Origin of the sequence: Flavobacterium aquatile LMG 4008 = ATCC 11947 (assembly GCF_000757385.1) — a bacterium.
Taxonomy (GTDB): domain Bacteria; phylum Bacteroidota; class Bacteroidia; order Flavobacteriales; family Flavobacteriaceae; genus Flavobacterium; species Flavobacterium aquatile.
Genome location: NZ_JRHH01000004.1, coordinates 115,344 through 230,686, shown reverse-complemented (window position 1 = coordinate 230,686; position 115,343 = coordinate 115,344). Strand labels below are relative to the sequence as shown.

At 30.9% G+C, this 115,343-nt stretch carries 103 protein-coding genes, 1 other RNA gene and 2 pseudogenes (1 of these 106 only partly in view); 53 read left to right on the top strand and 53 right to left on the bottom strand.

Going from position 1 to position 115,343, the window contains the following annotated elements; translation table 11 throughout:
* The first annotated feature begins 24 nt into the window (after window positions 1-24).
* The 4 genes from LG45_RS10885 (at window position 25) to LG45_RS10870 (ending at window position 3,891) form a co-directional block, all read left to right on the top strand.
* A complete protein-coding gene (locus LG45_RS10885) occupies window positions 25-1,134 on the top strand; it encodes a carboxylate-amine ligase (protein ID WP_035127089.1) in 1,110 nt (369 codons plus the stop codon).
* A 93-nt stretch (window positions 1,135-1,227) separates the two neighbouring features.
* Window positions 1,228-2,058, top strand: a complete 831-nt coding sequence (locus tag LG45_RS10880; RefSeq protein WP_035127087.1) for a type 1 glutamine amidotransferase — start codon at window positions 1,228-1,230, stop codon at window positions 2,056-2,058.
* A 231-nt stretch (window positions 2,059-2,289) separates the two neighbouring features.
* Entirely contained in the window at window positions 2,290-2,655 is a 366-nt protein-coding gene (locus LG45_RS10875; RefSeq protein WP_035127085.1) for a four helix bundle protein, read from the top strand.
* Between the two features lie 45 nt (window positions 2,656-2,700).
* A complete protein-coding gene (locus LG45_RS10870; RefSeq protein ID WP_035127083.1) occupies window positions 2,701-3,891 on the top strand; it encodes a hypothetical protein in 1,191 nt (396 codons plus the stop codon).
* A 38-nt stretch (window positions 3,892-3,929) separates the two neighbouring features.
* Here LG45_RS10870 and LG45_RS10865 read toward each other — a convergent pair whose 3' ends face one another.
* The 3 genes from LG45_RS10865 to LG45_RS10855 are packed head-to-tail and all read right to left on the bottom strand — an operon-like array spanning window position 3,930 to window position 7,719.
* Window positions 3,930-5,147, bottom strand: a complete 1,218-nt coding sequence (locus LG45_RS10865; RefSeq protein ID WP_035127082.1) for an ATP-grasp domain-containing protein — start codon at window positions 5,145-5,147, stop codon at window positions 3,930-3,932.
* A gap of 3 nt (window positions 5,148-5,150) precedes the next feature.
* Window positions 5,151-6,572 carry a leucyl aminopeptidase family protein gene (locus LG45_RS10860; protein ID WP_035127489.1) on the bottom strand — a complete coding sequence of 474 codons (1,422 nt, stop codon included), beginning with the start codon at window positions 6,570-6,572 and terminating at the stop codon, window positions 5,151-5,153.
* 7 nt (window positions 6,573-6,579) lie between these two features.
* A complete protein-coding gene (locus tag LG45_RS10855; protein WP_081932074.1) occupies window positions 6,580-7,719 on the bottom strand; it encodes an alpha/beta hydrolase in 1,140 nt (379 codons plus the stop codon).
* A gap of 208 nt (window positions 7,720-7,927) precedes the next feature.
* On the opposite strand from LG45_RS10855, the gene gcvT reads away from it, so the two are divergent.
* The 5 genes from gcvT (at window position 7,928) to LG45_RS10830 (ending at window position 15,391) form a co-directional block, all read left to right on the top strand.
* Complete coding sequence (gene gcvT / locus LG45_RS10850; protein WP_035127080.1) at window positions 7,928-9,010, top strand: glycine cleavage system aminomethyltransferase GcvT; 1,083 nt, start codon at window positions 7,928-7,930, stop codon at window positions 9,008-9,010.
* A 248-nt stretch (window positions 9,011-9,258) separates the two neighbouring features.
* Window positions 9,259-11,277: a S41 family peptidase gene (locus LG45_RS10845; protein ID WP_035127078.1), complete on the top strand. Its 2,019-nt coding sequence runs from the start codon at window positions 9,259-9,261 to the stop codon at window positions 11,275-11,277.
* A 7-nt stretch (window positions 11,278-11,284) separates the two neighbouring features.
* A complete protein-coding gene (locus tag LG45_RS10840; RefSeq protein WP_035127076.1) occupies window positions 11,285-12,316 on the top strand; it encodes a hypothetical protein in 1,032 nt (343 codons plus the stop codon).
* 111 nt (window positions 12,317-12,427) lie between these two features.
* Window positions 12,428-13,144, top strand: coding sequence for a YebC/PmpR family DNA-binding transcriptional regulator (locus LG45_RS10835; protein WP_035127075.1), 717 nt, complete (start codon window positions 12,428-12,430; stop codon window positions 13,142-13,144).
* 336 nt (window positions 13,145-13,480) lie between these two features.
* Window positions 13,481-15,391, top strand: a complete 1,911-nt coding sequence (locus tag LG45_RS10830) for an SPFH domain-containing protein (RefSeq protein WP_035127073.1) — start codon at window positions 13,481-13,483, stop codon at window positions 15,389-15,391.
* 68 nt (window positions 15,392-15,459) lie between these two features.
* Here LG45_RS10830 and capA read toward each other — a convergent pair whose 3' ends face one another.
* Window positions 15,460-16,500: a cysteate synthase gene (gene capA, locus LG45_RS10825; protein WP_035127071.1), complete on the bottom strand. Its 1,041-nt coding sequence runs from the start codon at window positions 16,498-16,500 to the stop codon at window positions 15,460-15,462.
* Between the two features lie 79 nt (window positions 16,501-16,579).
* A complete protein-coding gene (locus tag LG45_RS10820) occupies window positions 16,580-18,640 on the bottom strand; it encodes a S9 family peptidase (RefSeq protein WP_035127069.1) in 2,061 nt (686 codons plus the stop codon).
* Between the two features lie 162 nt (window positions 18,641-18,802).
* Between LG45_RS10820 and LG45_RS10815 the strand changes: the two genes are divergently transcribed.
* The gene (locus tag LG45_RS10815; protein WP_035127066.1) at window positions 18,803-19,123 is read left to right on the top strand and encodes a YbaB/EbfC family nucleoid-associated protein; all 321 of its coding nucleotides are present in this window, start codon (window positions 18,803-18,805) and stop codon (window positions 19,121-19,123) included.
* Between the two features lie 79 nt (window positions 19,124-19,202).
* On the opposite strand, the gene LG45_RS10810 is transcribed toward LG45_RS10815, so the two are convergent.
* Window positions 19,203-20,228: a threonine aldolase family protein gene (locus LG45_RS10810; RefSeq protein ID WP_035127064.1), complete on the bottom strand. Its 1,026-nt coding sequence runs from the start codon at window positions 20,226-20,228 to the stop codon at window positions 19,203-19,205.
* A 236-nt stretch (window positions 20,229-20,464) separates the two neighbouring features.
* Here LG45_RS10810 and prfB point away from each other — a divergent pair.
* Both prfB and LG45_RS10800 read left to right on the top strand, forming a co-directional pair.
* A protein-coding gene (gene prfB / locus LG45_RS10805; RefSeq protein WP_131494656.1) for a peptide chain release factor 2 occupies window positions 20,465-21,560 on the top strand; the annotation gives its coding sequence in 2 pieces (ribosomal slippage) (window positions 20,465-20,527 and window positions 20,529-21,560; 1,095 coding nt in all).
* A gap of 26 nt (window positions 21,561-21,586) precedes the next feature.
* Window positions 21,587-22,786: a porin family protein gene (locus LG45_RS10800; protein WP_035127062.1), complete on the top strand. Its 1,200-nt coding sequence runs from the start codon at window positions 21,587-21,589 to the stop codon at window positions 22,784-22,786.
* Window positions 22,787-22,966: 180 nt separating this feature from the next.
* Here the strand turns inward: LG45_RS10800 and LG45_RS10795 are convergent, their stop codons facing one another.
* The 5 genes from LG45_RS10795 to LG45_RS10775 all read right to left on the bottom strand — a co-directional run bounded on the left by LG45_RS10795 (window position 22,967) and on the right by LG45_RS10775 (window position 27,901).
* Entirely contained in the window at window positions 22,967-23,737 is a 771-nt protein-coding gene (locus tag LG45_RS10795) for a dienelactone hydrolase family protein (RefSeq protein ID WP_052087566.1), read from the bottom strand.
* Between the two features lie 95 nt (window positions 23,738-23,832).
* The gene (locus LG45_RS16375) at window positions 23,833-24,342 is read right to left on the bottom strand and encodes a hypothetical protein (RefSeq protein WP_052087565.1); all 510 of its coding nucleotides are present in this window, start codon (window positions 24,340-24,342) and stop codon (window positions 23,833-23,835) included.
* Window positions 24,343-24,493: 151 nt separating this feature from the next.
* Entirely contained in the window at window positions 24,494-25,717 is a 1,224-nt protein-coding gene (locus LG45_RS10785) for a porin (RefSeq protein WP_035127060.1), read from the bottom strand.
* A gap of 185 nt (window positions 25,718-25,902) precedes the next feature.
* Window positions 25,903-27,234, bottom strand: coding sequence for an inorganic phosphate transporter (locus LG45_RS10780; RefSeq protein WP_035127058.1), 1,332 nt, complete (start codon window positions 27,232-27,234; stop codon window positions 25,903-25,905).
* A 25-nt stretch (window positions 27,235-27,259) separates the two neighbouring features.
* Complete coding sequence (locus tag LG45_RS10775) at window positions 27,260-27,901, bottom strand: DUF47 domain-containing protein (protein ID WP_035127056.1); 642 nt, start codon at window positions 27,899-27,901, stop codon at window positions 27,260-27,262.
* Between the two features lie 171 nt (window positions 27,902-28,072).
* Between LG45_RS10775 and LG45_RS10770 the strand changes: the two genes are divergently transcribed.
* Both LG45_RS10770 and LG45_RS10765 read left to right on the top strand, forming a co-directional pair.
* Entirely contained in the window at window positions 28,073-29,701 is a 1,629-nt protein-coding gene (locus tag LG45_RS10770) for an acyl-CoA carboxylase subunit beta (RefSeq protein WP_035127054.1), read from the top strand.
* Window positions 29,702-30,103: 402 nt separating this feature from the next.
* Entirely contained in the window at window positions 30,104-31,723 is a 1,620-nt protein-coding gene (locus LG45_RS10765) for a M1 family metallopeptidase (RefSeq protein ID WP_035127053.1), read from the top strand.
* A gap of 134 nt (window positions 31,724-31,857) precedes the next feature.
* Here the strand turns inward: LG45_RS10765 and LG45_RS10760 are convergent, their stop codons facing one another.
* Together LG45_RS10760 and LG45_RS10755 are read right to left on the bottom strand one after the other, a co-directional pair.
* On the bottom strand, window positions 31,858-32,898 hold the full coding sequence (locus tag LG45_RS10760) for an AMP-binding protein (RefSeq protein ID WP_035127051.1): 1,041 nt from the start codon (window positions 32,896-32,898) through the stop codon (window positions 31,858-31,860).
* Window positions 32,891-33,832, bottom strand: a complete 942-nt coding sequence (locus tag LG45_RS10755) for a CPBP family intramembrane glutamic endopeptidase (RefSeq protein WP_035127049.1) — start codon at window positions 33,830-33,832, stop codon at window positions 32,891-32,893. Before LG45_RS10755 ends, LG45_RS10760 begins: the two co-directional genes overlap by 8 nt.
* 103 nt (window positions 33,833-33,935) lie before the next feature.
* Here LG45_RS10755 and arsC point away from each other — a divergent pair, with 103 nt between their 5' ends.
* Both arsC and LG45_RS10745 read left to right on the top strand, forming a co-directional pair.
* The gene (gene arsC / locus LG45_RS10750) at window positions 33,936-34,277 is read left to right on the top strand and encodes an arsenate reductase (glutaredoxin) (RefSeq protein ID WP_035127047.1); all 342 of its coding nucleotides are present in this window, start codon (window positions 33,936-33,938) and stop codon (window positions 34,275-34,277) included.
* Between the two features lie 106 nt (window positions 34,278-34,383).
* Entirely contained in the window at window positions 34,384-36,843 is a 2,460-nt protein-coding gene (locus tag LG45_RS10745; RefSeq protein ID WP_035127045.1) for a TonB-dependent receptor, read from the top strand.
* Window positions 36,844-36,900: 57 nt separating this feature from the next.
* On the opposite strand, the gene LG45_RS16475 is transcribed toward LG45_RS10745, so the two are convergent.
* Window positions 36,901-37,068, bottom strand: coding sequence for a hypothetical protein (locus LG45_RS16475; protein ID WP_035127043.1), 168 nt, complete (start codon window positions 37,066-37,068; stop codon window positions 36,901-36,903).
* A gap of 154 nt (window positions 37,069-37,222) precedes the next feature.
* Between LG45_RS16475 and nhaA the strand changes: the two genes are divergently transcribed.
* Window positions 37,223-38,365 (top strand): Na+/H+ antiporter NhaA, encoded by a 1,143-nt coding sequence (nhaA, locus tag LG45_RS10735; RefSeq protein WP_035127042.1) that lies wholly within the window; start codon window positions 37,223-37,225, stop codon window positions 38,363-38,365.
* Here the strand turns inward: nhaA and corA are convergent.
* Window positions 38,362-39,432, bottom strand: a complete 1,071-nt coding sequence (corA, locus tag LG45_RS10730) for a magnesium/cobalt transporter CorA (protein WP_035127040.1) — start codon at window positions 39,430-39,432, stop codon at window positions 38,362-38,364. The two genes, nhaA and corA, sit on opposite strands and share 4 nt — an antisense overlap.
* 69 nt (window positions 39,433-39,501) lie before the next feature.
* On the opposite strand from corA, the gene hutI reads away from it, so the two are divergent.
* The 5 genes from hutI to LG45_RS10705 all read left to right on the top strand — a co-directional run bounded on the left by hutI (window position 39,502) and on the right by LG45_RS10705 (window position 44,293).
* Complete coding sequence (gene hutI / locus LG45_RS10725; RefSeq protein ID WP_035127038.1) at window positions 39,502-40,740, top strand: imidazolonepropionase; 1,239 nt, start codon at window positions 39,502-39,504, stop codon at window positions 40,738-40,740.
* A 113-nt stretch (window positions 40,741-40,853) separates the two neighbouring features.
* The gene (locus LG45_RS10720; RefSeq protein ID WP_240471872.1) at window positions 40,854-41,693 is read left to right on the top strand and encodes an alpha/beta hydrolase-fold protein; all 840 of its coding nucleotides are present in this window, start codon (window positions 40,854-40,856) and stop codon (window positions 41,691-41,693) included.
* Window positions 41,694-41,933: 240 nt separating this feature from the next.
* Complete coding sequence (locus tag LG45_RS10715; protein ID WP_035127034.1) at window positions 41,934-42,458, top strand: superoxide dismutase family protein; 525 nt, start codon at window positions 41,934-41,936, stop codon at window positions 42,456-42,458.
* 6 nt (window positions 42,459-42,464) lie between these two features.
* Window positions 42,465-43,034, top strand: a complete 570-nt coding sequence (locus LG45_RS10710) for a YdeI/OmpD-associated family protein (RefSeq protein WP_035127032.1) — start codon at window positions 42,465-42,467, stop codon at window positions 43,032-43,034.
* 65 nt (window positions 43,035-43,099) lie between these two features.
* Window positions 43,100-44,293: an LETM1-related biofilm-associated protein gene (locus LG45_RS10705; protein ID WP_035127030.1), complete on the top strand. Its 1,194-nt coding sequence runs from the start codon at window positions 43,100-43,102 to the stop codon at window positions 44,291-44,293.
* Here LG45_RS10705 and can read toward each other — a convergent pair.
* The 5 genes from can to LG45_RS10680 form a co-directional block, all read right to left on the bottom strand.
* Window positions 44,290-44,931, bottom strand: a complete 642-nt coding sequence (gene can / locus LG45_RS10700) for a carbonate dehydratase (protein WP_035127028.1) — start codon at window positions 44,929-44,931, stop codon at window positions 44,290-44,292. The genes LG45_RS10705 and can overlap by 4 nt on opposite strands.
* Before the next feature lie 63 nt (window positions 44,932-44,994).
* Window positions 44,995-45,678 carry a carbonic anhydrase family protein gene (locus LG45_RS10695; protein WP_035127026.1) on the bottom strand — a complete coding sequence of 228 codons (684 nt, stop codon included), beginning with the start codon at window positions 45,676-45,678 and terminating at the stop codon, window positions 44,995-44,997.
* 13 nt (window positions 45,679-45,691) lie between these two features.
* Window positions 45,692-47,488 (bottom strand): SulP family inorganic anion transporter, encoded by a 1,797-nt coding sequence (locus LG45_RS16650; RefSeq protein ID WP_035127025.1) that lies wholly within the window; start codon window positions 47,486-47,488, stop codon window positions 45,692-45,694.
* A 59-nt stretch (window positions 47,489-47,547) separates the two neighbouring features.
* Window positions 47,548-47,826, bottom strand: coding sequence for a hypothetical protein (locus LG45_RS10685; protein WP_373862627.1), 279 nt, complete (start codon window positions 47,824-47,826; stop codon window positions 47,548-47,550).
* A gap of 73 nt (window positions 47,827-47,899) precedes the next feature.
* Complete coding sequence (locus tag LG45_RS10680; RefSeq protein ID WP_035127022.1) at window positions 47,900-48,379, bottom strand: Dps family protein; 480 nt, start codon at window positions 48,377-48,379, stop codon at window positions 47,900-47,902.
* A gap of 94 nt (window positions 48,380-48,473) precedes the next feature.
* Between LG45_RS10680 and LG45_RS10675 the strand changes: the two genes are divergently transcribed.
* Window positions 48,474-49,418, top strand: coding sequence for a hydrogen peroxide-inducible genes activator (locus LG45_RS10675; protein WP_035127020.1), 945 nt, complete (start codon window positions 48,474-48,476; stop codon window positions 49,416-49,418).
* Window positions 49,419-49,432: 14 nt separating this feature from the next.
* Here the strand turns inward: LG45_RS10675 and LG45_RS10670 are convergent, their stop codons facing one another.
* From LG45_RS10670 to LG45_RS10650, 5 genes are all read right to left on the bottom strand, one after another.
* The gene (locus tag LG45_RS10670; protein WP_035127018.1) at window positions 49,433-49,651 is read right to left on the bottom strand and encodes a hypothetical protein; all 219 of its coding nucleotides are present in this window, start codon (window positions 49,649-49,651) and stop codon (window positions 49,433-49,435) included.
* Between the two features lie 205 nt (window positions 49,652-49,856).
* Window positions 49,857-50,054, bottom strand: coding sequence for a hypothetical protein (locus tag LG45_RS10665; protein ID WP_035127016.1), 198 nt, complete (start codon window positions 50,052-50,054; stop codon window positions 49,857-49,859).
* A gap of 110 nt (window positions 50,055-50,164) precedes the next feature.
* Complete coding sequence (gene mnmC2, locus LG45_RS10660) at window positions 50,165-50,833, bottom strand: tRNA (5-methylaminomethyl-2-thiouridine)(34)-methyltransferase MnmC2 (protein ID WP_035127015.1); 669 nt, start codon at window positions 50,831-50,833, stop codon at window positions 50,165-50,167.
* A gap of 2 nt (window positions 50,834-50,835) precedes the next feature.
* Window positions 50,836-51,297 carry a hypothetical protein gene (locus tag LG45_RS10655; RefSeq protein WP_035127013.1) on the bottom strand — a complete coding sequence of 154 codons (462 nt, stop codon included), beginning with the start codon at window positions 51,295-51,297 and terminating at the stop codon, window positions 50,836-50,838.
* An 11-nt stretch (window positions 51,298-51,308) separates the two neighbouring features.
* Window positions 51,309-51,815 (bottom strand): DUF4920 domain-containing protein, encoded by a 507-nt coding sequence (locus LG45_RS10650; protein WP_035127011.1) that lies wholly within the window; start codon window positions 51,813-51,815, stop codon window positions 51,309-51,311.
* Window positions 51,816-52,102: 287 nt separating this feature from the next.
* On the opposite strand from LG45_RS10650, the gene LG45_RS10645 reads away from it, so the two are divergent.
* Window positions 52,103-53,170, top strand: a complete 1,068-nt coding sequence (locus LG45_RS10645; protein ID WP_035127009.1) for a branched-chain amino acid aminotransferase — start codon at window positions 52,103-52,105, stop codon at window positions 53,168-53,170.
* 110 nt (window positions 53,171-53,280) lie between these two features.
* Here LG45_RS10645 and LG45_RS10640 read toward each other — a convergent pair whose 3' ends face one another.
* The gene (locus tag LG45_RS10640) at window positions 53,281-53,664 is read right to left on the bottom strand and encodes a pyrophosphohydrolase domain-containing protein (protein ID WP_035127007.1); all 384 of its coding nucleotides are present in this window, start codon (window positions 53,662-53,664) and stop codon (window positions 53,281-53,283) included.
* Between the two features lie 148 nt (window positions 53,665-53,812).
* Here LG45_RS10640 and LG45_RS10635 point away from each other — a divergent pair, with 148 nt between their 5' ends.
* The 5 genes from LG45_RS10635 to LG45_RS10615 all read left to right on the top strand — a co-directional run bounded on the left by LG45_RS10635 (window position 53,813) and on the right by LG45_RS10615 (window position 56,721).
* Window positions 53,813-54,001: a hypothetical protein gene (locus LG45_RS10635; RefSeq protein WP_035127005.1), complete on the top strand. Its 189-nt coding sequence runs from the start codon at window positions 53,813-53,815 to the stop codon at window positions 53,999-54,001.
* 90 nt (window positions 54,002-54,091) lie between these two features.
* Window positions 54,092-55,201, top strand: coding sequence for an SRPBCC family protein (locus tag LG45_RS10630; protein WP_035127003.1), 1,110 nt, complete (start codon window positions 54,092-54,094; stop codon window positions 55,199-55,201).
* 60 nt (window positions 55,202-55,261) lie between these two features.
* Window positions 55,262-55,804, top strand: a complete 543-nt coding sequence (locus LG45_RS10625) for an RNA polymerase sigma factor (RefSeq protein WP_035127001.1) — start codon at window positions 55,262-55,264, stop codon at window positions 55,802-55,804.
* 30 nt (window positions 55,805-55,834) lie between these two features.
* Window positions 55,835-56,257: a hypothetical protein gene (locus tag LG45_RS10620; protein WP_035126999.1), complete on the top strand. Its 423-nt coding sequence runs from the start codon at window positions 55,835-55,837 to the stop codon at window positions 56,255-56,257.
* Between the two features lie 11 nt (window positions 56,258-56,268).
* Entirely contained in the window at window positions 56,269-56,721 is a 453-nt protein-coding gene (locus LG45_RS10615) for a sensor of ECF-type sigma factor (RefSeq protein WP_035126997.1), read from the top strand.
* Window positions 56,722-56,847: 126 nt separating this feature from the next.
* Here the strand turns inward: LG45_RS10615 and LG45_RS10610 are convergent, their stop codons facing one another.
* On the bottom strand, window positions 56,848-57,897 hold the full coding sequence (locus tag LG45_RS10610; RefSeq protein ID WP_035126996.1) for a WD40/YVTN/BNR-like repeat-containing protein: 1,050 nt from the start codon (window positions 57,895-57,897) through the stop codon (window positions 56,848-56,850).
* A gap of 126 nt (window positions 57,898-58,023) precedes the next feature.
* On the opposite strand from LG45_RS10610, the gene LG45_RS10605 reads away from it, so the two are divergent.
* The 4 genes from LG45_RS10605 to LG45_RS10590 all read left to right on the top strand — a co-directional run bounded on the left by LG45_RS10605 (window position 58,024) and on the right by LG45_RS10590 (window position 63,784).
* A complete protein-coding gene (locus LG45_RS10605; RefSeq protein ID WP_035126994.1) occupies window positions 58,024-59,244 on the top strand; it encodes a hypothetical protein in 1,221 nt (406 codons plus the stop codon).
* A gap of 102 nt (window positions 59,245-59,346) precedes the next feature.
* The gene (locus LG45_RS10600; RefSeq protein ID WP_035126992.1) at window positions 59,347-61,320 is read left to right on the top strand and encodes a KUP/HAK/KT family potassium transporter; all 1,974 of its coding nucleotides are present in this window, start codon (window positions 59,347-59,349) and stop codon (window positions 61,318-61,320) included.
* A gap of 110 nt (window positions 61,321-61,430) precedes the next feature.
* Window positions 61,431-62,645: an RsmB/NOP family class I SAM-dependent RNA methyltransferase gene (locus tag LG45_RS10595; protein WP_035126990.1), complete on the top strand. Its 1,215-nt coding sequence runs from the start codon at window positions 61,431-61,433 to the stop codon at window positions 62,643-62,645.
* 5 nt (window positions 62,646-62,650) lie between these two features.
* On the top strand, window positions 62,651-63,784 hold the full coding sequence (locus tag LG45_RS10590; protein ID WP_035127484.1) for an endonuclease: 1,134 nt from the start codon (window positions 62,651-62,653) through the stop codon (window positions 63,782-63,784).
* A gap of 37 nt (window positions 63,785-63,821) precedes the next feature.
* Here LG45_RS10590 and LG45_RS10585 read toward each other — a convergent pair whose 3' ends face one another.
* On the bottom strand, window positions 63,822-64,553 hold the full coding sequence (locus LG45_RS10585; protein ID WP_035127483.1) for a biotin--[acetyl-CoA-carboxylase] ligase: 732 nt from the start codon (window positions 64,551-64,553) through the stop codon (window positions 63,822-63,824).
* Window positions 64,554-64,648: 95 nt separating this feature from the next.
* Here LG45_RS10585 and rsfS point away from each other — a divergent pair, with 95 nt between their 5' ends.
* The 7 genes from rsfS (at window position 64,649) to LG45_RS10550 (ending at window position 70,283) form a co-directional block, all read left to right on the top strand.
* Window positions 64,649-65,020, top strand: coding sequence for a ribosome silencing factor (gene rsfS / locus LG45_RS10580; RefSeq protein WP_035126988.1), 372 nt, complete (start codon window positions 64,649-64,651; stop codon window positions 65,018-65,020).
* A gap of 15 nt (window positions 65,021-65,035) precedes the next feature.
* Window positions 65,036-66,964 (top strand): ATP-dependent zinc metalloprotease FtsH, encoded by a 1,929-nt coding sequence (ftsH, locus tag LG45_RS10575; RefSeq protein ID WP_035126986.1) that lies wholly within the window; start codon window positions 65,036-65,038, stop codon window positions 66,962-66,964.
* Window positions 66,965-67,077: 113 nt separating this feature from the next.
* Window positions 67,078-67,677, top strand: coding sequence for an LUD domain-containing protein (locus tag LG45_RS10570; RefSeq protein ID WP_035126984.1), 600 nt, complete (start codon window positions 67,078-67,080; stop codon window positions 67,675-67,677).
* Window positions 67,678-67,679: 2 nt separating this feature from the next.
* The gene (locus tag LG45_RS10565) at window positions 67,680-68,570 is read left to right on the top strand and encodes a phosphatidate cytidylyltransferase (RefSeq protein ID WP_035126982.1); all 891 of its coding nucleotides are present in this window, start codon (window positions 67,680-67,682) and stop codon (window positions 68,568-68,570) included.
* Window positions 68,560-69,210 carry a phosphatidylserine decarboxylase family protein gene (locus tag LG45_RS10560; RefSeq protein ID WP_035126980.1) on the top strand — a complete coding sequence of 217 codons (651 nt, stop codon included), beginning with the start codon at window positions 68,560-68,562 and terminating at the stop codon, window positions 69,208-69,210. Before LG45_RS10565 ends, LG45_RS10560 begins: the two co-directional genes overlap by 11 nt.
* Window positions 69,211-69,486 carry an acyl-CoA-binding protein gene (locus LG45_RS10555; protein ID WP_035126978.1) on the top strand — a complete coding sequence of 92 codons (276 nt, stop codon included), beginning with the start codon at window positions 69,211-69,213 and terminating at the stop codon, window positions 69,484-69,486. It begins immediately after the preceding gene.
* A 14-nt stretch (window positions 69,487-69,500) separates the two neighbouring features.
* Window positions 69,501-70,283, top strand: coding sequence for a superoxide dismutase (locus LG45_RS10550; RefSeq protein ID WP_035126976.1), 783 nt, complete (start codon window positions 69,501-69,503; stop codon window positions 70,281-70,283).
* Window positions 70,284-70,428: 145 nt separating this feature from the next.
* Here the strand turns inward: LG45_RS10550 and LG45_RS10545 are convergent, their stop codons facing one another.
* Window positions 70,429-71,472: an RluA family pseudouridine synthase gene (locus tag LG45_RS10545; RefSeq protein ID WP_035126974.1), complete on the bottom strand. Its 1,044-nt coding sequence runs from the start codon at window positions 71,470-71,472 to the stop codon at window positions 70,429-70,431.
* Complete coding sequence (locus tag LG45_RS10540; protein WP_035126972.1) at window positions 71,462-72,085, bottom strand: PASTA domain-containing protein; 624 nt, start codon at window positions 72,083-72,085, stop codon at window positions 71,462-71,464. The genes LG45_RS10545 and LG45_RS10540 overlap by 11 nt, the downstream gene beginning before the upstream one ends.
* Window positions 72,086-72,186: 101 nt before the next feature.
* On the opposite strand from LG45_RS10540, the gene LG45_RS10535 reads away from it, so the two are divergent.
* Genes LG45_RS10535 through LG45_RS10520 form a run of 4 tightly spaced genes read left to right on the top strand, consistent with a single transcriptional unit; the run spans window position 72,187 to window position 75,779 of the window.
* A complete protein-coding gene (locus tag LG45_RS10535) occupies window positions 72,187-73,158 on the top strand; it encodes a D-alanine--D-alanine ligase (RefSeq protein ID WP_035126970.1) in 972 nt (323 codons plus the stop codon).
* A gap of 5 nt (window positions 73,159-73,163) precedes the next feature.
* Complete coding sequence (locus tag LG45_RS10530) at window positions 73,164-73,772, top strand: hypothetical protein (RefSeq protein WP_035126968.1); 609 nt, start codon at window positions 73,164-73,166, stop codon at window positions 73,770-73,772.
* Complete coding sequence (gene coaD, locus LG45_RS10525; protein ID WP_035126966.1) at window positions 73,769-74,221, top strand: pantetheine-phosphate adenylyltransferase; 453 nt, start codon at window positions 73,769-73,771, stop codon at window positions 74,219-74,221. Before LG45_RS10530 ends, coaD begins: the two co-directional genes overlap by 4 nt.
* A 40-nt stretch (window positions 74,222-74,261) precedes the next feature.
* On the top strand, window positions 74,262-75,779 hold the full coding sequence (locus LG45_RS10520) for a carboxypeptidase-like regulatory domain-containing protein (RefSeq protein ID WP_035126964.1): 1,518 nt from the start codon (window positions 74,262-74,264) through the stop codon (window positions 75,777-75,779).
* On the opposite strand, the gene LG45_RS10515 is transcribed toward LG45_RS10520, so the two are convergent.
* A complete protein-coding gene (locus LG45_RS10515; RefSeq protein ID WP_035126962.1) occupies window positions 75,776-77,119 on the bottom strand; it encodes a DEAD/DEAH box helicase in 1,344 nt (447 codons plus the stop codon). The genes LG45_RS10520 and LG45_RS10515 overlap by 4 nt on opposite strands.
* A 93-nt stretch (window positions 77,120-77,212) precedes the next feature.
* Here LG45_RS10515 and LG45_RS10510 point away from each other — a divergent pair, with 93 nt between their 5' ends.
* The gene (locus LG45_RS10510) at window positions 77,213-78,931 is read left to right on the top strand and encodes a M14 family zinc carboxypeptidase (RefSeq protein WP_035126960.1); all 1,719 of its coding nucleotides are present in this window, start codon (window positions 77,213-77,215) and stop codon (window positions 78,929-78,931) included.
* On the opposite strand, the gene LG45_RS10505 is transcribed toward LG45_RS10510, so the two are convergent.
* Window positions 78,932-79,534, bottom strand: coding sequence for an NUDIX hydrolase (locus LG45_RS10505; RefSeq protein WP_035126959.1), 603 nt, complete (start codon window positions 79,532-79,534; stop codon window positions 78,932-78,934).
* 7 nt (window positions 79,535-79,541) lie between these two features.
* On the opposite strand from LG45_RS10505, the gene pyrE reads away from it, so the two are divergent.
* From pyrE to LG45_RS10470, 8 genes are all read left to right on the top strand, one after another.
* Entirely contained in the window at window positions 79,542-80,183 is a 642-nt protein-coding gene (pyrE, locus tag LG45_RS10500) for an orotate phosphoribosyltransferase (protein WP_035126957.1), read from the top strand.
* A gap of 52 nt (window positions 80,184-80,235) precedes the next feature.
* The gene (locus tag LG45_RS10495) at window positions 80,236-80,628 is read left to right on the top strand and encodes an SRPBCC family protein (protein ID WP_035126955.1); all 393 of its coding nucleotides are present in this window, start codon (window positions 80,236-80,238) and stop codon (window positions 80,626-80,628) included.
* An 86-nt stretch (window positions 80,629-80,714) separates the two neighbouring features.
* Entirely contained in the window at window positions 80,715-81,194 is a 480-nt protein-coding gene (locus tag LG45_RS10490; protein WP_035126954.1) for a hypothetical protein, read from the top strand.
* A gap of 276 nt (window positions 81,195-81,470) precedes the next feature.
* Window positions 81,471-82,817: a DEAD/DEAH box helicase gene (locus tag LG45_RS10485; protein ID WP_035126952.1), complete on the top strand. Its 1,347-nt coding sequence runs from the start codon at window positions 81,471-81,473 to the stop codon at window positions 82,815-82,817.
* A gap of 134 nt (window positions 82,818-82,951) precedes the next feature.
* Window positions 82,952-83,350, top strand: a transfer-messenger RNA (tmRNA) gene (ssrA, locus tag LG45_RS16290).
* 460 nt (window positions 83,351-83,810) lie between these two features.
* The gene (locus LG45_RS16575; protein ID WP_174799567.1) at window positions 83,811-84,128 is read left to right on the top strand and encodes a hypothetical protein; all 318 of its coding nucleotides are present in this window, start codon (window positions 83,811-83,813) and stop codon (window positions 84,126-84,128) included.
* Between the two features lie 522 nt (window positions 84,129-84,650).
* Window positions 84,651-85,418: a polysaccharide biosynthesis/export family protein gene (locus LG45_RS10475; protein ID WP_035126950.1), complete on the top strand. Its 768-nt coding sequence runs from the start codon at window positions 84,651-84,653 to the stop codon at window positions 85,416-85,418.
* Window positions 85,419-87,785 carry a GumC family protein gene (locus LG45_RS10470; RefSeq protein WP_035126949.1) on the top strand — a complete coding sequence of 789 codons (2,367 nt, stop codon included), beginning with the start codon at window positions 85,419-85,421 and terminating at the stop codon, window positions 87,783-87,785.
* A gap of 219 nt (window positions 87,786-88,004) precedes the next feature.
* On the opposite strand, the gene LG45_RS16470 is transcribed toward LG45_RS10470, so the two are convergent.
* The 21 genes and pseudogenes from LG45_RS16470 to LG45_RS16125 all read right to left on the bottom strand — a co-directional run.
* The gene (locus LG45_RS16470; RefSeq protein WP_165570805.1) at window positions 88,005-88,160 is read right to left on the bottom strand and encodes a hypothetical protein; all 156 of its coding nucleotides are present in this window, start codon (window positions 88,158-88,160) and stop codon (window positions 88,005-88,007) included.
* A gap of 352 nt (window positions 88,161-88,512) precedes the next feature.
* A complete protein-coding gene (locus LG45_RS10465; RefSeq protein ID WP_165570804.1) occupies window positions 88,513-90,450 on the bottom strand; it encodes a polysaccharide biosynthesis protein in 1,938 nt (645 codons plus the stop codon).
* A 120-nt stretch (window positions 90,451-90,570) separates the two neighbouring features.
* A pseudogene (locus tag LG45_RS10460) lies at window positions 90,571-91,661 on the bottom strand (DegT/DnrJ/EryC1/StrS family aminotransferase).
* Between the two features lie 28 nt (window positions 91,662-91,689).
* Complete coding sequence (locus LG45_RS10455; protein WP_035126947.1) at window positions 91,690-92,307, bottom strand: acetyltransferase; 618 nt, start codon at window positions 92,305-92,307, stop codon at window positions 91,690-91,692.
* Window positions 92,297-92,713 carry a sugar transferase gene (locus LG45_RS10450; protein WP_307725778.1) on the bottom strand — a complete coding sequence of 139 codons (417 nt, stop codon included), beginning with the start codon at window positions 92,711-92,713 and terminating at the stop codon, window positions 92,297-92,299. Before LG45_RS10450 ends, LG45_RS10455 begins: the two co-directional genes overlap by 11 nt.
* A gap of 17 nt (window positions 92,714-92,730) precedes the next feature.
* Window positions 92,731-92,961, bottom strand: coding sequence for a hypothetical protein (locus tag LG45_RS10445; protein WP_035126945.1), 231 nt, complete (start codon window positions 92,959-92,961; stop codon window positions 92,731-92,733).
* Window positions 92,962-93,098: 137 nt separating this feature from the next.
* Window positions 93,099-94,334 (bottom strand): glycosyltransferase family 4 protein, encoded by a 1,236-nt coding sequence (locus LG45_RS10440; RefSeq protein ID WP_081932071.1) that lies wholly within the window; start codon window positions 94,332-94,334, stop codon window positions 93,099-93,101.
* A gap of 249 nt (window positions 94,335-94,583) precedes the next feature.
* Entirely contained in the window at window positions 94,584-95,738 is a 1,155-nt protein-coding gene (locus LG45_RS10435) for a Bax inhibitor 1 family protein (protein WP_131494655.1), read from the bottom strand.
* Between the two features lie 6 nt (window positions 95,739-95,744).
* The gene (locus LG45_RS16135) at window positions 95,745-96,791 is read right to left on the bottom strand and encodes an acyltransferase family protein (RefSeq protein ID WP_052087563.1); all 1,047 of its coding nucleotides are present in this window, start codon (window positions 96,789-96,791) and stop codon (window positions 95,745-95,747) included.
* On the bottom strand, window positions 96,775-97,842 hold the full coding sequence (locus LG45_RS10425) for a glycosyltransferase family 4 protein (protein ID WP_035126941.1): 1,068 nt from the start codon (window positions 97,840-97,842) through the stop codon (window positions 96,775-96,777). The genes LG45_RS16135 and LG45_RS10425 overlap by 17 nt, the downstream gene beginning before the upstream one ends.
* Window positions 97,839-99,029, bottom strand: a complete 1,191-nt coding sequence (locus LG45_RS10420) for a glycosyltransferase (RefSeq protein WP_131494654.1) — start codon at window positions 99,027-99,029, stop codon at window positions 97,839-97,841. Before LG45_RS10420 ends, LG45_RS10425 begins: the two co-directional genes overlap by 4 nt.
* Before the next feature lies 1 nt (window position 99,030).
* Complete coding sequence (locus LG45_RS10415) at window positions 99,031-100,140, bottom strand: acyltransferase family protein (protein WP_035126939.1); 1,110 nt, start codon at window positions 100,138-100,140, stop codon at window positions 99,031-99,033.
* A 258-nt stretch (window positions 100,141-100,398) separates the two neighbouring features.
* Window positions 100,399-101,511 (bottom strand): glycosyltransferase, encoded by a 1,113-nt coding sequence (locus tag LG45_RS10410; RefSeq protein ID WP_035126937.1) that lies wholly within the window; start codon window positions 101,509-101,511, stop codon window positions 100,399-100,401.
* Window positions 101,508-102,578 (bottom strand): glycosyltransferase, encoded by a 1,071-nt coding sequence (locus LG45_RS10405; protein ID WP_035126935.1) that lies wholly within the window; start codon window positions 102,576-102,578, stop codon window positions 101,508-101,510. Before LG45_RS10405 ends, LG45_RS10410 begins: the two co-directional genes overlap by 4 nt.
* Entirely contained in the window at window positions 102,575-103,522 is a 948-nt protein-coding gene (locus tag LG45_RS16130) for a glycosyltransferase family 2 protein (protein ID WP_052087560.1), read from the bottom strand. The genes LG45_RS10405 and LG45_RS16130 overlap by 4 nt, the downstream gene beginning before the upstream one ends.
* Before the next feature lie 39 nt (window positions 103,523-103,561).
* Window positions 103,562-103,711, bottom strand: a pseudogene (locus LG45_RS16735) (DapH/DapD/GlmU-related protein); the annotation flags it as partial.
* A gap of 486 nt (window positions 103,712-104,197) precedes the next feature.
* Window positions 104,198-105,625: an MOP flippase family protein gene (locus LG45_RS10390; RefSeq protein WP_035126934.1), complete on the bottom strand. Its 1,428-nt coding sequence runs from the start codon at window positions 105,623-105,625 to the stop codon at window positions 104,198-104,200.
* Between the two features lies 1 nt (window position 105,626).
* Window positions 105,627-106,844 (bottom strand): glycosyltransferase family protein, encoded by a 1,218-nt coding sequence (locus LG45_RS10385; protein ID WP_131494653.1) that lies wholly within the window; start codon window positions 106,842-106,844, stop codon window positions 105,627-105,629.
* Between the two features lie 128 nt (window positions 106,845-106,972).
* Complete coding sequence (locus LG45_RS10380; RefSeq protein WP_035126930.1) at window positions 106,973-108,064, bottom strand: acyltransferase family protein; 1,092 nt, start codon at window positions 108,062-108,064, stop codon at window positions 106,973-106,975.
* A gap of 38 nt (window positions 108,065-108,102) precedes the next feature.
* Window positions 108,103-110,865, bottom strand: coding sequence for a DUF7619 domain-containing protein (locus LG45_RS10375; protein ID WP_035126928.1), 2,763 nt, complete (start codon window positions 110,863-110,865; stop codon window positions 108,103-108,105).
* 275 nt (window positions 110,866-111,140) lie between these two features.
* On the bottom strand, window positions 111,141-115,343 hold the 3' portion of the coding sequence (locus tag LG45_RS16125; protein WP_052087557.1) for a T9SS type A sorting domain-containing protein. Its footprint extends 417 nt past the window's final position; only the last 4,203 of its 4,620 coding nucleotides appear in the window; the start codon falls outside the window, past its right edge — the gene reads right to left on this strand; its stop codon occupies window positions 111,141-111,143.

Below are 115,343 nucleotides of genomic sequence, written 5' to 3'. Positions count from 1 at the left end.
TTAACACAGAATACTAAAAAATATATGTCGAAAAAATTACCAATATTCACACTTGGAGTTGAAGAGGAATATCAAATTATAGATCCGCAAACTCGCGATTTACGTTCGCATTTGTCTAAAATTGTAGATGGCGCCAAAATCATTTTGAACGAGCAAGTAAAAGCCGAAATGCACCAATCTGTTGTAGAAGTAGGCACTAATATTTGTCAAAGTGTTGATGATGCTAGCAAAGAGATTCGTTTTCTGCGAAGCAAAATTGTAGAACTAGCCGATAAACAAGGTTTGGTTGTTGGTGGCGCAGGAACACATCCGTTTTCTCGTTGGCAAGATCAACCTATCACAGATGATCCAAGATATCATACCATTGTAAATGAATTGCAAGATGCAGCACGTTCCAATTTAATTTTCGGAATGCATTGCCACGTTGGAATTGAAAACCGCGAACAAGGATTACAATTGATGAATCAGGCGTGTTATTTTCTACCGCATATTTTTGCGCTTTCGTCAAACTCTCCTTTTTGGGAAGGACGAAATACGGGTTACAAATCCTTCCGAACTAAAGTATTTGATAAATTTCCAAGAACTGGATTGCCAGAATATTTTGACTGTGTTTCATCGTATGACAATTATTTAGAAACGTTGGTGAAAACAAATTGTATAGATAATCCGAAGAAAATTTGGTGGGATTTACGTTTGCATCCATTTTACGATACTATTGAATTTCGTATTTGTGACATGAGTTTGACCGTTGATGAAGCCATGTGTATTGTTGCTTTAATTCAAGCGATTGTAGCTAAATTATACAAATTGAATACTTCAAATACCAGTTTCAATATGTATCGAATTGCATTAATTAAAGAAAATAAATTTCGTGCAGCACGCTACGGAATTGAAGGCAATATGATTGATTTTGGTTTGCAAAAAGAAGTTGAAACGAAAGGATTAATCTTAGAACTACTTGATTTTGTGGATGATGTGGTTGATGAATTAGGAAGTCGTGAGCAAATTAATTACGTTCATACCATTTTAAGAGAAGGAACTGGAGCCGATAAACAATTAGCCGTTTTTGAACAAACTCAAGATTTAACCAAAGTTGTAGATTTGATAACAAGCGAATTTACTAAAGGATTATAACGTTTTTGTTAATGAAATGTTTGATAACTGAATGTTAATGTAGATTTAACTCTTTTTTAAATACTTTATCTTTGCAGCATTAAATAATAAAAAATGAGTAACCAAATACGAATTGCAATTTTAGACATGTACGATGGCGAACCTAATCAAGGTATGCGCTGTATCATTGATATTATCAATCGATTGAATCAAATAGTTTCGTTTCAAGTATTTGATGTGCGTGGAAAATGTGAATTTCCTAACATTGAAAAATTTGATATTTATATTTCAACTGGCGGACCAGGAAATCCGTTAGAAGGTGATGGAAAATGGGATGCAAAATACTATAATTTCATTGACGAATTGTCTAAATGGAACGAAGAAAACAAAATTAAAAAACATGTTTTGTTCATCTGTCATTCGTTTCAAATGGCTTGCAATCACTTTGGATTGGCAAAAATCACTAAGCGAAAATCAACTTCTTTCGGTGTTATGACAATGCACAAAACCGAAGAAGGAACAAACGATCCAATCTTTGATGGTTTACAAAATCCGTTTTTTGCAATTGACAGTCGTGATTACCAAGTAGTTCAGCCTAAATTGAGTGTTTTCAAGAAAAAAGGTGCTGAAATTCTTTCTTTAGAAAAAATCAGAAACCACCGAGGCGATTATGAACGCGCTATTATGGCAGTTCGTTTTTCACAATATTTTGTAGGAACGCAATTTCACCCAGAAGCCGATGCGATGAGTTTTATCGCCAACATGAAAAATAAAGAAAAGCGCGAGAAAATTATTGCGATGAAAGGCAGAACAAAATTCAGAAATATGCTTGAAGATTTATTAGATGAAGATAAAATCTTTAAAACCAACGAAACAATTATACCTAATTTCTTGCGAATTGCAATTAATGATTTAATGCAACATAAGAAAGCTTTGTCAAATTAGTGATAAGTAATTAGTGATAAGTAATTAGTGATAAGTAATTAGTGATAAGTAATTAGTGATAAGTAATTAGTGATAAGTAATTAGTGATAAGTAATTAGTGATAAGTAATTAGTGATAAGTAATTAGTGATAAGTAATTAGTGATTAGTGATTAGTGATTAGTGATTAGTGATTAGTGATTAGTGATTAGTGATTAGTGATTAGTGATTAGTGATTAGTGAAAATTTAAAAAATGAATAATATTAAATCATACAAAGATTTACTAATTTGGCAAAAGGGAATTAAAATTGTAATTTTAGTTTATAAATTAGTAAAACTTTTTCCACAAGAGGAATTATATGCCCTAACAAGTCAATTGAAAAGAGCTGCAGTTTCAGTTCCTTCTAATATTGCTGAAGGTTATGGAAGAAATACTGACAAATCTTTTAGTCATTTTTTAGATATTTCAAGAGGATCTTTATTTGAAATTGAAACTCAACTTATAATTGCAAATGAACTAGGATTTATTTTGGATGAAGTTTTATTTAAAGAAGTATTAAGTCAAATTGAAGAAGAATCAAAAATGATAAATTCATTTTCAAAAACTCTAAAATCTTAATTCAGATGACTAATCACTAATTACTAATCACTAGTTACTAAAATAATGAACCCAAAATACAGACAACAATTCAACGATAATTTTACTACTGAAAAATACGATAATTTCATTGATGACATCACGTCTGATTTTGATTATAAAGTAACTTTCCGAATTGGTGAAACACCTTTTTTTATTCCGAGTGATTTAAAAAAACAATTGTTGGAAGCGAGTCAAGAAGTTATATCTTTTATTCAAAAGGAAGGTTTTAATGAATTAACTAATAAAGCATTAGAATTAAATAGGAAAGTTCCAAACGAAGATAGCCATACTACTTTTTTAGCTATTGATTTCGGAATTTGTGAAGAAGACGGAAAGATTATTCCGAAGTTAATTGAGGTACAAGGATTTCCTTCTTTGTACAATTTTCAATATAATTTAGCTGAAAAATTTCAAAATCATTATCCTTTTTTATCTAATTTAACTCCGTTTTTTAATGGACTTTCCAAAGAAGAATATCTTCAAATTGTAGAAGAAGCGATTTGTAATAATCATCCAAAAGAAAATGTAGTTTTATTAGAAATCGAACCCGAAAAACAAAATACCAAAATTGATTTTTATTATTGTCAACGTGATTTTGGAGTTCCAACAGTTTGCATAACCGATATCATCAAAAAAGGAAATCAATTATTTTATAATAATTCTAAAGGAAAAGAAATTTTAATAAAACGTATTTACAATCGTGTCATTTTTGATGAATTGGATTTGCGAACCGATTTAAAACTAAACTTCAATTTCTCAGATGAATTGGATGTAGAATGGGCTGGACATCCAAATTGGTTTTTTAGAATTAGTAAATTTATTTTACCGTATTTAAAAGGAAAATATTTTATAGAAACTACTTTGTTATCAGATTTAAAAGAAATTCCAACCGATTTAGAAAATTATGTTTTAAAACCATTGTTTTCATTTTCTGGAACTGGTGTGATTTTCCATGTAAAACCTGGAGATATAGAATCGGTAAAAGAAAAAGATTTATATATTTTACAGAAAAAAGTAAACTACAAACCTATAATTCAATCGCCAGACGGAAAAGTAAAAGCCGAAGTTCGCTTACTTGCCGTTTGGAAAAAAGATGCGCCATCACCTACTCTAGTTACAAACTTAGTACGATTAAGTCGTGGCGAAATGATTGGCGTAAAATTTAATAAAGACAAAGATTGGGTTGGCGGAACTGTTGGGATGTTTGAAAAATAAAAAAATGCTGTTAGTTAAAATCTAACAGCATTTTAATTTTAATGCAACTTCTTAACCGCTTCTTGCTGTGCCGAAGTCGCGTAATCCTTGATTAATCTTTCGGCATAAACATCAAGTAATTCTCTTATTCTTGCATGTTTATCACTTTTAACAATTAATCCAGCATGATAATCTAACGGAACTCTGAAACAAACTTCTCCATCATTAAATTCTGATAAATCAGGATGTTGAAATTTGGATAAGGTTAATACGATTCCAGCGAATTCCTTTTTAACTTTTGGTAATTTGTATTTTTTGTTTTTAGCTAATGCGTCTTCAATTGCTGCCCATTCTGCCCATAAATTAATATCAGAAGCAGCATGAACCATTTCGGCTAAATGTGCGCCGCCAACTCTTGAGGCAGTTTCTAGAAAATAAATTTTTCCGTCTTCATCACATTTTATGAATTCTGCATGAGAAGCACCGTGTTTCAATCCGAAACCTTTAATAACTTGCTCGTTTACTCGTTTTATCTCTTTATCATCAGCAGAATTATATTCGATATTGGCACTTCTAAAAATTCCTCCACCTTGCGAAATTTCCATTGGTGTTGCCAAATATTGTGAGGTTAAACTAAACAAAATCTTTCCTTCAAAAACCAAACTATCACAATGAAAAACAGCACCAAGACGAAACTGCTCCACCAAATATTTTGCGCGATTTGTGCCCAGTTCATGTATATTTTTCCACAACGAATCTTTATCATACACCTTAATAATCCCAGATGCAGAAGCTTCCGATCTTGGTTTTAAAACCCATGGCGGAGCTACAGTATCCGCAAAAGCATTAATCTCGTAGTCATTAAAAAGCGAACTAAATTGCGGATTAGAAATCCCCTTACTTTTCGCTTGGATGCGCATAGCTAATTTATCTCTGAAATAACGTCCAGTAGTTTGCCCCATTCCGTCAATTCGCAGATTTTCACGCAAATAGGTAGCTTTTTCAACATCAAAATCATCCAATGCAACAATAGCATCAATTTTTTTATGACGCATCAAATCGGAAACGCCAGCCAATAAATCGTTCAAATTCCAATCAACATCTTGACCAGGCATAAAGAAAATATCATCAATATATTCTGTAGCCCAAGGTTTATCGCGCAGTTTTTCAGAAGTTATTAAATAAACACGATTACCTAACTTTTTCAAATTAATTAAGAAATCATTTCCTTTAAAATAATTAGAAATACAGATGTAGTTTTTGATTTGACTTTCCATAAGCTATAGATTTTCAATAAATTTAGTTATTAAATGTACTCCAAATGCAGTTGCGTGTTTTGTTTTTGCAAATTCATCATCGCCAAAAGCCACTCCAGCAACATCAAGATGCGCCCACGATTTATGTTCGTACGTAAAATGTTCTAGAAATTTTGCTGCAGAAATTGCTCCAGCAACAGGTTTTCCCGAATAGTTTTTTACATCGGCAATTTCGCTATCAATATCTGATTTATAGGCGTCCCACAATGGTAATTGCCATAAACGCTCGCCTATTTCATCTCCAGATTGCTGTAGTTTTTTGGATAGGTTGTCATCGTTTGTGAACAATGCTCCACATTCGTAACCAAAAGTTCCAACAGAACTTCCTGTTAAAGTGGCAATATCAATTACGGTTTCGGGTTTGTAATTTTTAATCAAATACGATAATCCGTCGGCGAGAATCAATCTACCTTCGGCATCGGTATCAATAATTTCAATAGTACTTCCTTTATAACTATTAATAACGTCACTTGGTAAGAATGATTTAGCATCTACTGAATTTTCACATGCTGGTACAATTGCAGTTACCCGATAAGGTAATTTCAAATCGGCAATTAATTGCATTGCGCCAAGAACTGCTCCGCCGCCAGCCATATCACATTTCATATGAACCATTCCAGCCGTTTTAATATTCAATCCGCCAGTATCAAATGTGATTCCTTTTCCAACTAAACCAATGTGTTTTTTGGATTTTTCTGGCTTATAATCCATGATTATAAATTGTGGCTCGCGCTCACTTCCTTGCCCAACGGCTAAAAATGAATGCAATCCAATTTCTGCTGATTTTTCTCTACCAAAAACTTCTACTGAAAATCCGAATTTCTTTCCAGCCTCAATTGCCCAATCGGCAAGATATTTTGGAGTTACAGTATTTGATGGTAAATCAACTAAATTAAAAGTTTCCAATTGTGCATTCGCGATTTTTATTCCTTTCGAAACTGCTTCATCAAAATCCTTTTTTGAAAAAATCTGCATTTCGAAATTTTCATTTAAAAACGGATGAATTTCTTTTTTCTTAAAATGTCCAAGATTGTAAGTTCCTAAAACTAATCCAGATAATGCAGCTTCTACATCCTCATTTGAAAATTGCTCAGGAATAACTAGAGCCGAATTTAAACTAAAACTATCCTTTTGCTTGGAAGCAATTCTTCTAAATATAGTTTTTATGGATTTGTAATCTATATCTTTTCCTAACCCAATAAATATATGGGTACAATCGTATTTTTCTACAAGATAATGCGTGTCTTTTTTTCCATAAAAAACTTGCGAATAGACTGATAATCCGTGAAATTCAATTGGAACAATACTTTTTACATTCGTTTCAAAAACTGGAATAAGAATGGTGCCTTTGTAACCGTCGAGAGATTCTATTTTACTTGTTTTCATATTTCTTTTAATTGTCTTTTGTGCTAAAAAATAGCCATTCAATTGCCTTCGGAAATTCGTCACTCCAATACCTTTCGTTATGCTTTCCTTCCATATTGATGCTCAACCTAATCTTCATTTTATCTGATAACGAATCTTTTTTTAGTAATCGCTTTTTAAAATTCTTTACGTGATCAATCATTGTAGCACTTTCATCGCCACCAGCATACAAATAAATTCGAGTATCTTGAGGTTCATCCATATCCAAAAAAGATAATTTTATTTTAGGAACCACCCAAAGTGATGGCGAAAAAATCATCAATTTCCCAAACACTTCGGGATACATAATGCCTGAAAAAATGCTCACCAATCCGCCCATCGAACTTCCACCGATTCCTGTAAATTCTCGCTCTGGTTTGGTTCTAAAATTGTCATCAACAAATGGCTTTAATGTATCTGTTAAAAAACGGATGTACTTTTTCCCTTGACCGTTTCCTAAAACTGTATTTCCAACATTATACTCTAAAATTCGTTCTTTTTCGGCGTGTTCAACGGCAATAATTATGATCTTCCCAATATTGTATTCTGACATTACAGCCAACTTTTTATCTATTTCCCAATTGCCGTATTTTGCTTTTTCATTAAACAAATTTTGAGCATCTTGAAGATACAAAACTGGATAAGCTTCATTTGAAGTTTCATAATCATAAGGTAACAAAGCCCAAACACGTCTAGTTTTATTCAATTGCGGAATTTCAAATTCTTCTGAAATCAAATGTACTTTTGGAAGAAAATTAGGTTTAAACGGCAACCAATTTCTTCTCCATTTATCAACATGTTCTTTGTGAACACCATTTTGTTTTTTGCATGAACGATTTTCGGTACGATTTCCATACTTATCAATTTCAACTTCACTCCAATCGCCACGAGTAAATTTGTATAACAATTCCTCTGGATATTCAAAGTTAGAAGCAAACTTAAAATGATAAATTCCTTGTCCCACTTTCTCCATTTCGAAAGCTTTATCTTGTGTAATCCAATCGTTAAAATTTCCAGAAATATAAACTGGTCTTTCATCATCTTCATCCGTTGTAAGGATAATATTTAATTGTGGTTCTATTATTTCTGTTGGAATTTCTGATTGTAATATGGTATTGTCAACACTCATGGTCTCTTCTAATCTAATATGTGTAAAATGTAAATATACTTTTTTGCAGTATGTTAAAAAAATTTTTTGAAATCAAATTGTAACTTTTATTGAATAGTAATTTTAGAAACCTTTTTATTAAAATAAATCCATATATAATTGATTTTTTAGGCACTATTTTAATAAATTTTAAATAAATTAGCGACTTAAAATAATTCTATAAAAAACAATGAAAAATACAGCATTATCGCACATTCACGAAAGTTTAGGAGCTAAAATGGTTCCATTTGCAGGTTTTAACATGCCTGTTTCCTATGAAGGAGTTAACGCAGAACACGAAACTGTAAGAAACGCTGTGGGTGTTTTTGACGTTTCGCATATGGGTGAATTTCTTTTATCGGGTGAAAATGCTTTGGCTTTAATACAAAAAGTTACCTCTAACGACGCATCAACATTAGAAATTGGAAAAGCACAATATTCTTGTTTACCTAACAATGATGGTGGAATTGTTGATGATTTAATCGTTTATAAAATAAAAGAAGAGCAATATTTATTGGTTGTAAATGCTTCTAATATTGATAAAGATTGGGATTGGATTTCGTCTTTTAATGATTTAGGAGTTGAAATGAAAAATCTTTCTGAAGATTATTCATTACTTGCTATTCAAGGTCCAAAAGCAGTTGAAGCCATGCAATCGTTGACTTCTATTGATTTATCTGCTATAAAATACTATAATTTTGAAGTGGCTGATTTTGCTGGCATTGAAAATGTAATCATTTCAGCCACAGGTTATACTGGATCTGGTGGATTTGAAATTTACTGTAAAAATTCGGAAGTGGAACAAATTTGGAATAAAGTATTTGAAGCTGGCGCTGATTTTGGAATTAAACCTGTTGGATTAGCTGCACGTGATACATTACGTCTTGAAATGGGATTCTGCTTGTATGGTAATGATATCAATGATTTGACTTCACCATTAGAAGCTGGATTGGGATGGATTACAAAATTCACAAAAGAATTTACTAATTCAGAAAATTTGAAGAAACAAAAAGAAGCTGGAGTAACTAAAAAATTAGTTGGTTTTGAATTAATCGAAAGAGGAATTCCGCGTCATGACTATGAAATTGTTGATGCTGATGGAAATAATATTGGTATTGTAACTTCGGGAACGCAATCGCCAAGTTTAGGAAAAGCAATTGGAATGGGTTATGTAAAAACCGAGTTTTCTGCTGTAGATTCTGAAATTTATATTTTAATTAGAGATAAAAAAATTGCTACCAAAGTGGTTAAATTGCCATTTTATAAAAAATAATTGCAAAAACAATTACAAAAGTCAACTTCAAAAATCAATTACAAAATTCAATTTCAAAAATCAAATTGAAAAGTCAACATCGAATTTTTAGATTTTATAACTTCTTAAAATATGATGAAAAATATGGTATTGAAATTGATTTTTGAAGTTGAAATTGATTTTTGAAGTTGAAATTGATTTTTGAAGTTGAAATTGATTTTTGAAGTTGAAATTGATTTTTGAAATTGAAATCGAAATTGCTATTGAATTTGAAAAAGATACTATTCATTTTACTTCCCATTATAGGTTTTGCGCAAAGCGAAAAGAATCCTTGCGGAACTTTGGCAACTATCAATACAATTATTCAAGATAAACATTACAAACCAAAACCTGTTGATGATAGTCTCTCGGTTTATGTATTTAATGAATTTCTTAAAAATATTGATGAAGACAATCGTTTGTTTACAGAAATTGAAATTAAAAATCTAAAAAAGCATCAGTATAAAATTGATAATTACATTATTGAAAATAATTGTGATTTCCTTACTGATTTTTACAAAGCCTACAGCATTGCTATTGAACGCTATAAAAATACTATTGAATCAATTAAATCGGAACCTTTTGCTTTAAAAAGTTCTGAATATATTGAGTTTTCAAAGAATTCTTTTCCTTATTCAAAGGATGAAAAAGAACTTAAAAACCGTTATAAAAAGCGAATTTTATTCCATGTTTTAAGGGAAATTGCTGAAATAAGTACTAATAAAGATTCTATAGTTACCAATTTTTCTAAAATCTCTTTAACTGCTAAAGAAAAGGTTTTCGAAAGTTATTTATGTAAATATTCTAGTTTGCAATTGAGTGTCAAAGATTTTAATTCAAAATTCTTTTCGGTTTTCTGCTCCTATTTTGATCCACACACAATGTACCTTTCAGAAAGTGATAAATCGAGTTTCTTTTCTGCTGTAAGCGCAGACAATTTATCGTTTGGAATGTCCGTTTCTATGAATGAAAAAGATGAAATTATTGTTGATGAAGTTGTCCCAGGAAGTTCGGCTTATTTTACTGAAAAAATAGAAAGTGGTGATCAAATTATAAAAATCAAACATAAAAACGAAGAATACGAAATTGCTTGTTCTTCAATGAATAAAATAGAATCAATATTTAGCTCCAGTGAATACAAAAATGCTGATTTTACTCTCAGAAAAAAAACTGGAGAAGTTTATACTGTGAATCTTACCAAAAAAGTTCTCAAAAATTACGAAAATAACGTTTACAGTTACATTTTAGAAAAAGACAATAATCGAACAGGATATATAAGAATTCCGAGTTTTTATGGCAAGTTTGAAAACGGAAAAACCAATGTGAGTGATGATGTTGCTAAAGAAATCTACAAGCTAAAAGAAGATAAAATAGATGGCTTAATCATTGATTTAGAAAACAATGGCGGCGGTTCTATGGAAGAAGCAATAAAACTTACTGGTTCTTTTATTGACATTGGTCCGATTGCAATAATGAATGATAAAAATGGTAAGAAAGAAACCATAAAAGATCCAAATAGAGGAAGTCTATATTTAGGTCCGATGGTTGTTTTAATAAATGGTTTTTCAGCATCGGCAAGTGAGTTTTTCACCAATACCATGCAAGATTATGACCGCGCAATAGTTATTGGAAATCAATCACATGGAAAAGCGACAATGCAAACGGTTGTTCCTTTGTCTGAAGGTAAAAATCCTGACGAGTTCATTAAAATCACTATAGAAGAATTTTACAGAATATCAGGCAAAAGCAATCAAACTATTGGTATTACTCCAGATGTTGTAATACCTACATTATTTGATAAGCAAATGCCGAGAGAAAGTGAAAATGAAACTGCAATTAAAAATGATGTTATAAAAGGTGTTTTACGATATAGTGCTTTTGTTAATCCGTTCAAATTGGAAGTAGTCGAAGAAAGCAAAAAAAGAGTTAGTAGTAATGAAATTTTAAAATCGGTTAGCGAATTAAATTCAAAAATCGATACAATATATGAATACGACTTAGCTCCTATTTTATTGGAATTTAACGCTGTTTATGATGAAGTTTCTAAAATGAATTCGTTTTGGAAAGAATTAAAAGATGTGGCATCGAAAGAATATCCTATCGAAGTAAAACGAAATTCGATTGACGTTGCCTACCAACAATTTGATGATTATCTGAAAAGTAGTAATACCGAAAAGATAAAAGCTATAAAAAGTAATCTACACATTATTGAAGCCGTAAATATTATCAACGATTTAAAAAGCAAATAAAATTTATATGAAAAAAAAACTACTTCTTTTGATACTGTTTGTTAACGTATCTGCCATTGCACAAAATTTTAAAACACCTTTAGATTATTTGATGTTCATCAACAAAGAGCAAGTAATTATTTCTAAAAGTACTTGGAAATATACATCTGCTGTAGCACATTCTAAAAGTGCAAGACGCATTGATAGTAATAGAAAGCAATTAGTTAAAACGATTCAGAATGCAAAAACTAAAATTGGCTCGATAAAAGATGGTTACAAAGGTGATGTTGAATACAAAAATCAGGTAATTCAGTATTTTGACTTTTGCGAAAAAAATCTGAATGAAGAATACGACAAAATCATCAACATGCAAGAAGTTGCAGAACAATCTTATGATGCCATGGAAGCTTACCTATTGGCCAGAGATTTAGTAAATGAAAAGTTAGATAGTGAAAGTGAAAAAGCGCAAAATTCATACCGAGCATTTGCTGCAAAATACAATATTACTTTATCTGAAGAAGAATCGGATTTGTCTAAAAAAATAAAAATTTCAAACGAAGTTTTTGATTATCACACCGCTTTGTATCTAATATTTTTCAAAGTAAATTTCACAGATGCCAATCTTTCTAAAGCCATTGAAAATAAAGATTTGGCTGCCATAGAACAAAATAAGAATGCTCTAATTCAATATGCCGACGAAGGTTTATTGAAAATTAAATTAATCCAACCTTATAATAATGATTCATCGTTGACTACTACAACAAAAAAAGCATTAGAATATTATAAAAATCAAGCTGAAAAATATGTTCCAAAAACGGTTGATTTTATTATGTTCAATGACAAATTTGAAACGGCACAAAAAACACTCGAAAGTAAATCTGAAAAAGAACGTACTAAAGAGGAAGTTGATAATTACAATGGTTTGGTTAAACAAGTGAATAAAGAAATTGACACTTATAATAAATTAAGTAAGCAAAATTTTCAAGATAAATCAGCAACAATAAATAATTGGAATGTTAGTGGTGACACTTTTATTTCAAGACATGTGCCACAAGATTAAATTTGTATAAAAATTAGATTTGAAAAAATAGAATATTACACTATTTTTGCAAACTGAAATTAAAACTAACTGAAACAGAATCTGAAACAAATCCAGATTAAAAAATAAGAAATGGGAAGAGCGTTCGAATTTAGAAAAGGTAGAAAAATGAAACGTTGGTCAGCGATGGCTAAAGCGTTTACTCGTATTGGAAAAGATATTGTAATGGCTGTAAAAGAAGGCGGACCAAATCCGGAAGCCAACTCACGTTTGCGTGCCGTTATTCAAAATGCTAAGGCGGCAAATATGCCTAAAGAAAACGTTGAACGTGCAATAAAAAAAGCAACTGACAAAGATACCGCTAACTACAAAGAACAACTTTTTGAAGGTTACGCACCACACGGAATTGCACTTTTAATTGAAACAGCTACCGACAATAACAACAGAACTGTTGCTAACATTAGAAGTTATTTCAACAAATGTAATGGAACAATGGGAACACAAGGTTCGGTAGAATTTATGTTTGATCACACATGTAATTTTAGAATTCCTAACAACAATGTAGATATTGAAGAAATGGAATTGGAATTCATTGATTTTGGAGCAGAAGAAATATTTGCTGACGAAGACGGAATTTTAATCTATGCACCTTTCGGAAGTTTTGGTGCCATTCAAAAAGAATTAGAAGCTCGCGGAATTGAAATTTTATCTTCTGGATTTGAAAGAATTCCACAAATAACAAAAAAACTTTCTGCTTCTGAAATTGCTGATGTAGAAAAATTAATAGAAAAAATTGAAGAAGACGATGATGTGATGAACGTTTATCACACGATGGATGAATCGGAATAAATTTCAGAAATCAAATTTTAGATATTAAATTTAAACTTCAAGGAAACTTGGAGTTTTTTTTTATTTTATAAAATACTGATTTATAAATCATTATTAAATATATAAAAATAATTGTATGAAAAATTTGTAACTTTTTAACAAGTACTTCGTATAATAAAAGATTTTAAAATAGAACTAATTCTAAAATGACACAACGACGTGTTGTATTTCAAAAACTAAACTCAAAACCAACTAGTACTATGAGTTTGTGGTAAGTGAATTACCTGATTTACGATTTATAATCTTATACTTCTATCAAAAATCAAAAACCCTTTTTTTATTTTTAAAATTTATAACATGACAACATTTTTTACATTATGGTGGGTAATTCCTATTGTTTTATCTGTAATTCTTTACAAATTTGTTTTAAGATTTTTCTTCGGAATGGTAATCGTTCCCGAAGATAAAATTGGTTTAGTTACCAAAAAATTCGTTCTTTTTGGAGCTGATAAATCACTTCCTGATAGCAGAATCATTGCAACTAAAGGCGAAGCAGGATTTCAAGCTCAAACACTTGCTCCTGGATTATATTGGGGAATGTGGATTTGGCAATACTCTGTTGATATGACTGCGTTTACTATAATTCCCGAAGGAAAAATTGGTTTAGTATTAAGCAAGGACGGACAAGAAATTCCCACAGGTAGAATTTTAGCCCGAAAAGTAGAAAGCGACAATTTTCAAGATGCAACAGCTTTCTTAAATAATGGTGGACAAAAAGGTCGCCAATCGGCATTTATTACAACAGGTTCCTATCGTATCAATACGTTTTTATTTGAAATTGTTATGGCAGAACAAATCAAAATTTTTGAAAATATGGTTGGTATCGTTACAGCTCTAGATGGAGATCCGATTCCGCAAGGACAAATTGCTGGTAAATTTGTAGATGGACACAATAACTTTCAAGACTTTGATTATTTCTTAGAGAAAGGCGGAAATCGTGGATTGCAACCACAAGTGATGTTAGCCGGTTCCTATTATATCAATACTTGGGCTATTCAAATTGAACAAAACCCAATGACAGATGTGCCAATTGGTTACGTAGGAGTAGTTATTTCTTACATTGGTGAAGACGGAAAAGACGTCACTGGAGATACCTTTAAACACGGAAATATAGTTTCTAAAGGACAACGTGGTGTATGGATGGAACCTTTTGGACCTGGAAAATATGCTTTGAATAAATATACAACAAAACTTGAACCTGTTCCAACAACGAATTTGGTTTTAAACTGGGCAAATGCCAGAAGTGAGTCACATGATTTAGATAAAAATTTATCTACAATTACCGTTCGTTCAAAAGATGGTTTCCCATTTAATTTGGATGTGGCACAAATCATTCACGTTCCAGCCAACGAAGCACCAAAAGTAATTGCTCGTTTTGGAAGCATGACCAATTTGGTTTCTCAAGTATTAGAACCTACAATTGGTAACTATTTTAGAAACTCTGCACAAGATAGCGATGTAATTTCGTTCTTAAGTACACGTAAAGAAAGACAAGAATCTGCTAAGAATCATATTAAAGCGGTTTTGGATGAATATAATGTGAATGCAGTAGACACTTTAATTGGAGACATTGTTCCTCCAGACTCATTAATGAAAACATTAACTGATAGAAAAATAGCTGAAGAAGAGCAAAAAACCTATCAAACACAAAGAATGGCACAAGAGCAACGTCAAGGTGTTGAAAAAGAAACAGCTATTGCAGATATGCAAAAAGAAATTGTAAAAGCTTCTCAAAGTGTCGAGATTGCTCAAAGAACTGCCGATGCAACAGTAAAGAAAGCAGAAGGTGACGCAACAAGTTTGAAATTAAATGTAAATGCAGAAGCAGAAGCTACAAAAATGCGAGCTAATGCCGAAGCAGAGGCGACCAAAGCAAGAGCTGGCGCACAAGCAGAAGCAACAAAACTTAATGCAAGTGCAGAAGCTGAGAAAATTTCAAAAACAGGTTTGGCCGAAGCTGAGAAAATTATGGCAATTGGTAAATCTACTGCCGAAGCTTATCAGTTACAAGTTTCTGCAATGGGCGAAGATAACTTTGCTAAATACAAAATTACAGAGGAAATTGGCAAAGGAAATATCAAGGTAATTCCAGATGTTTTAATCTCAGGAACCAATGGCTCGGAAGGCGGAATTAGTGGCCTACTCGGAATGAAATTAATGGAAATGATGGATACTAAAAATGATCATCAGGATATTAAGAAAAAATAATTCATAATAACTAAAAAGCAAAAACTCCGATGATTTATCGGAGTTTTTTAGTTTATGCTAATTAAATATTATTTTATAAATTCAATTTTCTGAACTTCTTCAGCATTTATGCTATCAAAGAAACCTTGATCGTTCATCCATTCATCACTAAATACTTTGCTCATGTAACGTGAGCCATGATCTGGAAAAATAGCAATTACATTACTGTTTTCATCAAATTCTCCTTCGGCTGCATATTGACGAATTGCTTGAACAACTGCACCCGATGTATAACCAACAAATAATCCTTCTGTTTTGGCTATCTCTCTTGTAACGTGAGCACTTTCCTCATCAGTTACTTTCATAAATTTATCGATAACATCAAAATCGGTAGCCGATGGAATTAAGTTTTTTCCTAAACCTTCTATTCGGTAAGGATAAATTTCATCATTATCAAACTCCTTTGTTTCATGGTATTTTTTCAAAACCGAACCAAAAGCATCAACTCCTAAAATTCTAATATTTGGATTTTGTTCTTTTAAGAAACGAGCCGTTCCAGAGATTGTTCCTCCAGTTCCGCTGCAGGCTACAAGGTGAGTTATTTTTCCGTTTGTTTGTTCCCAAATTTCTGGACCAGTAGATTTGTAATGTGCATCAACATTCAATTCGTTGAAATATTGATTGATGTATACCGAACCTTTCGTTTCTTCATGTAACCTTTTGGCAACATTATAATACGAACGATCATCATCTGCAGATACGTGTGCTGGACAAACATACACTTTCGCTCCCATTGTGCGCAACATGTCTATTTTGTCTTTAGACGATTTAGAACTAACTGCTAGAATACAATCGTAACCTTTGATAATGCTAACCATTGCTAAACTAAATCCAGTATTTCCAGAAGTAGTTTCAATAATTGTATCACCAGGTTTTAAGATTCCTCTTTTTTCGGCCTCTTCAATGATATATAAAGCAATTCGATCTTTAGTTGAATGTCCTGGATTGAAGGCTTCTACCTTGGCATAAAAATTCCCTTCTAAATTCTCGGTTACTTTATTAAGCTTAATTAAAGGTGTATTTCCTATTAATTCCAGTACGTTGTTAAAGGCTTTTATTTCTTCTTTCATAAATAAAATATTTGTTGAGGCAATTAAAGGATATAAAAATGAACCTCAAAACCTTGCAAATTTAATAAATTATTTTAAACTATCTTTCAATTTTTTCCAAATCTAACAAAAAAGTGAATTCTTTAGCCACTTCTTTTAGTGCTTCAAATCGTCCAGAAGCTCCGCCATGACCTGCTTCCATGTTGGTATCTAAGTATAATTGCTTATCGTTAGTTTTGTAAACTCTTAATTTAGCGACCCATTTCGCTGGTTCCCAGTATTGTACCTGAGAATCATGTAACCCTGTTGAAATATACATATTAGGATATTCTTTTTTCTCCACATTATCATAAGGCGAATAGGATAACATATAATTGTAATATTTCTTTTTATTTGGATTTCCCCATTCATCATATTCTCCTGTCGTTAACGGAATTGTTTCGTCTAACATCGTTGTGACAACATCTACAAAAGGTACTTGAGCGATAACTCCGTTATATAATTCGGGATTCATATTAATAATTGCACCCATCAATAATCCTCCTGCAGATCCACCTTCGGCATATAAATGTTCTGGTGAAGTATATTTTTGCTCAATTACATATTTAGAACAATCAATAAAATCGGTAAATGTATTTTTCTTTTTTAATAATTTTCCATCTTCATACCAATTTCTACCTAAATCTTCTCCACCACGAACATGCGAGATGGCGTAGATAAATCCTCTATCTAACAAACTCAATCGTGTTGTAGAAAAATAAGGATCCATAGTCATTCCATAAGAACCATAGGCATACAGTAAGAATGGATTTTGTCCATTTAGTTTAATTCCTTTTCGATAAACCATTGAAATTGGCACTTTTGTTCCGTCGATTGCAGTTGCCCAAATGCGTTCTTCAATATAATTATTTTTATCGAATTTTCCTCCAAGAACTTCTTGTTCTTTCAAAACCGTTTTCTCTTTGGTTCGCATATTAAAATCGATTATAGAAGAAGGCGTTGCCATAGATTGGTATCCATAACGTAAAATCTCAGTATCAAAATCGATATTTGTAGTTGTGTATGCAGTGTAAGTTTCTAGTTCAAATGGCAAATAATACTCTTCTCCTCCATTCCATGGCATTATTCTAATTTTATTCAAACCATCAAAACGCTCAGAAACAACCAAATAATCTTTGAAAATATCAATTCCTTCCAATAAAACTTCCTCGCGATGCGAAATCAAATCAACCCAATTTTCCTTTGATGTTTTATCTTCTGGAGTTTTCATTAGTTTGAAATTGGTAGCATCATCTTTATTGGTTACAATGTAAAAACTGTCTTCATAGTGCGAAATCGAATATTCTAATTCACGAGTTCGCTTTTGAAAGACTTTAAATTTGCTATCAGGAGTTGATGATAAAAGTATTTGATATTCAGAAGTCAAAGTACTTTCCGAAGTAATAATCAAATATTTTTTTGATTTAGATTTGTAAACAGTAACATTAAATGTGTCATCTTTTTCAAAATAAACTACAACATCATCTGCTGGGTTGGAACCTAATTTATGTTTGAAAATTTTATCAGATCTAAGTGTAACTTCATCCTTTCTTGTATAAAAAATGGTTTTATTATCACTAGCCCAAGTCGCACCACCAGTAGTATTTTCAATTTTCAAAGGCAAAATTTCATTGGTCTCCAAATTCTTAATCTGAATTGTATATTGACGTCTAGAAACCGTATCAACTCCAAAAGAAACCCATTTATTATCTTCACTAATACTGATTCCGTTCAAATTAAAATACGTGAAATCCTTAGCCATTTCGTTACAATCAAACATAATTTCTTCGGCAGAAGTCAAGGATTCTTTTTTACGAGAATAAATTGGATAATCTTTCCCTTTTTCGAATCGGGTGATGTAGAAATATCCATTATAGAAATAAGGATATGATTCGTCGTCTTCCTTAATTCTGGCTTTCATTTCCTCAAATAAATCCTTTTGAAATGCCTTTGTGTGTTCGGTGGATTTTTGGTAGTATTCGTTTTCTTTATTGAGATAATCAATAACTTCTGGATTTTCTCTATCATTTAACCAATAGTAATTATCAGTGCGAATATGACCATGTTTTTCTAATTGGTGCGAAATAATTTTGGCAATTGGCGGATGTAGTTCTGTACTCATATTTTCATTAAAATTCTCGACAAATTTAGAGCAAACCTATCTATATTAAATGTTAATTCTATTAAGTTATCCACTAGGAAATTAACAACTATAGTTTATTATTTGAAATTGATATTGATATTTTGCTTGTTCTTGATTACTTTTGTGAAAAAATATAATCGTATGGACTTAATGGGAATGATGGGCAAATTGAGAGATACCCAACTAAAAATTGAAGAAACTAAAAAAAGATTAGACACCGTTTTAATTGACGAGCAAAGTAGCGACGGATTGTTGAAAGTAACTTTTACAGCCAATAGCAAGTTAAAATCTATTACAATTGATGATTCTTTACTTGAAGATAAAGACCAACTTGAAGACTATTTAATTGTGGTTATCAATAAAGCAATTGAAAAAGCCGAAAGCGTAAACAAAGCCGAACTTGACGCAGTCACAAAAGTAGACATGCCAATGATTCCAGGCATGGAAGATATGTTTAAGTAAGAAATTTAAACAAAAAAATCCAAATTTCAAAAGTAAGGTATTTTTGAAATTTGGATTTTTTATTTGAAAAACTTTATGCTTAAAACTGCATTTTACTTAAAGTTTCCAATACATAACTATGCATCACTTCTCTATAATCTAAATGCGTTACAATTCGGAGTTTTCCATGTCCCATTGAACTAATATAAATGTTCTTTTGCTTTAATTTTTCAATTACCCATTTCTCTTCAAGTGAAGCTCTTACAGAAAAAATTAGAATATTAGTTTCTACAGGCTCTACTTTTTCAACCCAAGATAACGTTTTTAGTAATTCGGCTAATTCTTTTGCTCTTCTGTGATCATCGTCTAATCGTAGCATATTATTTTGCAAAGCATACATTCCGGCTGCAGCCAAATATCCCGACTGACGCATTCCACCACCAAGAATTTTTCTAATCCGCAATGCACGTTTCATATCGGCTTTGCTTCCAAGTAAAATCGAACCAATGGGTGCGCCAAGTCCTTTAGATAAACATACCGAAATGGTATCAAACAATTCACCAAACTGCTTTGGATGTTGTTTTTTAGCAACCATTGCATTCCACAATCGCGCACCATCCAAATGGTATTTCAAATTATTATCAATACAAACTTGCTTAATTTTTTTAAGTTCCAAAATATCATAACAAGCTCCACCACCTTTATTTGTTGTATTTTCAATACTTACTAACGACGTCAATGGCGCATGATAAAACTCAGGATCATTAATAGCATTTTTTACCAAATCAGCTGTAATCATTCCGCGTTTTCCATCTACTAAACAACAAGAAACACCACTATTAAACGATGCACCGCCACCTTCATAATGATAAATATGAGAATATTTATCGCAAATAACTTGCTCTCCAGGATTAGTATGCAACTTTATCGCCGTCTGATTTGCCATGGTTCCCGATGGAAAAAACAAAGCATCTTCCATTCCAAATAATTGAGCAACAGCACTTTCTAAATCATTAACCGTCGGATCTTGCTTGTAAACATCGTCACCTACTTTGGCATTAAACATATATTGTAACATTTCGTTACTGGGCTTTGTTACTGTATCGCTAATTAAATTTATTTCCATATCTCAAAACTAATCTTATTTTTGTAAAAACAATTGGTTGATTATTTAGAGTTCTCTGATTTTTAGCCCTGATAGAAGTGGAAATCCTTTTTTAAAAAATTTCTATTTTTTCTTGTTTAAAAAAAGCGACCAAAGAAGCTCTTTTTTAAACTTAGAAAAAAAGGAATTTTTAAAAAAGATTGGAACGTATAGCAGGATTGGCTTCTAAATAATTTACTGCAAAAATAGAACAATTTATGACAAATACCGAACAAATAAAAGGTATTGTAGAGCGTCTTGGTGCGTTGAGGAGGTATCTTTGACATTGATGCCAAGCTTATCGAAATAACCAACGAAGAAGAAAAGACCTTTGCACCAGACTTTTGGAACAATGCCAAAGAAGCCGAATTGCTTATCAAAAACTTACGCCAAAAGAAAAAATGGGTAGAAGATTTTGATAAAGGCAACGCATTGGCAGAAGAACTCCAAATTACCTACGAATTTTTCAAAGAAGGTGACGCTTCCGAAGAAGAACTTGATACTCAATATGAACTAACAAATACTCATATTGAAGATCTAGAATTTAGAAACATGCTTTCAGAAGAAGGTGACAGTATGAGTGCCGTTTTGCAAATAACTGCCGGCGCTGGCGGAACAGAAAGTTGCGATTGGGCGTCTATGCTTATGCGTATGTACATGATGTGGGCAGAAAAGCAAAAATATAAAATTAAAGAACTTAACTTTCAAGAAGGCGAAGTCGCTGGAATAAAAACAGTTACTTTAGAAATTGAAGGCGATTTTGCTTTCGGATATTTAAAAGGTGAAAATGGCGTACACCGATTGGTGCGTATTTCACCATTTGATAGTAATGCTAAAAGACATACTTCATTTGCATCCGTTTATGTATATCCACTGGTTGATGACACTATCGAAATTGACATCAATCCTGCTGATATTGAAATTATTACGTCTCGCTCAAGTGGCGCTGGCGGACAAAATGTAAATAAAGTAGAAACCAAAGTACAATTGTTTCACAAACCTACTGGAATTCAAATTCAATGTTCAGAAACGCGTTCGCAACAAGATAATAGACAACGCGCCATGCAAATGCTTCGATCACAATTGTATGAAATTGAATTAAAAAAACAACAAGCACAACGCGCTGATATTGAAGCTGGAAAAATGAAAATAGAATGGGGTTCGCAAATTAGAAATTATGTAATGCAACCTTACAAATTAGTAAAAGACGTTCGATCTGGTTATGAAACTAGCGATGTAGATGGCGTTATGAACGGAAATATTGACGAATTTTTAAAAGCCTATTTAATGATGATGGGACAAAAAGAAGAATAATTTAACCACCAAAAACAAAATAATTTATGAAAACAAGATTTACTTTTTTAATTGTTCTATTTTCTATTTTTAATTCATTTGCTCAAAAATATGAAAGTGGCTATTACATTGACAACACAGGAAATAAAATTGAAGGATTTATCAAAGATGTAGATTGGAAAAATAATCCAAAATCATTTGAATTTAAAAAAAATATTGAAGATAATAATTCAACTATTACTATTGAAATGTGCCAAGAGTTCTCTATTAATAATGTTTCAAAATACACAAGAAGTAAAGTTCAAATTGAAAAATCCTCTTTAGTTTTCCAAAATATAGATTATGAAAAAGAACTTGTTTTTACAGAAGAAACTTTATTTTTAAAGCATTTGATAACTGGAAAAAACACTTTATATTATTATTATGATGGTGGATTAGAAAAATTCTTTTACAGTAAAAACGATAAAACAATTAAACAATTAATATATGTGAAATTTCTAGCAAAAGATGGAATCGAAATAAAAGCTAATGAAAAATATAAACGTCAACTTTGGGAAGATGTTAGATGTGAAAGCACTAAATTCTCTGACCTAAATTCATTAAAATTTAATGGTACTGAGTTAAAAAAATATTTTACAAAAATTAATACTTGCAACGGATCTTTAGAGAATGTTGTATTTCAAACAAAAAAATCAATTTTTAGTTTAAAAGGTGTGGTAACTGCCAATAGTGACAAAATAGATTTTGATGACGAAATAGTCAAAGGAAGTTTTGATAAAAAAACTGGCATTGGTGGTGGTTTTGAGATGGAATTATTGATGCCATATAATAATTATAGCTGGGGAATTTTTATAGAGCCAACCTACTCCAAGCTTGAAAGTCAAAAATCATTTAGAAATAAATTTAATAGCCCTACTCTTTTGAATGGAAAAGTTGATATGGCAATCTTTCAAGTACCAGTTGGTATAAGACATTATTTTAAAACAAGTAAATCTTCTAATGTTTTTATTGCTGCAGGAATGAATTTAACAAATTTTTCTGGAGAAACAAAAATTGATTTTCAAAATGTAGACTATTATTTATCTAATTTTACTACAACCTTTTTTGGTTCGGTTGGATTTAATTTTAGCAAAGCCTATTTAGAATTTAGATTTAATACAAAGAACAATGCATCAGACAGTTCAGGATATGATGTTGGTTTTAATAGAACATCATTAGTATTAAAATATGAAATATTTAGAAAATAATATACAATTCATAATTTGTAATTCATAATTTAAACATATCTTTGCATCGAGGATTCCGAAAGGAAGTTACACCTCACCACAATAGCCGTCCGCTCCAGGTCGGCTTTTGTATTTTATAAAAGAAAATGTCCAAAAATAAAATACTATTTCTGGACATTTTTTTATCAAATTATACTCTGTTTATAAAACTTCATCCAAAAATTGAAGCATCGCTTTCCAAGAACGTTTTGCTGCATTTTCATTATATGCTGCGCCTTTACTGTTATCGTTTCCTGCTTTCTTTTCGGTAAACGCATGAACAGCATTGGAATAATAAACCATTTGCCAGTCGGCATTTGACTTTCTCATTTCGCTTTGAAAAGATTTTATTTCAGCTTCTGGAACAAACGGATCATCTGCACCATGCAATACCAAAACTTTACAATTTATTGAATTCAAAGTTCGGCTTTCATCTCTTCCTAATCCGCCGTGAAATGAAACTATTCCTTTAACTTTCATATTTGCTCTCGCCGCTTCAATTGCACCAGTTCCGCCAAAGCAATATCCAATTACAATAATCTTATCTGGATTGGCACCTTGTTTTACTAATTGTTCTAATGCTAATTGAATTCTCGCTTGGTATTCTAAAATATTCTTTTTAAAATGACCAGCTTTTTGACCAGCTTCACTTGAATTTGATGGTTTGTTTCCAACTCCGTAAATATCAGCAACAAAAGTATTATATCCCAATTTGGCTAATTCATCAGCTGTTTCTTTAGAATGATCATCAATTCCCATCCAAGCAGGAAGTATTAAAATTCCTGGGTTATCTTTAATTGCTTTTGATGGTTTTGCAACAAACCCACTTAACTTTTGATTGCCATCGGCATAATCAACTGATTTTAATTGCGCCATAATAGCATTTGAAAATAAAAATAATACAATAAGTAATGATGTGACTTTAAATTTCATGTTTTTATTGTAAAGTTAGACAGAACAATAAGAAACACTTGTTAAAAAAGTAATAAAAAAAAGCGTCCGAATTACCGAACGCTCTTTGTAGAATATTATTTTTTCTTTTTTGATTTTGCTTTAGCTTTAGATTTTTTCTTAGCTTGCTCTTTCTTTTTCGCTTTAGCTTTGTCTTTAGCTTTGGCTTTTTTAGCCTTTTCTTTCTTCTTAGCCTTGCGTTTTTTCTCTTTATCTTTTTCCTTTTGCTTGTCTTTTTTAGCTTTGGCTTTTTTCTTTTCTTTAGCTTTTTTGTCTTTTTCTTTTTCTTTAGACTTTGCTTTTTTTGCTTTTTCTTTGTCGGAATCTTTCATAATTTCTTCGGTTTCTGGATTTATATCACTAATTACCTCGGAAACTTCTTCTTTGATAACTTCGTCAGTTTTTGGTTCTTCAATTTTAACTACTTCAGGAGCTTTTGCTGGAGTAACTTTAGCTACACGAGTTCGTGTTCTTGGAGCAGGTTTTTTTTCTTCAGATTTTGCAACTTCTTGATTTGGAGTTTCATTTGTTACATCCGAAATAACTTCTGGTGCTTTGTCTGTGGTTGTTGGTTTTCTTCTTATCATTATTTTAAGTATATTAGTGAAGTTAATGTAAATAATTTGTAAATTTTATGTGAACAAAATTACGATATAATGTAATTGCCCAATGTTAAGTTTTCGATTTGAGTGAAAACTTAACATTGGGCAAGTGAAAAATGGTAAGAAGTTGTTAGTTTTATATTCCTATTTCAACTTGAAATCTTAAATACCAATTGTTTTTTGTAGAACCATCGAAGTAATCTAATGTATCATAATTAAGTTCTGCTTGCAATTTAAAAGCATGTTCCCAAATGTATTTTGTTACACCTAATGAATATTGTTTTGTATTTGGAGTAAGCGCATCAATATCGTGGCCTACTTTTTGAATTGAATAACGTCCAATAAATTCATAGTTCTTTTTGGTATTGTAACTTAACTGATAGTCAAATCCGTTGCCAATAAAAACATAACTAGTTTCTGTTATATCATCAGGATTCACTGTAACAGCATTATCATTTGCCGTTCTTGACATAAAACTTGCCATTGCTGACCATCCGTTGTATTTAAACATTCCGTCTAATAAAACTGACTTCATAGTACGTTGTTCAAACAAATCATTTCCTAATTGACCTTGAGTTCTTCTAGCATGATTATTTTGTTGAAAAGCTCCCGAAAACATTAATTTTGGTTTCTTTTCTCTCACAACATCACCTTCAAAATAAGTTCCGTCTTTAGTAAATGCTCCAAGTGGAAACAACTCGATTTTACCAGTTGCAGCAATTCCGTCATCTGCTTTTTCTGTACTATTTCTTCCTTCTCCAGTAGAAAGTGCGGCTTTAAAATTATACGAAAACTTATCTTTAAATTCATTCAAATGATGTGCTTGAAATCCGAAATCTCTATCAATAGTAAATTTCGCATTGTTTATAGTTCTATCGGTCAATTGCAAACCTCCTGAAGAATTTACACGCTGTCTGTTTCCTGGTAATTTTGTTTGACCAAATCCAATGTTCCAATGTTTATTAGGTCTATAAAATACTACTGCATCACGAATAATATTAATATTTTCTCCTTCTTTAATTTCTCCAACATCGCCTGGGGCGAAAGACAATTGAATGGCATACAAGAATTTTGGATTTCCAACATAACCATCAAAACGTAAGCGTAAACGACGAATTTGACCATCATAAGCACCATTTTCACCATCGTTTTCAATATAAGTTACTCTATTTTGCATTCTAAAACGAATGTTTAATTGGAACAAACTATCTGGTGAAGTTAATCCTAAACCTTTTCCATAACTATAGTAAGGTAAAGCTGATAATTTTATATCATTATCATTTTTATTCTGTTCAATTGTTACTTGAGCTTGTAATGAAATTCCAAACATCAAGGTCATTAAAAGTAGTATTCTTTTCATTTTAAAAGTTGTGTAGTTGTTGTTTTAAAGTTTAATTGTTTGTTTGTAAATCGTTTATAAATAGTTAGGTTAAAATCATTAATTCAACAAAATCATCAAATTCATTAACTATAACTTAACATTTGCAAAAATGATTTAAAAAAAACTGCCCAACGGACAGTTCCTTTTTAATTCTATATTCTTTATTATATGAATAATTTCAAAAAGTAATAAACCAAAGCTGCTAAAACTCCAGAAACTGGAATAGTTAAAACCCATGCCCATAATAATTTTACGGTTACACCCCAACGAACAGCAGAAACTCTTTTAGTAACTCCTACTCCAATTATAGATCCTGTAATAGTATGGGTTGTTGATACTGGAATTTTGAAATGTTCGGTCATAAACAACGTTAAGGCACCAGCAGATTCGGCTACAACACCTTCAAATGCAGTTACTTTTGTAATTTTAGAACCCATTGTTTTCACAATTTTCCATCCACCACTTAATGTTCCTAATGCAATTACAGAATAACAAGTTAATGGAATCCATCCCGGCATTGAACCATCAATTTTTACTCCATCTTTTTCTGACGGTAAGACAACATTTAAGTCTAACCAACCAGTTGACATATCAATATTAGGATTGGTTTTGATATAAACTGCAACCGCTGCTGCAATAATTCCCATTACTTTTTGAGAGTCGTTTCCACCATGTCCTAAACTAAATGCTGCAGAAGATAATAATTGCATTTTCTTTAAAACTTTCTCAGCTGTAGCTGTAGAAAAATTACTAAATAGCAAATTAAAAATAGCTAAACTAAAGAATATAAAAGCAACTAATAACCATTTAATATTATGAGGTTCAGTTACAACACTCCAGAAATGACTATCAAATCTTGGCTTTTTAATATCTTCATATGAAATCATTACTGCTGTTAAAAACCAAATAGCTAGAATCATCAATACTCCAGTAAGTATTTTAGGATAAATACTTTTTCTAGAAGAATACATTAACCACAATGATAGAAAATAAGAAATAATCATACCAATTAATGGTGCGAAAACGATAAATAGAATTACTATCATAACACCAGAAGGTAATAATTCTCCTTCTTTGGCATCTTTTAACCAGTTAACAATTTTAAATCCAGCGTGTTCAGGATCGGTGACATCTCTAAATCCGTGTGCAATTGCTGCTCCAGCAAAACCACCGATTAATGTATGTGATGATGAAGATGAAATTCCTTTCCACCATGTTAGTAAATTCCAAATAATTGCAGCAATAATACCTGCTAATATAACCGTTAAGTCAATACTACTTGTATGAGCGGTTTTAGCAACAGTATCGGCAACTCCAAAACCAAAAACCCAATAGGCTAAAAAGTTAAAAAAAGCAGCCCAAACTACAGCTTGAAAAGGCGTTAAAACCTTAGTAGCTACAATAGTTGCAATAGAATTGGCAGCGTCATGAAAACCATTGATATAATCAAATATCAAGGCAAGAACAATAATTACTATAAGTAAAGTAAAATCCATAAAAGTTGTTTTTTAGTAGTAACTGTTACGAATGTTTAACAGAAATCTGCTCCATTACATTAGATACACTTTTACATTTATCTGATGCTGATTCTAATGCCGAAAGAACTTCTTTATATTTGATGATGTTTTTAGCATCATTCTCATTTTCAAATATATCAGCTACCGCTTTATCAAAAACAGAATCTGCCTTGCTTTCTAATTTATTGATTTTTTTACAAGTTTCTTTGATTGACTTGTGGTTCATCTCTTTCAATTCTTTGATACCAAGACCAATTAATTGACAAGCTTCAAGATTAATTTCAGTTAATTTTCTAATCGATTTTGTAATTTTTTCAACTTGGTATAAACGCATTTTACTTGCTGCACTATGCATGTAATCAGCAACGTTATCTAATGCTTTTATTAATGAGTGAATATCTTCTCTGTCAAATGGAGTAATAAAATTTCTACTTAATTCTAAGTGTGTTTTATGTGTAATTTCTTCAATAGTAGCTTCTAATTCTTCAATTTTTTTGTAATAATCTTCACGCTCTTCTTTTGGAGCATTTACTGCATCATGAAGTGTTTCTGCTAGTACAATTAAATTTGCTGATGCTTGTTCAAAAAGAGGAAAGAATTTTTTATCTTTCGGAACCAAAAACTGGAAAATACTGTTTATTGACATTTTTTTACGATTTTAATTGGTGCAAAAGTACTTACTCAATGTTAAGAAATTGTTAAGCGTATAATAATATGAAGTTATCAATTTTTACAATTTACTAATATTAAAAAAATCAATTATTTCATATTGAAAACGTTTTCGTACATTAGCCACACAAAAAAACAGCATCATAATATGGATTTAAACTTCAATAAAAACGAAGATCATAACAAACTTTTATTATCAGATTTAAAACAAAAATTTGCAAAAGTCAAACTCGGTGGCGGTGAAAAAAGAATAGAAAAATTACATTCCGAAGGCAAAATGACCGCTCGTGAACGTATTGATTATCTGCTAGATGAAAAAGCTAAAAATATAGAAATTGGAGCTTTTGTTGGTGACGGAATGTATGCAGAACACGGTGGATGTCCTTCGGGCGGTGTTGTAGTTAAAATTGGCTATATCAAAGGTAAACAATGTATAGTCGTTGCAAATGATGCAACTGTAAAAGCTGGAGCCTGGTTCCCTATTACAGGTAAAAAGAACCTTCGTGCACAAGAAATTGCGATGGAAAATCGCCTTCCTATCATATATTTAGTCGATTCTGCTGGAGTTTACTTGCCTATGCAAGACGAAATTTTTCCAGATAAAGAACATTTCGGACGAATTTTTAGAAACAACGCCATAATGTCAAGTATGGGAATTACACAAATTGCTGCCGTAATGGGAAGTTGTGTAGCTGGTGGAGCTTATCTTCCAATTATGAGTGATGAAGCTATGATTGTTGATAAAACTGGAAGTATTTTCCTTGCTGGAAGTTATTTGGTAAAAGCAGCAATTGGAGAAAATATTGACAATGAAACACTTGGCGGTGCAACTACGCACTGCGAAATTTCGGGCGTTACTGATTACAAAGCCAAAGATGATAAAGATGCTTTAGACCGAATTAAAAGTATTGTTGGAAAAATTGGTGATTATGATAAAGCCGGGTTTAATAGAGAAAAACCTCAGAAACCAGCTCTTGACGAACAAGATATTTATGGTATAATTCCAAAATCTAGAACTGAACAATATGATATGATTGAGGTTATCAAACGATTGGTTGATAATTCTGAAATGGATATGTACAAACCCGATTATGGAAAATCAATAATTACATGTTATGCAAGGATTGATGGTTGGGCAGTTGGAATTGTAGCCAATCAACGAATTGTTTCTAAAACTAAAAAAGGTGAAATTCAGTTTGGTGGTGTAATTTATTCTGATTCTGCCGATAAAGCGACCCGATTTATTGCCAATTGTAATCAAAAGAAAATTCCGTTGGTATTTGTTCAAGATGTAACCGGTTTTATGGTTGGTTCCAAATCAGAACATGGCGGAATTATAAAAGACGGTGCCAAAATGGTAAATGCGGTTTCTAATTCGGTTGTACCAAAATTTACTGTTGTAGTTGGAAATTCATATGGTGCAGGAAATTATGCCATGTGCGGAAAAGCATACGATCCAAGATTGATTTTTGCGTGGCCAAGTGCCGAACTTGCTGTTATGGGTGGAACACAAGCTGCAAAAGTATTAGCTCAAATTGAAGCTTCTTCACTTAAAGCAAAAGGCGAAACCGTTGATGAAAAAGTAGAACAAGAATTGTTTGACAAAATAAAAGCACGTTACGATGCGCAAGTTTCTCCTTATTATGCAGCGTCAAGATTATGGACAGACGCCATTATTGATCCGTTAGAAACTAGAACTTGGATTTCTATGGGTATTGAAGCAGCAAACCATTCGCCTATTGAGAAAAAGTTTAATTTGGGAGTTATTCAGGTTTAGTCATACAATATTGTAGTTCTGAAATGGAAGAATTTCAAAGTTTTATTTTTAAAACATATAGATAGAAAAGATTTTGTCAAAAACTAATCAATTTATAATCATTGTAATTCTATCCATTCCTGGAATTGTAATTTGATACATAATATTTTATTTATTTGAATCAATATTAATTTCAGATGAATGCAAATATCATTCAGAAGATGCTTCATGGTTTATAGAATTAATGTATGATTTTCCAAGTTGGAATGGTTGTCATCCATGGCCATCAAATTTTCAGTTTGGTTTAATTTTTGCATTCGGAACATTTTTATCTTATTACACAACAAATAAATTAATTTCTAAAAATAGAAAGTAACAAATCCCAAAAACCAACTACTAATAAATAAGCTAATTCAAACAACTATGAAAAAACTACTTTATTTAAGCATAATCATTGCTGGTTTTCAATCTGTTTCTGCACAAAATTTCACGCGTAAAGATTCACTTCACGGTGGTTTACGACCAGAAAGAACTTGCTTTGATGTGCAGCGTTATGATTTGAATATCAAAATTAATCCAGAAGAAAGAACAATAGTTGGATACAACGAAATTGCTTTTAAAGTAGTAGAAAATAGCTCTAAAATTCAGTTGGATTTATTTGATAATATGACTATTGACAGCATAATTCACAATTCAAAAAAACTGGATTATAAAAGAGAATTTAATGCCGTTTTTATAGATTTCCCTAACGGATTAATAGCTAATTCATCTGAAAAAATTCGTTTTTATTATTCTGGAAAGCCTAAAGTTGCTAAAAATGCACCTTGGGATGGCGGATTTGTTTTCAAAAAAGACAAAGAAAATAGACATTGGATTGGCGTTGCCGTACAAGGTACAGGTTCAAGTTTATGGTATCCTGTGAAAGATACTCAAACCGATGAACCCGATTTAGGTTCGAAAATTTCGGTTGCAGTTCCAAATGGATTAATGAATGTTTCTAACGGACGTTTTTTAGGTTCTGAAGATTTGAAAAATGGTTACACTCGCTGGGATTGGGAAGTGAAAAACCCAATTAACAATTATGATATTACTGTAAATATTGCCGATTATGCTCACATTCATGACAATCATAATGGTTTAGATTTGGATTATTATGTTTTAAAATATAATGAAGAAAAAGCACGCAAACATTTTGAAGAAGTAAAACCAATGATGGATTGTTTTCAAGCTAAATTTGGGAAATATCCTTTTGCTGATGACGGTTATAAATTAGTTGAAACTCCTTATTTAGGTATGGAACACCAAAGTGCTGTTGCTTATGGAAATAAGTACTTAAAAGGTTACATGGGAAGTGATTTGTCTGGAACTGGAGTTGGATTACTTTTTGATTACATTACTATCCACGAAAGTGGCCACGAGTGGTTTGGAAACAGCATCACTTCTGCCGATATTGCCGATATGTGGATTCACGAAGGTTTCACTCAATATACCGAAATTGTATTTATCGAATGTCAATTTGGCTACGAAAAAGCCATGAAATATGCTCGCGGATTGAATAGAAATGTTGCTAATGATAAACCAATTATTGGTCCGTGTTGTGTAAATCAAGAAGGTTCTGGTGATATGTATCCAAAAGGTGCTTTGTTGTTAAACACCTTACGCCACGTAATTAATAACGACGAATTATGGTGGAAAATAATTTTGAAATATTCTGAAACTTATCGACATAAAATAATTGATACAGAAACAGTTGTGAACTTTTTCAATAAAGAAAGTAAAATGAACCTTACTCCTATTTTTGACCAATATTTGCGATACAAAAAAATTCCAGGATTGGAAATTAAAGTTGTAAAAAACAAACTAGAATACCAATGGAAAACCGATGTTGCCGATTTTAATATGCCGGTTGATATAAAAATTGATGGAAAAGAAATTAGATTAGAGCCAACCAATAAAGCTAAAAAATCGAAATTTAAAGTAAAAAGTATCGATGATGTTGAAGTCTTAAAAAGTGAGTTTTTTGTGAACGTTTTTAAAGTCTAGATTTAGAAAAAGACAATTACTTAATAGCCCTGATGGAAATGAAAATAATAAAGCCGCGTTGTTCGCGGCTTCATTATTGTAATGAACAGCAGGAAAATGGAAACCAAGAATTCCCGAACCCTTCGCTCCTAATTTTAACTCAAACTCTCTTTACGAATAATTTTTCCGTTGCCTGTTTCTTTGAATTTTGGTACAAATAGAATTTCTTTTGGTTTTTCGTATTTATCCAATTCGTCGAAAATTGAAGTATCTACAGTAAACGAATTTCCTTCTATAACAAGAATGATTTTTTCTCCCAATTCTTTATCTTCTTTAGATGAAATAAAATAGCGTGGCTCAATTTTTCCAGCCAATTTTTCTTCTATTTGTTCGGGCAACAACTTGATTCCGCCGCTGTTAATCACATTATCAATTCGACCAAGAAAGATAAATTGATTTTCGTTTACCAATTCTACAACATCGTTGGTTTCTATAACATCATCGCTTATTCGTGGCGCGTGAATAACCAAACAATTTTGATCGTCGTATGAAATTGTTACGTTTGGCAAAACTGTAAATGCCTTCTCTCCTACTGATTTTGCTGCAATGTGCGAAATGGTTTCGGTCATTCCGTAGGTTTCAAAAACTTGAGTTGGTAATTTTATTAATTGATTTTCTAAAGCTGAATTTATTTTTGCTCCACCAACAATAAGTTTTTTAATTCGATGCAATTCAGAAATTGAGTTTTGCGCTTGTAAGGGAACCATTGCTGCAAAATCGAAATTGCCGTCAACATTTCTTAAAGGATGTGAACTTGGAGCTACAAATTCTAAATCTAAACCAAGAATCATGGCACGAACAAGCATCATTTTTCCGGCAACATATTTTACTGGAAGACAATGCAAAGCTTTGTTTCCTGCGTGAAGTTCGAAAAAATCACCTGTTGCCAACGCCGAATTCACCATCGCTTGTTTATCGACACGAATAATTTTAGGAATTCCTGTCGAACCCGAAGTATGCATTTCTATGTATGATTTACCATCAAACCAATCTAGCAGAAAATCGCCAACTGGTTTCTCAAAATCTTCGCCCTCTTTAATAAAACTATAGGCTACACGACATAAATCTTCTCTATTTAGGTGAAAACCATTAAGTTTAAATGCATTATGAACGTTTTCGTAGGTTGGATTAATCATGATATGTATATGTTATAGAATTTGTACTAATTTTTCCTGTAAGTTTTTCTTTCCAATCGGTCCATTTGTATTTTCTACTAAAAATTAATAAGATAATTGGAAATATAATAAATATCGGTAATAAAACATCGAACCCAGCCGAGGGATCAGAAACATCTTTATACAAAGAATGCGTTTGCAAAGCCGACCAATCGGAAGAAATTAACAATGCGCTTACTAAATTGTTAGCTGCATGAAAACCAAGCGCTAACTCCATTCCATCGTCCATCAAAGTTATAATCCCTAAGAAAAGTCCAGTTCCAATATAATAGACCATAATGATGTAACCCAACTTCGAAACTTCGGGATTGGCAATGTGCATTCCACCAAAAATTACAGAAGTCATAATTAAAGGAAACCATTTATTTTTTGCCAAATTTCCAAACCCTTGCATTAAATAACCTCTAAAAATATACTCTTCTGTGCTAGTTTGAAACGGAATTAATACAACCGCAATAACAAATAAAATTGCAAATTGAGTGGGTTTAAAATTCCAAACGAAACTTTCTGGTTCGTAATAAAAGTATAAAAATGTTGTTACAATTGTAAATAAAGCCCAAATTGAAAAGGAAAATAAAATTCGATTCCAATCAACTTTTGGTCGTGATGTTGTTACTGATAAAAAAGTTTGCTTATGCAAATATTTAACAGCCAAATAAACGCCACCAATGGCAAAAACAAACGAAATCATTATTAAAAATAACGACAAATTGGGTTCCAAATATTGCAACATTTCTTCATTGGTAGATGGTATTCCTCCGCCATTTAAAGCTTTTCCTAAAATAACAAACAATAAAGGAAGTTGTCCAATAAATGCTGCCATGATTATAATTAAAGAACCAATAATATATTTCCAAAAAGGATTCTCTTTACTAATACCTTGTTCAATAAACATTCTATTATGAATTAAATTTTATTTTTTTATCAATCAAACACTACATTTGTTTCGCTAATATACCTTTTTTATTTCAGAATATAAATTTAAAAATTAAAAAAATATGATAACAATTTACCACAATCCACGCTGCGGAAAATCAAGAGATTGCTTGGCTTTTTTAGAAACATCCGATAAAAAATTTGAAATAATAAAATACCTTGAAACACCACTGTCGCTTAATGAATTGAAAGAAATTATTCGGAAATTAAATATAAATCCGATTGAATTAATTAGAAAAAACGAAACCATTTGGAAAGAAAATTTCAAAGGAAAAGAATTAACTGATTCTGAAATAATTCAATCAATGGTTGATTATCCAATTTTAATCGAACGACCAATTGTAGTTTATAACGATAAAGCCATAATTGCCAGGCCTTTAGAAAAAATAAATGAAATTATTTAGAATAATTCAAACTTGATTTTTTTAACAAACCTTTGTGATTCGTTGCTTAAACCAAAGATTAAATTTGCAGTCAAATGTAAAAAACATTTAAAAAAAATCTAATTTGATGAAAAACCTTAAATTCTTATTAACGATTGGCTTATTTTTGAGCACGTTTTTAAATTATTCGCAACAGCAACCACAAGGTGGAAAAGTTAAAGTAACTGGAAAAATTACTGAAAAAGCGACTAAATTGCCATTAGAGTATACCACTATTTCTTTGGTAAATACTACAACAAATAAAATTACTGCTGGTGGAATTACAGACGATAAAGGAAACTTTAGCTTTGATGCAACGCCTGGAAATTATAATGTGAAAGTGGAATTCATATCTTTTAAACCACTTGAAATCAAAAACAAAACTATTTCAGGAAATACAAATCTTGGTACAATTACTCTAGAAAGTGATGCCACACAACTAGAAGATGTTGTAATTAGAACCGAAAAAACTACGGTAGAAATTAAATTAGACAAGAAAGTTTACAACGTTGGTCAAGATTTAATGGTTAAAGGTGGAACTGTGAGTGATGTACTTGACAACATCCCATCGGTTTCTGTTGATATTGAAGGAAATGTGAGTTTGAGAGGAAACGAAAATGTTAGAATCTTAATTGACGGAAAACCATCGAATGCCATTAATATTACCGAAGCTTTAAAATTAATTCCTGCAGATGCAATTGATAAAGTAGAAGTAGTTACCAATCCATCAGCGCGTTATGATGCTGAAGGTGGCGGTGGACTTTTAAATATTATTCTTAAAAAAGGAAAAACTAACGGTTTAAACGGAACTATCATTGGAACAACAGGTTATCCTGATAATCATGGTTTAAGTGCCACAGTAAATTTTAAATCGGATGAGTTTAATCTTTTTACAACACAAGGTTACAATTACAGAAGCAATCCTGGAAATGCTTTTACAAATTCAGAATATCTAAATGAAGACAATTCGACTAAAAGTTTTGTAAATGAAACTAGAGATAACGACAGATTAAATAAAGGTTATAATGGAAATTTTGGTTTTGATTGGTTTTTAGATAAATCACTTACTTGGACCAACATTTTAAACTATAGAAAAAGTAGCGGTGATAATCAAGACAATGTTTTCCAAGATAATTTCGACGCAGCGAGTAATTATTTGTACACTAGAAATCGTGTAAATGATGAAATAAGTGCCAGTGAAAACGTAGAATATTCTACAAACTTTACTAAAAACTTTAAAAAAGACGGTCATAAATTAACTATTGACGGTTCATTCTCAACTAATAAAGACAATAATTCTGCATTAATTACAGATACTAGAAATGATTCAAGTATAGTTGGATTGGATCAAACATTGAACAATCAAAAACAAAATCGTAATTTATTACAAACCGATTATGTTTTGCCAATTGGAAAAAGCAGTCAATTTGAAGCAGGATATCGTGGTGATTTTTCTGAATTAGTAACTGATTATCAAGTTATTTCTAATGGAGTTGTTCAAGAAAATTTCACAAATACTTTAGAATACAAAGAAAAAGTAAACGCATTATACACACAATTCGGAACTAAATTCGGTAAATTATCGATGTTGTACGGATTGCGTTGGGAAGATTCTGAAATTGATGTAAACCAATTGCAAACCAACGATTTCAACAATAAAAAATACAATAACTTTTTTCCAAGTGCTTTCTTTACTTATGAATTTTCAGAAAAAAGTAGCGCTTCGTTAAGTTATAGCAAAAGAATTCAACGACCAAGAGGACGTTTCTTAAATCCTTTTAGTGGACTTTCAAGTAATACAAATATTTTTGTTGGTAACCCAGATTTAGATCCAGCTTTTACAGATGCATTTGATTTAGGGTACTTAAAACGTTGGAACAAATTGACTTTAAACACTTCAATCTATTTGAATAAAACTACCGATTCATTCCAATTCGTAAGACGAGGTACAGGTGAAGAAGTAAATGATGTTGAAGTAATTCAAAGCACACCGATCAACTTAGCTACAGAATATAGAACTGGATTTGAATTTACATTGAATTATTCTCCTTACAAATGGTGGAAATTAAATAGTAACTTTAACTTCTTCAGAGTAGAAACTCAAGGTGACTTCACTTACACTAATTTAGCTGGTGATGAAATTACTCAGAACTTTGATAATGTTGCTACTACTTGGTCAACGCGTTTATCATCTAAAGTGAATTTACCTTATAAAATAGATTGGCAAACGAACTTAAACTACAACGGACCGCAAAATAATGCGCAAGGTAGAAGTTTAGGAGTTTTTGCTGCCAACTTAGCATTTAGTAAAGATGTATTGAAAGACAAAGGTACAATTGCACTAAACGTGAGCGATTTATTTAATTCTAGAAAAAGAATTGTGGAAACCTATCTTGCTGGTTCTGTAAACTCATACAGCGAAATGCAATGGAGAGAAAGACAAGTTACTTTATCATTTACATACCGTTTCAACAAACCTAAAAACGATAAAGAAAAACCAAAAAGAACACAACAAGAAAATGGCGACGGAGGAGATTTCCCTGGATAGTCTAAACATAAAAAAAGCCTCGAATTATCGAGGCTTTTTTATTTTTAATCCAAAAAATTAAGCTTGACCTAATTCTTTGTTTGCTTTTCTTTCTCTCAACAATTCTCTTGTTGCACCAAATATCCAATAGAACACAAAGTGAATTAAGAAAATCATCAACCAGAAACCAATCGTTAAAATGGTTAAGAAAAGTAAGAAACCTAAATACTGTTGTAAAGTAAACATAGTTTTTCCGGAATTTATTGTATACACGTCAAAGGTAATTGATATATTTCTAATCACAAATAAATAGTTGCAAATATTTCAACAATGTTATTAAGAATTGATTTTACTAGAAAAATCCTCTTGTATTTTGTAAATTTGCAACAAACCATTATAAATGAAAGTTACCAAATTATTTAAACATTTTTTTGAAAGTGAAAAAGCTGGCGGATTTACCTTGATCATTTGCACCATCGTTTCTCTATTTCTTGCAAACTCATTTTTAAGTGAAAGCTACCTTCATTTTTGGCACACACAATTTTCTGAACATAGTTTAGAACATTGGGTAAACGATGGTTTAATGACCATATTCTTTTTGCTTATTGGTTTAGAATTGGAACGCGAATTATACAAAGGAGAGTTGTCGACCGTTAGAAATGCTTTGCTTCCACTTTCGGCTGCAATTGGAGGAATGCTTGTTCCTGCTGGTTTGTATATGTTTCTAAATTATGGTGAAGACACGCAATCGGGATTTGGTATTCCGATGGCGACCGATATTGCTTTTGCTTTAGGGATTTTATCGCTTTTAGGAAATAGAGTTCCACTTTCGCTAAAAGTATTTCTAACTGCTTTAGCCGTAATTGACGACTTAGGTGCCATTTTGATTATTGCCATTTTCTATACCAAATCACTTATTTGGACCAATCTAATAATCTCACTTTCCATCTTTGCATTACTTTGTGTTTTCAATAGAATAAAAGTTAGAAACCTAATTCCCTATTTAATTGGTGGCGTTTTTATGTGGTATTTTATGCTTAATTCTGGAGTTCATGCAACCATAACTGGAGTTTTACTAGCATTTGCGATTCCATTTGGAAATGGTAATAAAAAATCAACTTCCTATATTTTACAACACTCGCTTCACTATCCTGTCGCGTTTATAATTCTACCACTTTTTGCTCTAGCAAATACAGCAATAGTAATCAATACTGATTGGCATCAGGCATTAACGCATCATTATACTTTAGGTATTGCACTCGGATTAATTGTTGGAAAACCAGTTGGTATTTTCCTCTTTACTTATCTATCAACCAAATTTAAAATCTGCTCGTTACCCGAAGATTTAAATTGGAAATCCATTTTTGGTGTAAGTTTTATGGGTGGAATTGGCTTTACGATGTCCATTTTTATCACACTTCTCGCCTTTTCAGATGTTGAACATATTGATAATTCTAAAATTATGATTTTAGTTTCTTCTCTTGTGGCAGGATTAATCGGGTTTTTGTACTTAAAATTTGTTTTGAAAAAGGAAAACAATTAATACCATTTACGTTTTTTGAAATAAACAATCATTGCAACTAACAACAAAAGCATGCATCCAAGAATAATGAAATAACCGTATTCCCAATGAAGTTCGGGCATGTTGTCAAAGTTCATTCCGTAAACGCCAACAATAAATGTTAGTGGCATAAAGAAAACCGAAACTACAGTTAGGGTTTTCATCACTTCATTCATCTTATGACTTTGAGTCGAAAAATAGAAATTAGAAGCACTATCCAAACTAGTTAAATCATATTCTATTTGCTCTAACAACTCCAAACTCTTTTGATGTAATCGAATAAAAAAAGTATAATTGGAAGTCTCAATTGCATTAAAAACCACATCGTCTTTCATGCTTTTAATCGAATACAACGAATCGCGCAACGGAATTATAGAACGTTTTAAGAAATTAAAATTATCGCGATGCTTTTCTATTTGTTCCAAAATCGCAGGATTGGTACTCGTTTTAGATTCATCAATCAATGCTTCTACTCTATCTTCTTCATTTTCTATAGTGATGTAGAAATTTTCCATTATGGCATCAAGAAGTAAATACAATAAATAATCCGCTTTTTTCTCTCGTACAATTCCTGAATGTGTTCTGATGCGCTCACGCAAATGAGTAAAAAAATCACTTCTTTTCTCTTGAAACGATACTAAAATTCCGTTTTTCAAGATAAAACTTATTTGTTCAACACTAATGTTATCGGAATTTTCAATCGGTAAAAGCGATTTGATATTGAAAAATAAAATTTCGTGGTATTCTTCCAGTTTTGTTCGTTTGGTAGTATTCAAAATATCACCAAGCATAAAATTATCAACTTTCAAATAATTCCCAACCGATTTTATAACTTCTACATCGTTCAATCCGTGAATATTAAGCCAATTTACTTTAGTTAAATCGATGTTTTTTTCAATATCATTCACTTGAATTTGCTCACATTCGGTTAAATCATGAGTATCATATACAAATAATTGCATTTCGGTATCTACACTTTTATGACTTCCGGTGTAATCGAAAAAACTGGGTTGTACTTTGCGTCCTTTTTTATATTTGATTTTTCTCACTGCTTCGAAATTTTTTCTAAATTTATAAATAATTATTTTTTAAAAAGTATTTTTACTGAAATTTAGTTCATGACAACCCTAATCACCAACATACAAGAGTTACTTCAAATAAGAGATGCCGCAATTACTAAAGTTTCTGGTTCAGAAATGGCACTTCTACCTTCTATAAAAAATGCCTTTTTACTAATTGAAAATGACATAATTGCCGATTTTGGATTGATGGAAAATTGTCCAAAAATCAATGCCGATATCACTATCGATGCAACAGGAAAAGTAGTTTTACCAACTTGGTGCGACAGTCACACACACATCGTTTATGCTGGAAATCGAATTCAGGAATTTGTAGATCGAATCAACGGATTGACTTATGAAGAAATTGCCAATCGCGGTGGCGGTATTCTAAATTCGGCTAAAAAACTCAATGAAACATCCGAAGAAGAACTATACAACCAATCGAAACTTCGACTTGAAGAAGTAATGAGACAAGGAACTGGCGCAGTCGAAATAAAATCAGGTTATGGATTGACCGTTGATGGTGAAATCAAAATGCTTCGTGTTATTAAAAAATTATCCGAAAATTATCCTATAAAAATCAAAGCCACTTTTCTTGGTGCGCATGCTTTTCCGAGCGAATATAAAGAAAATCATTCGGGTTATATTGATTTGATTATCAATGAAATGCTACCCAAAATTGCTCAAGAAAATCTAGCCGATTACATTGATGCCTTCTGTGAAACTGGTTATTTCTCTGTAGAAGAAACCGAAAGAATTATGGAAGCTGGAAAAAAACACGGATTGATTGCGAAAATCCACGTAAACCAATTCAATGCCATCAACGGAATTGCTGCTTGCGTAAAACACAACGCACTTTCGGTAGATCATCTCGAAGTTGTAACCGATGAAGATATCGAAATTCTAAAAAATTCAGAAACCATGCCTGTTGCTTTACCATCGTGCTCTTATTTTATTAGCATTCCGTACACGCCAGCAAGACGCATGATTGAAGCAGGATTACCATTAGCATTAGCCACCGATTTCAACCCAGGAACAACACCATCAGGAAACATGAATTTTGTAGTAGCAACAGCTTGCATCAAAATGAAAATGACTCCAGAAGAAGCCATAAATGCCGCCACAATAAATGGTGCATACGCAATGGGAATTTCAGGAACACATGGAAGTATCACTAAAGGTAAAAAAGCCAATGTCATTATAAGTAAAGAAGTTACCTCGTTCTATCAATTACCGTATTGCTTCGGAAGTGATTTAATTGAATGTGTTTTAATTGATGGGAAGATTGTGGAATGAATTTATGAATTTAGGATGACTAAATTCTACAAAAGTTATAATTAATAGTAAATTTTTGTAAGAACAATATGTTGTAACAAACTAGTTTTAAACAATGCTAAAAAATGGCTAAAATGAAAAATATTTTATTGATTGGATTTGTTTGTTTATTAATGTTTTCATGTAAAACCAAAAAAGAAATAATATTTGCTGAATCAAAATTTATTACAGATTCAATTTATAGTATATATTTAAAAGAATATAGAAAACATAATGTTTATCTACCTAAAGATTTTAGTTTAAATAAAAACTATCCAATAATTTTTGCAACTGATGGAGGAACTTCCATAACAGATAAAAAAACAGAATTGGATTCACTGATAAATAAAAAGATTATTAAGCCTATTATTTTAATTGCAAGTTTCTCGAATAATAAAATTGCTGACAGTACAAGTACAACTCTAGGAAATGGAAAAAAAGTTTATTTAAATTACAGAAATTTTGAATATGTAGATAGAAAACCAATTAGAGAAGAAGATTCATTAATAGTTGATAGATTTAATAATCATAAATCGTATTTTATGAATGAATTGATTACCAAAATCGAAAAAACATATAACCAAAAAGGCAAAAAACAAAATAGATATTTCTACGGAGTTTCTAATGGAGCTGGATTTGGGATAAGTTTACTAAATAGTAATCCTGAATTAATTGGAACATATTTCTGTTTTTCCACTTTTGGTGGTGATGTTCAAACTAACGTATGGAATAAAAAAACAATATATCCAAACTTGTTTTTAAGATATGGAAGTGAAGAACCATTTTTTCTAAAAGAAGAAGCAGAACATTTAAACTCAAAATATGCTGAATCAAATTCAATCATTGATGCAAAACAATTTAAGGGTGGACATAGTAATAAATATTGGAAAAATGAATTTATTGAAATAATATGTATGGTAATGAAAATCAAATAAAGTTCAGCTTGAATTATTAGTTAACAATAATATAGGTTTAAGGTCTATTTTAAGTTGGATATATATTTAAAAATTAGTGTTTAACCCTAAATTTTAATCTTTTTTAAGCTTAAAATTGACTTGTTGAGAAACATCTATAAAATTAAACCTACAAACCCTCATCCCAACAATTAACGAATTCTTAAGTTAAAAAACTTTAACCTCTATTTTAATTTCTTAACTTTGATTAAAATAAATTTTATGAAAAAAGTAATCTTAATTGCAATAGTTGCATTTGTAATTGTTGTGGCGTGTAAATCGGGAACTGATACAAAAGCCAATGTGCTAACTATAAATCTAGAACCAAAAAGCGGAAGCACAGTGACTGGAACGGCAACATTTACGGAAAAAAATGGCGTAGTTTCATTCGAAGCAAAAATGACTGGATTGAAACCTGGCGTTCACGCGATTCACATTCATGAAAAAGCAGATTGTTCGGCTGCCGATGCAACATCAACAGGTGGACATTGGAATCCAACATTCAAAAAACACGGAAAATGGTCTGATGCTGAACATCATAAAGGCGATATCGGAAACTTTACTGCCGATGCCAATGGTAACGGAACCATCACTTTAAAAACCGACGAATGGTGTATTGGTTGTGGCGACGAAACCAAAGATATTTTAAATAAAGGTTTGATTGTACATGCTAACCCAGACGATTTTGTTACACAACCAACAGGAAATGCCGGCGGAAGAGTAGCTTGTTCTGGAATTATAAAATAATAGTACTTGGAAGAAAAAGATCATTTATACTTTAGAAATGCTCAAGAATGGCGCGATTGGCTGCATGAAAATCACACTTCTGCAACTAAAGCGTCATTACTTTTTTATAGAGTTTCTAGCGAAAACGAAAGTATGCGCTGGGAAGAAGCTGTGCAAGTTGCCATTTGTTACGGTTGGATTGATTCTACGGTAAGACGACTTGACGAAGAGCGCCGAACGCAAATGTTTACACCACGAAAAGACAAAAGTGTTTGGAGTAAACTCAACAAAACGTATATCGAAAAACTACTTCAGGAGAATTTAATCCACGAAAGTGGTTTGAAAAAAATTGAGACAGCTAAGAAAAATGGCTCGTGGGAATCACTTGACGATGTAGAAAATTTAGTACTTCCTAAAGATTTAGAAATAGCATTTGAACAAAATAAATTGGCATTTGATAATTATCAAAATTTTAGTCCATCTTATCGAAAGAGCTATCTTTATTGGTTAAATCAAGCGAAACGAGAAGAAACAAGAACCATCAGAATTACAGAAATTATAAAACTTTGTGAAGCAAACATAAAGTCTAGACCATAAAAACTTAACTTTAATTCTGTTTTTCTCAAACAAAAAAACATAGCTTTGCAACTCAAATAAAAGCTATGATTAATCCATCGGCAAATGGCTGGATAGACAAATATTTCTATGAACAAAAAAACGTGTTCATCAGCTCGCCTATTGAGGATTTATCATTGTATAAAAACATCAGAAAAACCGGTTTTATTTACGGACACATCATTGCCATAAATGAAAATCCTGAAATAGACATGAGCGGTTGGAAAACCGATGAAATATCGAAAGTGGCATTACTAAAAACACTTTTTGATATGTATTGCTTTACAACAAATCAATCAGATGCTATTGATTTTATTGCCAAAGCAGTTTCGTTTTACAAAGAAATGACGCCTAAAGGTTTCGGATTTCTGAATAAAATTATGCCTTCGACTGCAAGTTCTAAATTGGAAAATCTAATTGACGAGCGCGTGCAAACCAACAAAGACATCATTAGCAAAAACTTTTCTCATATTGTTACCAATGCACTTTTATTTGTAGATGTTTTGGCTTTTCGTCATTATTTATCGCAAGGTTCCATTCCAGAAAAGTATTTAAAACGAATTGAAGAAACCATTATGAGTTTGGTTTCGCTGGCATTACAAGTTAAAACAGAGAAATCGCAACACGATGATTTGCTTATAAAATTATTTGAAGCTTCGGTTCGATATACCAAATTTTCTAAAGTTAGCATTCAGAATTTAGAAGATTTGCCTTTGGATTATTTTAAAGACGATTTAGAAAAATTTTATTTAATCGATTTGGTTTGCATCACACTTTGGAATGACGGAAGAATTGAAAATGAAGAGCTTTATTTCTTATACAAATTATCAGAAAAATTTGGAGTTTCGGAAGTATTTGCTCATGAAACTTCGATTGATACCAACGATTTTATTTCAAAGCATAAACCGGAAATTCAATATTTTAATTATTCTAATCCTGTAAAACATTTTTACGATCAAACATCAACTGGAGTTCAGGTTTTGATTACTCGAAATAAAAAACGTTTGATAAAAGAAATCTCGCAGAGTAAAGAATTGATGCATCTTTTAGCCAAATCAACTTCCAAAGATTTGAGTCCAGAAGAAAAAAAGAAAGTAAAAAAACAGCTGCTCGACATTTGCAAAAGCATACCGTCGCTAACTATCTTTTTACTTCCTGGTGGCGGATTATTATTACCTCTTTTAGTGAAATTTATTCCGCAATTATTACCTTCTGCTTTTAATGAAAATCTAGATGATTAAATATCAAAATACAACTGATGTACTTCGTCTAAATCTTTATTGCTGCTGAAATTTACATTCAAATCGGTTACATAACCATCATTCAATCCGTAAACCCATCCATGTAAAGTTAAATTTTGCCCTTTTTGCCAAGCTGATTGCACAATTGATGTTTTGGCTAAATCTAGAACTTGTTCTCTAACATTTATTTCTACAAATTTATTGAAGCGTTCTTTTTCGTTTTCTACGGCGTCCAATTCATTTCTATGCAAACGATAAACATCTTTAATGTGACGAATCCAGTTGTCAATAATACCGATAGAATTGTTTTCCATAGCTGCTTTTACACCACCACAACCGTAGTGTCCACATACAATTACATGTTTAACTTTCAATACATTAACTGCGTAATCAAGTACACTCAACATGTTCATATCACTGTGAACTACCATATTAGCAATATTTCTATGAACGAAAACATCACCCGGTTTCCCTCCAACAATTTCATTGGCAGGAACGCGACTGTCAGAACATCCAATCCATAGTAATTGCGGATTTTGTCCTTTAGCCAAATCTTTAAAAAAATCGGGATTAAGAGCTAGTTGGCTCTCAACCCATGTTTTATTATTCTCTAATAACTTCTTATAATACTCGCCCATAATTTTTATAATAATCAAATGTAAAAAAAAACCACCAATTTGTTAATTGATGGTTAGTGATTTTTAATGTCTTAATTCTGCTACAGAGAAATTAGGATTTTTTTCGTCTTTAATATATTCAACATCGCTGTAGAAAGTTACTTCACCAGTTTCAATATTGTGCATTGCTCCTACTATTCCAATTTCACCATTTTCTACCATTTGTTCCAATATAAAACTTCTTTCGATAATGTTTTTCACATTTCGTTTTACGTTAATTTCTGAAACGTTTTCTACAAAAGTTCCGTTTTTAGAACTTCTATCTTCCAAAGTTTCCTTTTCTTGATAAACTGCAGGTTGAATTTTAGACAACAATTCAGTAAGATTGCCCATTTCTACATGATCACATGCACCTTTTACAGCACCACATTTACTATGACCAAGTACTACAACAAGCTTAGAACCAGCTACTTTACAAGCAAATTCCATACTTCCTAAAATGTCAGTGTTTACAATATTACCAGCAATTCTTACAGAGAAAACATCGCCCAATCCTTGATCAAAAATCAATTCGGCCGAAGTTCTACTATCAATACAGCTTAAAATGGTTGCAAATGGCCATTGACCGTCGCGAGTATCATTTACTTGTTCGAGTAAATCTCTGTGTGCTTTTAGGTTGTTTACAAATCGGTTATTTCCTTCTTTTAATATTTCTAAAGCTTTTCTTGGTGAGATTGAAGCCTGTAATTCTTTATTTAGAGTTTTCATTATAATTTTTTAATTAACTATTATTTTCAGTTTCTATATCTAATTTTTGTTGGTGTTCAAAGCTGACTTTCTTTTTAGACTCTTCAGAATCATCAAGTTCATAGGCTTTTTTGAATCCAACAAGTTTTACTTTGATATTTTCTTCTTTTGATCTAATCTTTTTAAATTCTTTAATCAAATCCAACACATCGTGTGCAATATAAACAGTATCAGATGCATTAATGATGACTTTAGAATTTTCTGGAATTTCGCTTAACGTAGTTTTAATTGCCGATTTATTTAAAAAAGAAACTTCTTGAGCCAAATCTATGTGGATGATATCTCCATCTAAATATTCTTCTTTTCTAAAACTGTAAGCGCGTTTCATGTTCCCTTTTAAAACAAAAATAATACTGATAATCATTCCAAGTGCCACACCTTTTAATAAATCGGTGAAAACAACCGCAATTGTCGTCGCAAAGAATGGAAAATATAAATATTGATTTCGTTGTACTTTTTGTGAAAACTTGATACTCTTAAAGTATTTGAAAATGCAGTACGCTAGAATTAAAGCTGATAAAACAGCAAATCCAATAACTACATTCATGTTGCTGTTACTAATCGAAATCAATACAACTACCAAGGAAATAACTAAGAAATTGACTTCTTTTGGCATGTAATGCGCAAAATGCTTAATATTTGGAACTGCCAATTTATAACCTACCATCAATAAAACAGCAGCTAAAGTAGCTAATGGAATTTTATTTAAGATAAACGGGATTGCTAGAACACTCACCAACAACAATGCTCCATGAATGATTGCCGACATTTTAGATTTTGCTCCAGCATTATGATTAGCAGAAGTTCTTACAACAACTGATGTCATCGGTAAACCGCCTAGTAATGAACTAACTATATTTCCAATTCCTTGTGCCTTTAATTCAACATTGGTATCGGTATATCTTTTTAAGGTATCCATTCTATCAGATGCTTCAATACACAATAGAGTTTCTATTGAGGCAACGATAGCAATTGTTATAGCGACAATCCACACTTTAGAATTGGTAATTGCAGTAAAATCGGGTGTTACAACAATATTTTTAAATTCTGCTAACGTACTTGGAACGGGTAAATTCACTAAATGCTCACTTGCAATTGCTAAAGTACTACCAGACTGAATAAAGAATTCATTCAGTAAAATACTAATAACAACCGCAACAAGAGCTGCTGGAACTAGTTTTATGTTCTTTAGAAACTCCACTTTGTTCCATAAAATCAATATTGCTAACGATATGACTGCAATGATTATCGAACCAAAATTCACATGATCTAATACCGAAAATAATTCGGAAAAGGTATTCTGACCATCGGCTTGGAAAAATGATTCATCTCCTTCAAAATCGGGATCATAACCAAAAGCATGTGGAATTTGTTTCAGGATAATGATAACACCAATACCAGCCAACATTCCTTCAATTACGTTATTTGGAAAATAATTAGAAATCGTCCCAGCTTTAATGAAACCCAAAATTAATTGAAGAATTCCTGCCAACAAAACTGCCAATAAAAAAACATTGAACGAACCTAAGTCCATAATCGCTGTTAAAACAATAGCTGTTAAACCAGCTGCTGGGCCAGAAACACTCAAGTGTGATTGGCTTAAATAGCCAACAACAATTCCACCAACAATTCCCGAAATAATACCTGCTAATGGTGGTGCTCCACTTGCTAATGCAATACCGAGACACAGTGGCAAAGCCACAAGAAAAACTACTAAACCTGAAGCAAAATCAGATTTTAAGTTTGCAAAAAGATTGATTTTTTTAGTCATAACCAAAATTAAATTAATACGTTAAATTCGTTCATTCAATAAGAATGACGAGCGAAGTATTAAATTAATTCGGGCGGAGGAGAAAATATTTCTTCCGAAATTTTATCATGTCGGGATAAATTCTCAGATATAATTTTAGAATTTTGAAGCAATTCAGAATTTAAAAAAGGATAATCAAAACTTTGTTTTAAATCGGCCTTGACTTCTTTGACTTCTTTGTGGATTTCTTCTTCAGCAAAATTATAAAACAACGAAACATCAGTATTCCTTTCAATCAACGTAACTATCGTAGGAGTTGATAGAAAAGTTACAAATAATACTAATACTAACTTTGCCAAAATTTTCATTTTACAAAAATAGCTTTTCATCGTTAAAAACAAAAAGCTATTGTAGTTTTTTTAACATAAATTTTTAAATACTTTCTTCAAGCCATGCGCTCATCATCCAAATGGTTTTTTCTTGCTCAGAAATGAAATCACTCATCATAGAATTTGTCCCTTCATCGGCGATTTCACTAGCCTGACTAAGTATTACTCTTTCAATCCTTAACAAATGTGATAAAGAATTTAATATCAGATTGATTGCTTCTTCGTCATTATGTATGTTTTTTCCAATTGGTAATTTACTGTTTTTTACATAATCTTCAAATGTATGCAATGGAGTTTGACCTAGTGTTAAAATTCTTTCGGCAATTAAATCAATTTTTAATTGACTATCGTTGTATAATTCTTCAAATTTTAGATGCAAATCAAAAAATCGTTTCCCTCTAATATTCCAATGCAATCCTCTTAAATTTTGATAATAAACCTGAAAATTTGCTAATAATACGTTCAAATCTGTGGCTAAAGCCAAAGTTTCTTTTTCTGGTAATCCTAGTTTGTTTAGTTTCATAAAAAAATATTTACATCAAAATTACAATTTAACAAGTCATTATACTATAAATTAAATTGATTGTTTTTATATTTGTATCAAATTTTACTATACAATGACAATCACACAATTACAATATGTTTTGGCTGTAGCCGAATACAAAAATTTTACTCTAGCAGCCGAAAAGTGTTTTGTAACACAACCAACACTAAGTATGCAAATTCAAAAAGTTGAAGAAGAACTAGATATTCAAATATTTGATCGTACCAAAAAGCCTATTCAACTAACTGAAATTGGTCAGAAAATTGTAAATCAAGCCAAAAATATTGTTAATGAAGCCGATAGAATTCACGATATTGTCGATCAACAAAAAGGGTTTATTGGAGGCGAATTTAGATTAGGAATTATTCCGACCATTATGCCAACTCTTTTACCGATGTTTTTGAAAAATTTTATCAAAAAATACCCGAAGGTAAAGCTAATAATTGAAGAGCTAAATACAGAAGATATCATTTTTAAATTAAAAAATGGTCATCTTGACGCAGCAATTGCTGCAACTCCATTGAATGAGGAAAAAATTAAAGAAGTGGTTCTTTATTTTGAACCTTTTGTAGCCTACATTCCAGAAAATCATCAATCGTTTAGTAAAAAAGAAATCAATATCACTGATTTAAATATTGATGAAATTTTACTACTTCAAGACGGACATTGTTTTAGAGATAACGTATTAAATCTTTGCAAAAACAACACCAATTCTGAACATAATCATTTTCAAATTGAAAGCGGAAGTTTTGAAACTTTAATAAAATTGGCAGATGAAGGATTAGGAACAACACTTCTTCCCTACTTGCATACATTGGATTTAAAAGAAGTTGATAAAATTAAACTTCGTCATTTTACAGAACCAAAACCAGCAAGAGAAGTTAGTTTAATATACCCAAAAAATGAATTGAAAATTCACTTAATTGATGCTTTGCGTGCAACAATAACTGGTGTTGTAAAAGGTGCAATTGCTTTTCAGAATGTTGAAATTATAAGTCCGAAACCCAATAATAAATAAAAAAAATGGATTCGTTAAGCGAATCCATTTTCATTTTTACTTGTAATTTCTGTCAGGCAGTTTTGCAATTCTGGTTTATTCATTGTAAAATAAGAAAGCCAGTTTTCTAATTGGTCAATTTCATAAGGCAACAAATTTCTAGTTGCTTTTTTCAATCTTTTTTTAAAAAGATGAGGGTCAAAACTTACACTTTCCAACTCGGATTTAGTGTAATCATAAATCATTCTTGGCATAGGTTTAAGATTTAGGGTTATCTTTATTTAAGAACGTTAAGTAAAGTTATGTTAATTAAAACTACCAAGCAAGATAAAAGTGATAAAAACATCGATAAAATACATATTTTTACGATATAAAGCATTTTTATTAATTATTTATATTATAAATCTTACAATTATAATGTAAGAAATAAAAAAAGAGCCGTTTAAGCTCTTTTAATTTTTATTTGTTGATAATCAGTAAACAAGGTTTTAACTCGGGCTTTTCACTTGTAAAATTGATTAACCATTCGGCTAATTGTTCAATTTCATAAGGCAAAAGTACTTTGACTGCTTTATCTAATTCTTTTGAAAATAGTTTGATATCAAAACTAACTCTCTCCAAAACCGATTTAGTGTAGTCATAAATTAATCTGGACATAAAATTACAGATAAAATTGGTTAGACTTTTAGTAGAACATTTAAGTAAGAACGTAAGATTGGGTTTTTTATTATTCCAAAATTAGCCAAATTATAATCAATTCGACTTAATTAAAAGTTAATTTTTTTTGCTCTTAACATTTCTCTCTTTCCTGGTGCTCCTGGAAGCTTTTCTACTTTAAATCCGCATTCAATCATAGCATTTTTAATTGATGAACGACAGGCATAAGTTACAATTACTCCATTGATTTTCAATGCATTATACATTTTTTGAAATATCTCTAGAGACCATAATTCGGGTTGAACTCTAAATCCGAAAGCATCAAAATAAATTAAATTAAAGGCATCTTCATCTTGTATATCTTGAAATAATTGTTGTCTTTTGGTTAACGAAAAATCATCCGAAATTGCAACTTTTTCTTCCCAAACAGCTTCATGCATATTTTTGAAAATTGTAGCTTCTTGATTGGCATTTAATTCTTTAACATAGTTCATTTCCAAAGCTTCTTCAATTGCAACTGGATAGGCTTCTACTCCAACATAATCAATATTTTGATTTGTTTTTTTGGCTTCCAAATAAGTTATAAAAGAATTTAAACCAGTTCCGAAACCTATTTCCAAAACAGAAACGGACTTTCCTTCAAATAAAGAAAGTCCGTTTTTAATAAATACGTGATAGGCTTCTTGAATGGCTCCGTGTTTAGAATGATAACTTTCATTCAATTCGGGCAAATGAATCGTTGTAGATCCATCGTTGGTGGTAATAATTTCTCGTTTCAAGATTATTCGATATACAATTTTTTAATTTTCGGAATTGGACCACTGCATTTTTGTTGATGGCATTTTATACAAGCATCAATTCCGTCGTTAAAATGCTGTTTTGCATTTGTAGGATCTTTATATATTTGCTCTTGAGCTTTAATAAAATTAGCCGCTTGTTCCTTAAAAAAAGCATCATTTTCAGATTCATCAGTCATTACTGCTTTGTGAATTTTAAGGAAATGACTCGGAAATTGACCAATAGTTTCGCCTTTTTTTATGCGTTCTTTCAAACGCTGGTTGTCGACATACATTTGCTCCATTAAAGCTGCCATTTCTGACATTTCGTACATTTCAAACTTCTTGTCTTTACCTGCAGTTTTAGTAGAATCTGCACAAGCTTCTTTATTATCTGCTTTAGTTTCTTCCTTCTTTTGACAAGAAAGTGCTGTTAAAACAAATATTAATAGTATAATTTTCTTCATTTAAATTGGAATTATTTTTTAATCAAAACTCCATTTGCCATGAACGAATACGTGGTTTTTGGTTTTGTAATTTTACTGATTTCAGCTTGAGATTTTCCAGCATCTTTTGCATAATGTTTTAATTCATAAACACTTACTACATCAACGAAAGCTTTACCGCTAACAATTGCTTCAGAATTATCTGCATTTAATGGAACAAAGAATCCGTAATCTTTAAATTTTACAAACGATTTAGTATCATCAGTTAAATCCATTTCCATCCAACAACCTTTTTTCTTGCAAACAGCTTTAATATTCGATTTGAATTTAACAGCGATAGTATCTCCTTTTTTTAGATTCTTATATTTTTTTAGCATTTGCTTCTCAGTCAATACATTTGTCGGTTGAAATTTATCACCAAACGAAGCGTAATCATTAACATTATAAGCAACTGTTGTAGCTTTCTTTACTTTTTGTTGTGCATTAGAAGTGAATCCTACGAACAATAATAACAATACAATAAAACTTATTTTTTTCATTTCTTTAATTTTACATTTATATATGCCACAAAAATAATCAGATATTAAAAACTAACACCTAAAAAAGTGTTATTTTTTTAATTTCTTTGAGAAATATCCACAATTTTTAGAATTGATTGGAAATATATTAAAAAATCAGAATTATTTGAATTTAGTTAAAATAAACATTCAAATTTTTATTATTTTAGCAAAAAAATAGAACACAACATTTTATAAATTTAAAATATATTTTAAGATATTGACAATCAATCACTTAAACTTATTTTATCAAACTAACCAAAAGCAAAATGAGTTTAAAAAGTACTCTCGAAATCGATATAGTTAAAGCTACTACTTCAAAAATTGATTCAGTAGATTTTGAAAACCTTCTATTTGGAAATATCTTCACAGATCATATGTTGGTTTGCGATTTTAAAGAAGGCGCATGGCAAAAACCAATTATAAAGCCTTACGAGCCTTTTATGATTGATCCATCGGCTAAAGTTTTTCATTATGGTCAAGCTATTTTTGAAGGAATGAAAGCTTATAAAGATGAAAATGATGATGTGTGGTTGTTTCGTCCTGATGAAAATTTTACTCGTTTTAATAAATCGGCTGTTAGAATGGCAATGCCAGAAGTTCCAGAAGATATCTTTATTGATGGTTTAAAAACTATTCTAGAAATCGAAAAAGAATGGGTTAAAAAAGGTTTAGGAAACACCTTATATATTAGACCATTTATGATTGCTATTGGATCTGGAGTTATTGCGCAACCATCGACTCAATATAGATTTATGATTATTCTTTCACCTGCCAAATCATATTATTCTGGTGAAGTTAAAGTAATTATTGCCGAACATTATAGTCGTGCAGCAAATGGCGGAATTGGTGCTGCAAAAGCGGCTGGAAATTATTCGGCACAATTTTATCCAACAAAATTAGCAAATGCTAAAGGTTTTCAACAAATTATTTGGACCGATGATGCTACTCATACAAAACTAGAAGAAGCTGGAACAATGAATGTTTTCTTCAGAATTAATGACACCTTATATACTGCACCAACTAGTGAAAGAATTCTTGATGGTGTAACGAGAAAAAGTTTGATTGATTTAGCAAAACGCGATGGATTGAACGTTGAAGTTCGTTCGGTTTTAGTAGAAGAATTAGTAAATGCTGCAAAAGACGGAAGTTTGAAAGAAATTTTTGGAGCTGGAACTGCTGCAGTTGTTAGTCCGATTGTAGCTTTCTCTTATCAAGGAACAGAATACCAACTGCCTAAAGTTGAAAATTCATTTGCACAGCAATTAAAAGAAGATTTAACCAAAATTCAATACAAATTGGCTGAAGATACATTTGGCTGGACTGTGAAAGTTTAGATTTTAGATTTTTGTACAAATTTCGGAAATATAGAATAAATAAAAAGCGATTTTCAAATGAAAATCGCTTTTTATTTTACAGGTTTAAACTGAAATCTGCCATCTGCTTACTATTTTAAAATGGCTTCGAAATTGGGTTTGAAATAATTTGGACCTTTCATTACTTTTCCGTCTTCTCTGTAAATTGGTTTTCCATCTTCGCCCAATTTGCTCATATTACTTCGTTGAATTTCATTGAAAACCTCTTCAATTTTATCTTGTAATCCGTGTTCGATAATTGTTCCGCATAGAATGTAAAGCATGTCGCCAAGTGCGTCGGCAATTTCCACAATATCATCATTTTGCGCAGCCTCTAGATATTCTTCATTCTCTTCTTTCATTAAATTATATCGTAGTAAATTTTTGCTTTCACCAAGACTTCCTTTCATTTCTTCACTGTATCCAATCTTGAATGATGTGTGAAATTCCTTTACCGCGTTGAGTTTTTTTTGCATATTTTTTTGTTATTTAGAGGATAAAAACAATCTTAACCTAATTTATAAGTTCAATTTTGTACGTCATAAAAATAGAAAGTTTTCTTTTTAAAAATTCAACATCACATCAAAAACAATTAACTATTTTTGTTGAAAAATAAATTAAATCATGTTTAGTAAAGGACAATGGATATTTGCTGCACTCTTTTTTGTAGCGTTTGTTATAGCAATTACTTATGCTTACAAAGGAGATAAAAATTTACATCAAAAATTTTATAAAGGAAGTTATTGGGTTTTAATTGGATTCATTCTTTTTATTTTGATGCTTTTTTTAATTAAAGTTTTCTTCAAACATTAATAAAATCAGTATTTATTGAACTTCAAATCAACTATCGTTCAATGACTCAATTATTTTATTATTTTTACTGCACCAACCATATAAACTGACATGAGAATTCTTAAATACATTTTACTTCTAGTTTTACTTTTTTTTATCGGATTATCGGTTTTTGTTTCTACACAGAAAGCAAATTATGATATTTCTAGAAGCAAAGTAATCAAAACCCAAAAAGCCACTGTCTACAATTATGTAAACGATTTTAAAAACTGGGAAACTTTTAGTTCGTGGATTGTTGATGATAAAGGAACTCAATTAAATTATTCGAATAGAACAATTGGTAAAAATTCATTTATCACTTGGGATGGAACTGATAGCGATGGAAAAGTTACAACATTATCTTTCAAGCAAAACGACAGTATTTCTCAAAAAATGATAAGTAATGGCGAAGAAGCTTCTATTACTTGGAAATTTAAAGATACAGTTGGTGGTACAAAAGTTACATTAATAAGTTTAGGAAAACTTGATTTCAAATCGAAAATTCTTGCTTTTTTTAATGGTGGAATAAAATCAACAGTTGAAGATGTTTATGCAAAAACGCTGGAAAATTTAGATAAGACTTTAGATTTTGAACTTAATACATTTAATATAAAAGTAAACGCCATTGTAAATCGTCCGGGTGGATTTTATTTGAAACAATCAATTACATGTAAGGAAAAAAGCGTTGCTAAGAATTTAAAAATTATGATTCCAAAGATGGAACTCTTCTTCAAAAAAAATAATATTGTTAGCACTGGAAAACCTTTTGTAATTTACAATAAATACGATAAAACGAATGATATCATAGGATTATCGGTTTGCATTCCTGTTAGAGATTCGCTCCGATTTTCCCCAGGAAGTGATATTGAATGGGCAAATATGTTACCGTTTACTGCTGTAAAAACTACACTTACAGGCGATCGTTCACATACTCAAAAAGCTTGGGCAAAAACATTTGATTTTATCAATAAACAAAAGTTAGTTAGAAATCCATCACAACAAGTTATTGAAATTTATAGAAAAGGTGTCGAGGACGAAAAGCAACCTTCGAAATGGGTAACAGAAATTTATGTTCCAGTTTTGCCAAAAGTTGTTCCTAGAAAACCAACTTATTCTAAACCAAAAGATTCAACTAGTGTTGCAAAACCAGCAACTCCTTTAGAAGAAACCGTTAATCCGTAATTTTTTATCGTCAGATTAAACCTTTTCGATTATCTTTATTCTTACTTATAAATTTTCACTTTGCAAGAAGAAAAAGATTTTATTGAAGAATTATTAAATCCGAAAACGCAAAATATTGCGTTTCAAAAACTTATGCGCGAATACCAACGTCCGTTGTACAATCATATTCGAAATATTGTTTTGAATCACGATGATACTGATGACGTTTTACAAAATACCTTTATCAAAGTTTTTCAATATTTAAACGGATTTAAAGGCGACAGTAAATTGTTTTCATGGATGTATCGCATTGCAACAAACGAAGCTATAACTTTCATCAACAACAAAGCCAAGCGAAACGGAACCACAAGCGAAGCCATGCAAACTAAAATTGTAGAAAATCTAAAAGCCGATGTATACTTTGACGGAAATGATATTCAAATAAAATTGCAAAAATCAATTGCTTTGCTTCCAGAAAAACAACAATTAGTCTTTAAAATGAAATATTTTGAAGAATTAAAATATGAAGAAATATCCGAAATTTTAGGAACATCTGTTGGTGGATTGAAAGCATCGTACCATCATGCGGTGAAGAAAATTGAAGAATATATGAATACTAATTAAACCTTTAAGAACAATTAAAGTCTTATAGATATGAATAATTTTAAATTAGATAACGAACCAAAAATAAAATCGGGATTCCAAATTCCGGATAATTATTTTGATACTTTTTCTGAAAAGGTAATGAATCAATTACCCACAGAAGAGCCAAAAATAATTTCGCTATGGGATAGAAATAAGCGTTGGGTATATTCTGTGGCAGCAATTTTAGTGCTTTCGCTAACAATTCCGTTGGCAAATCAATTTCAATCTACAACCACTGAAATAGCAACAACAGAAACCAATGAAATAGAAAATTATTTGGCGTATCATGCTTCATTATCAGATGAAGAAATCATAAAATTACTTGACAAAGAAGATATTGCTGAAATTGAAATCACTAATTCTTTAGATGAAGAAGCTTTAAAACAAGCATTATATGAGGATTCAAATACAGAATATTACATTACAAATTAAAAATACATATTATGAAAAATTATAAATTACTATCCTTACTTTTATTCTTCTTTTCGGTAGCAACATTTGGACAACCTGGAAAATTTAGAGAAAAAAGAGATCAAGTACGTTCTTTAAAAGTAGCATACATAACAAGTGAATTGCAACTAACACCAGATGAGTCAGCAAAGTTTTGGCCTGTTTACAATGAATTTGAAGACAAACAAATGGAGTTAAAAAGAGATAGAATGAAGAGTTACATCGATCGATTTGAAAGCTCCGAAAAATTGTCCGAAAAAGAAGCAACAGTATTATTAAATCAAATGGAAAGTGCCGACGATGAATTGCATCAGTTGAGAAAAAAATTCATTTCTACTTTGAAAACCATTTTACCGTCAGTTAAGATTTTGAAATTGAAAAAAGCCGAAGGTGAATTTAGTAAAAAATTGTTACAACAATATAGAGATAAGAAGATTAGGAGATAGTTTTGGGTTTCGAGTTTCGGGTTTCGGGTTAATTTCTTGAACTTAAATTTAGCTTACACATAAAAGGTAAAAAAGCGATTTTCAAATGAAAATCGCTTTTTTTATGAATATTAAATCTGAATTCTTCTATTTGAATTCTATTTTCACAATTTTATCTTTTCCTGCGGCAATTGCAGTATTTTCATCAACAAATCTTATGGTGAAAAACGTTGCATCTTTTGAGAATTGTTTCCAAGAGTTTCCGCTATCTTTCGAATAATATAATCCGTTGGCGCCAACACAAACTAGTTGTTTACCTTTACTTTTTGGCACAAATTGAACGCAAGAAGCATATCCAAAACCTTGCTTCTCGCCTACTAGGTTCCAAGTTTTTCCGCCATCTTTAGTAATGGCTTTATTCTGAAAATTCTGATTTAGTTTTTCATAATTTCCACCAGCAATAAATCCAATTTTAGAATCATAGAAATCGGCAGTAAAAATTCCAGTCATTTCTTGTCCTTGAACAATTGGAGTTTCATAAACACTCCACGATTTTCCTTTATCTGATGAAAAGAAAACTCTAGATTTTTTTCCTCCAGACACCAACCATGTGTTGTTTCCTTTTATAATAATATTGGTGTTACTTGCCGCAAAAAAAGCTTCACCTTCATCAATTGTCGGTAATTTTTCACACGGAATTTTATTCCAAGTATCGCCTCCATTTCTTGTAATTAGAACACAAAAACAACCGTCAATTGGATCACCAATAGCAATTCCTTCGTTGTCATTCCAAAATTGCATACTATCATAAAATACTTTTTCGTGCTTTTCTTCATAAACTAATTTACTCTTAACCAAATCTTTAGATAATTTAAATAACAAAGCAGGATTGGCAACATTTAAAGCAAAAATTGAATTGGAAGTTTGAGCAATACTTCTGTATTCTACTTTTAAATCTCCTTTAGATATTTCCTTTTGAGTTTTATTAGCATCAATCAAACTTACATAACCTACTCTACTTTTATCGGCTGCATACCACACTTTATCATTAGAAACAGTGATAGCTCGAATACTAATTTTATCATTAAGAATAGTATCAATTTTTACCGATGTAAAGGATTTTTCATTATCAACTTTACTTGATTTACAAGAAATAATTGAAATTGAAATTGCTATAATAAATAGATTTTTTTTCATAAAATGGTTGTTATTTGATGCTAAGATACGAATACTAATTGTTAATGATTTGTAAATGTTTATTCTTGGCACAGATATTGGTTTGAGATTATCAAATGCTATTATAAACTAAAATATATTTACATTATGAAAACTAAAATATTCCTTTCGTCCCTGCTGAGTTTTCTATTTTTGAACTCATTTGCACAAGACAGAACTACAGTGAATGCTTCAAGTTCTGAAATTAGTGACAACCTTGATTTGAGAGCTGTCGCATCTATCTTTGGAGATTCTAGAGATTTAGAAGATTTTGAACAACGATTAAATGATCCTAAAAATCAAATTTCTAATTTAGATCTTAACGGTGATAATCAAGTTGATTATTTAAGAGTTATTGAAACGGTAGAAGGAAGAACGCACTTAATTGTTTTGCAATCAGTTCTTGGTAGAGATACTTTTCAAGATGTTGCAACTGTAGAAGTTGAAAAAGACAGTAACAATAGAGTTCAAGTTCAAGTTGTTGGAGATGTTTATATGTATGGTCAAAATTATATTTATGAGCCAGTTTATGTAAGTACTCCGATAATTTACAATTACTTCTGGACACCAAGATACAGACCTTATTACTCTGCTTGGTATTGGGGTTATTATCCAAGTTATTATTATGCTTGGAATCCGTATCCAGTTTTTAGATATAGAAACAACATCGGAATTCACATCAACTTCAACCATCACTACAATTATGTAAATTATAGAAGATGTCAAGTTGCTTACAATAATTATTACAGCCGAAGAGGAAATTACTATGAAAGACAACATCCAAATCGTTCTTTTGAAAGAAGAAATGCTGGTTACACAAACCGATATGAGTTAGATAGAAATAGAAATATTAGAACGGTTGGATCAACTAGAAATGATGTTGCAAATAGTACTTCAAGAAATCCAGGCGTAAGAAATTCTACTTCAACACCTGTAAGAACTGCAACGACAAGAGGAAACGCAACAGTTAGAAATAATGAAAATACTCCTGTAAGAACAAATACTAATAGAGGAAATTCGACTGTTAGAAATAATGAAAACACTCCTGTAAGAACGTCTACAAACAGAGGAAATGCTACAGTTAGAAACAATGAAAGTACGCCAGTAAGAACAGCTACAAATAGAGGAAATGAAGCTTCACAAAGAAGCAATAATTCTAGAAACTATGCTGATGCAGCTCCAAGAGGAAATTCTTCTTCTAGAAATTCTGGAAATGTTGCTCAACGTCAAACTAGTAAATCAGAAAGTAGCGCTCCAAGAGGCGGAAATTCATCAGGAAATAGAGGTGGAAATTCTGGAAACAGAGGTGGAGATTCTTCAAGAAGATAATTCATAATTATAATAAATTAGAAAGCATCGAAAATATTCGGTGCTTTTTTTATTTCAATTATCTAAATATAATACCTTTGTAGTCTTTTTTAATATATAATTATGAGCTCACACAGCCATCAAAACATTCATAGCAAATTATCTACAGCAGGTTTATTAGTTACATTAGGAATTATTTTTGGGGATATTGGTACTTCACCATTATATGTAATGAAAGCAATTTTAGGACAATATGCTATCACGTCTGATATTGTTTTAGGAGGAATATCTTGTATTTTTTGGACACTTACTTTACAAACAACATTAAAGTACGTAATAATCACGTTAAGTGCAGATAATCATGGTGAAGGAGGAATTTTTGCCTTATTTGCTTTAGTTAAAAAAACAAAAATAAAATGGCTCATTGTTCCAGCAATTATTGGTGGAAGTACACTTTTAGCCGACGGAATTATTACACCTCCAATTTCGGTTTCTTCGGCCGTTGAAGGATTAAAAATATTTAAACCTGAATTAAATACGATTCCAATAGTTATTGTTATTTTGATAATTTTATTTATCATTCAACAATACGGAACTAAGCTTGTTGGAAAGTTTTTCGCGCCAATGATGTTAGTCTGGTTTTCAATGTTAGGAATTCTTGGAAGCATTCAAGTAGTTCAAAATTTTGCTGTATTTAAAGCATTAAATCCTTATTACGCTTATCATTTATTATCTGCTCATCCAGAAGGTTTCTTTGTTCTTGGTGCTGTATTTTTATGTACAACCGGAGCTGAAGCCTTATATTCTGACATGGGACATTGCGGTCGTAAAAACATCAGAGTAAGTTGGATTTTTGTAAAAATAATGTTACTACTGAATTACTTCGGACAAGGTGCCTATTTGATTTCTCACGAAGGACAGACGTTAGCAGAACTCGGTGGAAAAAACGGAAATCCATTCTATTTAATTATGGAAACATGGTTTCAACCAATAGGCGTGGTAATTGCAACTTTGGCTGCGGTAATTGCATCCCAAGCTTTAATTAGTGGTTCTTTTACCTTAATTAATGAAGCAATAAGATTAAATTTTTGGCCTAAAGCAAGAATTAAATACCCAACAGAAGAAAAAGGTCAACTTTATATTCCTTCCATAAACTGGTTACTTTTATTAGGTTGTATTGGTATCGTTTTGTATTTTAAAGAATCGAGCAATATGGAACATGCATATGGTTTGGCAATTGTTCTAACCATGATTATGACCACCATTTTACTTAATTTTTATTTAATTATGAAAAGGGTAAAAATGTACTATATCGTTCCGTTGATAACCTTGTATTTAGCAATTGAATTTTGTTTTCTTTATGCTAATGTAACCAAGTTTTTACACGGCGGTTTTGTAACATTAATCATTGCAATTATCTTGATATCAATAATGTCAACATGGTATTTAGCGAAGCAAATTAGTAAAACATACACCAAAATTGTAAAAATCGATTCTTATAAAAAAGTTCTTGCAGAGTTGAGTGTTGATTTATCAATTCCAAAATATGCTACACACTTAGTTTACATGACCAATTCCATGAGAAGTGATGAAATTGAAGAGAAAGTAATGTATTCTATTTTACAAAAAAGACCAAAAAGAGCTGATATATACTGGTTTGTTCACGTAAATATCTTAAGCGAACCGTATAAAAAAGAATACAAAGTTACCGAACTTGTAAAAGATGATATTTATAGAATTGATTTTTATCTTGGATTTAGAGAAGCTACAAAAATCAATTTGATGTTCAAACAAGTAATAAAAGACATGGTTCAACGCGGCGAGGTTGATATTACAAGTCGTTATGAATCATTAAATAAAAACAATATCATTGGAGACTTTAAGTTTGTACTTTCAGAAAAATTTCTTTCAAATGATAGCGATTTAACCATTTTCGAAAATACAGTTATGAATGCCTATTTCTTCCTGAAAAAATTTAGTTTATCAGAAGAAAAAGGATTTGGGCTTGACAGTAGTTCTGTTAAAGTTGAACAATTCCCATTAGTGCTTCATGCGCCAGAAAAAATTGAAATGAGAAGAATTGAATGTAGAGAATAATAATTAGTTACAGAAAATTCATAAAAGTATTCTTTAAAATCAGAAGGTTTTAAAGAATACTTTTTTCTTTCTATTAAAAAGCAATACCTTTGCACGCTGATTAAAAAACAATGAGATTACATAGAAATTTAGTTTACACTACAATAGATTCTTTGAATGCAATTTTTAACGAAGGTGAATACGCCGATAAAGTTGTCGCAAGAGCTCTAAAAAAGGACAAGCGTTGGGGAAGTTCCGACAGAAAATTTGTTGCCGAAACCATCTACGAAGTTGTTCGTTGGAAACGATTATACTCAGAAATTGCCGAAGTAAAAGAACCTTATAATCGTGAAGATTTATGGCGAATGTTTGCGGTTTGGGCCGTATTACGTGGTTATCCAATTCCAGATTGGAGACAACTTGATGGAACTCCAGAACGCAAAATAAAAGGTAAATTTGATGAATTATCCAAAGTCAGAAAAATGCGTGAATCTATCCCAGATTGGATGGATGAACTTGGCGTAAAAGAACTTGGAGAAGCACTTTGGACCAAAGAAATTGCGGCTCAAAATCAACAAGCAAAAGTAATTTTAAGGGTAAATACTTTAAAAACTACCAAAGAAAAATTACGTGCTTTGCTAATGGATTTAAATATTGAAACCGAATACATAAAAGATAACAACGACGCTTTAGTGCTTACAGAAAGAGCAAATGTCTTTTTAACTGATGCATTCAAGCAAGGTTTTTTTGAAGTTCAAGATGCTTCATCACAATTAGTAGCTCGTTTTCTAGATGTTCAACCCGGAATGAGAGTTGTTGATACTTGCGCTGGCGCAGGTGGAAAAACACTTCATATGGCATCTATAATGGAAAACAAAGGCCAATTAATTGCAATGGATTTATATGAAAGTAAATTAAAGCAATTAAAACTAAGAGCAAAACGTAATGGCGCTTTTAATATAGAATACCGTATAATTGACACTACAAAAGTGATTAAAAAATTACACGAAAAAGCCGATAGAGTTCTAATTGACGCACCATGCAGCGGATTGGGAGTTTTAAAAAGAAACCCCGATGCAAAATGGAAATTGCAACCTGAGTTTATTGATAATATCAAAAAAGTGCAAGCCGAAGTTTTAGAAAATTATTCTAAAATTGTGAAACCTGGAGGAAAATTGGTTTACGCAACTTGTTCGGTCTTACCATCTGAAAATCAGGAACAAATTAAGCGTTTCTTAACAACTGAGATAGGAAAAAGTTTTACCTTTGTCAAAGATACTAAAGTACTTGCATCAGAATCAGGTTATGATGGATTTTACATGGCTTTATTAGAAAGAAAAATATAATGAATATGAAAAAAATTACTACTCTTTTATCACTTTTTATAGTTACTATTTGTTTCGGTCAAATTCCAACTGGATATTACAATACTGCAACTGGAACTGGTTATACTTTAAAAACACAATTAAAAACAAGAATCACAACGGGTCACAATGATCAAGGATATGGTCAACTTTGGACTTTGTACACACAATCGGCCTTTAGAGATAATTATTATGAAAATAATGGATCTTTATTGGACATGTATTCAGAAAATCCTACTGGAACTGATGCTTATGAATATACTTCCACATCAAATCAATGCGGAAATTACAATTCAGAAGGTGATTGTTATAATAGAGAACACTTGGTTCCTCAGTCCTACTTTGATAATTTTCAAGTAGATCCAATGAAGAATGATCCCTTTCACGTAGTTCCGTCTGATGGAAAAGTCAATGGTGATAGAAATAATTTGCCTTTTGGAGATGTCGCTTCAGGAACTTACTTATCATCAAATGGATCAAAAAGAGGTCCAAACACAATAAATTCATTTTCCTCTTTTTCAGGAACTGTTTTTGAACCTATAGATGAATTCAAGGGTGATGTTGCTAGAGCTTACTTCTATTTTGCAACACGTTATGAAGATTTTATGGATAATTTTTATACAACAGCAAATAGCGCAACTTGCCAAGCCAAAAATATGTTTGATGGATCTACAGGTAAAGTTTTTAGTGATGGATTCATTTTATTACTAATCAAATGGCACATTGAAGATCCAGTTTCTGCTAAAGAAATAGCTCAAAACAATGCTATATATTTGTATCAAGGAAATAGAAATCCTTATATCGATCATCCTGAATATGTATGCTCAATTTGGACAACGCAATGCGCGACAGTAAATGCTTTGGCTAACGAAACATTTGCTTCATTAGATAACGTATCTGTTTATCCAAATCCGTCAAACGAAAATAAAATTAATATTCAAAGCTCTGTAGAAATAAAAGATATTCAGTTATTTTCTATCAGCGGACAATTAATTAAAGAAGTTAAAAATCCAGAATTCAGCAACAATTTCTATACATTAGATAATTTACCAAAAGGATTTTATTTCTTACGATTATCCACTGATAATCAATCGACAACTAAAAAAGTTATCATAAACTAATACATTTAAAAGCTCTGTTTCGACGGAGCTTTTTTGTTTAGTATAACATTGTTATTTCTTTAATCCCAAATGTTTTAATTGAATCATCTTCAACAATAATTTGAAGCTTTCCTTCGTCGGTCACTTTCTGAATTATTCCCATAAATTGATTGTGATTTACATCTTCAAATGCAACAGGAATTCCTATTTTAAACATTTTTTGGTGGTATTCTTTCCATAATAATTCCGATTGACCAGAAACAATTAGTGCACAATTTTTACGTATTTGAAATACAATTTTGTTTAATAAATCGTCTAAATCATATTCTTTTTTCATCACAATTGACAATGATGTTGCTTTTGGTAACAGAATAAAGTCCTTCTGATTTACATTTAGGCCAATTCCAACAATCGATTCAATTCTGTTGTCAGATTTAAAGCTATTTTCAATTAAAATTCCAGCCAATTTCTTAGTATCTGACATAATGTCGTTCGGCCATTTTACACTTAATTTCGGAATATTTAAATCTTGTAAAACCTCAATTACAGCTAAAGAAATAGCAACGTTAAGATGGAAAATATCACTAGCATCTTTCAACACATCATTAACCAAAGTACTCATTATTATATTCTTACCTTGCTCAGAATTCCAAATAGAGCCCATTTGTCCCTTACCTTTTGTCTGGCTTTCAGCAACAACCGTTGTAAAGTTTTCTACAACCTCATTGCGTGACATATCTTTCAAAAAGTCATTAGTAGAATCTATGGCATTGAGTTTGATTAACTTCATTGTACTTATTTTTGATAAAACACTATTTAAACTTATGTTAAGCATCAAAAATAATGACAAAAATTGATACCTTTGCAAATTATATAAAAATTTAAATGGCGAAAAATACAGTTAGTACTGATGTTCTATTAACAAACATCATTAAAGGAATAGAAGAAGTAAAAGGAAATGACATTGACATCTTAGACTTAAGAGCAATAGATACAGCCGTTTGTGATTATTTTGTAATCTGCAACGGAACATCAAACACACAAGTAAATGCAATTGTTAACTCGGTTCAAAAATTAGTTTCCAAAGAACTTAAAGACAAACCATGGCATGTTGAAGGTACAGACAACGCAGAATGGGTTTTAATGGATTATGTGAGCATAGTTGTTCACGTTTTTCAAAAAGAAATTCGCGATTACTACAACATCGAAGGACTTTGGGGTGATGCCAAAATTACAACTTTAGAAAACAAATACTAAAAGCACTATAAAATAATGTCAGAAAACAAAAAACCAAACGGTTTCAAATTTAGCCCATGGTGGATTACTGGAGGAATTATTCTAATGTTTATTGTTTTAAACATGATGAACGGTTCTAGTATTCAAGATCCAACAAAAATTACATCCTCTAAATTTGACGAACTTTTAAACAAAGGTCAAATAGAAAAAGTAAATGTTTTCAATAAATCAGATGGTGAAGCGTTCCTAACAGCCGCTGCTTTAAAAGACAAGGCAAACAAAAAGATTTCTAAAGATGTATTTGGAAACCCTAATAAAGGACCGCATTATACATTTGAAATTGCTGATGCTCAAAACTTTGAAAATAAACTTATTAAAGCAAAAAATGAAAATAAGCTAAAAGAATACGATTTCAAAATTCAAGGTGATTGGACCGGAATTTTAATGAATTTTCTTCCGATAATTTTAATCATCGGCGTTTGGATATTCATTATGAGAAGAATGTCTGGCGGTGGCGCTGGCGGTGGCGGAGGTCAAATCTTCAACATCGGAAAATCTAGAGCTAAATTATTCGATGAAAAATCGGAAGTTAAAACTACTTTTAAAGATGTTGCCGGATTAGAAGGTGCAAAAGAAGAAGTACAAGAAATTGTTGAATTCCTTAGAAATCCAGAAAAATATACCGTTCTTGGTGGAAAAATACCAAAAGGTGCATTATTAGTTGGACCTCCAGGAACAGGAAAAACATTATTAGCAAAAGCTGTTGCAGGTGAAGCAAAAGTTCCGTTTTTCTCACTTTCAGGATCTGATTTTGTTGAAATGTTTGTTGGTGTTGGTGCATCTCGTGTTAGAGATTTATTCAAACAAGCAAAAGAAAAATCTCCAGCCATTATCTTCATTGATGAAATTGATGCTGTTGGTCGTGCAAGAGGAAAAAACAATATGTCTGGTGGAAATGACGAACGTGAAAACACTTTAAATCAACTACTTACAGAAATGGATGGTTTTGGTACAAATACACACGTAATTGTTCTTGCTGCAACCAATAGAGCCGATGTTCTTGACAAAGCCTTAATGCGTGCAGGTCGTTTTGATAGACAAATTTATGTTGATTTACCAGACATCAGAGAAAGAAAAGAAATCTTCGAAGTGCATTTAGCTCCGTTAAAAAAAGTTGATGGTTTAGATACTGATTTTCTTGCAAAACAAACTCCAGGTTTTTCCGGTGCTGATATTGCAAACGTTTGTAATGAAGCGGCTTTAATTGCTGCACGTAATAATAAAACTGCGGTTGATAAACAAGATTTCCTTGATGCTGTTGACAGAATTGTAGGCGGATTAGAAAAGAAAAATAAAATTGTAACTCCAGCAGAAAAACGAGCGATTGCAGTTCATGAAGCTGGTCATGCAACAGTAAGTTGGATGCTAGAACACGCTGCGCCACTTATTAAAGTAACAATTGTTCCAAGAGGTCAAAGTCTTGGTGCTGCTTGGTACTTGCCTGAAGAACGCTTAATTGTGCGTCCAGATCAAATGCTTGACGAAATGTGTGCTACAATGGGCGGACGTGCTGCAGAAAAAGTAGTTTTTGACACAATTTCAACTGGTGCATTATCCGACCTAGAAAAAGTTACTAAACAAGCTCGTGCAATGGTTACCATCTATGGTTTGAATGAAAAATTAGGTAATATTACTTATTATGATTCTTCAGGTCAAAGTGAATATAATTTTAGCAAACCTTATTCAGAAGATACAGCAATTACTATCGATAAAGAAATTTCTATTTTAATTGAAGGCCAATACCAAAGAGCTATTCAAATTTTAAGAGATAACCAAGATAAGTTAATGCAACTTGCGGATATTCTAATAGAAAAAGAAGTTATTTTTAAAGACGATTTAGAAACTATTTTTGGAAAAAGACCTTTCGGAAACGACACCGAAGAAACGCTAGAAGTTTTAGCTTAAATAGTTCTTAAAATAAAATATTAAAAATCTTAATTCAAAAAATGCTTTTGAATTAAGATTTTTTTATCTTTGAAGGTTTTCAAGTGATAAAATACCAATTCTATTATACTAATATGAGTCTTTTCAGAAAATTTTTTGGTTCAAGCAATGATGCATCCGATGAAGGAAACCAAAGCGAATATAACACTCCCAAAGCTGTAAATTTACCTGTTGATGAATTATTTACGTTCAATTTTAAAAAAAATGGAGGTAAGTTTATTTATTGCGAAGATCTATCAGAAGTTAAGGAACAATTCGAAAATATACTCGAAGAAAATGATTGGTTTGAAGGTGATGCTTTATGTTATGATACCAAATTATTTAGCTTATTAGAAGAAAATAAATTAAACTTTACTAATCCAAGTCAACCCAATTTTTTCTTGGCTGGTTGCGAAAATTTAATTGCAGACGAAGGTTCTGTCTTATTTTCATCCAATCAAATTAAACAAAAGAAACCAAACGAACTTCCAGATAATATTGTAATTCTTGCCACTACAAGTCAGATTCTTGAATCTAAAAGTGATGGACTTCGTGTGATAAAGAAAAAATACGACAAAGATTACCCAACTAATATTACCACCATAAAATATTTTGAAAAGGTGCAAGATGAAGATTTCTTGACCTACGGAAGTTGTGCTAAAAATCTTTATTTGCTTCTATTAGAAGATTTGTAAACATGAATGAAACTCTAAAACGAGGTATTTCTGGAGCAGTATACATCATTTTATTACTAGCTTCCATCCTATTTTCTAAAGAAAGTTTTTTTATTTTGTTTGGGATTTTCCTAATCATTGCTGTTTATGAATTTTGCGCACTAATTCAAATTAAAAAAGTTTTTCCTATTCTTTTCGCACTTCTTTTTTATCTATCCATTACATTAATAAGTCATTATAGAAAAGAAACTATTACTACATTAAATACCAATTTTAATGGAAGTTATGAAATAAATATAAACACGAACACACTAAATTTAGTGCTTCTAGTAATCACATTAGTTACTTCAATTAAATGTATTTTGTTTTTGTTTTATGATAATGTGCAAAAAATAAGTACTTCATCAAAATACTTGTATTTAATAGGTTACATTATTTTACCTTTTATATTCATTACCAAAATTTCATTCGGAATAAATGATTATAATCCTAAAATTATTATCGGATTATTTATCTTAGTTTGGACAAATGACACTTTTGCTTATTTAGTTGGAAAATCAATTGGTAAAAATAAATTATTCGAACGTATTTCACCTAAAAAAACCATCGAAGGATTTCTTGGAGGCGTTGTTTTTGCAGTTTTTGCAGGGGTTTTAATATCAAAATATTACATTGGAGCAAGTCCAGAATTTAGTCAAAAATCAATATTAATTTGGATCACAATCGCACTTCTTGTTGGGATTATGGGAACTATTGGTGATTTAATTGAATCTAAATTCAAACGAATAGCTGAAGTAAAAGACAGCGGAAAAATAATGCCAGGTCATGGAGGCATCTTAGATCGATTAGATAGTGTTATATTTGTAGCACCATTTGTATTTTTATTTTATCAAATTTTAAATTATGTTTCATAAAGAAGGCGCAAAAATCATCCTAATTTCAACTACATTATTTGTGGTTTTATTACTTTTATCTCCACAGGTAATCACCAACTACTGGATTTTAAAAACATTTCAAGTAGTTTTATTATTGCTTTTAATCACTGTTTTACAATTCTTTAGAAATCCGAAAAGACATTTAGAAGTAAACGATCATACTATTATTGCTCCAGTTGATGGAAAAGTTGTTGTTATCGAAGAAGTATTCGAACCAGAATATTTTAAAGATAAAAGACTGCAAGTTTCTATTTTTATGTCACCAATTAACGTTCACGTAACGCGTTATGCAACAAGCGGAAAAGTAAAATACAGCAAATACCATCCTGGAAAATACCTTGTAGCTTGGCATCCAAAAGCGAGTACAGAAAACGAAAGAACTACTGTTGTAATTGAAAATAGAATTTTTGGTGAAATTATGTACCGACAAATTGCTGGTGCTTTAGCAAAACGAATTGTAAATTACGCCGAAGAAGGAACTCATGTTCGCCAAGGTGAAGATGCCGGATTTATAAAATTTGGTTCTCGTGTTGATCTATATTTTCCTCTTGGAACTACAATCAACGTTCAATTGAATCAAAAAGCTGTGGGAAATAGAACTATAATTGCAGCCAAATAAATGCAAGAAAAAGATTTAGATACTCGATTTGAAGAAGCTGTTGAACATGCCAATGCAATGTCGCAATCAGAATTGCCGCAGGATATTCAACTTCGACTTTATGCTTTGTACAAACAATCTACTATGGGTACAATTGATATAAGGGTTTCTCCAGTTTATGATTTAAGAAATGCATTTAAAATGAATGCGTGGATGCAAATTAGTCATTATTCCATAGAAGAAGCCAAAGAAGCTTACATTACAATGATTACCGATTTAGTTAAGAAAAATAAATAAATTTAAATACAATTATGAAAGTTCTTAATCAAAAAAGCGTTTTGCTAGTATTGACGCTTTCTATAATTATAATAACATCTTCTTGTAGAAAAAAGAAACTAACCGAAGTTGTAGAAGTTCCGTTACCAACTACAGAACAAAAAATGACTATTGGCGATCCAGAAGACGTAAAAGCTTCTGAAGGTGCGTTTAATGTTGTAAAACTTCCTTTTAAATACGATGCTTTTGCTCCAACCATTGACGCAATGACAATGGAAATTCACTACTCAAGACATTACTTGACGTATACCAATAATTTAAATAAAGCGCTAGCTGGAACCGATTTGGCTTCGTTACCAATTGAAGAACTTCACAAAAAGTTAGACATGAGTAATGCCGAACTAAGAAATAATCTTGGCGGATTTTACAACCATTCCTTATATTTTGAAATTTTAACTCCAAAAGGTGAAGGCAAACCAAAAGATTCGTTAGCAACAGCAATTAATAGAGATTTTGGATCTTTTGACACTTTTAAAGCTTTATTTTCTGAGGCTGCCAACAAACAATTTGGTTCAGGTTGGGCTTGGCTTGTTGTTGATAAAGCTGGGAAATTACAAGTTACAAGCACACCAAATCAAGACAATCCTTTAATGCCAAGTCAAACTATTTCTGGCAAACCTATTTTAGCTATTGATGTATGGGAACACGCTTATTATTTAGGCTATCAAAACAAAAGAATGAAATATATTGATGCTTTTTTTGATGTAGTGAACTGGAAAAAAGTAGGCGAAAAATATGATGAAGCTATAAAGAAGTAGTTCACCGCAACTCCTGACAGCAATGGAAATCCTTTACATAAAAAAACCTGTTTCGTGTTGAAACAGGTTTTTTTTATGTAAAGATTGTAATGGATGGCAGGAAAATGGATTACAAAAAATGCCAAAAGCTTAGGTTCTAAAAATACTAATCGTCCTCTTCTTCTGAAGCAACATTTTTAGAATAGTTTCTCCATTTTTCTATAACATCGTGCATATCTTGTGGCAACTCGGTGTCAAATCGCATGTATTCTTTAGTTGTAGGATGAATAAAACCCAGTGTTTTAGCGTGTAAGGCTTGACGCGGTAAGGTTTTAAAACAATTGTCTATAAACTGTTTGTATTTGGTGAACGTGGTTCCTTTTAGAATCAAATTTCCACCATAACGTTCGTCGTTGAATAACGTGTGTCCGATGTGTTTTAAATGTACGCGAATTTGGTGTGTTCTACCTGTTTCTAACTTACAAGAAATTAGTGTAACATAGCCAAAACGCTCTAAAACTTTGTAATGAGTAACGGCTGGTTTACCAATTTCTGGATCGGCAAAAACGGCCATCTGCATTCTGTCTTTTACGTGACGAGCAATGTTTCCTTCAATTCGTCCTTCGTCTTCTTTGACATTTCCCCAAACTAGTGCGATGTATTCTCTTTCGGTGGTTTTATCTTCAAATTGCTTTGCCAAATGCGTCATCGCAATTTCGGTTTTGGCGATTACCAAAAGTCCTGACGTGTCTTTGTCAATTCGATGTACCAATCCTGGACGTTCTGAGCTGTTTAAAGGCAAATTCTCAAAATGATAGGCCAAAGCATTCACCAAAGTTCCGGTGTAATTTCCGTGACCTGGATGCACTACAAAATTGGGTGGTTTGTTAATCAACAATAAAGTATCGTCTTCATAAACAATATCTAGCGGAATATTTTCGGGATCAACTCTATTTTCAAATGGCGGATGTGCCAATAAAATACGAACTACATCAAGCGGTTTCACCTTATAATTGGATTTTACAGGAACATCATTTACATAAATATCGCCGTTAGTTGCCGCATTCTGAATTTTATTTCGGGTTGCATTTGGAATCATTAACATCAAATATTTGTCAATTCTCAAAAGTGCTTGACCTTTGGCAACCTCATATCGGTAATGTTCGTAAAGTTCTTCTTCTGGTTCTAAAACCTCGTTATTATTGTTCATTTGAAATGCTATCTATTTGAATTTCAGTATTTGGAACGGTATCTAATTGACTTTCGTCAAATACTACTTTTCCGTCTCCAAGAACTAAATCTACTTTTGTATTTTTTAATACCTTCTCGCCTGCTTTGATTTTCTTACCGTTAATCCACATTTCAAGAACCATATCTTTTCCTAAATAAGGAACGTATTTTATAGAACCTTCTTGCAAACCAACAGCTTTTAATGTTGGAACCGCTTGACGGTACGTTTTCTCAATTAAATCGGGAACTGAAACCATTTTGAACGTTGACGCATTCAATTTGATATAAATCGTTCTTCCGCCTTTTACTTTGGATCCCGAAGTTGGTTCTTGCTCAACAACAGTTAATTTTGGAAAATCAGATCTATAATCAACAGTATCAATAATTTGATAATCTAAATCTAATTCATCAAGCTTCTCTTCTACTTGCTCTGGATTTAGTTTACTCAAATTGGGAACTGTAATTTCATCGCCATGATTGGTGATAAAAGTAATCCAATGAAAAAACAAATACGCAAGAACTGCCATTATTGCAAGTGCCGCCAAAAGTTGCGCTAAAAAGACACGACTTGTAATATATTTTTTGAAACTCATAAAATTAGTATTTATCGCAAAGATATAAATCCTAAAGGTAATTGGTTTGAAAAAAAATGATAATTTTGTTATTTACTAATCAAAACTAAAATTTATTCTAAATGAAAAATATTGCAATAATTATGGGAGGTTATTCTAGCGAATATAAAATCTCGTTAACTAGTGGAAATGTGGTTTTTAACAATCTAGACACTACAAAATTCACCGGATATTGCATTCATATTTTTAAAGAAAAATGGGTTTATGTTGATGAAAATAAAAACGAATTTGCCATTGATAGAAACGACTTTTCGGTTACAGTTGATGGTAAAAAGATAGTTTTTGATGCAGTTTTCAATGCAATTCACGGAACTCCTGGAGAAGATGGATTGATGCAAGCCTATTTTGAGTTACTAGAAATTCCGCAAACGTCTTGCGAATATTATCAAGCTGCATTGACTTTTAACAAACGTGATTTATTGTCGGTTTTAAAACCTTACGGAATAAAATCGGCTACTTCGTATTATCTAAATTTAGGTGATGAAATCAATCAAGACGAGATTATAAATACCGTTGGATTGCCATGTTTTGTAAAACCAAATAAATCGGGCTCCAGTTTTGGAATTTCTAAAGTAAAAACTCAAGACGAATTGTTGTATGCAATCGCCAATGCTTATAAAGAAGACGATGAGATTATTATTGAAAGTTTTCTTGATGGAACCGAGGTCTCTGTTGGTGTGATCAATTATAAAGGAGAAATCATCGTTTTACCAATTACCGAAATTGTTTCTGAAAATGATTTCTTTGATTATGAAGCCAAATATTTAGGAAAATCACAAGAAATTACTCCAGCAAGAATACCAGAAGATGTAGCAGAAAAAGTTCGAACGGTAGCTAAAAAAGCCTACACTATATTAAAAATGAAAGGATTTTCTAGAAGTGAATTTATCTTGGTAAACGGCGAACCATTTATGCTAGAAATGAATACCATTCCGGGTTTAACAACTGAAAGTTTGATTCCACAACAAGCACGTGAAGCTGGAATATCGCTTCAAGATTTATTTACAAATGCTATTGAATTAGCTTTAAATTAATTCAAATGGTTGAAATACAAACGTTTTTAAAAATCCTTGCTTCAGGAAAATTAAGGAATTCAGAATGTCCAAATTGTAAAAATAAAGAAAATTTAGAGTTTAGAATTTATGGTGGATTAGTTAGAATATTGATGATTCCAATAGCACCAACTAGAAGAATAACTAAAGTTTTTTGTACTAATTGTCAAAAAGAATTCAAATTAAAAGAAGTAAATGATATTGTTAAACAATCAGTTAAATATGAGAAAACAAAAATCTCAATTAAAACACCAATCTGGCAATTTTCAGGCATAATAATTTTACTTTCTATTTTGTCATTCGCAATTTATACTGGAATCGAAATGACTAAATTAGAAAAAAATTATATCAGAAAACCAGAACGAAATGATGTTTACAAAGTTAATATTGATGGAAAACACACAACTTTAAAAGTAAGTAATGTGACAAAAGATAGTGTTACTGTTTTATTAAATAAATATACTTTAGACAATTATAAAGGTATTGATAAAATTAATTTAAATGAAAATTATACATCCGAAAAAACATTTTCAAAAAAAGAATTATTAGAATTATTCAACGAAAATTCTATCTACGAAATACAAAGAAACCAATGAAAAAAGCACTATTCCCAGGTTCGTTTGATCCAATTACAAACGGTCATTACGATATAATTAAAAGAGGTATTTCACTGTTTGACGAAGTAATTGTCGCCATTGGTATCAATGCCGAAAAAAAATACATGTTTTCACTAGAAGACCGAAAACGCTTTATCGAAGAAGCTTTTAAAGATGAACCTAAAGTAAGAGTTGTTACTTATGAAGGACTAACAATTGAATTGTGCAAGAAAGAAAAAGCCGAATTCATTCTTCGTGGATTACGCAATCCAGCCGATTTCGAATTTGAAAAAGCCATCGCACACACCAACAGAAGATTGTCTAAAATTGAAACTGTGTTTTTATTAACTGCTGCAAAAACATCATACATTTCGTCAAGTATTGTTCGTGATGTACTTAGAAATGGTGGTGATTATACTGTTTTAGTTCCAGATTCTGTTAGAATTTAAATGTAGTACTTATTCCAAAATTTATCATTAAATCGCAGCCATGAAAAAAATAAATAGCATTGTATTTCTTTTTCTATTACTTACTTGTAACAGTTTTTGCCAAAATATCACTGGTAAAATAATAGATTCATCTACCGGTGAAATCATTTCATACGCCAATATTGTAATCAACAATAAAGAAAACGTTATTTCGAACGGCGAAGGATATTTCAATTTATCCGAAAGTGATATTGATGATACTACTTCCCTCGCCATTTCTTGCATTGGTTATGTTCTTCAAAAAATAAACGTTCAAGAGCTAAAAGCCATGCAAAATATTGTAAAGTTAACACCAAGTGTAATTGAACTAAACGAAGTTACAATTTCAAATGAAAAGTTAAGTCCGTATGAGATTATGGCGAATGTAAAAGCCAATTTTAAAACTAATTATCCCTATAGTTCAAAACCTAAAAAGGACCTCATTTTCTTTAGAGAAACAAATAATTTTAAACCAAAAATACTCGATGTAGAGATTGATAAATCAACTGGATTTTCTAAAGACGCACTTAAAGCAGCAAACGCTCAAATGTCTTCCTTTACATCTAAATTAAAAACAAATCCTCCAAAACATTTTATCGACTTCATTTGTAATAAATATTCTTACGTAACAAAAAAGGATGATAAAAACCTTTATGTATCCAAAATGGAAGTAATGAAAGCAACTAAATTAAAAGATGCAAGTAATGCAGTTGCCTTAGACGATTTAGAAAAATCAACTACAGATATTGTATTAAAACATCTTGATTCTACAAAATATTACAGAGTAAAAAGTGGTCTTTTTGGCTCTAGAGATACCATCACCTTACGAAAAGATTATAATCAGAAAAAAAGTAAAAGTCCTAAAAATCAATTAACAGCAGCAAAAAGTAAGCTAGATGTTTTTACTTACTCCAATAGTATTTCTAATACTTCTAAATATGATTTTATTCATACTCCAGAAAATTATGAATATAAATATGAAGGCGCTTCTTTTTCTGACCAACAGGAACTTATTTATCAATTGAGTTTCAAACCAAAGAAAAGTAAAGCAAAGTATAAAGGAACACTTTATATTTCTGAATCGGATTTTGCAGTAATTAGAGTAGATTACAAATTGGAAGAAGGCAAAAAACTGAACAGTCTTAATTTAAAATTTATATTAGGAGTAAAATCATCAGAAAACATTAGTAACGGTACTGTTATTTACAAAAAGAATCCTATTGATTATGGATACATTCTTCATTATGTAGCCCACGAATCTGGAAAATACTTTTATATAAACCGACCTTTGAAATTTATTGAATTAACAGATGGTGAAAAAGATGTTTTTGCCCTTGATTTAAAAGTGGAAGGAAATTCATTTGAAAAACAAGAGTATCTAAATATCAATCGTTCTGAAAGCAACGGATTGGTCATAGAAAATATAAAAGAAAAAGATTTTAATTATTTGCAAATCAAGAAATATGATCCAAAAATATGGAAAGATTACAGCGCAATTGAACCAACTGAAGAAATGAAACAATTCAAATCAATAGATTAATCTTCTTTCTTAACCACTTTCCTAGCCACTTCAATCTTAAACTTTTTACCTTTCATTTTTTCGTCGCGAATGTTTCCTAAAAGTTCTTTTACTTTTTTAGATTTTACTGCCGCGAACGAGATGAAATCTTTGACTTCAATTAATCCTAAATCACCTTTTTCTAGTTTTCCTTTTTGAGAAAAGAAACCTACGATGTCAATTTTATTTAGTTTATTTTTCTTTCCTCCGCTGATGTAGATGGTTTGAAATTGCGGCGGTTTCGGTAATGTTGTTGCATTTTCGACATTCAAAACTGCCATTCCATAATCTAAATACTCCATTTTTTTCTCACTTTCGTGAGCAACTATGTAGGCCGTTCCTGAGGCTAACATTCGAGCAGTACGACCGTTTCTATGGGTAAATTCGTCTTCTTTTAATGGCAAATGATAATGAATTACGTGCTTCATTTCGGGAATGTCCAATCCACGTGCGGCTAAATCGGTTGTGATTAAATAACTTACACTTCCATTTCTAAACTGAATTAACGCACGTTCTCGCTCGTCTTGATCCATTCCGCCGTGATAATATGTGGCATAAATTCCTTTTTCGTTGAGCGTATCACTGATTCGTTCGGCTGCATCACGATGGTTGCAAAAGATAATTGCAGCTTCCGATTTTAACGAACAAATTAAATTGAAAAGCGAATTGATTTTATCTTTTTCCTTAGAGACAACCATCTTCAATTCCAAATTAGTACTCTCTTCTTCTGTCGGAATAAAATCTAAAACTGTCGGATTTACAACTCGTGTATATTTTGGAATTTCAATATCTGAAGTTGCCGAAACCAAAACGCGTTTGTTCAATTTAGACAATCTCGAAATAATAAAACTCATTTGCTCATGGAAACCCAATTGCAATGATTTATCAAATTCATCTAAAATTAAAGTCTCAATGGTATCCAATTTAAAAGTCTCTCTATCAATATGATCGGCTATTCTACCTGAAGTTCCAATTAAAACGGCTGGCGGATTTGATAAATTCTTAATCTCGGTATCTATTGAGTGTCCACCATAACAAACATTTACTTTGAAATCGGTTCCCATTTTCTTCCAAACTTGTTCAATTTGCAAACCTAATTCACGTGATGGAACTAAAATTAAACATTGAACCGTATTGATTTCAGGTTGCAGCATTTTAAAAATTGGTAACAAAAAAGCAAGCGTTTTTCCAGAACCTGTTGGCGAAAGCAATAAAACATTGGCATCATTCAAAATAGCGTCTTGTGCCATTTCTTGCATTTCATTTAAGCTTTCAATACCTAAATTTAAAAGTAAATTGTTGGAATGTGGATTTTTATTCATTTTGCAAAGGTAGTTTTTTGGATTACGAATTACGAATTTTGAATTACGAATCTGATAATTATCTTTACATTTGAATTTTATTAAAACAAAACCATGCGATTTCTACTATTCACTTTATTGTTTTCGACTTTAATGTTTTCTCAAAAACCAGTTTCATTACAAACTCCATTCGAAAAAGGAAACGGAAACCAATCGACAACTTATGACGAGTGCATTCGCTATTATCAGGATTTGGATGCCAATTATAGTACGATTCAAATGATTGAAAAAGGAAAAACCGATAGTGGTAAACCTTTGCATATTGTTATCTTTTCTGAAAATAAAAACTTTGATGTCAATCAAAATAAAGCCATCGTTTTAGTAAATAACGGAATTCATCCAGGTGAACCTGACGGAATTGATGCTTCGATGATGCTGATGCGAGATTTAGCAACTGCCAAAATTAAAGTTCCAAAAAACACTATGGTAGTTGTAATTCCGGTGTATAATATTGATGGAATGCTGAATAGAAACACTTCGTCAAGAGCCAATCAAAATGGTCCGGAAGAATATGGTTTTAGAGGAAACGCTCGTAATTTTGACTTAAATCGTGATTTTATAAAATCGGATACTAAAAATTCTAGGAGTTTTCAAGAGTTGTATAGAAGTATAAATCCCGATGTTTTCCTAGACAATCACGTTTCTAATGGTGCTGATTATCAATATACTTTTACTTGTATTGCAACGCAGCATGAACGCCTTGGAACCACTTTGGGAAATTATTTCATTAACGAATTTTATCCCGGTATTGTACAAAGTATGAATCAAAAAAAGATTGATGTTGTGCCGTATGTAAACGTTCACAGCACTACGCCAGACAAAGGTTTCGAACAATTTACCGATACGCCAAGATACGCAACTGGTTATACAACCTTGTTCAATACTTTGGGATTTGTACCCGAAACACACATGCTAAAATCGTTCAAAGAGCGCGTGAAAGTTACTTACGAATTTATGGTAAGCGTTATTAACTACACCGATGCGAATTGGCAGAAAATAAAGGACATCAGAAGCGAAAGTTACAATGAATATAAAGCTGGAACCAACTATCCTATTGATTGGACGATTGATTCTACGAAAGTTTCTTACATTGATTTCAAAGGATTTGAAGGAAAGAACAAACCAAGTGACATTTCCGGAAAAGACCGATTATTCTATGACCGAAGCAAACCATTTACTAAAAAGATTCCGTTTTATGGAAATTATAAACCTTCTAAATTTGTTTCTGTTCCCAAGTCGTATGCAATTCCGCAATCGCAATGGCAAGTCATTGATTTGTTGAAATTAAATAAGATAGATTATACTCAATTAAAAAACGATACCATAATTGAAGTCGAATCGTATAAAATTGATAGTTATCAAACGTCAAAATCGCCTTATGAAGGACATTACGGACATTACAACACCAAAGTTTCTAAGAAAACAGAAAAGCTAAAATTCGTTGCAGGCGACTACGTGTTTTCTACAAAACAACCAGCGGCAAAATATTTGTTGGAAACCTTAGAACCAGAAGCGGTTGACTCTTATTTTAACTGGAATTTCTTTGATGCTATATTACAGCAAAAAGAGTATTTCTCAGCTTATGTTTTTGAAGATGTTGCTAAAGAATTATTGGATATTAATCCTATCTTAAAAGCCGAATTTGATGCTAAAAAACAATCCGATAAAGCATTTTCTGATAGCGGTTCGGCACAACTGGACTGGATTTACAGACATTCTGATTATTACGAAAAGTCGCATTTACAATATCCAGTTTATAGAATTGTAAAATAACTATTTCAATATCTTCTCTTCTTCAAATAACAATTTGATATTTTCATAGGAATTATTCAAAGCTTGTTTTATTTCCGATGGATTTAACCACGCTACTTTTTCGATGCCTTCATTTTCTTGCGGAATTGGAGTTCCTTCAAAATCGGTTGTCATTTCAAACCAGTGTGTGATTTTAAGTCGGTATTTTCCGTTGCGTTTAAATACGTGGTAGGTTTTTTGTAGTTTTCTTGAAATTTTAAGTCCAGTTACACCTGTTTCTTCTTCTACTTCACGTAAAGAAGTGTCTTCTATTTCTTCACCTTTTTCGGTTCCGCCTTTCGGCAAATCCCATTTTCCGTTTCTGAAAATGAATAAAACGTCGCCGTTTTTGTTGTACACCAATCCGCCGCCAGCTTTTTTAACTGGTATTTTTTCTTTCACCTTTTTGAGAATCTCCTTTTCATCGGGATAATACAAATACGCTTTAGAAATTTTATTATTGAACATTTTAATAATAAGTTGCTCAATATCAACACTTTCAAGCAAAAACAACTGAAAGTCGGTTTCCTTGGCGACTTCATTTGTCAAAAAAAGTGGTTTGTCGTTCACAAAAACTTTATACATTTGTACTATGATTTTTAATAAAGATACAGCCGAAAAGACAGCCGAATTGCTTTTACAAATAAATGCAATTAAATTGAATCCGTCAAATCCTTTTAAGTGGGCTTCGGGTTGGAATTCACCTATTTATTGTGATAACCGACTAACACTCTCATTTCCAGCGATAAGAAATTACATCCGCGATGAATTTTCTAAACAAATAGAAGAAATTTATGGCAAACCCGATGTTATTGCAGGTGTTGCGACTGGTGCAATTGGCATTGGCATACTTGTTGCAGAAGAGCTCGGACTACCATTTGTGTATGTTAGACCAGAAGCAAAGAAGCATGGAAGACAAAATAAAGTGGAAGGTTTTTTACAAAAAGGACAAAATGTTGTTGTTATAGAAGACTTAATTAGTACAGGAAATAGTAGTTTACTTGCCGTTGAAGCTTTGAAAGAAGCTGGTGCGAATGTAAAAGGAATGATTGCTATTTTTACTTATGGATTTGCTGTTGCCGAGGAGAACTTTAAAAAAGCCAACGTAAATCTAAATACATTAAGTAACTACGAACATCTTTTAGATCTTGCTGTAGAAAAGCAGTACATAACAGAAACCGAACAAAAGACGTTGCAAGAGTGGCGAAAAAGTCCTTCTACTTGGAGTGTTTAAGTATTAAGATTGAAGTATTAAGTAGTAAGACAAAAGTATTAAGATATAAAAAATGAATTTAGAAAGCCCAAAAGTTACAGTAGCAAAATCAGCGGAGTATTTATATACTGCGTTATCCGATGTGAAGAATTTTGAGAAATTGATGCCTGAGAATATTGCTAAATTTGAAGTTCTTGGTGACGACATCTTTAACTTTGGATTGAAAGGTATGCCCGAAATCAAATTGAGATTGAAAGAAGGTGTTCCGCATTCTAAAGTGAATCTTGCTGCTGCTAGTGATAAACTGCCGTTTACATTGGTTGCTTCTATTGATGCTATTTCTGATGCTTCTAGTGAAGTAAAACTGGACTTTGAGGGTGATTTCAATCCAATGATGGCGATGATGATTAAAGGTCCGATTACTAAGTTTATTGAGACTTTGGCTGAAAACATGCACAAATTGTAATAAGAAACATTCTTTAAAATAATAAACCTTCTTCAGTAATGTTGAAGGTTTTTTAATAAACAATCGCTAATACAAACACATAATTCATGGATATAGTAACATATACAAAAGACATTCCTTTGTTTAAAAAAATACTTGGCTTCTTTTTACTTGCTCTTGGTTTATACTCATTACTTTCTTTGAGTCTGTTATTTGGATCCATTTTTTTAGTAATAGGAATCAATTTATTATTGACTGAAGGTTCTGAAATTAATCTTAAAACAAATACCTACAGAAATATAAAATCACTATTTGGATTTCGTTTTGGAAAGTGGATGCCTTGTCCAGAGTTTGAATATGTTTCTGTGTTTAAAACAAAAGAAAATCAAACCATTCGTGTTATAACTGCTGAAACTACGCTTCAAAATGATATTATCTTACTTAATTTGTTTTATAAAGGAAATAAACACATCACTTTTTATAAAACTCAAAATAGAGCCGATGCCTTTAACATGGCAGAAGAATTCAAATCCATATTTAACATTGACATTTTAGACGCTACAGAAAGCGAAAAGAAATGGTTGTAAATTATTGATTATTGGACGTTGTCTCAAAAAAAAAATAAACCTTCTTCAGCAATGGAGAAGGTTTTTTATTTACTGACGATTAAAGAATGCCAATTGATTGAAGTCTAGCCCTGATTGCAATGGAAATCTCCCGATTTTTCATCGGGAATTGGAATGGAAAGCAGGAAAATGGAAACCAAGAAAGCCCAAGCCATTCGCTTCTAATAACAAGAACAAAAACCACGCTTTTTACGACTAAAAAAGAAATGCTTACCTTTGCGCCAAATTATAAGTAAAATGAGCACTTTTGAACAGTTTAATCTTCCAAAATCATTGCAAAAAGCGATTGATGAATTGGGATTGACGACACCAACTCCGATTCAGGAAAAATCTTTTTCAACCTTAATGTCAGGAAGAGATGTGATGGGAATTGCACAAACCGGTACGGGAAAAACCCTTGCCTATTTGCTTCCGTTATTGAAACAATGGAAGTTTATTGCAACCGATTCGCCAAGAATTGTAATACTAGTTCCAACGCGTGAATTGGTAGTTCAAATTGTGGATGTTGTAGAGAGTTTGACCAAATACATGTCGGTGCGAACACTAGGAATTTACGGTGGTGTGAACATCAATACGCAGAAAAAAGCCGTTTATCAAGGTATCGATATTTTAGTTGGAACGCCAGGTAGAACGATGGATTTGGCCTTGGATAACGTAATCCGATTTGACTCGGTACAGAAATTGGTTATTGATGAATTTGATGAGATATTGAACCTAGGTTTTAGATCTCAGGTGACTTCTATCTTGGCGATGTTGAAAAACAAGCGTCAGAACATTTTATTCTCGGCAACGATGACGGATGATGTTGATGATATGCTTGACGAATACTTTGATTTACCCGAAGAAGTAACGCTAGCAGCTTCAGGAACACCATTGGAGAAAATAGAACAATTGGCATACAGAACGCCTAACTTTCTAACGAAGATTAATCTGTTAAAAGGATTATTGCAAAGTGATGAGAGCATGAGTCGTATTTTGATCTTTGTGAATAACAAAAAGATAGCCGATTTAGTTGCCAACAGCATTGAGGAAGAATTTCCAGAGCAATTTGGATTGATTCACTCTAATAAATCGCAGAATTACCGTTTGAATACGATGGCATCGTTTCAGGCTGGAGAAATACGCGGAATTATTACTACCGATGTTATGGCTCGTGGATTGGATATTTCTGATATTACGCACGTTATAAACGTAGAATTTACTGAGATTCCAGAACAATACATTCATAGAATTGGTAGAACAGGTCGTGCCGATAAATCGGGTATTGCGATTAGTTTTGTTTCTCCGTACGAAGAAGAGATTCAGATTCAAGCCGAAATATTGATGGAAAAAGAGATTACTTTCTTAGAATTACCATCGGATGTTGAAGTGGCCACTCGCCTATTGGAATTTGAAAAAGACAGAAAGAAAATAAAATTCTTGTTGAAACGCGTTAAAAAAGAAGGTGGAGAAGCGTTTCATGAGAAATCTGCTAAAAATAAACAAGTCAACCTTGGTGGACCAGGAAAGGTAAAACCAAGAAAAACTAAGCCTACTAATCGTGGTGTTGAGAAGAAACGTGCTGCGAAGAGGAAGAATAAGTGATTAGTGATTAGTAAATAGTGATTAGTGAATAGTTTTTACTTTGTCTATAATCTTTACAATTGCTATTGCTTAAACGATAAATCGGAAGTATATTTGTGGTCTGATTTTTGAAATGAAATCGGAATACTAAAAATGGGGTCGACTGGTTTTGACAGCAAGTGGAATTAAATTGTAAGCACGTCGAGCGTTGTATTTTTAGCTCGTAAATCCAAATTTACAAAAACATAAACGGCGAAGGAAACTACGCTCTTGCTGCATAATCTGAATTATAGTAAGATTGGCCACGCTCCTACAAGGTAGGAAAGCAGGATTCACCTCGAAAGCTTTGGTTTGTGGCGGTCGATATAGGTGAATCGTAAATACGAACCTAAGAACAGTGGAGCTTTGGAGCTGTTACGAAAATTTAAGAAGATAAGTGTTTTGTGGCTGTTTCTGGCCAAGCAGAACAACGAAAATTTAATCAGGAAATAAGCGTGTAGAAAGCCTTTTGATTGCTTGTTTGGACCCGAGTTCGATTCTCGGCGACTCCACAAAAACCTTTGTAAGTCTTTGATTTACAAAGGTTTATTATTTTAGTTGACAATTTAGTTGATAATTGTATTCTTAATAACTTCTAAAAAAAAATATTTTACCTCCTTAAATTTATTAACTTTTTTAACTTATTTAACTAAAATTAAAACATCAAACTAATAATTTTATAAGAAATCAATTATAAATAGTTCGAGCATAATTTATTGCATATGTATTTACTAGTAGATAGATTAGGCTAAATTATTTTATACCTTTAATTTATGTAAATATACGCATTTCACATTTATAAATTGTTGTTACTAAAACACTAAAAGTTAGCAATTTAAAATTTAAAAGCTATATTTAGCTGCGAATATTTATAAGTTGGTATAAACTGTGGGACAGAATTGAACATAACTAACTTTCATGAAAATTATCACTAGGAATTGTAATATAGAGTTTTGAAAAATAGCGGAGTTTATCTTGAAACATAAATCTGATATTTCGATAGTTCCAGAATGTAAAAATCCAGAAAGATTACAATTACCCAATAATGTTCAAAAACCAACTCAAATAATCTGGTACGTAGAAAACCAAAATAAGAGCCCTGGAGTATTCTCTTACAGTGATTACAAATTAGATTTGTTAGATTTTCATAATCAGGAATTCAAAAATATATTGCCGATATCGTTGACAAATGGCAAAATTGAATTTACAATATTTACAATCTGGGCAAATAATCCGAAAGACAAAGATGGAGCATATGTCACCCAAATTTGGAAGGCGCTAAAATTTTATTAATCGATATTGTCAGAAAGCAAAACTATTTTAATTGGAGATTTTAATAGTAATACAATTTGAGACAAACCAAGAAGAGAAAGAAATCATTCAAACGTAGTAGAAATACTTGTAAAGAAAACATCGTAAGCGTATATCATAAATTTTATTATCAAATTCAAAGTAAAGAAGAACATCCAACTTTATACATGTAAAGAAATGCAAGTAAGCAATATCATATTGATTATTGTTTTGCACCTACTGATTTTATGGATGTATTTGAAAGTGTAGAAATTGGAAATTATGAAGCTTGGAGTAAACACAGCGATCATAAGCCATTATTATTCAAGTTTTCAATATATGTTTCGCTAAAACTATACTCCTATGTTAAGTCTGCATTAAATAATAATTCAGAAAAGTTTATATATTGAATAGTTGTTGATAGTTAAAAGGTAGATGTATATATTTGCTCGCAAATTAAACTTTTGGATTAAATCCAATTGGTTTATAAGATTTTAACCAAATAATTTCTAACTATCTCCATAAATGAACGCTACTAAAACCAATTTCTTTCTTTCTATTTTTGGTTTATTTTTTTTTTACTCTTGTTCTTCTAAAAAAGAAATCCTTTACTTTACTGACATTGATTACAAAAAACAAGATCAAAATGTTTACACTGTAAATAAAATTCAACCTAATGACATTTTAAGCATCATCGTTTCATCAAGTTCCTCAGAATTGTCAATGATGTACAATTTAAATCAGGATCAAAATCAAAACAGTTCACTATTTCAAGGTTATTTAGTAAGCCAAGAAGGCAAAATAACTTTGCCCATTCTGGGAAAAATTTTGGTTACAGGGATTAGCTTAGAAGAGTTGGAATCGTTATTAATGAAAAAATTAATTGACGAAAAACATCTTAAAGAACCTATAGTTACCGTTCGTTTAATGAATGCAAAATTCACCGTTTTGGGCGAAGTCAACCAACCCGGAACTTATAAATATACAGAACCACAAATAAGTATTCTTCAAGCATTAGGATATGCTGGCGATTTGACTATTAATGGAAAAAGAGAAAATGTGTTGTTGATAAGAGAAGAAAACAATATAAAATCATACATTATGATTGATTTGACGTCAAAAAACTGGTTTAGTTCACCACACTATTACATTAAACCAAATGATATTATCTATGTTAATCCAAACGGTCCAAAAGTAAAAACTGCTGGTTATGTAGGTAACTTAGGAACTTTTATTTCAGTAGTTTCTGTATCTGTATCGTTAGTACTAACAATTATTCTACTCTCCAAATAAATGCAAAGTCAACCCATTAAAATTAATTTTAAAGAAGAACTATTAAAATATTTACACCATTGGAAATGGATTTTATTTTCCACTGTTGTATCGTTAGTGGCATGTTTTTTTTATCTTCGATACGCAAGTGATGTTTATGAAACATCCAGTAAAATTCAAATTTTAGACAGCTCCAACGCAGCATTTAAAATGCCTAATGATGGTGTTTCAATTTTTGGTACAAGTAAAGTTAATCATGAAAATCAAATAGAAAATATTAAATCTTCTAGAATAATTAATACTGTTGTAGATAGTTTAAATTTAACCACAGAAATCTACAGCGTAGGTAGAGTGAAGTCTTATGAATTATGGAATAAGACTCCTTTTAAAGTAATATGGTCCATTGAAAAGGATTCTCTTAAAAACAAAAAAGTTACGTTTCAAATTGAAATTACAGATAAAGGATATAAATTAAATGATTCAAATAAAGAATATAGATTTGAACACACCAATTTTGATTTTGAAATACCATTTAAATTAAGTTTAAAAAACAACACTTCTATTAAAAAATTAAATGGACGAATTTATTCAGTATTTCTTAGAGATCAAAAAAGTATTTCCAAAAGTATTTCTAGAAAATTAGCCATTGATTATGTTGGAAACCAAAGTGACATCTTGAAAATCAGTTTAACAGGTAACAACACAGAAAAAATTAGTGATATAGTAAATAAATTAGTTACTGTTTTCAACAATGATGGAATAAAAGACCGACAATTTGTACATCAAAAAACTGTAGATTTTGTTGATAAAAGATTTGAATACCTCTACACTGAATTAGATTCAATAGAAGAATCAAAAGCGAATTATAAAAAAAATAATGAGATTGTTAATGTAGATAGTGATGGAAGTTTTTTAATGCAAAGAACTTATATATCAAAATCTGATTTAGATAAAGTAAACACACAATCAACATTATCTAAATTAATGTTGCTATCAATAAATAAATCTAAAGAACTGGAACTTCTACCTCCAAATGTTGGATTTGATGACCAAGAAATAAACAGTTTAATAGAGAAGTACAATCAACAGGTTTTTAAATGTAATAAACTAGTTCAATCAGGAGGTGGCGCCTCTAATCCGTTGGTTGCAGAAAGTATAAGTCAAGCCAACCAATTAAAAAATAATGTAAAAACCTCCATAATTGGTTATCAAAAGGTTTTAGAAATAAAAAAAGAAGAATTCGGAAAAATTAATGCTGAAGAAAAAGAAAAATATGGAAGTGTTCCAAAAAAAGAAAAAAATATAAGATCCATAGAAAGACAGCAAACAATAAAAGAAAATTTATATGTTTTATTGTTACAAAAAAGAGAGGAAGCACTTGTAAATCTTGCCATCACAAATCCTTGCATTAAAGTAGTTGAGTATGCTGTTTTTTCGGATGCTCCCATATTTCCAGATCGCAAAGCCTACGTTGGTATTGCATTTTTGATAGGACTTTTTATCCCCTTTAGCGTAATTTTTATTACTAATTTACTTAATAATAAAATTCAAAGTAAGGAAGATATAGAAGAGGAAATTAGTGATGCTATTGTGATATCTGAAATTCCGAATATAAAAGATGAGCAAAAAAAAGTTAGTCATTTAGACCGTTCAGTACTATCAGAATCGTTCAGAATATTGAGTTCAAATATTAAACATATTTCACCATCAAAAGAGGAAGGAACAGTTATTTTTGTTACATCTTCTGTTAAAGGAGAAGGTAAAACTTTTGTATCAACAAATTTGGCCTTAACACTTGCTTCCTTTGGAAAGAAAATTGTTTTGGTTGGTGCTGACTTAAGAAATCCTCAATTACACCGATCTTTAGATTTAAAAAAACTTTTAGTAAAAGGTGTTACCAATTATTTGTTTGATGCAAAATTAACATCAGACGATATTATAACAAAAAACTTGGAAGAAGATAGCAACCTTCACGTTATAATATCTGGAATAATACCTGAAAATCCTGCTGAGTTATTATCAAATGGACGATTTGAAATATTATTGGAAGAACTGAGAAGCAAATATGATTATATAATAGTTGATACTGCACCAACAGTATTGGTAACAGATACTAGTTTAATTTTAGGATTTGCAGATACCGTTCTTTATGTTGCAAGAGCAAATTTTACAGAAAAAAGATTATTGAAATTTATTATTAATTTCAAGAAGCTCAATACAATTAAAAGTATGGGAATAATATTGAACAATGTAGAACAAAATAAAAAATATGGCTATAAATATAACTACGGTTATGGCTATGGCTATGGCTATGAAGATGGCACGATTGAAGATAATTTATGGAAGAGAACTAAACATATATTATCAAAATTAAATAGGAAAAAATAAATTAAAATTTAGTGAAACCCTTTCAAGATATCTTTTTTTTCCGAGAATTTAGATATTTTTTATTATTAAGTATTTATATTATAAAATTTCAAAAATAAGATAGAAACTTAATTTTTTTTATGGGATATATAGAATTATTAATAATACAATCATAGTATATATAGCTACTATATTGGTATTTAGATATAAAAAGAGTGATTACGTTTCTTTTTTTATACTCTAAAATGAATTTAGAGTATTTTGAAATTCCTTTGCACCAAAAACTGCAAATTCTAGGTGATATTGACCATCTAATTCCAATTTAAAGTGAGCACCTAATTCAAGTCCAAATTGACCACCTAATTTCGGAGCAAAATGACCAACTCCATTTTTCATTAAAAACTACTTTTTTTCTTGTGCTAATTTGTTATTCGAATATACTAAAATTACTCTTTGTTGATTCCTCGTTTCTTTCTCATGGATTCACCTTGTAACTCAATGCTATGTGATTGATGTATATGTCAGTCTAGAATGGCATCATCTATTGTTTTTTCTCATATTATATCGTACCAACCTTGCACTGGTATTTGAGAAGTTACAATTATAGAGCCATTATTGTGTCGATGTCTGTTTTCCCACTTTCGATAGCACTTTTAATAGCATTGGGCTAACAACATGAAAAAAGTACCTTTTTTAATGTCTAGTTTATCCAAAAATTTAGGTGGTCAATTTGGACTTGAATTAGTTGTCAATTTGCACCGAAATCGATAGTCAATTTAGATTGGAAAGAGGTAGTCAATTTGACCGTTTTTTCCATTTTACTATTAACCTCCTTTTTATTTAAAACCGCATACACAGAGTTTAAACTCTTAAATTCTGGTACAATTTGCTTCATTAGGATAACTATCTCCTCATTTTTAAAGTACTTTGCAGATTGAATGAGATCAGAAACCTGTCTTTCAATCACATCGTGCTTATTGCAGACTTCAATGGCAACCATTATTTTCTCATGATGTGTGGGTAAATTTTGGGCCGAGTTATGCAATAACTCTTCATATAATTTTTCACCTGGTCGTAAACCAACTGTTTTAATCTTGATTTCTTTTTCTGGTATATAGCCTGCTAAACGAATCATTTTCTTGGCGAGGTCAATAATTTTTACAGGCTTACCCATATCAAAAACATAAATTTCGCCACCATTTCCCATAGAGCAAGCTTCAAGAACCAATTGACATGCCTCGGGAATTGTCATAAAATACCTAATAATTTCGGGATGTGTTATGGTTATTGGACCGCCTTCATCAATTTGTCTAGCAAATAAAGGAACTACCGAACCATTTGAACCAAGTACATTTCCAAATCTTGTAGTAATAAACTTAGTGTACTGGTTAGAATTACTCTCTTTAAGCATAAAATGTTTTGACTGCACATACATTTCTGCAATTCTTTTACTTGCACCCATCACACTACTTGGATTAACCGCTTTGTCTGTTGAAATCATTACAAATCGCTCCACTCTATATTTTTGTGATAAGTCTGCTATGTTTTTAGTTCCCAATACATTAGTGAAAATAGCTTGTGCAGGGTTATTTTCCATCATTGGGACATGTTTATAAGCAGCAGCATGATAAACAACATTTGGCCTATATTTTATAAAAATAGATTCTACAGTTTCAATATCTCTGATATCGCCCATATAATTAACTATTTTTACCTGTTTATTATGACTTAAAATCTCTAATGACAAATTATTTAAAGGTGTTTCTGCTTGGTCAAGAAGTATTATTTCTTCAGGATTAAAAAATAATATTTGTCTGACTATTTCACTTCCTATAGAACCTGCCGCTCCGGTTACTAATATGGTTTTACCTTTTAACTTTTTTGAAAGCGACATTGTGTCTAATACAATAGGTTTTCGCTCGAGTAAATCATGAATCTCATAACTTTTTATTCCACTTGAGATTTGTTTTTTATCATTTACATCAAGAATTACAGGAATCGTGTATGCCTTAAAACCATAATCAATACACTCATTTACAATTAATGCCTTTTCTTCTTTATTTAAAGTTTCATCGGCCATAATAATAGCCTCAACTTTCATATACCTCATTAAAACAGTAATGCTTTTTTTAATTTTTATTATCGGTAAGTCTAATATTCTTTTTGTTGAATTTTCATTATTTTTATCAATAAATCCAACTAATTCAAATCTTCCTGGCACCTCAAACTTTAGTGCGTTTGCAACTGCAATAGCATTACTGTCCGATCCATAAACAATTGCTCTTACTCTTTTTGAACAACCACTATCAAAAAAGAAAATTGCAAATAACTGTTTTACAATAATTCTATAAAAAAACAATAAACTAAAAGAAAATACCGCATTTATAAAAGCTCCAGTAGTTAAACAAAGCTTCTGATAATCAAAAAGTAGCAAACAAATGTTAATACCTATAATTGTTATAAAAGTTGAAAACTGAGAGAAAAACAATTTTACTGCATCGGTATAGGATGAATGTCTAATAATACCCGAATAGGTTCTAAACAACCAAAAAAAGAATGTGTTTATCGTAAAATAGATTATGTTAGTAAGTATTATATAATTTATAGGTACAAACTTTAACCTTAAGCCATTTAATAAAAAATAAGTAACTATTCCCGAAGAAAAAACGATACTTATATCAATCATAAATATGAGCCATTTAGGAAGATACCCCAAATTTTTAAATCTAAAAGTGAAATTCTTTTTATTTAAGGAGAAACTCATATTCTTTTATAATTAATTACTATTTTCATAGTCACTTTCCATTTAGAAAAGTGAAGTTATTTTGGAAATCTGCTCTCTATCATCATCTGATAAATTAGAACCCGAGGGCAAACAAAGACCGTTTTCAAACAGCTCTTCACAAACTGATTCGCCATAATACGGTGCGTCTTTAAAAATAGGTTGCATGTGCATTGGCTTCCACAACGGTCGACTCTCTATGTTTTCTGCTTCTAATAATAATCGTATATCTTCTCTTGATTTTCCTACTAAAGCATCAACCGTTATTGCTGACAACCAAGGATTGGAATAATAATAACTATTCGGTTCAGTGAATACCTTAATTGCTGTATTTTCTTTAAAAATTGAAACTTAAAAAGCATGCATCTCATGTCTTTTTTGACTGTGTTTGTCCAAAACTTCCATTAGACCTCTACCGATGCCATCGCAAATGTTACTCATGCGATAATTGTAACCTATCGCACTGTGCTGATAATGTTGTGCATTATCTCGTGCTTGTGTTGCCAAAAAGATGGCTTTGTTTTTTAAATCTATATTTTTTATTACATTCGCTCCGTCTCCAGATGTTGTAATTATTTTATTTCCGTTGAACGACAACACGCTTATGTCGCCAAATGTGCCACAATGCGCACCTCTATAAGTACTTCCTAACGATTCTGCGCTGTCATCAAGAATTAGAATTTCATATTCATTGGCGATGGCTCTAATTTGATCGACATTAAATGGCATTCTGTACAAATTAACTGCGATAGTTGCTTTGGGCTTTTTGCCTTTTGAAATTCTATCTTTTATAGCAGTATCAAATGCGTTGGGACACATATTCCAAGTGTCTAGTTCACTATCAACAAAAACTGCTGTTGCACCTTGATACACAATAGGATTTGCCGATGCCGAAAAAGTCATACTCTGACAAATAACTTTGTCACCAGCTTGTACACCAAGTAAAATTAATCCGAAATGAAGTGCAGCTGTTCCTAAACTTAAGGCTCCAACAAAAACTTTATTCCTAATTGTTTTTCTAAATCGTGCACAAATCCAGTAATATTTGGTCCTAGTGGTACTACACAATTCGTGACGAATGCTTCTTGAATGTAGGTTTGCTCGCTTTCGCCCATCTGTGGCGATGATAACCATATTTAAGATTTAGTCATTATTATTGTATTTTATAATTCTGCCAGGATTTCCTACCACCACAGCATAATCTGGAACATCGCTAATTATTATAGAACCTGCGCCAATCATCGCCCATTTTCCAATCTTAATATTCTGTATAACTACTGCTCCAATTCCTATTTGTGTTCCTTCACCAACTTGAACGTTTCCTGCCAATGAAGCTCTTGGAGAGATATGCACAAAATCACCTATTATACAATCATGTTCAACTATAGAATTTGTATTTATTATGCAGTGACTCCCAATTTTAGCTCCAGAATTAATTGTTGCCAAAGGCATTACAACATTACCCAAACCAAACTCGATGTTTTTAGAAACAATTGCTCTCGCATGAACTACAGAAAGAAAATTGGAATCCAATCCTTTCGCAATATTTTTTCGTGCACTATTATTTCCGATAGAAATTATAAGACTATCATTTTTACTTAGCGTAGCCTCTTTTGTACTTACAACACTTCTCCCACACAATAGATCAACATTTCGATTATCGTCTATTATTAAGTCTACTTTAAGCAGCAAACTTTCTATAATATCGATAATCACTTTGCAATGACCACTTGCTCCGTATAAAACTAATCTAGATTCCATCGAAAGGTTCAACAGTTGTTTTACTTCCTACTCGCACACCTTCTCTATTTATAATTTTTAAAAAAGTTTTAAATAAAATTTTAATATTCGATAGAAACGATATGTTCTGAACATAGTCATAGTCATAGTCAAATTTATTATCCCAAGAAATTGCATTTCTTCCATTCACTTGCGCTAAACTAGTAATGCCCGGCTTAACATCGTGTCGTGTATTTTGATGGCTGTTATATAAATGTAAATAGCTACACAACAAAGGTCTTGGCCCAACTATACTCATTTTTCCAATTATTACGTTTATAAATTGAGGTAACTCATCAAGAGACATCTCTCTAATCAATAAACCAATTTTACTTGACCGCAACTCATCTGGCAACAAATTACCCACTGTATCTTTCTTATCATTCATGGTTTTAAACTTAATAATCATAAAAATTTTACCTTTTTTACCAGGATGAAATCTACAGTATTTTGTGAAAATAAAACTTCAAGTTCAGCATCTGTTTTGGCATCAATAGCTTCAAAACTTAAGCCTAGAAGTTCAAATAAAAAAGTATATTTCTTCACCGTATTTCTAGAAAGTGATAAGTAATTGCTAATAAATAACTTACTCTTACCACTAAAGTGAAATTTAATTACTTTTCTAATTTTACTCATTTCTGTTACTTTGTTTGCTATAATCCGTTTTATTTATAAGAATGTATGGGTTAACAACGTGAAAAAAAGTGCCGTTTTTAATGTCTAGTTTATCCAAAAATTTAGGTGGTTAATTTGCACCAAAATCGATAGTCAATTTAGATTGGAAAGTGGTGGTCAATTTGACCGTTTTTTCCACCAAAAACAAAGTGTTTTTTAGGTTTAGTACTACAGTTCTTTTCCATGTTTTTGTACTCATCTAAAATAGTTTCACAAATCACTTTTCTTTCAAATCTATTAATTATCATGATTCTTGAATTTGATTGTAATTTATCAAAACATTCTTCGTCAAATTTTATATAAAGAATGGCATTTTCAATGGCACTGGTGCTTTTTTTGGGAATTAGAATTCCATTTAATCCGTGACTAATAATTTCATTACAACCATTAATATCTGAGGCAATAACAGGAAGCCCCATTGCACCAGCTTGAAGAAGAACATTAGGAAAACCTTCACGGTAACTTGGAAATACCATTACGTTGCTTATTGACAAATATGGTCTGATATCTTTTTGAAAACCAACCGTAAGTATTTGTTTATTTTTAGATATAATATCCAAAGTGACTTTTTTTAGAGGATCTAAATCGGCTTCCTCTTTTCCCACTAATAGTAGTTTGATATCTTTTATTTTAGCCGATATTTTGTCAAATGCTGCAACTAACTCATTTATACCTTTGTCAGCAACAATTCTGCCTACAAATACATAAACAAATTCATCTTCTAAAATTCCTAAAGAAGCTTTTAATTTTTCTTGATCTGATATTGTAACTTGGGTAGGGGAAAAATAATTAATATCCACTCCGTTAGAGCTGCCATTACCAATAACCTTTATTTTGCTTTTGGAAGTATAATTATTTTGTAGTATATGATTTTGAAGTCCATTAGAATTTGTGAAAACATACGTTGATAATGAATAAGTAACTTTTTCTATACACTCTAAAAATTTTCGTTTAAGTCCAGTTTCTTCCATAAGAGGCAAACCACCAACTGTGTGTAAACGAATAGGTACATTTACTATTTTTGAGGCTAACATTGCTATTATTCCAGCTTTTGGAGTATGAGAATGAATTATCAGGGGTTTTTCCTTCATCAGAAAGCTAATCAACTTTAACAACGAGATAAAATCTTTAAAAGGAGTGATTTTTCGTGTCATTTCAATGTGTTTATATCGAACTCCCTCATTTTTGGCACATTGGATAAGGTATTCTTTTTCCGATGATACAGCGATTACATCATAATGATTATTCATAAACCACAGCTGACCATCAAGTATTTTGTCTAAAGACAATGGCACAGTAGTTATTCGTACTAACTTCTTTTTTACATCTGACATGAAGTGTCTAGTTTTTGCGTTAAATCTGTTTAATTATAATGGGCGGTAACTTACTTAAAACAAGTAATTACAAACAAATTTAACATCAAAACAATTCGTTTTATAATGATAAAATCATTGTTTACAATTATTTAAAAGATGCAACTTTAACTTAAATATTAATTTATGTTATGGTAAGATTAAAGTAGGTATTTAATTTTAATATGAGCATGAAGATGGCTCAATGCAAAGCAGTTAGGCAGATTTTTTCTATGAAAGAGTGTTTTCAACTTCTTCTCTATTAATGTAGGAAAAATGCCAATAAATGAAAATGATTAATCCTGGCAAAAACATATTTCTCATACGTATCATGATACCTAAATTTCCTAAAGACTGAGAAAATGCCAATGTTCCTATAATTAAAAAATATATCAATCCACGAATAGTGAAGGGAGCTTTCTTGAAAGACTCTAATGGTTTATTTATTAAAATATTTATAACTAAAATTAAAAGAATGGAATTCTCAATGCAAGCAAGCAAGGAAGGAATACTATTTATATCAAAAAAGAAGGGACGAAATAAAAAGGTAAAAACTTTTAAAGGAAAAGGATAAGAAGCTATATCCACAGCCGAACTCGAACTTGCTGTACTTAACAATGAGGCTTTGTTTAGAGCAAAATTATTAAAACTCTCTACACTTGCTTCCTCTATTCTAGTAAATTTTAGAACCAAAGGAAAAATAAAAATTGCTAATACAATCATTGCTGCAAAGAATATGATTCTTATAAATAATGACTTATTAGTATTCATTAAGAATGAAAAACCAAAGGCGATAATCATAAATAAAGTGATGTGTGGTCTAATAAAATAAGACAAGGTTAAAGCTAAAATTATAAAAAGAAATCTTTTGTTAATATTAAGCAATCCATAAACAAACAAACCAATACAAAAAAATAAAAGAGTGTCTTTTCCAACTGCACAACTCCAAAAATGAAAATTAGGAAAGAAAAACAAAAGAGGAAAAAGATTGTAACCACGAAACTTTGGGTTATTAGGAATAGTTTCTAAAGCTAGAATATAAAAATATGTCATTCCAATGAAACCAATAAGGCTGTACATTATTGTCCCTGTAAAATAAGATAGTCCTAAAATATTTGAGGGAATGTAATTTAAAGCAAAAATGAAATAAGTCCCTTGTTCTTCTTTAAAAGCAGTAATAAAACTGCTGAAAGACATTAACTTGGGTTGCATCCAATATCCAACCGAATCACCTAGAACAAAAAAACAATAATACACCCCAAATATTAAATGAAAAATGTACAGCTTTTTAAGTGTACTATAATTATTGGATGATAATTTATTTTTAAAACTATTAATAAATAAATAGCCCAAAACAATAAATAGAGTTGTAAAAATGAAATCCATAAATGATTACCTGATTAACTTAGATTTTATGTAGTTCATACATTTTTTTTCAAATATAAAATAATAAAGGTATCCAAATAAACTTGATAAACCTAATACCAATACTATTGCAAAAACAAGACTAAAAATAGTATTTATATTAGGGTATAATCTCAGGATTGTCATTTGTAATGGATTATGAATTAAATAAATAGAATAAGAAGCATTGCCTATGTGCATCATGATAAAATTTTCATCAAATTTTTTATTATAATAAGTTATGATAATATATAGCACAAAAAATAGAATCAATGCAAATAAATAATTGTAATAAAAATCGAGTGTTTTAAGTTTAAATTCCTGTTGACATATTAAAAGTAGTATTACAATAAGAATTCCAATAGAGTACTGTGGCCACTTAAATTTTACTTTGTAAATAATAATTAAGGAAAGTAAATACCCAAGTAAAAACTCTAAGTTATAGGTAGAAAAAAATACTTTAAAAATTGGGTAACTATTTATTAATAAATAATTTAAAAAGCTATAATTAAATATCACTATTAAAATAAGCCATAACAGAGTAAAACCATTCCATACTTTTTTTGAGAAAAAAGAAAGGCTAAAAAAGAAATAAAAAAAAAGTTCAAATGATAAAGTCCATGCAACAGATAATGCTGGATTGCCTGATGGAAATAGTGTAAAAGAAGTTATTAAACTAATTTCTCTACTATTATTTGAAAGGTTTGGTAAAACAGAATACAACAAATACATTAGAATTCCTATTGGAAGATAAGGCACATAGACTCTAATAATCCTATTTTTAAAATATCTTTTAAAAGAATCTGGTTCACTGTATTTGTAAAAAGAAGAATATGAAATGATAAATCCAGATAAAATAAAAAAGAAGTCAACTCCTAATTTTCCAAATATTCCAACAGCATTTAAGAAATCACTATCTATTTTGTGATAATATTTTAAAGATCCTACGGCATGATGAATTACCACCATTAATGCAGCAATACCTCTAAAGATTTGTAAAATATCGAGATATTTGGTTTTATTTTGGTCTGACATTTAGCAAAATGGGTATTAATTTTTTTATATTATTATTTAAAGAATACTCTCGTTCTACTTTTTGTCTACCGTATACTCCAAAATGTTTTCTTAAAGTAGAATCACTAATTAAAATACTCAATTTATCAATCCACTCTTGATCATTGTTTACCAAAAAACCATTGATTCCATGCTCAATAACCTCCTTATTCATTCCAATTGAAGAAGCCACAACCGGTAAGCCAACACCCATATATTGAATTAATTTGTAGGAACACTTTCCCAATTCCCAAGGTGTATTTTCTAGAGGCATAATACCAATATCCATCTTCGAGAGTTGCTCTATTTCTGTATCTTCTGACCATTTTGGGAATATTGTTTTACCTTTAAAAGCTATATTTTCATTAGCTCCAATAATGTGAAGTTCAAAAGGATTTTTCTCTTGTAACTTGGAGAGAATATGTGCAATATTTTTTACATATTTAAACGTAGAAGGTGAACCTATCCAGCCAATTATGACAGTTTCATTTAAAGTGACGTTTTCTTTAATTTTATAATTTTTTATGTCTATGACCGTCGGAAAAATAACAACTGTATTGGCTCCAGATTGTCTGGCCTTTTTAGCCAAGTAGTCATTTCCTGCCAAAACACAAGAACTATATTTCATTACATTTCCAATTTTATTTTTAAAAAAAAAATGAATTAGCTTTGAATTACTCATGTCGTAATTATGAAAAATAGCATCATCATAATCGACAATATATTTAACATTTAGTAAAAATAATATTTTCTCAAACCAGCTAAAAAAATAAGGAAATAATTCTTTTTCTATAACTACTCTATCATACTTAAAAATACTTAAAAGGGCATATAATCTTCTAAAATAAAATTTTGATATCTTTAATTTTGATATCTTTTTTTTTGAATATAATTGAATTAAATAATCTTCATCGAAAAAAGGCTTAACGATTACATTCAAGCCTTTCTCTTTCAAAAGAGGAAAATATTGATAACTTCTAAGTCGACTGCTAGCACCGTTTCTACTATACTTTGTTAGATAAAGTATTTTCATGAGCAGTGGTTTAAAGCTTTTATGTAACTGGTAAAACTACTCTCAATGGAGAAATTACATTTACCAAATTCTCTTATCTCTTCACGATTCATCTCGGAAGTTTGATTGATGAAATACATTGCTTTTTCAATAATATCTGTAGTTTTATATTCCGATAAAAAGCAAAACGACTTATCTGATAAAATAGTATCAGAATCACCAATTCCAGATGAGGCGATTGTTGGAATTCCCATTAACAAATATTCTCCTAATTTTATTGGTGCTACACCTTGCATACTTGGTTTAGCATCTCTAATTGCAAATGCAACATCACCAATAGATAAATATTTAGTAATATTTTCAAAAGGACAAGACTTTAAAATAATATGCTGTTGTAAATAATGAGGAATTCTTTTCATAGCAAATTCTGTATTAGCTGTCAAAATTAAAAAAATTGCATTATGATTTATTTGTAAATATCTTTTAAAAATTTTTATCATTGTTTCCCATCCATATTGAGGTCCAAGAGAACCGCAATAAATAAATACTTTCGTGTCAGTTAATATATTAAGTTCCTTTCTGATTATATCACTATCAATAACATTAGCTTTAAAAAAGTTGACATCTCTACCATTAACTACTACAAAAAATTTATCGCGATTGCTAGCTCCAATTGTTTCTAAATGAAATTTAATGGCTTTTTTAGAACGAGTAATTACTGTGTCTGCATTTGTCAACATTAAAGTTTCTTCTTTCTTTAAAAAGTGATACAGCAAACTTTTTTTCTTTAAACCAGAAAAATCTATACGCTCTTCAATTGGTAACCCATCAGCATCAAATAAAATTTTGTACGTTGTTTTTTTCAATCGGTTTATCATAATTGATGGCATCGTACTTCTGGGCATTACTATATCTATTGCATTCTCTTTAATGTACTTTTCTAAAAAAACAACATTTATTAAAATGGTATACATAGTACCAATAATGGCATTTGGTTTTCTATATATTTTTTTAGAAGTATAAATTACATTTGATTCGGTTGCTTTTTTTTGAGTAATTGCAATTCGATCTTTTGTTCCCCAAGTAAACTGTATGATGTGAAAGCGATAACTACTTTGCTTCTGAATTTGATTAAAAATAGGCAGAAACAAGCCTTCCATGTAACTTGTTTGTGGACCATCCCATGTTATAAAAAGTATATTTTTCATTTTAGCTGTTTGCTTCTTCTTGGCTAGCTGCGCTTTTTATTGTGGTATATTTATATTTGATTTTCAAAAATCTTTTTTCAAAGTAATGATAAGAAATATGAGAAACGATAATTATCGCTCCAACCACCAGTATATAAATCACTGCTTTTTTTACTAAATCATTTTTAATTCCCATTGGATTAATGACAAAAGCCATTAAATAAATTATTAATGGATTATAAACATACAAGCCAAAAGATATTTTACCTAAATAATCAAAGAGCTTGTACTCTAGAGAAATTAATCTTTTTGGGTTATTTATTTGATTTATTATTAAGACCAATGTTCCCATTGCAATTAACTCATGATCAATTAAAGAAGTAATGTGGAATTTATTTATTGCTACTATTAACAAAAGTATCCATGCACAAATTTCTACTGTTTTTTTTGTAAACCAATACTTTAATTTTGAACTTTTATTGAAATAAAGATAAGCGCCCAAAGCTCCAATTGCTAGACATCCAAATCGTGTATAATTAAAAAAGGTTACTATACCAAGAGGAGCGTGAGTCAATCTTAAAAGTAGTTTGATAACTACATAAACAATTGGAAAAAAAATTAAAAATTGCAATAAATTTTTTACTCTTTTTATAATCCAAGGCCAAAAAGAATAAAATTGTTCTTCAACGCCAAGTGACCAATAATGTCCCACCATATAAGTCAAATTATGACTTCCCACTGTTACATTGGTAATTGCTGCAAATGAATTTCTTAGATTTGGGAGCATAAAAATATAAAAAAGTATGGGCCATTGTAATGAATCGATACCATTTATTATCAAAACAATAAGGAGATAAACAAAATAAAGTGGCCAAATTCGCAATATTCTTCTCATGTAGAATTTTCTAACATCAATTGTAGCTGTTTTTTGGAGCTCTACTAGGAGTAAATAAGTTATCAAAAAACCACTTAATGTAAAAAATATTGTTACCCCAAAGTTAGCTAAATCTAATAATTCGCTTTTAGGTAAATTATAATAATCAAATCTGTTATTTATATGACTAAAAGCTACAGAAAGCGCTGCGATTGCTCTTATACCATTTAAACCAGGAAGATAAATTTTATCGTTCATTTGGCTTAAATATCGCTGTCATTAAAATTCTTGTACTCCTTAATTTTAAAAAAATTTTCAACTATTTGAAATACAATAGAATGTAAACTAATTAAAAATGAACATAAATAACAAAAGTTTGCATTTAATGAAATTTGAGGGGTTTTCATAATGAATTATAAATTGTTTGTCATGTTTTAAACAAATTATTTCATCAAAAATAAAATATAAAACTGTGATTGGTGATTGTAATTAAAATAATAATAATTTGATAACTTTCTATTTTATCAACGAAAGATATAAATTTTGAATGTTAGTTACATAATGTTCCTCAGTATAATAGTTGAAAGCTTTTTCAAAACCCATTTCTCCAAAATTTAACCTCATTTTTTTATCTTCACACAAGACCTTTAATTTAATTGCTATTGTATCAACATCATATTTATTGACCAAGAAGCCAGTTTTTTCATCATCAACTATATATTGCATACCTCCTACTCTTGTTGCTACTATTGGGATTTTATGCAACATAGCTTCTGCTAAAACTAAACCAAAAGATTCATGTGAAGAAACCAATGAAAAAACATCCATAATGGAATAATAAGAATCAACATCACTTTGATACCCTGTAAAAATCACTTTATCTTCTAACGATAAAGATGTTACCAGCGACTCATAGTTCTTTTTTTCTCTTCCATCACCAACCAACAATAACTTAACAAAAAAATCATTATTGTTTAAAATTGCAAATGCTTTTATCAAATCAGAGAACCTTTTTGTTTCATCAGAATCCATTCTTCCAACTGACCCAATTATTATCTCATCACTCTTAATATTTAATGAGTCTTTTAACTTTTTTATTTTTTCATCATCATTATTTTTTGGTAAAGCAACACCATTATTTATGAGAATTACTTTGTTAGGATCTATTTTTATTTTATTTAATAAATAATTTGTAGCAGATGGTGAAACACCTACAACTTTATCAGCAGTTAAACACAATAACTTCATTAATAAATTACCTTTCCAGCTTCTATTTTGCGGATCTGAGGTTTCTTCTAAAATTATTATTGGAACTTGTTTATAAAATCCACCTACAGCTGCCATAGTAACTCCTTCAAATACAGCTCCATGTACAATGTGAGGTCTAAATTCGTTAATTATTTTAATTACTTTAAGATGTTGTTTATAATCAAAAATCGATTTTAAATTTCCAATTTCGAAAATTTCAACACCATATTTTTCAAACTCTTTTGGAAAATCTCCAACAGCATTAGTGCATATAATTTTTAATTCAAACTTTGATTTATCTAAGTACTTTGCCAATGATAGACGTCTTCTTTCTACACCACCAGAATTTATTGTATCAAGAATATTTAGCACTCTAATCATAATTTAGTTTTGTATAGTTGCATTAATTTATTGATGTGATTTTGCAATGAAAAATTATCGACAACCGTACTTTTTGCATTATCCTCTATACTTTTTCTGGTTTCAGAATTAATTTCAATGCATTTTTTTATTTTTTGATATAACTCATTTTCATCATTAACTTGAATTATCCAGCCATTAATGTCATTTTGAATCATTTCAGTAGCAGCTCCAACATTTGTAGTAATACACATTCTCTTTAAATACATTGCCTCAAGTAAGGAGTTTGAAAATCCTTCTGAAAAAGAATTTAAAATGTATACGTCTGAATTTAAATAATACTTTTGAGTATCTTCTTGAAAACCAACAAACTCTATTTCATTTTCGAGTTTTAGTCTATTTAACAACTCTTTTAACACTTCTACCGAATTTCCGTCACCTACAATTGTATATTTTATTTTATAGTTTTCATTTTTTAATTTATAAATAACTTTTATAATTCCCTCAATATTCTTGACTGGTTCCAATCTTGATACAGTTACAATTTTGAATTCAAGATTATTATTTGGAACTAAATCAGTTTCGTAGTTTTTGAAAATCGCAAAATTTGAAATTACTTTTAATTTATTATGATTTACATAGTAATCATGTTTCAAGTTATCAATTACACTTTGAGATTCTCCTACAACAAAATCACAAAGTTTGTAAATAAAATTAAAAATAATTATCGCAAATTTACTGTGACTAGGAATTCCAATTTCTTCAGCGATAATTACTGGTACTTTGGCTAATTTAGCAGCAATTATACCATGAAAATTTGCTTCAGAACCAGCAGAATGAAATACATCTGGCTTTTGTTTTATTAAATAAAAATATAATTTTGTAATGGTAATTATCGATGGGATTTTGAACGAATAATTGAAACAGATTACTTCTTTTTTATTTTGGATTATTTTTTTTTCTGCAGTTCCGCCTTTCCCAATTGAGCAAAATATCCATTCATTATCATCTGAAAGAGAAGATAAATTTGCCATTTTGGATTCAATTCCACCAAAATCTAAAAAAGTTGTTAATCTAATTATTTTCATTTCAAGCGCAAAAAATATCTAATTATAAATTTCAAATACAATCGGATAAAGTTGTTATTCTTGTTAGATTTTGTCAGTTTTATACCTAATGAAATTGGTAACAAATACACTAAGTGCAACCAAAAGAAATAAATTTTATTTTGTTTCAAAACTATTTTAGCTTCTTTATTGTAATGTTTGTCAAAAAAATAAGGATACAAATTAAAATAAATATAAAGTGCTACAAACCTAGTAAAGCTCTTATTGTTTTTTAATTTTAAAATGTCTTGATATAAATAATTTGCATTTCCAACAAGTGTGTTTTTTAAGTCCTGCTTAGTTTTAGTGGTTTGATTTTCATCTTCATCTGAATAATAAACCAACGAGTTTTGTATGTAAAATGCGTTTCCACCACTTGCTACTGCTCTAAACCATACGTCGCTATCTTCGCCACTTTTTAACATCGGATTGAAACCATTATTTTGCTCAAAAAAACTAGCTTTAATAATTGTTGAAGAAGATGTAAAGTAGGTGTTTTTTATAGCAATTTTAAAATAGTCATCGAATTTAAAATAATTTATTTTGTTGTATTTAGCGGTTAAAAAATCGCTTTTCCTTGAATAACTAGAGCCTATAATTTTAACGTTTTTTTCTTTATCAATTATGTATTTCACACTTTCAAGATAGTTATTATGCCAGCAATCATCGGCATCAAGAAAGGCAATGAACTGTTTTTTTGCATTTTTTATACCCATATTTCTAGCTTCAGAAACACCTTTATTTTCTTGCGTGATTAATCTTATTTTATCAGAATTTATAGTTGATAAAAAATTCAAGCCTTCATCAGTTGAACCATCATTAATAATAATAATTTCATAATCAACAAACGATTGATTCAATACAGAATCGATACATCTTTGAATATATTCTGCTTTATTATAATATGGGATTACTATTGAAAACATTTTAGTATTTTTTTTTTACTATTTCCATTCAACATTTTCTTTAATCACTTTTGCAGGAATTCCAGTTGCCAAAGTATGTGCAGGAATATTTTTTGTTACCACCGAACCAGCTGCAATAATAGCACCATCACCTATAGTTACTCCTTTTAAAATTGTAACATTGGTTCCAATCCAGACATTATTACCAATAATAATGGGTTGTGTACTTAAATGTTCTTTACCCAAAATAGCATGAGCATCAGAATCCCAAATAGAAAAATTTTCCGAAATAGCAACATTCTCACCAATGGTTATAGAGGAATAGCACCTTATTTTTGAATATCTATTGATGTAACCACTTCCTAAATTAAGCTTTGCATTATTAAAAACCATCACATCACAACCGCTGTGTATGAAAAAAGTGTTTTGAACATTAATTTCTGAATTGTGATACATTTCAATGTTTCCAATGAAAGGATCTTTTTTAGTAATGAATCTATTAATTGCAATATGACCATTATTTAAATTAATACGAGCCGATTTATGAATAGAATATCCACAATTTCCAAACAAAAAAATACGACTCATTTTAAATCTTTTACCTTTTGTTTTTAGATTTACAATTAGGTTGTCTAACTTTAACATTAGAATATTAGAAGCGTAAATTTTTCTTAGTTTTTTCATCATTATTTTTAGTTAGAAATTTAATTTCTTCTTTAAATTAATTAATAATTTTCTTTCTAAGAGTACTAATACTGAAAAATAAACAATAAATCCAATTGCTATTTTTACTACAAAACCAATAAGTAGGGATAGATTAGAAAAACTGTTAAATAAAAATAAAATAATAGCCATAATTGACGTTGCTATTATAACTCCTTTTAAAACAAAAAATACTTCTTTTAATGTTACGTTTAATTGTTTTATTGCCATTTTATAGATGGGTATAAATAATAAAGCACTTGCTATCAAGTAACTGTATGAAACTCCAATTATTCCGTAATTTACACCTATCGTAAAAGCAATTATTAGTACAATATTTGAAAAAATAGAAACTTTAAATGCTATGTTTACTTTGCCCAAAGAATTGTATATCAATCCATTTAAAGAAACTATAGATTGAATTGCGCCTAATCCACTTAAGATGGAGAGTATCGGTATCATAGCCGACCATTTATTTCCAAAAAATAGTAAAACAAATTCCATAGAGACTAATGAAAGTCCTATCATTAACGGAAAAGTGATGAGTGCTATGTATTGAATAATGTTCAAATAATATTTTTTAAGCAACTCAATGTCATCTTGTTTTTGAGAAAAAGCTGGAAACATAACTTTGGTTACAATGGTAGTTATATTTCTCAATGGTAATAGCATTAAAGAATATGCTCTTGAATATATTCCTAAATCTGTACTACCTAATACTTTTGCAATAATGAAGTTATCAAAATTTCGCGACCAATAATTAACACTCGTATCTCCTAAAAAATTCAATCCGTAATTAGACAATTCTTTTATTTTATTCCATTCAAAAAAAAATAGTGGAAACCATTTTGATGCTATCCAATATAGCAAAGTATTTAAAATTGCAGTTGTTAATGTCATTATTACTAAAGCCCAAACACCATAACCTTTATAAGCTAATATAAAAGCCACTACATAACCAATTAGCATTGCAATCCAATTAATAATGACTTTCTTTTTGAATTGCAATTCTTTAATAAGAATATTTGCTTGAACAGATGAAAATGAAGCAATAATAAACGACAAGCATATAATTCGAATCAGTATAATAAGTTCTGGTTGATTATAAAATTTACTTATTAAAGGTGCACTTATATAGAAAAGTAAATACATTAAAAAACCAATTACCAAATTAAGCCAAAATACTGATGAATAATGTGCCTGTGTAACTTCTTTCTTTTGAATTAATGCCGCACTAAAACCTAAATCTATGAAAAGAATGGCAAAATTTGAAAAAATGGTAATCATACCCACAATTCCGAACATTGAAGGTGTTAAAATTCTAGCTAGAAAAATTCCAAAAATTAAAAAAATAATTTGAGATAGCACTTGGTCAACAAATGTCCATTTCAACCCTTGTTTTACTTTACTTTTTAAATTCATTTTAACTTAAAATTTGAGACCATTTCTTAATATTTCTATCACTAATAAAATAATCTCTAATTGAGTCCTTATTTTTTGATACCATTTCTTTTTCAATAGAAAAATTTTCAATTATTAAATTGAGCTTTCCTGAAAGTTCAAAAAAATCGTATATTTCAAAATAATCTAAATTTGCTTTCCTGTATGTTTTATAAGGTAACCAAGAACCTGTTATTACAATATTAGACGCGTATAATAATTCTAACATTGTACCGCTTAATGCATCTGAAATAGGTGCATGAATAAAAATATCAGAAGCCAATCTTGATATTGCTAACTCTTCGTTCACAAAGAATTTCTCTAAAATTACATAAGAACATCCTGTGTTGTTTAAGGCATCTCTTAGCTCTTTTTTATAAGCCTCTTTTTCATTTACAGTAATGGCATAGTTAAGATTTATAATTAAATGAATTTTATCTTTATTTATTAAATTCTCTAGTGAATTTAATATTTTCAAATGATTATTAGATGGACTTCCGCTATGACCAATTAATATGTTTATTTTATCCTTTGAATAGTTGTAACTTGATTTAAATAAATCAATTGCTTCTGTATTATTATAATTCAAATCCATCAAATCGTAAATTTTTTCATAAACTGGAAATAAGACTATTTGAATTTTATCAGTTAGATTTCTGCCAAATTTTGAAAGTATTATTTCTTTTAATTCTTCAGATTGACAAGTAATAATGGTAGCTCTGTTTAATGCTTTTTTAACAAAATAGAAATTTAATATATCGTTTGTTCGTAATAAATCAGACCCCCAAAACGTACAAACAATTTTTTTACCCTTTGGTACTAAAAATAATTCTCTTAAATAACTGTACTGCATAAAATGAAAATGAAACGTATCGAATTCTTGAAAATTATTATTTCTAATAAAAAAACTTTTGGCAAGCAGTTGTTGGTAACAAAAATGCAATGATTTACCCACTTTTTTTTCTACAAAAAGTATAAAAAAGAAGGTTTTATAAAAATGGTTAGAAAACAAACAGAAGATTAAAGAATGTAAAGAAGATAGTAATGTGGTTTTGAAAATAATACTCTCATTATCATACATCCAAGTTTCATGAGATGAGTCAGAGGTAACCTCATTATAAAATGGCACACTGATACCAAAAGTGGAATCATATTTCTTTAATGATGAATATAAAAAGGAGAGGAAATTATTTTGACCCAAACCCAAAACTACTATTTTTTTGCTCATTTATCTTTTAGTTGATAACAAAACGTATGCTTAAAATGCGTTTTGAAATTATGTTAATATTTAAAATCTTAAACTAAAGATCAATAGTTATTGTTGCATATTTAATGAATTTTATGAATTATCTTCTTTGCAATATTAATAAATGGTTTTTCAATATACCTTTCAGAAATTGAAGCAAAGACAAAAGTTACCATTACTGTTAGTAAATACATAACAACAAGTATAATGTTTTTGTTTATGAATTGAGAAAATTTTAAAGAAACTAAAGCTGAAAAAAATAAAAAAATAAAATGTATAATATACATAGAATAAGAAACAGCGCCTATTCTTAACAGAAAGTTTAAATTTAGTTTGTTATTTTTATTAAAAATATTTATTAAAAAAACAAATGAAATAGCAGATAAAACAGGAATTACAGAAAAAATATTTAGCCAATTACAATTCCATAATACTAACGATATTGAGGTTAGTGCTACAAAAACTATTAAATCAAATTTCCAATCCTTTGTAAAGAGCGTATTTTTTTCAAATAAAAAAAATACAATTCCAACACAAAATACAGAAATTTGATTGACAAGGTTATAATATAAAAAATTATTATTTTTAACAAGTAATCCCATAAAATTATAGACTAATACAAAAATTAATTGTGAAATTATAAAAACCACAAGCAGTATTAAAAGTGCTTTTCCAAAACTTCCACTGGTCCATTTTTTAAAATAATAAAACAATAAGGGAAACACTACATAAAAAGCCATCTCAGTTCCTATAGACCAACCACCTGGAACAATATTGTTATTAGCTGGTGGGTAAAAACCATGAAAAAAGAAAAGATTTGATAGAACATTTATTAAGGTATACTTTTCGGGTAGACTAAATGTTCCATTTTTATTCCATAACAAAGATAAGTCAAATAAAAAGTACACTATCAAACCAATATAATATAAAGGAGCAATTCTAAAAAAACGACGAATAGCATATTTTTTAATTTGATGAGACTCCGTTATTCGATTAGATGCAGACAAACAAAGTGTATATGCAGAGGCGACAAAAAACAACTGAACTCCCATTTGACCATAAGACGTTAGTAAATGTGGAATTAAACTTAATCCTCTAACTTCTTGTCCAATATGTCCCAAAATAACCATTAGAATTGCTACACCTCGAATTGAATCGATATAATTTAATTTCATTATTTTGGACTTTACATCGTTACAAATTCAATAACAAATTACTTTTTAATAAATTTGATACTTGTTGTTCCCTTTTCACTATTTAAATTTATAAAATAAACTCCTGATTTTAATCTTGACACATCAACTGATAAGCTACTTGGATTTGAAATAATTTGTATTAACTGCCCAAGTGAATTGTATATACTTAACGAATTAACTGTGTACGAAATATTAGAATATACATTTAACGTTTCAGCTACAGGATTTGGAGAGACTATGTAGTTTTTAGAAAAATCAAAAGTTTGATTTGATAAAGCTGTAATAGTTGTCGACTCCATATTTGTCGACAATGGCGCTTTGTAATCAAAATAAACAGTGGCTGCATTAGAAAAAGTATCTCCTATTGATAAAGTAGGCAAGGTTTTAATTTTAAACATTACATAACCATCATTATTCGTAGCACCAAAATCTAAATTTATATTCTCAAAAATAAACTCAACAGTATTTGAATTAGTTAATCTTGTTTCAAAAACATGGCTTCCATCGATAGGAAATAAGGTTGAAAAATTATATTTAGTCGTGTCAATTATATCCTTAACTACTACATTTTGTGCTATTGCTGTACCATCATTTTTAAAACGAATATAATAATGAACATATTCTCCAATGTATGAAGTGGATACCGTTGCGCCTTCAATACAACCTTTTTCTAAAGTTAAAGTGGTATTAACCACTTCTTGATTGAAATTAATTACATTGTCTAAAGGAGTTTCATCAGCTATAGAAGTGATTACTGTAGCTGTGAATGGAAGCACCTGTACATAACTTACCGAGCTTGCACTTACACTAAAGTTTATATAAATGATTCTACTTTCAAGAGGACTCAGATTTGTAAAAGCCCAATTTAAGTTATTGCTGCTTTGAGATGTAATTGTTGGAATAGCTACAAGGAAATCTAATGCATTATCATTAAAGTTAAAATTTATAGTTCCCGATTGGGTAATAGTTCCTTTATTTTTATAAATAATTTTATATTTTGCTTCAAGACCTGGCATAGCATTATTTAATGGAACAATGATAATTTCAGTATCCGAATGATTTCCCATTGGTGAAACACAAAAATTTTGTACCACAGGACTAATCAATTGTGGTAAATCTACTATGAACGATGTTGGGGAAACTGAAAAAAAGTTCGTGTTTTCTAGAATTGGTGTAATAGTATACGACCCACTACTGAGTACTTTTGAGAAATTCCCAGAAGCACTTAAAATGCTACTTTCAGAAATCGTATCGTCTGAAAAAGAAAGTTGCAAGTTAGGATATGCACCATCCAAAGTATCACATCCGTTGGTATTGCTATCTAATTTAACCGTTCCTTGAATGTTATGAGTAATACCGCCTGGTACAAACGAGCAGTAACTATTTACATGACAATTGGTGTAACTATTATTATTAATCTCCTCTTGAACAAATTCAATTTCAGAATTATCGGCGCAAATATATTGAAGATTAGGATTTCCTGAAAATTGTAAATTACTTTCAAAAGCACCATTTTTAATAAACAAACTTGTCAATGAATTGGTGCCGCAAAATAAATTTTGAAAACTAGTTTGATTACTTAAGTTTAAAGTTGAGATAAAATTATTCGAACAATACAACGATTGTAATTTGGTAGTTGTATTTAAATTTAATGCTGCAATTTGATTGTTTGTACAGCTGATTACTAATAATTCTTGAAGTCCATCAACGTTTAACAAAACTATCGCATTAGCATTACAATACAAATATTTCAAGTTTGTTAAATTACTTATGTCCAAATTAGTAAGTTGATTATTACTACAATTTAAACTATTTAGATTAATTAGTCCTGATAAATCTAATGCTAAAATTATATTATTAGAACAATTTAAATCTTCTAGTTGAGTTACTCCAGTAAGATTTAAATAATTTAATTGGTTATTGGTGCAAGTAATAAAACTTAAGCTAATCAAACCATTTAAATTCATGGATGTCAATTGGTTAAAATTGCAATTTAAGTCGATTAAATTAGGTAAATTAATTAAATTCAATGCATTGATTTGATTATTGCTACAATTCAAAGTATTTAAATTTAGTAAGCTATTAATTGTTAACGCAGATAGTAAATTGGAATTACAGAATAATGTTTCTAAACTAATTAAACTACTAGTATTAATAGTTGTTATCAAATTATTACTACAATCCAAAGACTTGACGCTTATCAAATCTGAAAAATCAAAAGTTGTGAGTACATTATCATTGCAAACAAATACTTCAAGATTCAATAAATCAGTTAAATTTAGTAAACTAATCTGATTATAACTACAGTTCAAGTTTGAAAGATTTGTTATTCCACCAACATTTAATGTTGTTAGTTGATTAAATTGACAATTTAAATTTTGAAGTTCGGTTAAACTACTAACATTCAAATTTATCAATTGGTTGTTGCTGCAGTTTAAAATGGTAAGAAATGATAAACTCGAAATATTTAATGAAGTAAGTAGATTATTTTCACAATTTAAAGTAATTAAATTAGAAAAATTATTAATCTCATTTAGAGAGTTAATAGAAGAATTTTCAATTTGTAAAAACCCAACTTGCAACGCCTCAGCTATTTCTACTTCTCCATTTGAATTACTATCAATTGAAAAGTAATCACCATTTAAATTTCTTGCTATAAAATTAGTTGTACTTGACTCTAATAACTTATTTTTAAAAACTGGATCGGTAAAAGTTATTGTTTGCCCATTCATTACGGACACAAATACAACAAAAAATAAGAAAAGGCTACACTTTTTCATAATAGATTTAAAAAGCATAAAATTATGAATCGAATTCTCAATAGTATTGCTGTAGTGTTATTTTTAAGTTATTTTATGGTTTTGTAAATACTCTACTTTTTTGCCATTTACAGCTTTACAATAACAAATCTTGAAATGGTAAAAAACGAGCGATGTTATTTGTATTAAAAGATATTAGTTTGGAAACAAAAAACTAAAAACCAAAACTCGAATAACATAAAATAAAAAAGGCCGCCATAATGGCGGCCTTCAATTAACTAAAATAATCTACAAAACTAATTTTTGATTAATTTCTTAACCATTACTTCTTTATTTGAAGCATCTACTACTCTCACAATATAAATACCATTGCTTAAATTAGCGATGTTTTCGTTGATAGTATTTCTACCTTCTTCTAATTTGATAGTTTTAGTATTCATAATCATTACACCATTCATAGTGTAAATAGACATTTCAACAGCACCAGCTTTAGAAGCTTCTATATCAATATTAAATTCAGAAGTAGCAGGATTAGGATATAATGAAGTATTACTGTAAGCAACTTCAACTTCTTCAAATGTTTCAATTCTTACTTCTTCATTCTTAGCAACTGCACAAGCAGCACTAGTTAAAGTAACTGTTTTAGTAAGTGTATTTACACCACAATTGTTACTTGCAAATACAGTAATAATGTTTGATGCAGAAGCTAAAGGAACAAGAGCGAAATCTACAACTATGCTATTAGTACCTTGACCAGATACAATAACTGCACCATCAGCAACCGTCCAAGTATAATTTGTAGCAGTTGCTACTGCAGGGAAAGAAATAGTTTTAGTAGCACATCTTGTGAAAGTAGTTCCACCAGTACTTGCAAGTCCTAAAGCTGCGATTGTAGCTGGAGTAACTGTAAGCGTTTTGTTTAAAGCACTTGCACCAAATCCGTTCACTGAAGATATAACTACAGTCTTAGGAGTAATAGATGCTAAATTACTTGGATACACAATTGAGAATGATAAATCACTAGTAGCCAATACATTTGAAGTATTTAACGGATTACTTGCAGAAGTAACAACTGAACCAGTTGGGGCAGTTATTACATAAGAAGTAGCTAAAATAGTTGGTGTCATTGTGTAGTTATACGTAGTACCACAACTAATAGCTGTGATAGTTCCAGAAACTGTAATAATAGCAGCAGGTGCAGTATTTGTTATTTTTAACAATTTAGCAGTAGAAGATGTTGCAGGAGTTGCAGCAACATTAGATGTTACTGATGAACCAAAGCCATTAACCGCTTTAACTCCAAAATACATTGTAGCTGTTCCAGGAGTAACTCCAGCTAAATCTACAGTAATTACATTTGAAGAACCACCTGTCAATTGAGTTACACCAGCAGGTAATTCCCATGAATAAGAAGTAGCTAATGCAGAACTTGCAGCAGTCAATGTTAAAGGAGTAGTTGTACCAAGATATAAACCTGCGTTTGTTAAAGATGTAGCACTTACAGCAGGATTAGTTAATGTTAAAGTTACAGGAGCTGCTGGTGCAGTATTTGTAATTTTTAACAATTTAGCAGTAGATGAAGTTGCAGGAACTAATGCACTATTAAGAGTAATTGATGAACCAACAGCATTTACCGCTTTAACACCAAAATATAATGTTGTTGTTCCAGGAGCAACTCCAGCTAAATCAACAGTAATAATATTTGTATTTCCACCAGACAATTGTGTAACTCCAGATGGTAACTCCCAAGAATAAGAAGTTGCAAGTGTTGAAACAGCAGCAGTTAATGTTAAAGGAGTTGAAGTTCCTAAATATACAGCTGCATTTGTTATAGCAGTTGTGCTAACAGCCGGATTTGTTAAAACTAAAGTTGTTGGAGCTGCAGGAAGACCAGCGGTTACTTTCAATAATTTAGCAGTAGATGAAGTTGCAGGAACTAATGTACCGTTTGTTGAAGTAACTGAAGAACCTATTCCATTAACCGCTTTAACACCTAAATATAAAGAAGTTATTCCAGAAGCTACATCAGCAAAATTAATAGTGATAACATTTGAATTTCCACCAGAAATTTGATTAACGCCAGCTGGTAACTCCCAAGAATAAGAAGATGCTGTAGGAGATGGAGAAGCTGTCAAAGTTAATGGAGTTGTAGTTCCAATGTAAGTTGTTACAACAGTTACACCTAATGTTGTGCTTAAAGCATCATTAGTTAATTTTAAAGTTGTAGGAGCAGCGGGAATTGCAGCGGTTAACTTTTTCAATTTTGACGTCTTTGGAGAAGTTCCACTAACCGTGTAAGTTGTAGTTCCTTGAGTACTTGGTGGAGAAATAAGTGTTTGAGTTTCTGTGTAAGTTGTGTTAAACAAACCTGGAATATTAGCATTCGCAACAACATCTACATTTGTAGTGTTAGGTGTTACAGAATATCCAACTCCGTTGAAAGATCTAACTCCAAAATATAAAGCAGTTGTAGTGGCGTTTGTTACGCCAGCAAAATTTACTAAAATTGAATTTTTGTTACTAGAAACAACTGTTCCATATTGTACGTAAGGTGCAGAGGTAGAAGGATACAATCCACCACCTTGGTATCTTAAAGCCGCAGTAGAAACTGTTGTAGTTGTTGAAACACCATTTACATCATAAGTGTAAGCATTGTATGTAATTGTCCAAAATCTTGTTCCTAATACTGGAGTACCCGAAACAGGACTAAAAAATGGTTGCGCAGTGTAGTTTAAAGTTGTAGTTACTGGAGTAACTCCAGAAGGAATACTAACATTTACACCTGCAGGCAATTCCCACTCATAACTTCTTGCTCCAATAACTGGAGTTGCAGTTAGCGTTAATGGTGTTGTAGAACCCATATATTTAGCATAAGTAGTTATAGCTGTTAATGGTGTAGCATAACCTTCGTTATTGTTGTACATGTTAATTGCAACCGGAGCAGCAGGTAAAACTTTTGTTAAAGCTAAAGATTTAGCAAGTGTTTTACATCCGTTAGAGTTTACAGCTTGAATTTGGATTGAACCAACAGGACCAGCGCCAAATGCAACGTTATTGAAATTTACTGTAAGCGAATTTGTACCTTGTCCTGAAACAATGTTTACCCCTAAAGGCACTGTCCATAAATAAGTTAAAGTTGCATCTGTGAAAGCTGTAACTGAATATACAAATTCAGAAGTAGTACCAACATAATTACCAATTGCCGTAGCAGAAGTCGAACCAACTGGACCTACACCTGTGATAGCACTAATAACTTCTGTTGGTAAAGCATTTACAGTTACCGCTAAAAGTACTCTTGCACTTTCAACATTTGAACCATTAACTTGAGAAACATAATAGTTTTTAGTTCCTACAATAGTTGTTGCTGGTGTTGGAGCCGTAGTTGAAGCTATACCACCAGTTGCAAGAGTATACCATTTCAAAGAAACGTTTCCTGTCGTTAAAGTAGCTGTTAATGGAGAAGCAACATCGCCTTTACAATACGTAACATTACTTACTACTGGAGTATCACCATTTACCGCAGCTGTAACAAATGGAGCAATTGTACTATCAGTAAAGTCTGCACCAGTTGAAGCTAAAGTACCTGGTCTGTAATCTAAACCGGTATATGTTGAACTTGTTGCACCATAAGGAGCAACTAATAAATCTGTACTTGAATCAAGTAAAGTGTTAGCGCTACTTGTAAACCAACTGTTTAAAGATGTTGGATTAACTCCACTTGGAAACAACGCTTTATCTGCTGCACTAATTCCAGCAATAATGTTATTTTCAAATTTCAATGCTCCACTGTTTGCATTTGTAACAGCTGCTGAACCATCTACGAACAAGAAACTGTTCTTGAAGTCCATAAAAATTGAGTTGTAAACTTTCAATTGACAAGCTCTTCTTAATCTAGCCGCTCTAGCGTTTCCAGATGCTAAAGTTAAAGAGGGCGCTATAGTAGCACGAACTGCAGGACCTACAAGAGTCATGTTGGTAAATATAGCAGAAGTATTATCAAGAGGAGCAACAACTGTTGTTCCAGCAGGATTGTTGTCAACTTCAAAACCTTCTGAAGTAGAAACCGATGGATTATCAGCAATTTGTGGATCTCTAACAGCAAAACCGTACTGAACTAAACCTTTGTATCCATTGTCAGCATCAAAATCATCATCTAAATTTCTAAATGAAACTAAGTGCTTGCAATTAACTGAACCACCAAACCACTCAAAAGCATCATCATTAGTGTAAGACACTTGCACATAATCAATCGTAGTACCATTACCAACAGCACCCATTGTTAAACCGTTAATCTCATTATTTGGTGAGAAAACATATCCACCAAATTCAATTCTCACATACTTTAATGTACCTGAATTATCATTGTTAATTGGTGATGCACCTCCACCATACTCTGTGTTCACATTTGAAGTAATCCCTTCAATATTGTTAACACCACCGTTAATGTTAAAACCAGCTTTTCCTAAAAGGATAATTCCACCCCAGTCACCTGGTTGTCT

Coding starts and splice junctions, on each gene's coding strand:
- LG45_RS10885 (WP_035127089.1), top strand. CDS start 25: ATGTCGAAAAAATTACCAATATTCACACTTGGAGTTGAAGAGGAATAT.
- LG45_RS10880 (WP_035127087.1), top strand. CDS start 1,228: ATGAGTAACCAAATACGAATTGCAATTTTAGACATGTACGATGGCGAA.
- LG45_RS10875 (WP_035127085.1), top strand. CDS start 2,290: ATGAATAATATTAAATCATACAAAGATTTACTAATTTGGCAAAAGGGA.
- LG45_RS10870 (WP_035127083.1), top strand. CDS start 2,701: ATGAACCCAAAATACAGACAACAATTCAACGATAATTTTACTACTGAA.
- LG45_RS10865 (WP_035127082.1), bottom strand. CDS start 5,147: ATGGAAAGTCAAATCAAAAACTACATCTGTATTTCTAATTATTTTAAA.
- LG45_RS10860 (WP_035127489.1), bottom strand. CDS start 6,572: ATGAAAACAAGTAAAATAGAATCTCTCGACGGTTACAAAGGCACCATT.
- LG45_RS10855 (WP_081932074.1), bottom strand. CDS start 7,719: ATGAGTGTTGACAATACCATATTACAATCAGAAATTCCAACAGAAATA.
- gcvT (WP_035127080.1), top strand. CDS start 7,928: ATGAAAAATACAGCATTATCGCACATTCACGAAAGTTTAGGAGCTAAA.
- LG45_RS10840 (WP_035127076.1), top strand. CDS start 11,285: ATGAAAAAAAAACTACTTCTTTTGATACTGTTTGTTAACGTATCTGCC.
- LG45_RS10835 (WP_035127075.1), top strand. CDS start 12,428: ATGGGAAGAGCGTTCGAATTTAGAAAAGGTAGAAAAATGAAACGTTGG.
- LG45_RS10830 (WP_035127073.1), top strand. CDS start 13,481: ATGACAACATTTTTTACATTATGGTGGGTAATTCCTATTGTTTTATCT.
- capA (WP_035127071.1), bottom strand. CDS start 16,500: ATGAAAGAAGAAATAAAAGCCTTTAACAACGTACTGGAATTAATAGGA.
- LG45_RS10820 (WP_035127069.1), bottom strand. CDS start 18,640: ATGAGTACAGAACTACATCCGCCAATTGCCAAAATTATTTCGCACCAA.
- LG45_RS10815 (WP_035127066.1), top strand. CDS start 18,803: ATGGACTTAATGGGAATGATGGGCAAATTGAGAGATACCCAACTAAAA.
- LG45_RS10810 (WP_035127064.1), bottom strand. CDS start 20,228: ATGGAAATAAATTTAATTAGCGATACAGTAACAAAGCCCAGTAACGAA.
- LG45_RS10800 (WP_035127062.1), top strand. CDS start 21,587: ATGAAAACAAGATTTACTTTTTTAATTGTTCTATTTTCTATTTTTAAT.
- LG45_RS10795 (WP_052087566.1), bottom strand. CDS start 23,737: ATGAAATTTAAAGTCACATCATTACTTATTGTATTATTTTTATTTTCA.
- LG45_RS16375 (WP_052087565.1), bottom strand. CDS start 24,342: ATGATAAGAAGAAAACCAACAACCACAGACAAAGCACCAGAAGTTATT.
- LG45_RS10785 (WP_035127060.1), bottom strand. CDS start 25,717: ATGAAAAGAATACTACTTTTAATGACCTTGATGTTTGGAATTTCATTA.
- LG45_RS10780 (WP_035127058.1), bottom strand. CDS start 27,234: ATGGATTTTACTTTACTTATAGTAATTATTGTTCTTGCCTTGATATTT.
- LG45_RS10775 (WP_035127056.1), bottom strand. CDS start 27,901: ATGTCAATAAACAGTATTTTCCAGTTTTTGGTTCCGAAAGATAAAAAA.
- LG45_RS10770 (WP_035127054.1), top strand. CDS start 28,073: ATGGATTTAAACTTCAATAAAAACGAAGATCATAACAAACTTTTATTA.
- LG45_RS10765 (WP_035127053.1), top strand. CDS start 30,104: ATGAAAAAACTACTTTATTTAAGCATAATCATTGCTGGTTTTCAATCT.
- LG45_RS10760 (WP_035127051.1), bottom strand. CDS start 32,898: ATGATTAATCCAACCTACGAAAACGTTCATAATGCATTTAAACTTAAT.
- LG45_RS10755 (WP_035127049.1), bottom strand. CDS start 33,832: ATGTTTATTGAACAAGGTATTAGTAAAGAGAATCCTTTTTGGAAATAT.
- arsC (WP_035127047.1), top strand. CDS start 33,936: ATGATAACAATTTACCACAATCCACGCTGCGGAAAATCAAGAGATTGC.
- LG45_RS10745 (WP_035127045.1), top strand. CDS start 34,384: ATGAAAAACCTTAAATTCTTATTAACGATTGGCTTATTTTTGAGCACG.
- LG45_RS16475 (WP_035127043.1), bottom strand. CDS start 37,068: ATGTTTACTTTACAACAGTATTTAGGTTTCTTACTTTTCTTAACCATT.
- nhaA (WP_035127042.1), top strand. CDS start 37,223: ATGAAAGTTACCAAATTATTTAAACATTTTTTTGAAAGTGAAAAAGCT.
- hutI (WP_035127038.1), top strand. CDS start 39,502: ATGACAACCCTAATCACCAACATACAAGAGTTACTTCAAATAAGAGAT.
- LG45_RS10720 (WP_240471872.1), top strand. CDS start 40,854: ATGAAAAATATTTTATTGATTGGATTTGTTTGTTTATTAATGTTTTCA.
- LG45_RS10715 (WP_035127034.1), top strand. CDS start 41,934: ATGAAAAAAGTAATCTTAATTGCAATAGTTGCATTTGTAATTGTTGTG.
- LG45_RS10705 (WP_035127030.1), top strand. CDS start 43,100: ATGATTAATCCATCGGCAAATGGCTGGATAGACAAATATTTCTATGAA.
- can (WP_035127028.1), bottom strand. CDS start 44,931: ATGGGCGAGTATTATAAGAAGTTATTAGAGAATAATAAAACATGGGTT.
- LG45_RS10695 (WP_035127026.1), bottom strand. CDS start 45,678: ATGAAAACTCTAAATAAAGAATTACAGGCTTCAATCTCACCAAGAAAA.
- LG45_RS16650 (WP_035127025.1), bottom strand. CDS start 47,488: ATGACTAAAAAAATCAATCTTTTTGCAAACTTAAAATCTGATTTTGCT.
- LG45_RS10680 (WP_035127022.1), bottom strand. CDS start 48,379: ATGAAACTAAACAAACTAGGATTACCAGAAAAAGAAACTTTGGCTTTA.
- LG45_RS10675 (WP_035127020.1), top strand. CDS start 48,474: ATGACAATCACACAATTACAATATGTTTTGGCTGTAGCCGAATACAAA.
- LG45_RS10670 (WP_035127018.1), bottom strand. CDS start 49,651: ATGCCAAGAATGATTTATGATTACACTAAATCCGAGTTGGAAAGTGTA.
- LG45_RS10665 (WP_035127016.1), bottom strand. CDS start 50,054: ATGTCCAGATTAATTTATGACTACACTAAATCGGTTTTGGAGAGAGTT.
- LG45_RS10655 (WP_035127013.1), bottom strand. CDS start 51,297: ATGAAGAAAATTATACTATTAATATTTGTTTTAACAGCACTTTCTTGT.
- LG45_RS10650 (WP_035127011.1), bottom strand. CDS start 51,815: ATGAAAAAAATAAGTTTTATTGTATTGTTATTATTGTTCGTAGGATTC.
- LG45_RS10645 (WP_035127009.1), top strand. CDS start 52,103: ATGAGTTTAAAAAGTACTCTCGAAATCGATATAGTTAAAGCTACTACT.
- LG45_RS10640 (WP_035127007.1), bottom strand. CDS start 53,664: ATGCAAAAAAAACTCAACGCGGTAAAGGAATTTCACACATCATTCAAG.
- LG45_RS10635 (WP_035127005.1), top strand. CDS start 53,813: ATGTTTAGTAAAGGACAATGGATATTTGCTGCACTCTTTTTTGTAGCG.
- LG45_RS10630 (WP_035127003.1), top strand. CDS start 54,092: ATGAGAATTCTTAAATACATTTTACTTCTAGTTTTACTTTTTTTTATC.
- LG45_RS10620 (WP_035126999.1), top strand. CDS start 55,835: ATGAATAATTTTAAATTAGATAACGAACCAAAAATAAAATCGGGATTC.
- LG45_RS10615 (WP_035126997.1), top strand. CDS start 56,269: ATGAAAAATTATAAATTACTATCCTTACTTTTATTCTTCTTTTCGGTA.
- LG45_RS10610 (WP_035126996.1), bottom strand. CDS start 57,897: ATGAAAAAAAATCTATTTATTATAGCAATTTCAATTTCAATTATTTCT.
- LG45_RS10605 (WP_035126994.1), top strand. CDS start 58,024: ATGAAAACTAAAATATTCCTTTCGTCCCTGCTGAGTTTTCTATTTTTG.
- LG45_RS10600 (WP_035126992.1), top strand. CDS start 59,347: ATGAGCTCACACAGCCATCAAAACATTCATAGCAAATTATCTACAGCA.
- LG45_RS10595 (WP_035126990.1), top strand. CDS start 61,431: ATGAGATTACATAGAAATTTAGTTTACACTACAATAGATTCTTTGAAT.
- LG45_RS10590 (WP_035127484.1), top strand. CDS start 62,651: ATGAAAAAAATTACTACTCTTTTATCACTTTTTATAGTTACTATTTGT.
- LG45_RS10585 (WP_035127483.1), bottom strand. CDS start 64,553: ATGAAGTTAATCAAACTCAATGCCATAGATTCTACTAATGACTTTTTG.
- rsfS (WP_035126988.1), top strand. CDS start 64,649: ATGGCGAAAAATACAGTTAGTACTGATGTTCTATTAACAAACATCATT.
- ftsH (WP_035126986.1), top strand. CDS start 65,036: ATGTCAGAAAACAAAAAACCAAACGGTTTCAAATTTAGCCCATGGTGG.
- LG45_RS10570 (WP_035126984.1), top strand. CDS start 67,078: ATGAGTCTTTTCAGAAAATTTTTTGGTTCAAGCAATGATGCATCCGAT.
- LG45_RS10565 (WP_035126982.1), top strand. CDS start 67,680: ATGAATGAAACTCTAAAACGAGGTATTTCTGGAGCAGTATACATCATT.
- LG45_RS10560 (WP_035126980.1), top strand. CDS start 68,560: ATGTTTCATAAAGAAGGCGCAAAAATCATCCTAATTTCAACTACATTA.
- LG45_RS10555 (WP_035126978.1), top strand. CDS start 69,211: ATGCAAGAAAAAGATTTAGATACTCGATTTGAAGAAGCTGTTGAACAT.
- LG45_RS10550 (WP_035126976.1), top strand. CDS start 69,501: ATGAAAGTTCTTAATCAAAAAAGCGTTTTGCTAGTATTGACGCTTTCT.
- LG45_RS10545 (WP_035126974.1), bottom strand. CDS start 71,472: ATGAACAATAATAACGAGGTTTTAGAACCAGAAGAAGAACTTTACGAA.
- LG45_RS10540 (WP_035126972.1), bottom strand. CDS start 72,085: ATGAGTTTCAAAAAATATATTACAAGTCGTGTCTTTTTAGCGCAACTT.
- LG45_RS10535 (WP_035126970.1), top strand. CDS start 72,187: ATGAAAAATATTGCAATAATTATGGGAGGTTATTCTAGCGAATATAAA.
- LG45_RS10530 (WP_035126968.1), top strand. CDS start 73,164: ATGGTTGAAATACAAACGTTTTTAAAAATCCTTGCTTCAGGAAAATTA.
- coaD (WP_035126966.1), top strand. CDS start 73,769: ATGAAAAAAGCACTATTCCCAGGTTCGTTTGATCCAATTACAAACGGT.
- LG45_RS10520 (WP_035126964.1), top strand. CDS start 74,262: ATGAAAAAAATAAATAGCATTGTATTTCTTTTTCTATTACTTACTTGT.
- LG45_RS10515 (WP_035126962.1), bottom strand. CDS start 77,119: ATGAATAAAAATCCACATTCCAACAATTTACTTTTAAATTTAGGTATT.
- LG45_RS10510 (WP_035126960.1), top strand. CDS start 77,213: ATGCGATTTCTACTATTCACTTTATTGTTTTCGACTTTAATGTTTTCT.
- LG45_RS10505 (WP_035126959.1), bottom strand. CDS start 79,534: ATGTATAAAGTTTTTGTGAACGACAAACCACTTTTTTTGACAAATGAA.
- pyrE (WP_035126957.1), top strand. CDS start 79,542: ATGATTTTTAATAAAGATACAGCCGAAAAGACAGCCGAATTGCTTTTA.
- LG45_RS10495 (WP_035126955.1), top strand. CDS start 80,236: ATGAATTTAGAAAGCCCAAAAGTTACAGTAGCAAAATCAGCGGAGTAT.
- LG45_RS10490 (WP_035126954.1), top strand. CDS start 80,715: ATGGATATAGTAACATATACAAAAGACATTCCTTTGTTTAAAAAAATA.
- LG45_RS10485 (WP_035126952.1), top strand. CDS start 81,471: ATGAGCACTTTTGAACAGTTTAATCTTCCAAAATCATTGCAAAAAGCG.
- LG45_RS10475 (WP_035126950.1), top strand. CDS start 84,651: ATGAACGCTACTAAAACCAATTTCTTTCTTTCTATTTTTGGTTTATTT.
- LG45_RS10470 (WP_035126949.1), top strand. CDS start 85,419: ATGCAAAGTCAACCCATTAAAATTAATTTTAAAGAAGAACTATTAAAA.
- LG45_RS16470 (WP_165570805.1), bottom strand. CDS start 88,160: ATGAAAAATGGAGTTGGTCATTTTGCTCCGAAATTAGGTGGTCAATTT.
- LG45_RS10465 (WP_165570804.1), bottom strand. CDS start 90,450: ATGATTGATATAAGTATCGTTTTTTCTTCGGGAATAGTTACTTATTTT.
- LG45_RS10455 (WP_035126947.1), bottom strand. CDS start 92,307: ATGGAATCTAGATTAGTTTTATACGGAGCAAGTGGTCATTGCAAAGTG.
- LG45_RS10450 (WP_307725778.1), bottom strand. CDS start 92,713: ATGAATGATAAGAAAGATACAGTGGGTAATTTGTTGCCAGATGAGTTG.
- LG45_RS10445 (WP_035126945.1), bottom strand. CDS start 92,961: ATGAGTAAAATTAGAAAAGTAATTAAATTTCACTTTAGTGGTAAGAGT.
- LG45_RS10440 (WP_081932071.1), bottom strand. CDS start 94,334: ATGTCAGATGTAAAAAAGAAGTTAGTACGAATAACTACTGTGCCATTG.
- LG45_RS10435 (WP_131494655.1), bottom strand. CDS start 95,738: ATGGATTTCATTTTTACAACTCTATTTATTGTTTTGGGCTATTTATTT.
- LG45_RS16135 (WP_052087563.1), bottom strand. CDS start 96,791: ATGTCAGACCAAAATAAAACCAAATATCTCGATATTTTACAAATCTTT.
- LG45_RS10425 (WP_035126941.1), bottom strand. CDS start 97,842: ATGAAAATACTTTATCTAACAAAGTATAGTAGAAACGGTGCTAGCAGT.
- LG45_RS10420 (WP_131494654.1), bottom strand. CDS start 99,029: ATGAAAAATATACTTTTTATAACATGGGATGGTCCACAAACAAGTTAC.
- LG45_RS10415 (WP_035126939.1), bottom strand. CDS start 100,140: ATGAACGATAAAATTTATCTTCCTGGTTTAAATGGTATAAGAGCAATC.
- LG45_RS10410 (WP_035126937.1), bottom strand. CDS start 101,511: ATGATTAGAGTGCTAAATATTCTTGATACAATAAATTCTGGTGGTGTA.
- LG45_RS10405 (WP_035126935.1), bottom strand. CDS start 102,578: ATGAAAATAATTAGATTAACAACTTTTTTAGATTTTGGTGGAATTGAA.
- LG45_RS16130 (WP_052087560.1), bottom strand. CDS start 103,522: ATGTTTTCAATAGTAATCCCATATTATAATAAAGCAGAATATATTCAA.
- LG45_RS10390 (WP_035126934.1), bottom strand. CDS start 105,625: ATGAATTTAAAAAGTAAAGTAAAACAAGGGTTGAAATGGACATTTGTT.
- LG45_RS10380 (WP_035126930.1), bottom strand. CDS start 108,064: ATGAAATTAAATTATATCGATTCAATTCGAGGTGTAGCAATTCTAATG.
- LG45_RS10375 (WP_035126928.1), bottom strand. CDS start 110,865: ATGAAAAAGTGTAGCCTTTTCTTATTTTTTGTTGTATTTGTGTCCGTA.